The sequence below is a fragment of the Stenotrophomonas sp. 22692 genome (assembly GCF_052045015.1).
GTDB classification, from domain to species: domain Bacteria; phylum Pseudomonadota; class Gammaproteobacteria; order Xanthomonadales; family Xanthomonadaceae; genus Stenotrophomonas; species Stenotrophomonas geniculata.
In genome coordinates this window covers 1-106,801 of the sequence record NZ_JBQEMR010000010.1, presented here as the reverse complement: position 1 = coordinate 106,801, position 106,801 = coordinate 1, and the positions used below count along the sequence as shown (strand labels likewise).

The following is a 106,801-nucleotide window of genomic DNA, read 5'->3' as shown; positions in this document are numbered from 1 at the left end:
CGAGCGTAGCGGATACGGAAACGCCGGGCATGGCCCGGCGCTACCAGAACGCAAAAGCCCGGCAGAGGCCGGGCTTTCGCTGTGTCGCGTTCGAGCAGTCCGATTACTCGGCCACTTCCTCGGCCACGACCGGACGGTCGACCAGCTCGACGTAGGCCATCGGCGCGTTGTCGCCGGCGCGGAAGCCGCACTTCAGCAGACGCAGGTAGCCGCCCGGACGGTTCGCGTAGCGCGGGCCCAGGATGGTGAACAGGTTGCCCACGGCTTCGTTGTCGCGCAGACGGGCGAAGGCCAGACGGCGGTTGGCGACGGAGTCGACCTTGGCCAGGGTGATCAGCGGCTCGGCAACGCGGCGCAGTTCCTTGGCCTTCGGCAGGGTGGTCTTGATCAGCTCGTGCTTGAACAGCGAGGCGGCCATGTTCTTGAACATCGCTTCGCGGTGGGCGCTGGTGCGGCTGAACTTACGGCCAGACTTCTGGTGACGCATGGTGATATTCCTTGGTTAATGATGAGGCTGTGCGGATCGTTGTCGCCTTCCTGGCGTTGCTGCGCGGACTGCGGTTGGTCCTGGTCGCCCGTCCTGGACGACCTGCCCCGCGAACCTGCGGTTCGTCGTGGCATGTTGTGTTGCGTTGAAGGCCCCACCGCGAACGGTGGAGCCTTCAGGCATTACCGATATCAGCCCAGCATGCCGTGGCTGGCGACACCGGCCGGCGGCCAGTTCTCCAGCTTCATGCCGAGCGACAGGCCGCGCTGAGCCAGCACTTCCTTGATCTCGGTGAGCGACTTCTTGCCCAGGTTCGGGGTCTTCAGCAGCTCCACTTCGGTCTTCTGGATCAGATCGCCGATGTAGTAGATGCTTTCAGCCTTCAGGCAGTTGGCCGAACGCACGGTCAGCTCCAGATCGTCGATCGGGCGCAGCAGCACCGGATCCACGCCGTTGTTGGCCGGCTTCGCCGCACCGCGGTCGCGGTGGGTGAAGTCACCGAACACCGACAGCTGGTCGCTGAGGATGTCGGCGGCGGTGCGCACGGCTTCCTCGGCGTCGATGGTGCCGTTGGTCTCGATATCGATGACCAGCTTGTCCAGGTCGGTACGCTGTTCGACGCGGGCCGCTTCAACGGCATAGGCGACGCGGCGGACCGGCGAGAACGAGGCATCCAGGACCAGGCGGCCGATGGCACGGGTTTCTTCGTCCGGACGACGACGCGCGGCAGCCGGCTGGTAGCCGAAACCACGTTCGATCTTCAGACGCATGTTGATCGCCGTATCCTTGGTCAGGTGGCAGATCACGTGTTCGCCGTTCAGGATCTCCACATTGTGGTCGACCTTGATATCGGCAGCGGTGACAACGCCCGGGCCCTGCTTGGACAGGGACAGGGTGGCGCTGTCGCCGGAGTGCATACGGATGGCCACGTCCTTCAGGTTCAGCAGGACTTCGAGCACGTCCTCCTGCAGACCTTCGACCGTGGTGTACTCATGCAACACGCCGTCGATTTCGACTTCCGTGATGGCGAAGCCCGGGATGGACGACAGCAGCACGCGACGCAGGGCATTACCCAGCGTATGCCCGTAACCCCGCTCCAAAGGTTCGATAACGACCTTTGCACGGGTGTCGGTAAGGCGTTCGATCTGCGGACCGCGAGGACGCAGAACCTGGTTGGCGGTAACCGTCATGTTGCGGGTTCTCCTAGTGAACCCCCGGCCGTCGCCGGGGGCTCTCCAATGTGAATTACTTCGAATACAGCTCGACGATCAGCGCTTCGTTGATGTCCGCAGGCAGATCCGAACGATCCGGAACAGCCTTGAAGATGCCGGTGAACTTGCCGGAATCCACTTCAACCCACGACGGGCTCAGGTCATGCTGGGCGGCGACGGTCAGGGCTTCCTGGACGCGCAGCTGCTTGGCAGCCTTTTCAGACAGGGCGATGGCGTCGCCAGCCTTGACCTGGTACGAAGCCAGGTTGACCGACTTGCCATTCACGGTGACGCCGCGGTGCGACACCAGCTGACGGGCAGCCGGACGGGTCACGGCGAAGCCCATGCGGTAGACGACGTTGTCCAGGCGGGTTTCCAGCAGCTGCAGCAGGTTCTCGCCGGTGTTGCCCTTCTTGGTCGAGGCCTTCTTGTAGTAGTTGCGGAACTGACGCTCCAGCAGGCCGTAGATACGCTTGACCTTCTGCTTTTCACGCAGCTGGGTGGCGTAGTCGGACAGCTTGCCCTTGCGGGCAGTGGCGCCGTGCTGGCCGGGCTTCTGCTCCAGCTTGCACTTGGAGTCCAGCGCACGCGCCGGGCTCTTCAGGGACAGGTCGGCGCCTTCGCGACGGGCGAGCTTACAGGTAGGACCGATATAACGAGCCATTTCTTATCGCTCCCTTTAGACGCGACGCTTCTTCGGCGGACGGCACCCGTTGTGCGGGATAGGCGTCACGTCGATGATGTTGGTGATCTTGTAGCCGACGTTGTTCAACGAACGCACGGCCGACTCACGGCCCGGACCCGGGCCCTTGATGCGGACTTCCAGCGACTTCACGCCGTAGTCCAGCGCAGCACGACCGGCCTTTTCAGCAGCCACCTGGGCAGCGAACGGGGTCGACTTGCGCGAACCGCGGAAGCCAGCGCCACCGGAGGTCGCCCACGACAGAGCGTTGCCCTGGCGGTCGGTGATGGTGACGATGGTGTTGTTGAACGAAGCGTGGACGTGGGCAACGCCGTCGGTGACGACGCGCTTGATCTTCTTCTTGGTCTTAGCAGCGGGCTTAGCCATTTCTCAGTCCCTTACTTCTTGATCGCCTTGCGCGGACCCTTGCGGGTGCGGGCGTTGGTACGGGTGCGCTGGCCACGCAGCGGGAGGCCACGACGGTGACGCAGGCCGCGGTAGCAGCCCAGGTCCATCAGGCGCTTGATCGCGATGCCGATCTCACGGCGCAGATCGCCTTCCACGATGTACTTGCCGACTTCGGCGCGCAGGCGCTCGATTTCCGGCTCCGACAGATCGCGGATCTTGGTGGTCGAAGCAACGCCTGCGACTTCGCAGACCTTCTTCGAACGGGTACGGCCGATGCCGTAAATGCTTTGCAACCCGACCCAGACGTGCTTCTGGGCTGGCAGGTTGACGCCTGCAATACGCGCCATGACGCGGTTCTCCAGCTGAGTGATGGCCGACAGCGCGCCTCGGGCACGCCAATCCGGCAGGATGGATCAAAAAAGTGAACTAGCGATACTAACAAGGTTCCGGTTTACATGGAAGCCCGTGAAACCATTGGTTTCATGAACCCGGCCTGGGGAGTGTGCCCAGGCTCCGGCGCCGGATGGGGTTGGACCTGGGGTTTCCCCCGGAGCCGCCCGCGCTACTCCAGCGCGGGACCACCTCATCACACCCCCACCCGGAACCGCTGCGGGGGCCGCCCTTCGTTTGTGTGGCCGGAGTCCGCGAAGCGGAGGGACCATCACGTCAGGAAGACGAAAGTATAACAGGCCAATCAGCCGCGGGCAAAACCGCCGCGGTTGCCGCCCTTCAGGTTGGCCTTCTTCAGCAGGCTCTCGTACTGGTGGGACATCAGGTGCGCCTGCACTTGGGCGATGAAGTCCATCACCACCACCACCACGATCAGCAGCGAAGTACCGCCGAAGTAGAACGAGGCGTTCAGCTGCGTGCGCATCAGTTCCGGCAGCAGGCAGACGATCACCAGGTACGCCGAGCCGGCCGCGGTCAGGCGGGTCAGCACGCCGTCGATGTAGTCGGCAGTGGCCTTGCCCGGACGGATGCCCGGAATCAGCGCGCCCGACTTCTTCAGGTTGTCGGCAGTTTCCTGCGAGTTGAACACCAGCGCGGTGTAGAAGAACGCGAAACCGGTGATCAGCGCGGCGAAGACGATCATGTGCAGCGGCTCGCCCGGGCCCAGCGCGTTGGCGACCTTCTGCAGGACCTGGCCGAAGCTGCTCTGGTTGGCGGCCTGGCCGGACCACATGGCCAGGGTGGCCGGGAAGGCCAGCAGGCTCGAGGCGAAGATCGCCGGGATGACGCCGGCCATGTTGAGCTTCAGCGGCAGGAACGAGGTCTGGTTCATGTACGCATTGCGACCGCCCTGGCGGCGCGCGTAGTTGACCGTGATCCGGCGCTGGCCACGCTCGACGAACACCACGAAGAAGGTGAAGGCGAGCACGACGATGGCGATCAGCAGCAGCTGGATGAACTGGATGTTGCCGTCGCGGTAGGCGTCGAAGGTGTGGATGATCGCACCCGGCAGGCCAGCGACGATACCGGCGAAGATGATCAACGACACACCGTTGCCGATGCCGCGCTCGGTGACCTGCTCACCGACCCACATCAGGAACATTGTGCCGGCGGTCAGCGCGACCACGGCGGTGAGCACGAAGCCCATGCCCGGTGCGTACACGACCGGAGCGCCCGACGGCGAGACCTGGCCCTGCAGGGCCAGCGCGATCGAACCGCCCTGCACCACTGCCAGCAGCACGGCGCCGATGCGCGAATACTGGGTGATCTTGCGGCGGCCGGACTCACCTTCCTTCTGCATCGCCTTCAGGGCGGGGAAGATGTGCACGGCCAGCTGCATCACGATCGATGCCGAGATGTACGGCATCACGTTCAGCGCGAAGATGCTGAAACGGTGCAGGGCGCCGCCCGAGAACATGTTGAACATGTCCACGATGCCGCCGCCCTGCTGTTGCATCATGGCAAGCATGGCATCGGGATTGACGCCCGGCACCGGCACGTAGCAGCCGATGCGATAGACGATCAAAGCCCCGACGACGAACAGCAAACGTTGGCGAAGTTCAGTGAACTTGCCCATTCCGCCCGCGAGGTTACCGATGCCAGCTTGCGCCATGATTTTCTTACTCCGTTACGCTGCCGCCGGCAGCTTCGATCGCGGCCTTGGCACCCGCCGTGGCAGCGATACCCTTCAGGGTGAACGCCTTGGTCACTTCGCCCTTGACGACGACCTTGGCCTTCTTCGCAGTGCTCGGGACCAGCTTGGCAGCACGCAGGGCGGCGAAGTCGATCTCACCGGCCGGCAGCTTGTCCAGCGCGTACAGCAGCACTTCAGCGGTGTCCTTGGCGATCGGCGAACGGAAGCCGATCTTCGGCAGACGACGCTGCATGGGGGTCTGGCCGCCTTCGAAGCCAGCCTTGATCTTGCCGCCACCCTTACGGGCGAACGAACCCTTGTGGCCGCGGCCGGCAGTCTTGCCCAGGCCCGAGCCGATACCGCGACCGACGCGGGTGCGCTCGGTGCGGGCGCCCGGTGCCGGGCTCAGTTCATTGAGACGCAGAGTCATGATCGATTACTCCTCAACCTTGACGAGGTAGTGAACGGTGTTGATCAGACCGCGAACCTGCGGGCTGTCCTTCAGTTCACGCACATCGTTGAGCTTGTTCAGACCCAGAGCACGCACCGACAGGCGGTGACGCGACTGGGTACCACGCAGGCCGCGCACCAGGCGCACCTTCACAGTCTTGTTGGACTCATTAGCCATGGTTGAGTTCCTCCACCTTCTTGCCGCGCTTGGCCGCGATGCGGGCCGGCGACTGCGCAGCAGACAGGCCCTTCACGGTGGCACGCACCAGGTTGATCGGGTTGCGCGAACCGGTGGCCTTGGCCAGCACGTTCTTCACGCCAACGGCTTCCAGCACGGCGCGCATGGCACCGCCGGCGATGACGCCGGTACCTTCCGAAGCCGGCTGCATGAACACGCGGGCTGCGCCGTGACCATCCTTGATGGTGTGCCACAGGGTGCCGTTGTTCAGGTCAACGCTGACCAGGTTCTTGCGGGCCTGCTCCATCGACTTCTGGATGGCGACCGGCACTTCGCGGGCCTTGCCATAGCCGAAACCGACCTTGCCTTCACCGTCGCCGACCACGGTCAGGGCGGTGAAGGTGAACTGGCGGCCACCCTTGACGGTCTTGCTGACGCGGTTGACCGCGACCAGCTTTTCGATCATGCCGTCGTCGACTTTCTCTTCGCGGTTACGGTCGCGATCGCGACCCCGCTGCTGACGCTCTTCTGCCATTTTGATTCCTTGGTAGTTTGGGTATGTACGGCTCGAGGCCGCTTATGGTTGTGGAATGTCGCGTTGTTCCGGTGGACCACTGCAGAAGAGTGGCGCCGTCCCGCCTCACTCAGGCGGGCGAGCAGGCGGACAGGAGACCACAGGTCCCCTGCCCTTATCCCTTAGAACTGCAGGCCGGCTTCGCGGGCGGCTTCTGCCAGGGCCTTGATGCGGCCGTGGTAGCGGTAGCCCGAACGATCGAAGGCAACCTTCTCGATGCCGGCGGCCTTGGCGCGCTCGGCAACGATGCGGCCGACCTTGGCGGCGGCGTCGGCGTTCTTGCCGTTCTTCAGGCCTTCCATGACGTCGGTCTGGGTGGTGTTGGCGGCAGCCAGCACCTTGGAACCGTCGGCGGTGAAGACCTGGGCGTACAGGTGCTGGCCGGTGCGCAGCACCGACAGGCGGGCGACGCCGAGCTCACGGATGTGGGCGCGGGTCGACTTGGCGCGACGCAGGCGGGCGATGTTCTTGTTCATGATGTTTTTCCTTTGAAAGCGGAAGTGCCTAATTAGGCCTTCTTGGCTTCCTTACGGATGATGACTTCGTCGGAGTACTTCACGCCCTTGCCCTTGTACGGCTCCGGCTTGCGGAACGCACGGATCTTGGCGGCAACTTCACCGACGACCTGCTTGTCAGCGCCCTGGACCAGGATCTCGGTCTGGGTCGGGGTGGTGATGGTGATGCCTTCCGGCGCCACGAACACGACCGGGTGCGAGAAACCGAGCGACAGGCTCAGGTCCTTGCCCTGCATGGCAGCACGGTAACCCACGCCGACCAGCTCCAGCTTGCGCTCGAAGCCTTCGGACACGCCCTTGACCATGTTGGCCAGGATCGCACGCACGGTACCGGTCAGTGCGACCAGCTCGGCGTTCTCGGTGCTCAGGGTGGCAACGCCGTTGTCGACGTTGATGGCAATACCGGCCGGCTTGGCCAGCGACAGGGAGCCCTTCGGGCCCTTGGCGGTGACGCTGTCCGACTGGACGTTCAGTTCAACCTTACCCAGGTCGATCGGCTTCTTGGCTACGCGGGACATAGTTCTACTCCTTTCGCCTTAGGCCACGAAGCACAGGACTTCGCCGCCGACGCCCAGCTGGCGCGCCTGCGCATCAGTCATGATGCCCTTGGAGGTGGAAATGATGGAGATACCCAGGCCGTTCATGACCTTCGGCAGCTCGCTCTTGCCGCGGTACTGGCGCAGGCCCGAACGCGAGAAGCGCTTCAGGGTCGCGATGACCGGCTTGCCTTCGAAATACTTCAGCACGATTTCCAGCTCGGACTTGTTGTTCTCCAGCTGGGTCACGCGCAGGTCGGTGATGTAACCCTCGTCCTTCAGGACCTGGGCGATCGCAACCTTGATCTTGGACGACGGGGCTTTCACCGTCTGCTTGCCAACCGCGGCCGCATTCTTGATGCGGACCAGCAGGTCGGCGATGGGATCAGTCATGCTCATATGAGTACCTTTGAGTGCACCGATATCCGCTTTCGCGAAAATCTGTTGTCTCCTGGAAACGGGCCAGGTCCCTTGATGCAGCGGGCCGAAAGCCCACTCCTACAACCCCGTTTGCACAGGGCAAGACGCGGGAGTATACGCCAAAAGAGCCCGGCTTGCGCCGGGCTCTTCGGTTTTTTTACGTCGGGAAGGCTGAACGCCTCCCCTGCCCGGTTCAGGAACCCCCGGAGGGGCTCCTGATCGCAGGGCCGGCTGGGATTACCAGCTGGCCTTGCGCAGACCCGGGACGTCGCCACGCATGGTGGCTTCACGCAGCTTGTTACGGCCCAGGCCGAACTTGCTGTAGACGCCACGCGGACGACCCGACAGCTCGCAACGGTTGCGCTGACGGCTCGGCGACGAATCGCGCGGCAGCTTGGCCAGCTTGGTTGCGGCGTCGATCTTCTCTTCGTAGGTCGCGTCCACGGAGGACACGATCTTCTTCAGAGCTGCACGCTTTTCAGCGTACTTCTTTGCCAGCTTTTCCCGCTTGATGTCGCGGTTGACCATGGAGGTCTTTGCCATTTCGGTTTCCTCGACAGATCAGTTACGGAACGGGAACTTGAACGCTGCCAGCAGCGCCTTCGCTTCCGCATCGGTCTTCGCAGTGGTGGTGATGGCGATATCCATACCGCGGATCGCGTCGACGGCGTCGAAGTCGATTTCCGGGAAGATGATCTGCTCCTTCACACCCATGTTGAAGTTGCCGCGGCCGTCGAAGGAACGACCGGAAACACCACGGAAGTCGCGCACGCGCGGCAGCGAGATGTTGATCAGGCGATCCAGGAACTCGTACATCTTGTGGCGACGCAGCGTGGTCTTGCAGCCGATCGGCCAACCATCACGGATCTTGAACGACGCAACCGACACACGCGACTTGGTGACAACCGGCTTCTGGCCGGAAATCTTGGTCATGTCGCCGACGGCGTTTTCCAGGATCTTCTTGTTGGTGGCCGCTTCGCCGACACCCATGTTCAGGGTGACCTTGACCAGCTTCGGCACTTCCATCGGATTGGTGTAGCCGAACTGCTTCATCAGCGCCGGCACCACTTCGTCCTTGTAGAACTTTTCGAGACGGGAACTCATCTTCTCATTCCTCAGGCGTCGAGCGCCTCACCGCTGGAGCGGAACACACGCAGTTTGCGTCCATCCTCCAGCACCTTGAAGCCAACGCGTTCGCCCTTGCCCGAAGCCGGGTTCAGAACATTCACGTTGGAGATATGGATCGAAGCTTCGCGCTCGACCACGCCGCCGGCAACACCTGCCTGCGGGTTCGGCTTGGTGTGGCGCTTGACGATGTTCACGTTGGCGACGACCACACGGTCGCCGTCGACGCGGACGACTTCGCCCTGCTTGCCCTTGTCCTTGCCAGCGTTGACGACAACCTGGTCGCCCTTCTTGATACGGTTAGCCATGATTATCTCCTGTCGCTCACAGCACTTCGGGAGCGAGCGAGACGATCTTCATGAACTTCTCCGAACGAAGTTCACGGGTCACCGGCCCGAAGATACGGGTACCGATCGGCTCCTGCTTGCTGTTCAGCAGAACGGCAGCGTTGCCGTCGAAGCGGATCAGCGAGCCGTCGGCGCGACGCACACCCTTGCGGGTACGCACCACGACGGCGTCATACACTTCACCCTTCTTGACCTTGCCGCGCGGAATCGCATCCTTCACGGTGACCTTGATGATGTCGCCGATGCCGGCGTAACGGCGCTTGGAACCACCCAGCACCTTGAAGCACATCACCTGCTTGGCACCCGAATTGTCCGCGACGTCAAGGTAGCTCTGCATCTGGATCATGATTCAGACTCCTTATTCAGCCGCACGCGTGATGACTTCCACCACGCGCCAGTTCTTGGTCTTGGACATCGGAGCAATCTCGGTCACGCGGACGACATCGCCTTCCTTGCAGGCGTTGTCGGCATCGTGGGCGTGCAGCTTCGTCGAGCGCTTGATGTACTTGCCGTACAACGCGTGCTTGACCTGACGCTCAACCAGGACGGTAACCGTCTTGTCCATCTTGTTGCTGACGACACGGCCTTCGACCGTGCGCAGCGTCTTCTTTTCAGTATTGTCGCTCATAGCGGCCATCCTTACTTCGTGCTGCCGAGCAGGGTCTTGACGCGAGCAATCTCGCGACGGACCCGGCGAATGTCGTGGGTCTTCGGCAGCTGGCCGGTGACCTGCTGCATACGGACAGAGAACTGTTCCTTACGCAGGTCGATCAGGTGGGCCTTGAGTTCGTCAGCCGACTTTTCACGGAGAGTTTTGATATCCATCAGCGCACCGTACGGGTCACGAAAGTGGTGGTGACCGAGAGCTTGGCGGCGGCCAGGCGGAACGCCTCGCGAGCCACTTCCTCGGAAACACCCTCGATTTCATAGATCATGCGGCCGGGCTGGATCTGGGCCACCCAGTATTCCACGTTACCCTTACCAGAACCCATTCGGACTTCGATGGGCTTCTTGGTGATGGGCTTGTCGGGGAACACGCGGATCCACATCTTGCCGCCGCGCTTGACGTAGCGGCTGATCGAGCGGCGGGCCGCTTCGATCTGACGCGCGGTCAGCTGACCGTGTGCGGTTGCCTTCAGGCCGTATTCGCCGAAGCTGACAGCGTTGGCGCTCCAGCTCAGGCCATCGTTACGGCCCTTGTGTACCTTGCGGTACTTGGTTCGCTTGGGTTGCAACATTGTCGTTACCTCGCTTCACGGGCCGGGCGCTGACGGTCACCACGGTCGCCGCGATCGTGACGATCGTTGCGCGACGGGGTGTCGTCCTGCTTTTCCTGGCCAACCTGGGAGAAATCGAAGACCTCGCCCTTGTAGATCCAGACCTTGATGCCGATGATGCCGTAGGTCGTCTTGGCTTCAGCGAAGCCATAGTCGATGTCGGCACGCAGGGTGTGCAGCGGCACGCGGCCTTCGCGGTACCACTCCGAACGGGCGATTTCTGCACCGTTGAGGCGGCCACCAACGTTGACCTTGATGCCCAGGGCACCCAGGCGCATCGCGTTGCCGACCGAGCGCTTCATTGCACGGCGGAACATGATGCGACGCTCCAGCTGCTGGGCGATCGACTCGGCAACGAGCTGCGCGTCCAGTTCCGGCTTGCGCACTTCGGTGACGTTGATGTGCGCCGGGACGCCCATCATTTCGCTCACTTCCTTGCGCAGCTTCTCGATGTCCTCACCGCGCTTGCCGATCACCACGCCCGGACGGGCGGTGTGGATCGTCACGCGAGCGGTCTTGGCCGGACGCTCGATCAGGATCTTGCTGATGCCGGCCTGAGCCAGCTTCTTGCGCAGCATGTCGCGCACTTTCAGGTCGGCTGCCAGGTAACCAGCGAACTCGGCCTTGTTGGCGTACCACTTGGAGTTCCAGTCCTTGGAAATGCCGAGGCGGATACCAATCGGATGAACTTTATGACCCATGGTCTTTTCCTTATCCGCTTACTTGGCGGCGCCCACAACCACAGTGATGTGGCTGGTGCGCTTGAGGATGCGGGTACCGCGGCCTTTCGCCCGCGCCATGAAACGCTTCAGGGTCGGACCTTCATCAACCATGATGGTCTGAACCTTCAGCTCGTCGACGTCGGCGCCCTGGTTGTTTTCGGCATTTGCAATAGCCGACTCCACCACCTTCTTGATCAGGTGGGCAGCCTTCTTGTCCGAGAACTTCAGCAGGTTGACCGCACGCTCGGCCGGCAGACCGCGCACCTGGTCAGCGACCAGACGAGCCTTCTGCGGGGAGATGCGCGCAGTGCGCAGGATGGCTTTCGCTTCCATTGTCATCTCTCCTTACTTGCCCGACTTCTTGTCACCACCGTGACCCTTGAAGGTCCGGGTGATGGCAAATTCGCCGAGCTTGTGGCCGACCATGTTCTCGTTGACGAGAACCGGGATGTGGTTCTTGCCGTTATGCACGGCAATGGTGACGCCTACCATGTCAGGCAGGATCATCGAACGGCGCGACCAGGTCTTGATCGGCTTCTTGCTGCCCGCAGCGGCCTCCACCTTCTTGACGAGGTGGTGATCGACGAACGGGCCCTTCTTGAGTGAACGTGCCATGGTCGATTAGCCCCTACGATCGCGGACGATGAACTGCTGAGTGCGCTTGTTATGGCGCGTCTTGTAACCCTTGGTCGGGACACCCCACGGGGTGACCGGATGCGGATTACCCTGGCCGGCCTTCGCCTCACCACCACCGTGCGGGTGGTCAACCGGGTTCATGGCAGCACCACGAACGGTCGGGCGGACGCCGCGCCAACGCTTGGCACCGGCCTTGCCCAGCTTTTCCAGGCTGTGCTCGTCGTTGCCGACTTCGCCGATGGTGGCGCAGCACTCGACCGGAACCTTGCGCATTTCACCCGAGCGCAGGCGCAGGGTGGCGTAGATGCCTTCACGAGCCACCAGCTGCACGGCCGCACCCGCGGCGCGAGCGATCTGAGCGCCCTTGCCCGGCTTCAGTTCGATGCAGTGGATGGTGGTGCCGACCGGGATGTTGCGCAGCGGCAGGGTGTTGCCGGCCTTGATCGGGGCATCCGAACCAGCGATCACCTGATCACCAGCCTTCAGGCCCTTCGGGGCGATGATGTAGCGACGCTCACCGTCGACGTAGCACAGCAGAGCGATGTGCGCGGTGCGGTTCGGATCGTATTCGATGCGTTCCACGCGCGCCGGGATGCCCAGCTTGTTGCGCTTGAAGTCGATGATGCGGTAGTGCTGCTTGGCACCACCACCGACGTGACGCACGGTGATGCGGCCATGGTGGTTACGACCACCCGAGCGGCTCTGCGACTCGACCAGCGCAGCGTGCGGAGCACCCTTGTGCAGGTCGGGAGTGACCACGCGCACGGCCGAACGGCGGCCGGGGGAAGTGGGCTTGAATTTCATCAATGGCATGGGATGTACCTCAGGCCTTGGCCGTTACATCGATCGACTGGCCATCGGCCAGGCGAACGTACGCCTTGCGCCAATCGCCGCGGCGGCCAGCACGGTTACGGAAGGACTTGTTCTTGCCCTTGACGTTGACCACGTTGACGGCTTCGACCTTGACGTCGAACAGCTGCTCAACCGCGGCCTTTACATCGGCCTTGGTGGCTTCGTTCGAAACTTCGAAGACATACTGGTTGGAGAGTTCCTGCAGGCGCGCGGTCTTTTCGGAGACACGCGGGGCACGCAGCACGCTGAAGATTTTTTCGTTGCTGTTCATGCCAGCCACTCCTCGACCTTCTTGACCGCGTCAGCGGTGATGACGACCGTGTCGGCACCCACCAGCGAGACCGGATCCAGACCCTGGACGTCACGCACCTGCACGTACGGCAGATTGCGGGCGGACAGGTACAGGTGCTCGGACGCTTCTTCGGTGACGATCAGCGGGCGCTTGCCCACTTCCAGGCCGGCCAGCTTGGCGATCAGACCCTTCGTGTTGGTCACTTCGACGTCGAAGGACTCCACGATGGTCAGACGGCCCTGACGGTTCAGCTCGGACAGGATCGCGCACATGGCGGCACGGTACTGCTTACGATTGACCTTCTGCTCGAAGCTGCGCGGCTTGGCCGCGAAGGTGACACCGCCGCCGACGAAGATCGGAGCCGTCAGTGCGCCATGACGCGCGCCGCCGCCCTTCTGCTTCTTCGACTTCTTGGTGGTACCAGCCACTTCGGAGCGAGTCTTCTGTGCCTTGGTGCCGGCGCGACCGGCGTTGCGGTAGGCAACGACGACCTGGTGGACCAGATCTTCGCTGAAATCGCGACCGAACACGGCGTCGGAGACCGAGACCTTGTTGTTGCTACCCGTGATAACGAGTTCCATCGTCATCTCTCCTTATGCCTTGCTCGCCGGACGGACGATCACGTCGCCACCCGCCGCGCCCGGAACGGCGCCGCGAACGGCGATCAGACCGCGCTCGACGTCGACCTTGACCACTTCCAGGTTCTGGGTGCTCTGCTGCACCGCGCCCATGTGGCCCGACATCTTCTTGCCCGGGAAAACGCGACCCGGGGTCTGGCGCTGACCCAGCGAACCCGGCGCGCGATGCGACAGCGAGTTACCGTGGGTTGCATCGCCCATACGGAAGTTGTGGCGCTTGATGGTGCCCTGGAAGCCCTTACCCTTGGTGACACCCTGGACGTCGACGATCTGGCCGACTTCGAAGATGTCCGCCTTGACTTCGCCGCCAACGGCGAAATCGCCGAGCTGCGCGTCTTCAACGCGGAATTCCCACAGGCCACGACCCGCTTCCACCTTCGCCTTGGCGAAGTGGCCGGCTTCCGGCTTGTTGACCAGGGCAGCGCGACGCGCGCCGACGGTCACCTGCACGGCGCTGTAGCCGTCGGTTTCGACGGTCTTGATCTGCGCGATGCGGTTCGGGGTTGCTTCGATCAGGGTCACCGGGATGGAGCGGCCATCTTCAGTGAACACGCGGCTCATGCCGGCCTTGCGGCCCACGAAGCCCAACGAATACTTCTTCGTCATGGTCGTAGTCCTCAGGTCAGCTTGATCTGAACGTCGACGCCGGCAGCCAGTTCGAGCTTCATCAGCGCGTCCACGGTCTTGTCATTCGGGTCAACGATATCGAGCACGCGCTTGTGCGTGCGGGTCTCGTACTGGTCACGCGCGTCCTTGTCGACGTGCGGGGAAACGAGAACGGTGTAACGCTCGATCTTGGTCGGCAGCGGGATCGGGCCACGCACTTGCGCGCCGGTCCGCTTTGCCGTTTCAACGATCTCGCTGGCCGAACGGTCGATCAGACGATGATCGAACGCTTTCAGCCGGATCCGGATCTTTTGGTCCGCCATGGCGGTAGGTTCCTTCGTTAAAAGAGCGACAGACAAAGCCTCTGGGTTGCTTTGTCCCATGAAATTCCTGAATACGGACGGCCCACACTCCTGCAGGCCGACAAGGTCACTCCATAGACCTCAAAAACGTAGGCAGACCCGTTCCCAGGCCTGCCCAGACGTAGAAGCATAATGGCACGCAAGGCAGCTGTCAACAGTCGCCTGTTGACGCCGCCTGAATGGCATTGACCCTTCCTGGTCCGGGGAACACAAGGCACATCCTGTGCCTGCTTTCCCATTTGATACGCCCCGATGCCCTACCCAGGCAACATCGGGGCGCAGATACTACCAGATTACTCGATGATCTTCGAGACCACGCCGGCGCCGACGGTACGGCCGCCTTCGCGGATGGCGAAGCGCAGGCCTTCGTCCATTGCCACCGGGTTGATCAGGGTGACGACCATCTTGACGTTGTCACCCGGCATCACCATTTCGACGCCTTCCGGCAGTGCAGCTGCGCCGGTGATGTCGGTGGTGCGGAAGTAGAACTGCGGACGGTAGCCGTTGAAGAACGGGGTGTGACGGCCGCCTTCGTCCTTCGACAGGACGTAGACTTCGCCTTCGAACTTGGTGTGCGGCTTGATCGAACCCGGCTTGGCCAGGACCTGGCCACGCTCGACGTCGTCACGCTTGGTGCCGCGCAGCAGCAGGCCAGCGTTGTCGCCTGCCTGACCCTGGTCCAGCAGCTTGCGGAACATTTCAACGCCGGTCACGGTGGTCTTCTGCACCGGACGGATGCCGACGATTTCGATTTCGTCGCCAACCTTGATCACGCCGCGCTCGATACGACCGGTCACCACGGTGCCGCGGCCCGAGATCGAGAACACGTCTTCCACCGGCATCAGGAACGGCTTGTCGATCGCGCGCTCCGGCTCCGGGATCCAGCTGTCCAGGGCGTCGACCAGCTTCAGGATGGCCGGCACGCCGATGTCGCTCTGGTCGCCTTCCAGCGCCAGGCGGGCCGAACCGGCGATAATCGGGGTGTCGTCGCCCGGGAACTCGTACTTGCTCAGCAGTTCACGCACTTCCATCTCGACCAGCTCGAGCAGCTCGGCGTCGTCAACCATGTCGGCCTTGTTCAGGAACACGACGATGTACGGCACGCCGACCTGACGCGACAGCAGGATGTGCTCGCGGGTCTGCGGCATCGGGCCGTCAGCGGCCGAGCACACCAGGATCGCGCCGTCCATCTGGGCGGCACCGGTGATCATGTTCTTGACGTAGTCAGCGTGGCCCGGGCAATCGACGTGGGCGTAGTGACGGACCGGGGATTCGTATTCGACGTGCGCGGTCGAGATCGTGATACCACGCGCCTTTTCTTCCGGCGCGGCGTCGATCGAGGAGTAATCCTTGAACTCGCCACCGAAGCGCTCGGCACCGATCTTGGTCAGTGCAGCGGTCAGCGTGGTCTTGCCGTGATCGACGTGACCGATGGTGCCGACGTTGACGTGCGGCTTGGTGCGCTCGAACTTACCCTTTGCCATTGTTCTATACCTTGATTGTTCGTAAGTGGTTTCAAGAGAGGCTGAGCGAGGCTCAGCCCTTCTTCATGACGGCTTCGGCGATGTTGGTCGGCGCCGGCTCGTAGTGATCGAATTCCATGGTGAAGGTGGCGCGGCCCTGGGTCTGCGAACGCAGCGCAGTGGCGTAGCCGAACATTTCACCCAGCGGGATCATCGCGTTGATGATGCTGGCCGAACCGTCACCGGTGGTGTCGGAACCCTGCAGCACGCCGCGACGACGGCTGACGTCGCCCATCACGTCACCCTGGTAATCCTCCGGGGTCACGATCTCGACCTTCATGATCGGCTCCAGCAGCACTGGCTTGGCCTTGGCGAAGCCCTGCTTGAAGGCCATCGACGAAGCCAGCTTGAACGCCATTTCCGAAGAGTCGACGTCGTGGTACGAACCGAACACCAGCTTCACCTTGACGTCCACGACCGGGAAGCCAGCCAGCGGGCCGCTGGTGATGGTTTCGCGCAGGCCCTTTTCAACCGACGGAATGAATTCCTTCGGGATCACGCCGCCGGTGATGTCGTTGATGAACAGGAAGTCGTCCTTGATCATCGGAGCGATCTTCGGATCGGCACGATCTTCAGCGGTGATCGGCGACAGCTCGATCACGACGTGACCGTACTGACCCTTACCACCGGACTGCTTGGCGTGCTTGTAGTCCGACTTGACGTCGGCCAGGGTGATGGTTTCGCGGTAGGCCACCTGCGGCGCGCCGACGTTGGCTTCAACGTTGAACTCGCGCTTCAGGCGGTCGACGATGATGTCCAGGTGCAGCTCGCCCATGCCCGAGATGATGGTCTGACCGGATTCTTCGTCGGTCTTGACGCGGAACGACGGATCTTCCTGCGCCAGACGGCCCAGGGCCAGACCCATCTTTTCCTGGTCCGACTTGGTCTTCGGCTCGACGGCCATCGAGATCACCGGCTCCGGGAACGTCATGCGCTCCAGGATGATCGGGGCGTCCACGGCGCACAGGGTGTCACCGGTGGTGGTGTCCTTCAGGCCCACGGCAGCGGCGATGTCACCGGCCAGAACTTCCTTGATTTCCTCGCGGTTGTTCGAGTGCATCTGCAGGATGCGGCCGATGCGCTCCTTCTTGCCCTTCACCGAGTTCAGCACGGTGTCGCCACCGTTCAGGGTGCCCGAGTAGACACGGAAGAAGGTCAGCGCGCCGACGAACGGGTCGGTGATGATCTTGAAGGCCAGCGACGAGAACGGAGCCTTGTCGTCCGACTTGCGGGTCATTTCGACGGTGTCGTCGTCAACGTCCACGCCCTTCACGTCCGGCACGTCGACCGGCGACGGCAGCAGCTGGATCACGCCGTCCAGCATGGCCTGCACGCCCTTGTTCTTGAAGGCCGAGCCGCAGTACATCGGCACGATTTCAGTGGCCAGGGTGCGGGTACGCAGCGCATTGATGATTTCAGCCTCGGCCAGCTCTTCGCCGCCCAGGTACTTTTCCATCAGCTCTTCGCTGGCTTCGGCAGCGGTCTCGACCATGAACTGGCGAGCCTCTTCAGCCGGGCCCTGCAGTTCGGCCGGGATTTCACCGTACTCGAACTTCATGCCCTGCGAAGCCTCATCCCAATGGATGGCCTTCATCTTCAGCAGGTCGACAACGCCCTTGAAGTTGTCTTCAGCGCCGATCGGCAGCTGCATCGGCACGGCAACCGCGCCCAGCTTGGCCTTCAGCTGGCCGACGACCTTCTGGAAGTTGGCACCGGTGCGGTCCATCTTGTTGACGAACGCGATGCGCGGCACGTGGTACTTGTTGGCCTGGCGCCACACGGTTTCCGACTGCGGCTGCACGCCACCGACGGCGCACAGGACGAAGACGGCACCGTCGAGCACGCGCAGCGAGCGCTCCACTTCGATGGTGAAGTCGACGTGCCCGGGGGTGTCGATGATGTTGAAGCGGTGCTCCGGCAGGGACTTGTCCATGCCCTTCCAGAACGCGGTGGTGGCAGCGGACTGGATCGTGATGCCACGCTCCTGCTCCTGCTCCATCCAGTCCATGGTGGCGGCGCCGTCGTGCACTTCACCGATCTTGTGGCTCTTGCCGGTGTAGAACAGGATGCGCTCGGACGTGGTGGTCTTGCCGGCATCGATGTGAGCCATGATGCCGAAGTTACGGTAACGCTCGATGGGAGTGGAACGGGCCACGGGAGCCTCTCAGATTTCTTGGATTTCGGATGGCCGAACGCCGCCTTTCGGCGGCCTTCGGATTGGCGCAGCCCTTCTGGGACCGCGAGGCAGCACGCACCGAAGTGGTGCTGCCCTGCCTGTTTTACAAGGCCGTCAAACTCACCAGCGGTAGTGGGCGAATGCCTTGTTGGCTTCGGCCATGCGGTGGGTTTCTTCGCGCTTCTTGATGGCGCCGCCACGGTTTTCCGAGGCGTCGATCAGTTCAGCAGCCAGCTTCTTCGGCATGGTGTTCTCACCACGCTTGCGCGCGGAGTCGATCAGCCAGCGCATGGCCAGAGCCATCTTGCGCGACGAACGCACTTCGACCGGCACCTGGTAGGTGGCACCACCGACGCGGCGCGACTTGACTTCGACCGCCGGAGCGACGTTGTCCAGAGCCTTCTGCACCAGCTCAATGGCGTTGGCGCTGCTGTTCTTCTCGGTGATCACGTCCATGGCGCCGTACACGATCTTTTCGGCGACGGACTTCTTGCCGCTCTGCATGACCATGTTGATGAAGCGGGCGATGGTTTCGCTTCCGTGCTTCGGATCGGGCAGGACGGAACGCTGCGGAGTATTACCCTTACGCGACATAGTGCTCTCTCCTTATGCCTTCGGACGCTTGGCGCCGTACTTGGAACGGGCCTGGCGACGCTTGGCAACGCCGGCGGCGTCGAGCGAGCCACGAACGGTGTGGTAACGCACACCCGGCAGGTCCTTGACGCGACCGCCGCGGATCAGGACCACGGAGTGCTCCTGCAGGTTGTGGCCTTCACCACCGATGTAGGAAATCACTTCTTCCTGGTTGGTCAGGCGGACCTTGGCAACCTTGCGCAGAGCCGAGTTCGGCTTCTTCGGAGTGGTGGTGTAGACACGGGTGCAGACGCCACGGCGCTGCGGGCACTTGTCGAGCGCCGGCGAGGCACTCTTGTAGGTGGTCGCTTGCCGCGGCTTGCGGACCAGCTGGTTGATCGTCGCCATCAGTAGGTTCTTCTGATTGGTGGCCGGAAAATCCGACCAGAGATGCGGAAATGTTAAAGCAGGCCAAAATTCTGGCCTGCTGAGACAGACGATTGTAGCAACCCGTCAGGAAAGCAGTCAAACGCCTCCTGTCAAGCCCGTTCCTGATCCTGGAACGTTACTGGGGGGCCTCCATGTACCCCGTTCAGGTTGGCCGGGGCGATCGCGGACGACCTCCCCTGCCCTTTCCCTACCCGTCGATGAACCGACGGGGTGGTCCGGCCTTGCGGCCGGACCGGCTACCTCATTCTTCGCCGGACGCCTGTTCAGCTTCAGCTTCAACGGCCGGAGCCTCGACTGCAGCCGGGGTGCCGGTCAGGGCCTGCATCTCCGAGTCGGTCAGACCCGAAGCGCCGCGGCGGCGGCTGCTGTGGTACGACAGACCGGTACCGGCCGGGATCAGGCGGCCCACGATCACGTTTTCCTTCAGACCGCGCAGGTTGTCCTTGGTACCGCGGACGGCCGCTTCGGTCAGCACGCGGGTGGTTTCCTGGAACGACGCGGCCGAGATGAACGATTCGGTCGCCAGCGAGGCCTTGGTGATACCCAGCAGGACCGGATCGAAGTGCGCCGGCAGCTCGTTGCGGGTCGACAGGCGCGCATTCTCCTCGATAACGCGCTGACGCTCCACCTGCTCGCCGTTCAGGAACTTGCTGCTGCCCTGGTCGGTGATCTCGACCTTGCGCAGCATCTGGCGGGTGATCACCTCGATGTGCTTGTCGTTGATCTTCACGCCCTGCAGGCGGTACACGTCCTGGATTTCCTTCACCAGGTAGGCCGCCAACGGTTCGACACCCAGCAGGCGCAGGATGTCCTGCGGGCTCGGCTCGCCGTCCACGATGGTTTCACCCTTGGTGACATGCTCGCCTTCGAACACGATGACCTGGCGGTACTTCGGAATCAGCTCTTCGTGCTCCGAACCATCGGTGTCCTTGATGATCAGGCGCTGCTTGCCCTTGGTGTCCTTGCCGAAGCTGATGATGCCCGAACGCTCGGCCAGCACCGCCGGATCCTTCGGCTTGCGCGCTTCGAACAGATCGGCCACGCGCGGCAGACCACCGGTGATGTCGCGGGTCTTCGACGCTTCCTGCGGAATCTTGGCGACCACGTCACCCACGCCGACGGCAGCGCCGTCCTGCAGGTTGACGATCGAGCGCGGCGGCAGCAGGTACTGCGCCGGCAGGTCGGTGCCCGGAATCGACAGGTCGTTGCCCTTGGCGTCGACGATGCGCACGATCGGGCGCAGATCCTTGGCCTGGGTACCACGACGCTTCGGATCGGTGATTTCGCGCGAAGCAAGGCCGGTCAGCTCGTCGGTCTTCTCGATGACGGTGATGCCGTCGACGAAGTCGATGAAGCGGATGAAGCCGGCCACTTCCGACACGATCGGGTGGTTATGCGGATCCCAGTTGGCCACGGTCTGGCCCGCCTTGATCGCATCACCGTCCTTGGACGTGATGGTCGCACCGTACGGCAGCTTGTAACGCTCACGCTCACGGCCGTGGGCATCGAGCACCGAGATTTCGCCCGAGCGCGACACTGCCACCAGCGAGCCGTTGGCATGCTCGACGGACTTGAGGTTGCTGAACTTGACCGAGCCGGTGGTCTTGACGGTGATGTTGTCGACCGCAGCAGCTCGCGACGCCGCACCACCGATGTGGAACGTACGCATGGTCAGCTGGGTACCCGGCTCACCGATGGACTGGGCGGCGATGACGCCGACCGCTTCACCGATGTTGACCAGGTGACCACGGGCCAGATCGCGGCCGTAGCAGCGCGAGCAGACACCGAAGGCCGATTCGCAGGAGATGGTCGAGCGGACCTTGATGGTCTGCACGCCGGCATCTTCCAGCTTGGCAACCCAGGCTTCGTCCAGCAGGGTGTTGCGGGTGACGATCGGATCTTCGTCGTTGCCCGGCAGGAACACGTCCTCGGCAACCACGCGACCCAGCACGCGGTCCTTCAGCGGCTCGACCACGTCGCCGCCTTCCACGATCGGGGTCATGATCAGGCCTTCGGTGGTACCGCAATCCACCTCGGTGATCACCACGTCCTGCGCGACGTCGACCAGACGACGGGTCAGGTAACCCGAGTTCGCGGTCTTCAGCGCGGTATCAGCCAGACCCTTACGGGCACCGTGGGTGGAGTTGAAGTACTCCTGCACGTTCAGGCCTTCGCGGAAGTTCGCCTTGATGGGCGTCTCGATGATCGAGCCGTCCGGACGGGCCATCAGGCCGCGCATGCCGGCCAGCTGACGGATCTGCGCCTGCGAACCACGCGCACCGGAGTCAGCCATGATGTACAGCGAGTTCATCGACTTCTGGTCGATGGTCTCACCCTTGGCGTTGACCACCTTCTCGGTACCGATGGTGTCCATCATCGCCTTGGCGATGCGCTCGTTGGTGCGCGACCAGATGTCGACCACCTTGTTGTAGCGCTCGCCGGCGGTAACCAGGCCCGACTGGTACTGCTCCTGGATTTCCAGCACTTCGGCTTCGGCCTCGGTGAGGATGCCCTTCTTCTCGTCCGGGATCAGCATGTCGTCGATGCCGATGGAGACGCCGGCGCGGGTCGCATAGGCGAAGCCGGTGTACATCAGCTTGTCGGCGAACACGACCGTGTCCTTCAGGCCCAGCTGGCGGTAGCTGGAGTTGATCAGGCGGCTGATGTTCTTCTTGGTCAGCTCGACATTGGCCAGCGCGAACGGCAGGCCTTCCGGCAGGATTTCAGCCAGCAGGGCACGACCGATCGTGGTGTCCACGATCGAGGTCTTGTTCTGCTTGTTGCCGTCTTCGTCGGTCACCACCTCGGTGATGCGGACCTTGACCTTGGCGTGCAGTTCCACCACGCGGTTGTCATAGGCACGCTTGACTTCGGCGATGTTGGCGAAGGCCATGCCCTCGCCCTTCTTGTTTTCCAGCGAGCGGGTCATGTAGTACAGACCCAGCACGACGTCCTGCGACGGCACGATGATCGGCTCGCCGTTGGCCGGCGACAGGATGTTGTTGGTGGACATCATCAGCGCACGCGCTTCCAGCTGGGCTTCCAGCGAGAGCGGCACGTGGACGGCCATCTGGTCACCGTCGAAGTCGGCGTTGAACGCGGTGCAGACCAGCGGATGCAGCTGGATGGCCTTGCCTTCGATCAGCACCGGCTCGAACGCCTGGATGCCCAGACGGTGCAGGGTCGGCGCACGGTTCAGCATCACCGGATGCTCGCGGATGACCTCTTCCAGGATGTCCCAGACTTCGGCTTCTTCGCGCTCGACCAGCTTCTTGGCAGCCTTGATGGTGGTGGCCAGGCCACGACGCTGCAGCTTGGCGAAGACGAACGGCTTGAACAGCTCGAGCGCCATCTTCTTCGGCAGGCCGCACTGGTGCAGGCGCAGGTACGGACCGACCACGATGACCGAACGGCCCGAGTAGTCGACGCGCTTGCCGAGCAGGTTCTGGCGGAAGCGACCCTGCTTGCCCTTGATCATGTCGGCCAGCGACTTCAGCGGGCGCTTGTTGGTGCCGGTGATGGCACGGCCACGACGGCCGTTGTCCAGCAGCGCATCGACCGATTCCTGCAGCATGCGCTTTTCATTGCGCACGATGATGTCCGGCGCGCTCAGTTCGAGCAGGCGGCGCAGGCGGTTGTTGCGGTTGATGACGCGGCGGTACAGGTCGTTCAGGTCGGAGGTCGCGAAGCGGCCGCCATCCAGCGGGACCAGCGGACGCAGGTCCGGCGGCAGCACCGGCAGCACGGTCATGACCATCCATTCCGGACGGTTGCCCGATTCCAGGAAGGCTTCGATCAGCTTGATGCGCTTGGTGAGGCGCTTGAGCTTGGTTTCCGAACCGGTAGCGGCGATTTCCTCGCGCAGGCGGGTCATTTCCGACTGCAGGTCGATGGTGCGCAGCAGTTCGTACACGGCCTCGGCGCCCATGGCGGCGTCGAAGTCGTCACCGTGCTCCTGGCGGGCCTGCAGGTACTGTTCTTCGGTCAGCAGCTGGCGGCGTTCCAGGGCGGTCAGGCCCGGCTCGGTCACCACGTAGGCTTCGAAGTACAGCACGCGCTCGATGTCGCGCAGGGTCATGTCCAGCATCAGGCCGATGCGCGACGGCAGCGACTTCAGGAACCAGATGTGCGCGACCGGCGAGGCCAGGTCGATGTGGCCCATGCGCTCGCGACGCACCTTGGCCAGGGTCACTTCGGTGCCGCACTTTTCGCAGACCACGCCGCGGTGCTTCATGCGCTTGTACTTGCCGCACAGGCACTCGTAGTCCTTCACCGGGCCGAAGATGGCGGCGCAGAACAGGCCGTCGCGTTCCGGCTTGAAGGTACGGTAGTTGATGGTTTCCGGCTTCTTCACTTCGCCGAAGGACCACGAACGGATCAGGTCCGGCGAAGCCAGCGCGATCTTGATCGCGTCGAAGTCCAGCGTCTGGCGCTGCTGGTTGAAGAGGTTGAGCAGGTCTTTCATGGTGTTCTCCAGAAGGAGGAATGCTGTGTCGATGGGCTTTCAGTTCACTGCCAGCGGCGCGGCGGCGGACCGCCGCGCCGGCATGGATCAGTTGTCTTCCAGTTCCATGTTGATAGCCAGCGAGCGGATTTCCTTCACGAGCACGTTGAAGGATTCCGGCATGCCCGCGACCATCTCGTGCTCACCGTCGACGATGTTCTTGTACATCTGGTTGCGGCCCTGCACGTCATCGGACTTCACCGTCAGCATTTCCTGCAGGGTGTAGGCCGCGCCGTAGGCTTCCAGCGCCCAGACTTCCATTTCACCGAAGCGCTGGCCGCCGAACTGCGCCTTGCCGCCCAGCGGCTGCTGGGTGACGAGCGAGTACGGACCGGTCGAACGGGCGTGCATCTTGTCGTCGACCAGGTGGTTCAGCTTCAGGTAGTGCATGTAACCCACGGTGGTGTGGCGATCGAACGCTTCACCGGTGCGGCCGTCGTACAGCTGGGTCTGGCCACTGCTCGGCAGGTCGGCCAGTTCCAGCATGCGCTTGATTTCCGCTTCGGTGGCGCCGTCGAACACCGGAGTGGCCATCGGCACGCCGTCGGTCAGGTTGCGGGCCAGACGCAGCAGTTCCTCGTCGCTGAACTGCGACAGGTCGACACGGTTGGCCACGTTGGTGTCGTCGTGGTTGTAGATGTCATCCAGGAACTTGCGCAGGTCGGCAACGGCGGCCTGGGCCTCCATCATCGCCTGGATCTTGCGGCCCAGGCCCTTGGCGGCCCAGCCCAGGTGCACTTCCAGGATCTGGCCGATGTTCATACGCGACGGAACGCCCAGCGGGTTCAGCACGATGTCCACGGTTTCGCCCGAGGCCATGTACGGCATGTCCTCGACCGGCACCACGTTGGAGACCACACCCTTGTTGCCGTGGCGGCCTGCCATCTTGTCGCCCGGCTGGATGCGGCGCTTCACGGCCAGGAATACCTTGACCATCTTCAGCACGCCCGGGGCGAGGTCGTCACCGGCGGTGATCTTGCCGCGCTTGTCGGCGAAGCGACGCTCGAACTCCTTCTCGTGCGCCTGGATCTGCTTCTGCGCGCGCTCGATGGCTTCCGAAGCGTCCTCGTCCTTCATGCGCAGGGCGAACCAGTCAGCCTTCTTCAGGCCGTCCAGGAAGGCGTCGCTGATCACGTCACCCTTCTTCAGGCCAGCGCCACCGTTGACCACCTTGCCCACGATCTGCGAACGCAGACGCATGTAGATGGCGGCTTCCAGGATGCGGAACTGGTCGTCGAAGTCCTTCTTGACGCGCTTGATTTCAGACTCTTCGATCTGGCGGGCGCGCTTGTCCTTCTCGATGCCGTCGCGGGTGAAGACCTGCACGTCGATGACGGTGCCGTCCATGCCCGGCGGAACGCGCAGCGAGCTGTCCTTAACGTCCGAAGCCTTCTCGCCGAAGATCGCGCGCAGCAGCTTCTCTTCCGGGGTCAGCTGGCTTTCGCCCTTCGGGGTGACCTTGCCGACCATGATGTCGCCGGCGCGGACTTCGGCACCGATGTACACCACGCCGCTCTCGTCCAGGCGGTTCAGCGCCTGCTCGGAGACGTTCGGGATGTCGGCGGAGATTTCCTCCGGCCCCAGCTTGGTGTCACGCGCAACGCAGGTCAGCTCTTCGATGTGGATCGTGGTGTAACGATCCTCTTCCACCACGCGCTCGGAGAGCAGGATGGAGTCTTCGAAGTTGTAGCCGTTCCACGGCATGAACGCGATCAGCATGTTCTGGCCCAGGGCCAGTTCGCCGATGTCGGTGGACGGACCGTCGGCCAGCACGTCGCCGCGGGCGATGACGTCACCCACCTGGACCAGCGGACGCTGGTTGATGCAGGTGTTCTGGTTCGAACGGGTGTACTTGACCAGGTTGTAGATGTCCACGCCTGCGTCGGTGGCGCCAACGATCTCTTCCTCGTTGACCTTGACCACGATGCGGGCGGCGTCGATCTGCACGATCTCGCCACCACGACGGGCGTTCACGGTCACACCGGAGTCACGCGCCACGGCGCGTTCGATACCGGTACCGACCAGCGGCTTCTGCGCACGCAGGGTCGGCACGGCCTGACGCTGCATGTTGGCGCCCATCAGTGCGCGGTTGGCGTCATCGTGCTCCAGGAACGGAACCAGCGCGGCCGCGATCGACACGGTCTGCATCGGCGAGACGTCCATGAAGTGGACTTCTGCCGGCGGCTTCAGCAGCGATTCGCCCTGGAAGCGGCACGGAACGAACTGCTCGGTCAGCATGCTGTCGGCATTGGTCAGGGCGTTGGCCTGCGCAATGACGTACTCGTTTTCTTCGATCGCCGACAGGAACTCGACTTCGTCATAGACCTTGCCGTCCACGACCTTGCGGTACGGGGTCTCAAGGAAACCGTACTGGTTGGTGCGGGCGTACACGGCCAGCGAGTTGATCAGGCCGATGTTCGGGCCTTCCGGGGTTTCGATGGTGCAGACGCGGCCGTAATGGGTCGGGTGCACGTCACGCACTTCGAAGCCGGCGCGCTCACGGGTCAGGCCGCCCGGGCCCAGGGCCGAGACGCGACGCTTGTGGGTCACTTCCGACAGCGGGTTGTTCTGGTCCATGAACTGCGACAGCTGCGAGGAGCCGAAGAACTCCTTGATGGCAGCGGCGACCGGCTTGGCGTTGATCAGTTCCTGCGGGGTCAGGCCTTCCGACTCGGCCATCGACAGGCGCTCCTTGACCGCGCGCTCGACGCGGACCAGGCCCACGCGGAACACGTTCTCGGCCATTTCACCGACCGAACGCACGCGACGGTTGCCCAGGTGGTCGATATCGTCGACCACGCCGCGACCGTTGCGGATCTCGGTCAGGACCTTGATCACGTCCAGGATGTCGGAGCTGTCGCCATGGGCGGCGACCAGGCGCTTGGACTCTTCGTCGTTGCGCTCACCGTAGTACTTGCGGTCGTACAGCACGGCTTCGCCGGTGGTTTCCTTGCGGCCCACGCGACGGTTGAACTTCATGCGGCCGACCGCGGACAGGTCGTAGCGCTCGAAGGTGAAGAACAGGTTGTGGAACAGGTTCTGCGCGGCATCCTTGGTCGGCGGCTCGCCCGGACGCATCATGCGGTAGATCTCGACCAGGGCTTCCAGCTGGGTCTTGGTCGGGTCGATGCGCAGGGTGTTGGACAGGTACGGGCCACGATCCAGATCGTTCACCCACAGGGTGCCCACGGCATCCACGCCAGCCTTGCGGAAGGCCTGCAGCTGCTCGTCGGTGATCTCGTCATTGGCCTGGGCCAGCAGTTCGCCGGTCGAGGCGTCGACCACGTCGTGCGACAGGATGCGGCCGACGATGTAGTCGTCCGGCACGGCCAGGGCGGCGATGCCCGAGGCTTCCAGCTGCTTGATGTGGCGCGCGGTGATGCGCTTGCCGGCTTCCACGATGACCTTGTCGCCGTCGGCGAGGTCAAAGCCCAGGGTTTCGCCACGCAGGCGCTCCGGCACCAGCTCCAGCTGGACGCCTTCATCCGGGTTGATGTGGAAGGTGTTGATCTCGAAGAACTCGGCCAGCATCTCTTCGTTGCTGTAGCCAAGCGCGCGCAGCAGGATCGACACCGGCAGCTTGCGGCGGCGGTCGATACGGGTGAACAGCGCGTCCTTCGGGTCGAACTCGAAGTCCAGCCAGGAACCGCGGTAAGGAATGATGCGGGCGCTGTACAGCAGCTTGCCCGAGCTGTGGGTCTTGCCACGGTCGTGGTCGAAGAACACACCCGGCGAGCGGTGCAGCTGCGAGACGATGACGCGCTCGGTGCCGTTGACGATGAAGGTGCCGTTCTCGGTCATCAGCGGGATTTCGCCCAGATAGACCTCCTGCTCCTTCACGTACTTGATGGCCTTGGTCGACGACTCACGGTCGTAGATCACCAGGCGCACGGTCACGCGCAGCGGGGCGCCGTAGCTCATGCCACGCTGGCGGCACTCACGCTCGTCGAAGACCGGTTCGCCCAGCTTGTAGCCGACGTATTCCAGGGCGGCATTGCCGCTGTAGCTGGCGATCGGGAAGACCGACTTCAGCGCAGCGTGCAGGCCGTGGTCCGTGCGCTTGGCCGGATCGACGTTTTCCTGCAGGAATTCACGATAGGAATCCACCTGGATGGCGAGCAGGAACGGCACTTCGAGAATCGAGCGCTGCTTGCCGAAATCCTTGCGGATACGCTTTTTTTCGGTGAACGAATAGGACGTCATGAGGTCTTCCACCTTGTTGTGCGGATCGTGCGCCCACGATCCGAAGGGAACTTGAAATTGTCAGTTGGAAGTCGCTGGTATTGCCGGCACCAGCACGCCTTCTCCCGCTACTTCCAACTGCCAACTCGTCTGCATCCACTCCCCCGCTGCCGCGCGCTGCGCTGGCCGGCCGGGGTCTGACCGCAGCCCGTGTTGGGCTTTTTGCCGCTCGTTACATCCACGCGTGGCGTGGATCTACAACACTGCAACAACGACCAAAGGCCGGGGGCTTACGCCCCCAGCCTTGGCTGCATCGCCGTGAATCGGTGACGATGCAAGGTAACTGCTTACTTGACTTCGACAGTCGCGCCAGCAGCTTCCAGGTCCTTCTTCATCTTCTCGGCGTCGTCCTTCGAAGCGCCTTCCTTCAGGACGCCACCGGCTTCGGCCAGGTCCTTCGCTTCCTTCAGGCCCAGGCCGGTGATGGCGCGGACGGCCTTGATGACTTCGACCTTCTTGTCGCCGGCCGACTTCAGGGTGACGGTGAACTCGGTCTGCTCTTCAACAGCAGCAGCCGGGCCAGCGGCAGCGGCCACGGCAACCGGAGCAGCGGCGGAGACGCCGAACTTCTCTTCGATGGCCTTGACCAGCTCCATCACTTCCATCAGGGACTTCTCGGCGATGGCGTCGACGATCTGTTCGTTGGTAAGGGACATGATTAATACCTTTGGATGATTTTCTGGGTTGAGGTTCCGTCAGGAACCACGGTAAGTCGAAACTCAGGCGGTCTCGGCGGCCGGCTCGGCAGCGTCGGCGGCGACGTCGCCACCACCCTGCTTCTCGCCAACGGCCTTGATGGCGCGGGCAAACATCGTGACCGGCTCGGTCAGGACGCGGGCCAGCATGGCCAGGGCCTGGTCGCGGGTCGGCAGCGAGGCCAGCACTTCGACGTGGCTTGCCGGGAACACTTCGCCACCGATGGCGACGACCTTAGCCTTCAGCTTGTCGTTGCCCTTGGCGGCTTCCTTGATCAGGCGACCGGCAGCGCCGGGCTCCTCGAGCGAGAACGCGTACAGCAGCGGACCAACCATCTGGTCCTGGGCGACTGCGAACTCGGTGCCTTCAACGGCGCGCGAAGCCAGGGTGTTCTTGACAACCTTCAAGAAAACACCGGTTTCACGAGCCTGCTTGCGCATCGCGGTCATCTGGGCGACCGTGGTGCCAGCGTATTCGGCTGCGATCAAGGAGTGGGCCTTGGCGGCGACGTCTGCCAGCTCGGCGACTACTTCTTGCTTCTGGGACAGATTGAGAGCCATTGCACTCCTCCTATTGAACTCCGCTTACGGCTCCTGCCGTGTGCGGTCCTGTGCGGCATCCGTCCTGGACGCCGGGAACATCGGGATGATGTTCCGGGGGTGGGCCGTTCTAGACCTGGAGTGGGCCAACCTGGGAAACCCAGACGTGCGTGAACCAGAAAAACTCCAGAAGGGCACCATCTACGCAGGGTGATTCCGGGGAATCGATTAAGCGCTCATGACTGCTCCGGCGGCGACTCCTTGCCAGATCGAGCTTCCGTGCCCGTCGCCGGTATTGCCACGACCGCGCCTGCGGTCTTTGACGGCTACCGCGGGCGATGCACTGCCAGCGATGCCTTCAAATGTCACGGTCACGGCACCGAAGGTACCGTGACCGCTTGAAACAATTACTTCAGGGTCAGCGACGACTGGTCGACGGTGACGCCCGGGCCCATCGTCGAGCTGACCGAAACCTTCTGCAGGTAGGTACCCTTCGAGGTGGCCGGCTTGGCCTTGATCAGGTCCAGCAGCAGCGCGGTCAGGTTCGACTTCAGCGCGTCTTCGGCGAAGTCGGCCTTGCCGATGGTGCAGTGGATGATGCCGGCCTTGTCGGTGCGGTAACGGACCTGACCCGACTTGGCGTTCTTCACGGCTTCACCCGGGTTCGGGGAAACGGTGCCGACCTTCGGGTTCGGCATCAGGCCGCGCGGGCCCAGCACGGTGCCCAGCTTACCGACGACGCGCATGGCGTCCGGGGTCGCGATGACGACGTCGTAGTTCAGATCGCCGGCCTGCATCTTCTCGGCCAGGTCATCCATACCGACGGCTTCGGCGCCAGCGGCCAGGGCTTCGTCAGCCTTGGCACCGGCCGGAGCGAACACGGCGACGCGGACCGACTTGCCGGTACCGGCCGGCAGCACGGTGGAGCCACGGACCTGCTGGTCGGACTTCTTCGCATCGACGCCCAGGCGCACAGCGACGTCGATCGACTCGACGAACTTGGCCTTGGTGGCGCTCTTCAGGATGTTGATCGCGTCCTCGAAGGCGTATGCCTTACCCGGAACGACGGCGGCCTTGATGGCCTTCTCACGCTTGGTCTGTGCCATCTTATTAACCCTCCACCACGAGGCCCATGGAACGGGCAGAGCCAGCGATGGTACGCACGGCGGCGTCCAGATCGGCGGCAGTCAGATCCGGTTCCTTCGCCTTGGCGATCTCTTCCAGCTGCTTACGGGTGACCTTGCCGACCTTCTCGGTGTTCGGGCGCTTGGAGCCCGACGAAATGCCAGCGGCCTTCTTCAGCAGGGTGGTGGCCGGGGTGCTCTTGGTGATGAAGGTGAACGTACGGTCCGAGTAGGCCGTGATGATCACCGGAACCGGCAGGCCCGGCTCGAGCTTCTGCGTGGCAGCGTTGAACGCCTTGCAGAATTCCATGATGTTCAGACCGCGCTGACCCAGCGCAGGACCGACCGGCGGCGAGGGGTTGGCCTGACCGGCCTTCACCTGCAGCTTGATGTAACCGACAACTTTCTTTGCCATGTGAGTACTCTCCGGGTGCTAGCGCCTTTCGACAACAGGCTCCCCATCGGACCGGGAATCACGCGTCCCGGCATCGCGTTTTGAAATCATGCTGAAGGCCACCTTGCGGCGGCCTCGTCCTGCTGGCTTCCCAGCGGGGAGCCGCGCACTATATCAGGTTTTTTCTTCACATGCCTGAAGCGGCACGTAAACGAGAGAAACCGGGCCAAGCCCGGTTTCTTGTCCGGAGTCGAGCATGGCTCGACTCTACGACTGGATCAGACGGCCTTTTCGACCTGGCCGAACTCGAGTTCGACCGGAGTGGCACGGCCGAAGATCAGCACCGAGACGCGCAGACGGCTCTTCTCGTAGTTGACCTCTTCGACGACGCCATTGAAATCGTTGAACGGGCCGTCGGTGACGCGGACCATCTGGCCCGGCTCGAACAGCACCTTCGGACGCGGCTTCTCGACGCCTTCCTGAACGCGGTTCAGGATGGCTTCGGCCTCGGAATCGGCGATCGGCAGCGGACGGTCGGCCGTGCCGCCGATGAAGCCCATGACGCGCGGGGTTTCCTTGACCAGGTGCCAGCTTTCGTTGTCGATGCGCGGAATACCGGCTTCTTCGTGGGTCTCGATCTGGACCAGCACGTAACCCGGGAAGAACTTGCGCTCGGAGCGGCGCTTCTGGCCAGCGCGCATCTCGACCACTTCTTCGGTCGGGACCAGGACATCGCCGAAGCGCTCTTCCATGCCGTCACGGACGATGCGATCGCGCAGAGCCTGCGCCACCGACTTCTCGAAGCCCGAATAGGCGTGAACGACGTACCAACGCTTCATGCAATTCTCCTTAGCGGCTCAGGAACAGCTGAATCAGCCACTGAATGACGTAATCGAACCCACCCAGCAGCAGGCTGAGAATGGTTACCACCACCATCACGACCCAGGTCATGCGGATGGCTTCCTGGCGCGTCGGCCAGACCACCTTGCGCAGTTCGAAGCGCGACTCGGAGAGGAATTCGCGGGTGTCGCGCCCCTTGCCGGTCAGCATGAACACGCCGATACCGCCAACCAGACCGACTACAACCGCCAACGCACGCAGCTGACCCGCCCACGCACCCAGCTGGGTGGCGCGACCGGAGTCGGCGGAGAACCAGAACCAGACGAACAGACCAGCCAGCACCAGCAGCGATGCGGCGACGTACTTGACGATATCCCCGCCATTGGCGGAGTTGTCCTTGGAGTGTTCGATCTTGCTATTCATCCGGCTGTGTCTGCTTTAGCGGCCCAGGCCGCTGGATAAGGTGGGCAGATGGCACGCCAGGAGGGACTCGAACCCCCAACCTGCGGTTTTGGAGACCGCTGCTCTGCCAATTGAGCTACTGGCGTACGTATTGAAACTTGCCTTCCCTTAGACGGCGAAGGCGGACCGAGGTTCCCGGCCCGCCATTCGCGTAACCGGCGGCGCTATGCAACCACCGGCACTGCAGGCTTACTCGATGATCTTCGAGACCACGCCGGCGCCGACGGTACGGCCACCTTCGCGGATGGCGAAGCGCAGACCTTCGTCCATTGCCACCGGGTTGATCAGGGTGACGACCATCTTGACGTTGTCACCCGGCATCACCATTTCGACGCCTTCCGGCAGTGCAGCTGCGCCGGTGATGTCGGTGGTGCGGAAGTAGAACTGCGGACGGTAGCCGTTGAAGAACGGGGTGTGACGGCCGCCTTCGTCCTTCGACAGGACGTAGACTTCGCCTTCGAACTTGGTGTGCGGCTTGATCGAACCCGGCTTGGCCAGGACCTGGCCACGCTCGACGTCGTCACGCTTGGTGCCGCGCAGCAGCAGGCCAGCGTTGTCGCCTGCCTGACCCTGGTCCAGCAGCTTGCGGAACATTTCAACGCCGGTCACGGTGGTCTTCTGCACCGGACGGATGCCGACGATTTCGATTTCGTCGCCAACCTTGATCACGCCGCGCTCGATACGACCGGTCACCACGGTGCCGCGGCCCGAGATCGAGAACACGTCTTCCACCGGCATCAGGAACGGCTTGTCGATCGCGCGCTCCGGCTCCGGGATCCAGCTGTCCAGGGCGTCGACCAGCTTCAGGATGGCCGGCACGCCGATGTCGCTCTGGTCGCCTTCCAGCGCCAGGCGGGCCGAACCGGCGATAATCGGGGTGTCGTCGCCCGGGAACTCGTACTTGCTCAGCAGTTCACGCACTTCCATCTCGACCAGCTCGAGCAGCTCGGCGTCGTCAACCATGTCGGCCTTGTTCAGGAACACGACGATGTACGGCACGCCGACCTGACGCGACAGCAGGATGTGCTCGCGGGTCTGCGGCATCGGGCCGTCAGCGGCCGAGCACACCAGGATCGCGCCGTCCATCTGGGCGGCACCGGTGATCATGTTCTTGACGTAGTCAGCGTGGCCCGGGCAGTCAACGTGGGCGTAGTGACGGATCGGGGATTCGTATTCGACGTGCGCGGTCGAGATCGTGATACCACGAGCCTTTTCTTCCGGCGCGGCGTCGATCGAGGAGTAGTCCTTGAACTCGCCACCGAAGCGCTCGGCACCGATCTTGGTCAGTGCGGCGGTCAGCGTGGTCTTGCCGTGGTCGACGTGACCGATGGTGCCGACATTGACGTGCGGCTTGGTGCGCTCGAACTTACCCTTGGCCATGGCTGCTTATCTCGAATTCGTCTGAGAGGTGATGCTTAAGATGGTGCTCACGAAAGGAATCGAACCTTCGACCTCTTCCTTACCAAGGAAGTGCTCTACCGACTGAGCTACGTGAGCCGAGTTTTGCATTATGACATGAACTCGATAATATTCAAAGTTCATTCAATGGAGCGGGAGACGGGAATCGAACCCGCACCATCAGCTTGGAAGGCTGAGGTTCTACCATTGAACTACTCCCGCGCCGGGAATGTCACAACGTGAAACTGGTGGAGGGAGGTGGATTCGAACCACCGAAGGCGTAAGCCAGCAGATTTACAGTCTGCCCCCGTTGGCCGCTTGGGTATCCCTCCTTACCACCCCATTCCGTTGCCGCCGAAGCGTTGCGGTGTGTGGTGGTGAGCCGCTTATTCTGCTGATGGGACGGGGGGCTGTCAACGCTTTTTTCCACTTTTTTCACACGCTGTCGCAAACCCATTGATACGCAAGGTTATTGCCCGGGGACCGGCAGGGTCTCGCTGGCGAAAATTGCGACATGAGGGACACCGTCGCCGCCAATCCAGCCCCGATACATGCCCTGGGTGTTGAACGGCGTGGCCATTTTTCCGTCTGCGCCGAGCACGATCGCACCACCGTCGCCGCCCATCTGTGGGATCGTCTCGTTGATCACGCCCTTGCCGGCCTGCTCCGGGCTCTGCCCCTGGTAACGCATGCGCGCGCAGATCTCGTGCGCGGCGGCAGTACGGATGTAGTACTCGCCCCAGCCGGTGCCAGACACCGCACATCGCGCGTCAGCCCAGGTACCGGCGCCGATGATCGGCGAATCACCCACGCGCCCATAGCGCTTGTTGGTCATGCCACCGGTGGAGGTACCGGCGGCCAGGTGCCCCTGTGCATCCAATGCGACTGCACCGACGGTCCCGAAGTGCTTTGCGGTCTCCAGATCGGCATGCGCCTGGCCGCCGGCCTCTTCCTTCAGTGCACGCTGCAGCTGCTGCCAGCGCTTTTCCGTACGGAAGTAGGAGGGATCGACCAGAGAAATGCCCTGCTCGACCGCGAAGGCTTCGGCGCCCTGCCCGACCATCATCACATGCCTGGACTTCTGCATCACGGTCTGCGCCAGCAGGATCGGGTTGCGCACCCGCTGCACGCCCGCCACCGCGCCCGCCGCCTGGCTCGCGCCGTCCATGACGGCCGCATCCAGCTCGTTGTGGCCGTCGTGGGTGAACACCGCGCCCTTGCCGGCGTTGAAGGTGGGATCGTCCTCCAGCACGGTGATCGCGGCGGTGACAGCGGCCAGCGCGGGGCGACCCGCTGCCAGCTCCGCATGCCCCTTCAACAGGGCCGCCCGCAGCGCGTCACGTGCGGCCTTTTCCTCGGCCGGCGACAGGTCCTTGCGCTCGACGCCAGCGCCGCCGTGGATGACCAGCAGCGGCGAAGCCGTCGGTGCAGCCTGGACAAGCGTGGGCAGGGACAACAGTGCGGACAGCGCCAGGCGCAGTTTCATCGGGTACGTCTCCAGCAGGTGGGCAAGGGAGGCATCATCGTAGAGCCGAGCCCATGCTCGGCTGATGCCTCGGTTGAAAGGCAGCCGAGCGCGGGCTCGGCTCTACAGCATCCCATGCGTGGCCACAGGATCGCCGGGTCACTGGCGGATGACTTCGATCTCGCCGTCGCTGACGTCGGCCACGGCCTGGTAGTCGGCCTCGGCCTGGAAGTCATCCAGGCGCATGCGGCCGCCGCTGGCGACCACCGTTACCGGCACCGCGTGGAAGCGCAGCGGCTCGCCTTCGACCAGGCGGTCGGCATCGCGGCCGGGGCTGACCACCCAGACCTTGCCCTCGCCGTCAGCACTGTAGACCTGTGCCTGGCCATCGGGCTCCACGCACAGGGCAGTGTCTTCGTCGACGCCGATGCCGACGATGTCGGGGTTGCCACTGTCCTGGGCAGCGCGCGCCACGAACACGATCAGGCGGCCGAGCCGATCGCGCTTGTCGAAGTGGGTGTCGGTGACCACGCGCTGCAGGTAGGGCATCTGCAGGAAGCCACTGTCCATGGTCACCGCACTGCCCATCGGGTCGGCCAGCGCACCGGCGGAGGTGATGCTGCCGCCGTCCATCGCGCCGTAGGCATAGCCACCGAGGATGGCGAGCCCAGCGCTGGTACCGGCAATCGGCTTGCCGGCGCGCACATGGGCGTTGAGCGCGCGGTTGAGCGCGGTGCCCTTCCAGAAGCGGATGTAGCGGGACTGGTCGCCGCCGGCGATGAAGATGGCATCGGCTGCAGCCACCACGCGCAGCACCGCGGGATCATCGGCACCACGGCGATTGTCGAACACCAGCGTCTGCACTGCGGTGGCCCCGCCGATCTCGCGATACAGGCGGTCCTGCAGTTCGTCACTGCCAGAAGCGCGCAGGATCAGCACGCGGCCATTGCCAGCCTGCTTCAGCCACCAATGGAAGGCTTCCGGCACCCATTCGCCACCGCCCATCAGCATCATGGCCGGCGCGCGCGGACCGGGCCGGGGTGCGTCGAGATCCCCGGCTTCGTAGTAGGCGAAGCCCGGGCCCTGCAGGTCCTGCGCAAGGGCGGCCAACGGCACGGCCAACACCACCAGCGCCAGCCAGGCGAAGGGGGCACGCAGGGTCCGATGGAGGCGTCGCATCTTGATCTCCCTGAACAAAATCGACTTGCAAGCGTTTTCACTCTTTGCCAGATAGGGATCCAGTAGTCAAGGGCATGAAAAAGGCGTTAAATGCGCGCGCCCATTCCGGAAATCTGAATGGGGGACAGGGCCCCTCCTCTGCGGGCCGGCTTCATTTCCGAGAATTCCTCATGCGTAGAAAGGCGATGGCGTGGTCGATCCAGCTGGCGTTGATGGGCGTGGCTGCTTCCGCGGCGGCCCAGGCACCGGCTTCCTCTTCGGTGCAACAACTGGACGCGGTGCAGGTCACCGGTTCGCGCATTCCGCGCGCCCAGGTCGAAGGCCCCGCCCCGATCACGGTGATCAGCGCCGAGCAGATCCGCTCCAGCGGCTTTACCACCGTGCCGGACGTGCTGCGCGCGATGACCCAGAACGGGGGGGAGACCCAGAGCCAGCAGTCCTCCAGTGGCGCTGACTTCTCGCCGGGCGCCCAGCAGGTGGACCTGCGCGGCCTGGGCCCGAATCACACGCTGGTGCTGGTCAATGGCCGCCGCATCGCCGACTTCCCGATGCCGTTCAAGGGCCGCAGCAACTTCACCGATGTCTCCAACATCCCGTTGGGGATGATCGAGCGCATCGAAGTGCTGACCGGCAGCGCCTCGGCCATCTACGGCTCGGACGCGATCGCCGGCGTGGTCAACTTCATCCTGAAGAAGAAGGCCGACGGCACCACGATCGACATGCGCATGGGCACCACCAGCGAAGGCGGTGGCGACTCGTTCGACATGAGCCTGGCCAGCGGTTTCAGCCGCGGCAATTTCAACGCGGTGTACAGCGTCGAGCTGCAGTCGCAGAGCCCGCTGTGGGCGTACGAGCGCGACATCCAGGATTCGACCCAGGACGGCCCCACCGAGGGCTCGCGCATCGCCCGCCGCGCTTACCTGCGCACGGACTACAACGACGACTACCTGGATCCGGGTACGGCCACCTGCGAAGCGCTGGCCGGGCAGAACCAGGGCAGCACCTACCGCGCGTACCGCCCGCGCTACGGCTACTACTGCGGCAGCGACAGCTCGATCGGCTACGGAACCATCCTCAGCAAGCGTCGCGGCGCCAATGGCTACGCGTCGCTGAGCTACGACTTCGACAACGGCCAGCAGTGGTTCGCCGATGTGCAGCTGGGCTACCACACGATGTCGCTGATTCGCGACGTCACCAAGTGGGGCCGCATGGACGCCAATGGCGATGAGTCGGGCTATTTCAACAACCAGGCCACCGGCGAGATCGAGTTCTGGCAGCGCCAGTTCTCACCCGAGGAAATGGGGGGCCTGCGCAATGCGATGGTGCGCAGCACGCAGAAGACCTTCAGCGTGACTACCGGCTTCAAAGGCAATCTGGCCGGCAACTGGGACTACGAGGCAGCATTGAGCCATTCGCAGTACCAGTCGCGGATCAGCTGGGCACAGATCATCGCCGCCAAGGCCAATGACCTGTTCCTGGGCCCGCAGCTGGGCGTGGACGACGACGGTTTCCCGATCTACAACGCCGATCCGTCACGCCTGTACCGGCCACTGACCCGCGCCGAGTACGACTCGATCGCGGCGCGTACCACTTACACCCCGAAGTCGCGGACCGAGACGGCCGCGTTCACGCTGACCAATTCCGCGCTGTTCGGCCTGCCGGGCGGTGACGCCGGCTTCGCCGCGACCGTGGAAGTGGGCCAGCAGGCGTACTCGCTGAATCCCGATCCGCTGGCGACCCAGTACTACTACTACAGCTGGAAGGATTCGGACGGCAACGGTTCGCGCAACCGCTGGGCCACGGCGGCCGAGCTGCGCATGCCGCTGCACGAGACGGTCAACCTGAGCGTGGCCGGCCGCTACGACCAGTACCGCTATTCCGGCCACACCATCGGCAAGGCGACCTGGAGCGGCGGCCTGGAATGGCGCCCGATCGACACCCTGCTGGTACGTGGTTCGTATGGCACCGCGTTCCGCGCGCCGGATCTGCACTACGTGTTCGCCGGCCCGGGCAACGACGAGACCAGCGCCGTGGACCTGTACAGCTGCCGCGCCGACGATGCCGCCGACTGTTCCGACTACGAGCACAACCTGATCCGCAGCCGCACCGGCAACCGTCAGCTCGACCCGGAAACCAGCACCTCGTGGAGCGCCGGCTTCGTCTGGTCGCCGGCGATCGGCCTGGACCTGTCGGTGGACTGGTTCGACATCGACATGCGCAAGCAGGTGCAGGACATGGACGTGCGCACGATACTGGCCAGTGAAGCGAACTGCCGCCTGGGTACTGCCGACATCAACTCGCCGACCTGCGTGGATGCGCTCGACCGCATCACCCGCACCAGTGATGGCCGCCTGTACGGCGTACGCGTCGCCCCGATCAACGTCGCCCGCGAGTCGACCTCCGGCATCGACGTCGGACTGCGCTACCGCCTGCAGACCGGCATTGGTGATTTCATCCTCAACGGCACCCACACCTGGGTGAAGAAGCACGATTTCCAGCGCTACCCCGGTGATCCGATCCTGGACCAGTTCGCGGTCAACAGCAACTTCGACATCCCGCGTACCAAGACCAGCCTGAGCGTGACCTGGGAGAAGGAGGCGTGGTCGGCCACGGTCTATGGTTCGCGCCTGGGCAAGCTGCCGACCTCGGACAGCTACGACCAGGTATTCAAGTGGGACAGCGGTGACAGCCCGTACATCAACGCGACCTACCGCTACAACGCGTCGCTGCAGTACCGCTTCGACGACCACGCGCGCCTGTCGCTGTCGGTGGTGAACGTCTTCAACAAGATGCCGCCGAAGGACGCCACCTACACCGCGTATCCGTATTACGACGTGTCCTGGTTCGACAGCGTCGGCCGCACCATCAACCTGCAGTACACCCACAAGTTCGGTGGCAGCGCATTGTAAGCGCGGTTACGCAGGACGTGGACGACGGGGCCCGCCATTGGCGGGCCTTGTTGTTTGCGGCGCTGGCTCGGGTTTTCCACACCCCACGTGGAAAGCGATGGGAACTAGGTGTGGACAAGTGGGTGGGAACATTGCACCGCAGGTGTTTCCACGCATGGTGTTTTTTTGTCCACGTCCCCGATTGTTTTCCACACCGGACGTGGAAAGCAGTGGGAACTAGGTGTGGACAAGTGGGCACGAGCTTTGCAGCGCAGGGGTTTCGAGGCATGGTGAAACTTTATCCACGTCGCGCGGGCAAGCACCTGTAGAGCCGAGCCCATGCTCGGCTCCGGCTGGCATCAGCCGAGCAAGGGCTCGGATCTACAGGACGTCGCATGGTTTTCCACACCAGGCGTGGAAAGCGATGGGAGTTTGCTGTGGACAAGTGCCGGCGAACGTCACGCCGCAAGCGTTTCGCAGCGTGGCGTTTTTTTATCCACCCCGGAAACGCAAACGCCCCGCTCGGGGCGGGGCGTTTGCGTAGCATCAACGTGCGATGGGATCAGACGTTGAAGCGGAAGTGCAGGATGTCGCCTTCCTGCACGCGGTACTCCTTGCCTTCCAGGCGCAGGCGACCGGCTTCCTTGGCACCGGCTTCGCCCTTGTACTTGATGAAGTCGTCATACGCGATGGTTTCGGCGCGGATGAAGCCCTTCTCGAAGTCGGTGTGGATGACCGCGGCAGCCTGCGGAGCGGTGGCGCCCTTGCGCACGGTCCACGCGCGGACTTCCTTCACGCCTGCGGTGAAGTAGGTCTGCAGGCCCAGCAGGCTGTAGGCCGCGTTGATCACGCGGTTCAGGCCCGGCTCGCTCAGGCCCAGGTCCGCCAGGAAGGTATCGCGGTCTTCGTCGTCGAGCTGGGACAGCTCTTCTTCGATCGCGGCCGACACCGGCACCACCTGCGCGCCTTCGGCGGCGGCATGCGCGCGCACGGCGTCCAGGTGCGGGTTGTTCTCGAAACCGTCTTCCAGCACGTTGGCGATGTACATCACCGGCTTCAGGGTCAGCAGGAACAGATCGCGCACCAGCACCTTCTCTTCGTCGTCCAGGCCGACCGAGCGACCGGCCTTGCCCTCCGACAGTGCAGCCTGCAGCTTGGCCAGCACCGGCTTGCGCGCCGCCGCATCCTTGTCGCCGCCCTTGGCCGCACGCTCGGCACGGTTCAGTGCCTTCTCGACGCTGTCCAGGTCGGCCAGCGCCAGCTCGGTGTCGATGGTTTCGATGTCCGAGATCGGATCGACCTTGCCGGCCACGTGCACGATGTCGCCGTGCTCGAAGCAGCGCACCACGTGGGTGATCGCATCGACTTCGCGGATGTGCGCCAGGAACTTGTTGCCCAGGCCCTCACCGCTGGCGGCACCGGCCACCAGGCCGGCGATGTCGACGAACTCGACCGCGGTCGGGATGACCTTCTGCGGGTTGATGATCGCTGCCAGCTCGTTCAGGCGCGGATCCGGCACCGGCACGATGCCGACGTTCGGCTCGATGGTGCAGAACGGGAAGTTCGCCGCGGCGATACCCGCCTTGGTCAGCGCATTGAACAGGGTCGACTTGCCGACGTTAGGCAGGCCGACGATGCCGCATTTGATACCCATGGGTGACAGCTCTCTGGGGTGAAAGTGATTGGTGAAACAGCGCGCGCGCTGCTTGGCCAATCCATCTCGGTGTCGATCATTGTGTGCCAACCAAGGTTGGCACGCACCGGAATCGGGAAGGTTGGCACCTACCCAAAGCGGGTTACTTCGGAGTGTGCAGGCGCTTCATCGCTTCGCTGAAATCGCCCTGTACCGCCAGCGGCATGACGTCGATCGCATCGTCGATGGCGCGCGCGATCAGCACGTCGTCGTCCTTGGACGGGCGGCCGAGCACCCAACCCACCACGCGGTCCTTGTGGCCGGGATGGCCGATGCCCACGCGCAGGCGATGGAACTTGCCGTGACCGAGCAGGCGGATGGTGTCACGCAGGCCGTTCTGGCCGCCGTGGCCACCGTCGAACTTCAGCCGCGCCGCACCGGGCGGCAGGTCCAGCTCGTCGTGGGCCAGCAGGGTTTCCTCCGGCTCGATCTTCCAGAACCGCTGCGCGGCGGTGACCGACTTGCCACTGAGGTTCATGAAGGTGGCGGGCTTGAGCAGCCACACCGTCTGCCCGGCGATCTCGACCTTGGCGGTCTCGCCGAACAGCTTGCTGTCCACATTCCATCGCGCACCGGCTTTTTCCGCCAGGGCCTCAACGAAATGAAACCCGGCATTGTGCCGGGTCCGGGCGTGTTCCGATCCGGGGTTGCCCAGACCGACGATCAGTCGCAGTCCTGCCATGGTTCCTTCCAGTACGGTGCCTGCCCGGAGGCAGGCACCGTAGCGGTATTACTCGGCGGCAGCCGCTTCTTCGTCAGCCGCGTCGGCCTTGCCGGCCTTGGCGGTGACGATGGCGTCGTCGTGGTCCTTGCCCAGCGCCAGGGCCGGGATTTCCACGCCCTTCGGCAGCTTGATGTTGGACAGGTACACCACGTCACCGGCCTTCAGCTCGCCCAGGTCGACTTCGATCGACTCCGGCAGGTCCTTCGGCAGGCAGGTGATGGTCACTTCCTTCAGTTCGTGGGTGACCACGACGTCGGCAGCCTTGCCAGCCGGCGAGGTGTCTTCGTTGATGAAGTGCAGCGGGACCGAAGCGGTCAGGGCTTCGTTCTCGTTCACGCGCTGGAAGTCCAGGTGCATGATCAGCTGCTTGTACGGGTGGCGCTGCATGTCACGCAGCAGGACCTTCTGCACCTGGCCGTCCAGGTTCAGGTCCAGGATCGAGGCATAGAACCACTCGTTCTGCTGGGCCAGCCAGATTTCGTTGTGGTCCAGGCTGATGGCGACCGGCTCGGCGTTGCCGCCGTACACGATGGCCGGGATCACACCCGCGTGACGCAGGCGGCGGCTCGCACCCTTACGCTGCAGTTCACGCTTGGTGACCTTGATTTCATGGGTCTTCGACATTTTCGACTACTCAGGTTGTTGCCCTGCCTTGCGGCGTGGCGGTTGAAGATGCTTCCGCGACCAGAAGCACCCGGGGTATGTCCCCGCCGTTGCCGGCAGGGACGAAAAACTCAGTCGACGTACAGCGAGCTGACCGACTCGCCGAAGGCGATACGGCGCATCGTTTCGGCCAGCATTTCCGCCACGCTCAGCTGGCGGATCTTGCTGCACACCCGCGCGGCGTCCTTCAGCGGAATGGTGTCGGTCACCACCAGCTCGTCGAGCTGGGAATTGGTGATGTTGTCCACCGCCGGGCCCGACAGCACCGCGTGGGTGCAGTAGGCGGCGACCTTGAGCGCACCGCGCGCCTTCAGGGCAGCGGCAGCGGCGCACAGGGTGCCGGCGGTATCGACGATGTCATCGACCATCACGCAGGTCTTGCCTTCGACGTCACCGATGATGTTCATCACGGTGGAGACGTTGGCGCGCGGGCGGCGCTTGTCGATGATCGCCAGGTCGGCGTCATCCAGGCGCTTGGCCACCGCACGGGCGCGGACCACGCCGCCGACGTCCGGCGACACAACGATCAGGTTCTCGGTGCCGTAGGCGCGCCAGATGTCGGCCAGCAGCAGCGGGGACGCATACACGTTGTCCACCGGAATATCGAAGAAGCCCTGGATCTGGTCGGCGTGCAGGTCGACGGTCAGCACGCGATCAGCGCCAGCGGTGCTGAACATCTTCGCCGCCAGCTTGGCGGTGATCGGCACGCGCGAGGAACGCATGCGGCGATCCTGGCGCGAGTAGCCGAAGTACGGCACCACGGCGGTCACGCTGGCCACCGATGCGCGCTTGAGCGCGTCGATCAGCACCAGCAGTTCCATCAGGTTTTCCGCGCTCGGCGCGCAGGTCGGCTGGATCACGAACACGTCCTGCTTGCGGACGTTCTCCTCGATCTCCACCTGCACTTCGCCATCAGAGAAGTGCGAGACCAGCGCCTTGCCCGGGCGAACCCCCAGTTCCTTGCAGATATTCTGCGCCAGACGTTTGTTGGCGTTGCCGGAAAAGACCAGCAGGTTCGGGGACTCTTGCATCATGATTGTCTCGGGCGGGGACGAGTGGCGGGGATCCGGAGTCGGCAAGGACCCTGATGGACCCTTGCTGCTGACAACACCGCGGTTGTTTCCACGTCCCGCGCGGGCGATGCGCTGGAAGGCGCGGACACAGCCGCTATTGGCAGGGGCGGTAGGATTCGAACCTACGAATGCCAGGATCAAAACCTGGTGCCTTGGGCCTCTTGGCGACGCCCCTGCAGTGATAAATCAGTGTTGCTCGAGTGCATCCAGCAGTGGCGAACGCGCAACGCCCGCTGCCACCCTTGCCCGCAACTCCTTCGGCAACTTCGACCGTCCCTGCTCTGCGGCAGACTGCGATGCGAACTCGACGAAACAACCACTTCCCGAACCGGTCAGCCGCGCCGTGCCGATGTCGCTCAACGCGGCGAACGCTGCCTCGACGGCAGGCTCACGGCGGCGCAGCACCGGTTCGAACACGTTCCCGACCAGGGTCCCGGAAGCGAAGTCCTCTATTTTCGCCACTGGGCTGTCGCGCGTCAAATCCGGGTCTGCGAACAGGGCCGGGGTGGGAACATGAACGCCCGGTTCGACCACCACGTACCAGGCCGGGGCCAGGGTGATCGGCTGCAGGCGCTCGCCCACGCCTTCGGCCCAGGCATTGCGGCCGCGCACGAACACCGGCACGTCCGCGCCCAGGCGCAGGCCCAGCGCGGCCAGCGCATCCTCGTCCAGACCTGCCCGCCAGAGCCGGTTCAGCACCACCAGCACGGTGGCGGCATCGGAGGAACCGCCGCCAAAGCCACCGCCGGCAGAAACGTGCTTTTCGACGATGATGTCGGCGCCTTGCGCGCTATTGACCGCGTCTTTCAGAAGCCGCGCGGCGCGTACCGCCAGGTCATCCGCCTCGGCCACGCCGGCCAGGCCGTCGCCCTGCCGGCGCACCTGGCCATCTTCACGCAGGCGCAGGCCAATGCGGTCGCCCCAGTCCAGCAGGCGGAACACGGTCTGCAGCTCGTGGTAGCCGTCGGCGCGGCGGCCGGTGATGTGCAGGAACAGGTTCAGCTTGGCCGGGGCCGGCCACCAGGACCAGCCCGCGTCATCGTGCCCGGCACTCATGGGGCGCCCTGCCCCCACTGGTCCACCAGCAGGCGCACCTTGGCGTCGCCATTGCTGGCCTCGATCCGGCGCGGCAGCGCCGGGCGCCCGGCCTCGGCCGGGTACCAGTCCAGGTACTGCACCTGCCAGCCCATCTGCTGCATGCGACGCGGCCGGCCTTCACCGTCGCGCTCGACCTTCTCCGGACCGGCAGCATCGCCGGCCACCAGGCCACGGATCCACTGCGGCAGCTGGTTGACCGGGATGTCCCAGCCGGTCGCCTCCAGCAGCAGCTGCTGGGCGTCCTCGCCGTCACGCGGCCCGCCGGCCAGTCCCTCAAGGCGACCGGCTTCGGAATGGGTATCGCCGGTCAGCTTCCAGCTCTGCCGGGTCACCGGCGCGCTCAGCTCGACCACATAGCGGCGCCCTTCCTGCTTCCAGTCGATGCGACCGCTGCCGCCATCCTTGCCCTTGCTGACCGCGACCCGGCCCTGGAAGGCCCAGTCCGACTGTGCCTGCAGCGCGGCCACGCGCGCCGCCTCCGCCTGCGCCGCTTCGGCCGAAACAACCTCGACCACCGCCGGCGCCGGGGTCTTCTGCGTGCCCACGCTGGTACAGGCGGTCACCGCCAGGGTCACGGCCGCCAACAGCAGCGGCCGGATAAGGGAAACACTCATGGATTGAATTTCTCGCGGGCGCGCAGCAGCGCGCGGTTTTCAGGATCGAGCTTGGCCGCTTCTTCAAAGAAGTGGCGGGCCTCGTCATGCTTGCCCAGCACCCACAGCACTTCGCCGACATGGGCGGCGATCTCCGGGTCCTTGGCCAGGGTCCAGGCACGACGCAGCTGCACCAGCGCCTCTTCCTTGCGGCCCAGGCGATACAGCACCCAGCCATAGCTGTCGACGATGGCGGCGTTGTCCGGCTCAGCCACGCGGGCGCGGTCGATCAGCTCCAGTGCTTCCTGCAGGCGGCCGGTGCGATCGGCCAGGGTGTAACCCAGCGCGTTCAAAGCCGGCACGTTCTCCGGATCGGTCACCAGGATCTTGCGCAGATCGGCCTCGGCGCGCGGGATGTCGTCGCGGCGTTCCCAGGTGAGCGCACGGGCGTACAGCAGGCCGTTGTCATCCGGATAAGCGGCCAGGCCGCGGGCCAGCGCATCCAGTTCACCGGAACTGTCGTCGGCGCGCTGGCGCAGTTCCGCTTCCAGCAGGTAGGCGTCGCGGCGGACATCGTCGTCGACCACCGCATCGGACTGGATCGCGTGCACTTCATCCAGCGCCAGCGGCAGGCGCCCGGCCAGGGCCTGGGCGTTGGCCGCACGCAGGCGCGCTTCGCTCAGCTCATCGCCGCCGGGCACGCTGTGATACCACTGCACCGCCTCGGGATAACGCTTCAGGTACTCGGCGATCTTGCCCAGCAGCAGGCGCTGCGCCGGGTCCGGCTTGGCCGCCTGCCGCGACAGTTCGTTGTAGAGGTTGGACAGCGCCGCCTTGTCGCCCTGCTTGGCCAGCAGCGAAGCGCGCATGCCCCAGGTCTGCACGTCCTGCGGGCCGAAGGCCAGCACGCGCTCGGCCGCGGACGGCTGGCCGAGGCTGTCGTAGGCAATGGCCACCGCATTGCGCAGTTCCGGGTCCTGGCGGGTCTTAGGCTCCACATCGTGCAGCAGCGACAGCGCCTTGCCGGTCTCCCCGGCCTGCTGCAGCTGGCTGGCACGCAGCAACGCCACACGCGGTTCTTCAGGGAAGCGCTTGACCACTTCATCGATCATGCGCCGCGCCAGTTCGGGCTTGTCCATGCGCAGGGCGAGGCGGCCGAACTCCTGCCAGGCTTCGATCTTCGGTGGAATGGCGTTGGCGTCGACCAGCTCACCCAGCACCTGCGCGGGCACCGCCGGATCGCGCCCCCCACCGATCAGGGCGGCCAGGGCAAACTTCCAACCGCGCTCGTCGGAGTCGGCCAGCAGGCCCTGCAGTTCGGTGCGGGCAGCCTTCACATCGCCCTGGCGCATGGCCAGCGCACCGGCCGCACTGCGCATGGTCAATGAGCGCGGGGCCCGCTGTTGCCACAGGGCCAGGCCCTTGGCGGCGCTGGCATCATCGTTGGCGAGCATGGAAATGCGGGTCGCACGCTCGGCCAGGCCGGCGTCGCCGTCGGTCTGCTGGGCCGCCTGCAGGTACCAGCGCGCGGCCTCAGCCAGCTTGCCGGCCTGCAGGGCGAACTCACCGGCCATCACCGGCTCCAGCGCCAGTTCCTCAGTGGCCGGGGCCCTTACAGGGGCCTTGGCCGGCACCGCCGCCAGGGCCTGGCTGCAGGCCAGGGACAGCAGCAGAACACTGGGGATGCGAATCAATGCGGGCATCGTCGGCATCGGGGCCTTAAAATGTCGTCCAATGGCCAGCAGCTTATCGCAAGCAACTGAACAATGACCCTGTGGGTGCTCGGACTGAATCACCAGACCGCACCGGTGGAGCTGCGCGAGCGCGCGGCCTTCGCCGGTGAGGCGTTGCCGCGCGCGCTCGGTTCGCTGCGCGATACCCCGCAGATCGCCGAGGCGGTGCTGCTGTCCACCTGCAACCGCACCGAGCTGTATGCCGTGGCCGATTCGGCACAGGCGCTGGACCAGTGGCTGCACACCCAGGCCGGCGACCTGCAGGGCTACCTGTACCAGCACGCCGATGCCGAAGCCGTGCGCCACCTGTTCCGGGTCGCCACCGGCCTGGATTCGATGGTGCTGGGTGAACCGCAGATCCTCGGCCAGGTGAAGGATGCCTGGTCGACCGCGCGCGACCACGGCCTGCTCGGCCAGCGCCTGGACCGCCTGTTCCAGCAGACCTTCTCGGTGGCCAAGCGTGCGCGCACCGATACCCAGGTCGGCGCCAACCCGGTATCGGTGGCGTCGGCCGCAGTGCGCCTGGCGCAGAACGCGTTCGCCCGGCTGGACGATTCCACCGTGCTGCTGGTCGGTGCCGGCGAGACCATCGAACTGGCTGCACGGCACCTGAGCGAAGGCAAGGTACGCCGGCTGCTGATCGCCAACCGCACCCTCGCCCACGCGCAGGAACTTGCCAGCCGCCATGGCGGCGTGGCCCTGCCGCTGACCGAACTGGACCGCCACCTGGGCGAGGCCGACGTGGTGTTCTCGGCCACCGCTGCGCGCGAACCGGTGATCCATCGCGAGATGGTGGCCAAGGCCCTGCGCGCGCGCCGGCACAAGCCGATGCTGCTGTTCGACCTGGCCGTACCGCGCGACATCGAGGCCGAGGTCGGCACGCTCAACGATGCCTTCCTCTACACCGTGGACGATCTCGAGCGTGCGGTGGAAGACAACCGCCGTGGCCGCCGTGAGGCCGCCGCCGAAGCCGAGGCGATCATCGACCTGCAGGTGTCGCGCTTCGTCGAGACCCAGCAGGCCAGCGCCCACCAGGCGCCGCTGCGGCAGCTGCGCGCGTTCGGCGAAGCCACCCGCGCCGAGCTGCTGGAGCGCGCACGCCAGCAACTGGCCAACGGCAAGCCGGCCGATCAAGTGCTGGAGCTGCTTGCCCACGGCCTGACCAACCGCCTGCTGCATCCGCCGACCGCCGCCCTGCGTGCGGCCGCGCTGAGTGGCGATGCCGACCTGACCCGCGCCGCCGAGCGCCTGTTCCCGGCCACGCCGGGTTACCGCCACCCACCCGTGAGACCCGATGACGCCGACCCTGCGCCGTAAGCTGGAAGCGCTGGCCGAGCGCCGCGAAGAACTGGAACGCCTGCTCGCCGAACCCGATGTGGTCGCCGACAACACTCGTTTCCGCGACCTTTCGCGCGAATTCGCCCAACTTGAACCGATCGCCATCGCCCTGGCTGATGAAGCCCGTGCCAAGGCCGATCTGGCAGCCGCCGAAGGCATGCGCGCCGACCCCGACCTGCGCGAGCTGGCCGACGAGGAAATCGCTGCTGCACAGGCGCGCCTGCAGGAACTGGAGCAGGAGCTGGCGCTGCTGCTGGTGCCGCGCGACCCGCGCGACGAAGGCAACCTGTTCCTGGAAGTGCGCGCGGGTACCGGCGGCGACGAGGCAGCGATCTTTGCCGGCGACCTGTTCCGCATGTACGCCCGCTACGCCGAACGCCAGGGCTGGAAGGTCGAGATCGAATCGGACAGTCCGGGCGAGCACGGCGGCTACAAGGAAGTGGTGGCGCGCGTGGTCGGCCGTGGAGCGTTCTCGCGCCTGAAGTTCGAATCGGGTACGCATCGCGTGCAGCGCGTGCCGGCCACCGAATCTCAGGGCCGCATCCACACCTCGGCGGCCACCGTAGCGATCATTCCCGAGGCCGATGAGGTCGATGACATCGTCATCAACCCGGCCGACCTGAAGGTGGATACGTTCCGCTCGTCCGGTGCCGGCGGCCAGCACGTGAACAAGACCGAATCGGCCATCCGCATTACCCACGTGCCGACCGGCGTGGTGGTGGAATGCCAGACCGAGCGCAGCCAGCACGCCAACCGCGACAAGGCGATGAAACGCCTGAAAGCACAACTACTGGACGCCGAGCGCCAGCGCCAGGACGCGGCGCAGGCCGAATCGCGGCGCCTGCAGGTCGGCAGCGGCGACCGCAGCCAGCGCATCCGCACCTACAACTTCCCGCAGGGCCGGATCACCGACCACCGTGTGGAAGGCCTGACGCTGTACGACCTGCCCAACGTACTGGCCGGCGACCTCGATCCGCTGCTGCAGCGGCTCAGCCACGAGCACCAGGTCGACGCCCTGGCCCAGCTGTCGGCGGGCTGAGCACGATGACGGCCTGGCAGCAGCGACAGCACCTGCAACAGGCGATTGCACGCCAGCCCGGCGACTTCGTCGCCTGGGTCATGCTGGCCGATGTGGAACTGGAAGCCGGCGACATTGCCGCCGGCGAACAGGCCGCGCGACGTGCCCTGCAGCTGCGCCCGAATCACCCTGAAGCACTGGCACGGTTGGGTCGCGTGGCCTGGATGGCCGGCGCGCATGCCGACGCGGCGAAGCTGCTCGGCCAAGCCTCGGCGCTGGCCCCGCAGCACCCCGGCATCGCGTTGTGGCTGGGCCATGCGCTGGAAGATGCCGATGATGCAGAAGGCGCGGCGGCGGCCTATCGCCGTGCACATGCGCTGATGCCGGACGAACCCTATATCGCCGCGCAGCGCCTGGCCTGGCAGCGTCGCCTCTGCGACTGGCAGGACGTGGATGCGCTGGCCACACAGGTGCGTGGCGCCCTGGCCACCGGGCAAGGCGTGGTCGAACCATTCGCGTTCCTCAGCGAGGATGCCAGCGCGGCCGAACAGCTGGCCTGCGCGCGTGCACGCGCCGCAGTGGTTGCTTCGGGGGTACGTCCCCTTCCTGCCGTGAAGGTGCGCGCGCACGGCCCCCTGCGCGTCGGTTTCCTTTCCAATGGTTTCGGCGCCCATCCCACCGGGCTGCTGACCGTGGCCCTGTTCGAGCAGCTGCGTCATGACCCGGCGTTGCAGCTGCATCTGTTCGCGTTGAACCGCGACGACGGCAGCCGCATCCGCCAGCGCCTGCAGACGGCCACACAGCTGCATGATGTGACTGGCCTGCGCCATGCAGACACTGCCGCACGCATCCGCGCACAGGGCATCGACCTGTTGTTCGACCTGCGCGGCTGGGGCGGCGGCGGCACGCCGGAAGTGCTGGCGATGCGCCCTGCCCCGCTGCAGTTGAACTGGCTGGCTTATCCGGGCACCTCGGGCGCGCCGTGGATGGATGCGGTGATCGGCGATGCCTTCGCCCTGACACCCGCACTGGAGCCGCACTACAGCGAACGCGTGCTGCGCCTGCCGCGCGCCTTCCAGCCGTCGGACAACACCCGCGTGCTGGCGCCTGCGCCGAGCCGCGCCGACTGCGGCCTGCCCGAACAGGGCGTGGTGTTCTGCTGCTTCAACAACAGCTACAAGCTCAACCCGCGCAGCATGGGCCGCGCCTTCGCCATTCTGCAGGCAGTGCCCGGCAGCGTGCTGTGGCTGATGTCCGGCCCCGGCCAGGCCGATGCGCGCCTGCGTGCCGCCGCACAGACCGCAGGCCTGGACCCGGCGCGCCTGGTGTTCATGGCCAAGCTGCCGCATCCGCAGTACCTGGCCCGATATCAGCTGGCCGACCTGTTCCTGGACACGTATCCGTACAACGCCCACACCACCGCGTCCGATGCACTGTGGGCCGGCTGCCCGGTGCTGACCTGCCCCGGCGACACCTTCGCCGCGCGCGTGGCCGGCAGCCTCAACCAACATCTGGGGTTGGCACGGATGAATGTCGCCGACGATGCCGGGTTCATCGCCACCGCCAGCGCGCTGGGCAACGATCCGGCAGCACTGGCGGCGTTGCGCGCTGAACTGGCACAGGCACGCGAAGACAGCGGCCTGTTCGACATGGCCGGATTTGCCCACGACCTTTCGGCGCTGCTGCAGCATCTGGCGGGCGAACAGGGCTGGCAGGGCCTCGACATCGCCTGAGCGATCCCTGCGCTACGCTCGGGATTCCTCCCCGCGTGGTGTGACGATGGCCAAGCTCAAGCGCAAGGACTACGACGAACTGCTGCTGCCTTTGCAGCTGGAACTGACCGCCATGGCGCGCTGGGTGCAGCACAGCGGGCAACGCCTGCTGGTGCTGTTCGAGGGACGTGATACCGCAGGCAAAGGCGGCGCGATCCAGGCCATCAGCCAGCACCTCAACCCGCGCCAATGCCGGGTGGTGGCGCTGCCCAAGCCCACCGACCGCGAAGCCACGCAGTGGTACTTCCAGCGCTACGCCTCGCACTTGCCCGCCGCCGGCGAGATCGTGCTGATGGACCGCAGCTGGTACAACCGCGCAGGCGTCGAGCGGGTGATGGGCTATTGCAGCGAAACCGAGTACCAGCAGTTCCTGCATCAGGCGCCGGTGTTCGAACAGCTGCTGGTGGACGACGGCATCCTGCTGTTCAAGTACTGGCTGTGCGTGGACCAGGAGCAGCAGGAAAAGCGCTTCGCCGAACGCCACCTCGATCCGCTGAAGGGCTGGAAGCTCTCCCCGGTCGACCTGAAATCGCGCAGCAAGTACAGCGCTTACACCGAGGCCCGCGAGGCAATGCTGCGCGCGACGCATCGTGAGGCGGCGCCGTGGACGCTGGTGGATTTCAACGACCAGCGGCTGGGCCGGCTGACCCTGGTGCGCAACCTGCTGGACCGGCTGCCGGATACGCGGGTGGATGCGCCTTTGCCGGAGCTGCCGAAGCTGAAGGGCAAGCTGCATCGCGAGCACTACGATGTGCTGAAGCCGATCGAGGATTTCCCGGTCGAGGAATAGGGTGGGTCGGCAGGGCCTGCGGCCCTGCACCTGCCGAAGCCAGAGCAACGGCAACAGCCGGCTCTGGGAGTTTTGCTTGTTGGCTGGGGTGGTGTGGGTTGGCAGGACACGCCGTAAACCCATCCATGGGGGCTCGATGGCGCCATCCATGGCGCCAACGGTCCTGCCAACCCACACCACCACATCCCCGACGGATTTCCGGTGACGGAGGTAGATCCACGCCATGCGTGGATGAATCTCCATTGAAATCGAATATTTCGACAATTGAACGAAGAGCATCCACGCATGGCGTGGATCTACGTGTCGACCAGGGTCGACACCCACCAAGAGCAGTCCATGCATTCCGACAGATCGCGGAGAACTGTCGAAGGCGGGGTGGGTCCGGTGGCGGGGGCGTGAGCCGCATGGATGCGGCGACCGAGCTTACATGGAGGTACTTGCAGCGGCCCCCGGCACCGGACCCACCCCGCCACCCCACGGATAGCGCGCTTCGGCTGTTGCCTTTGCCTCTGCGGGTGCAGGGCTGCAAGCCCTGCAAACCAAAACCCCTCAGTGAGCAGCAGGCCGCGACGGCGGCAGCCACGCCGCCACGATGCCGAGTAGCGGCAGGAACGCGGTCAGCTGGTAGACGTACTCAATGCTGGTCTTGTCCGCCAGCAGGCCGAGCACGGCAGCACCCAGTCCACCCATGCCGAAGGCGAAGCCGAAGAACAGGCCGGACACCATGCCGATGCGGTGCGGCATCATCTCCTGCGCATACACCACGATCGCCGAGAACGCTGACGACAACACGAAACCGATCAGCACGGCCAGTACCGTGGTCCAGAACAGATCCGCATGCGGCAGCATCAACGCGAACGGGGCCACGCCGAAGATCGAGGTCCAGATGATCGGCTTGCGGCCGATGCGATCACCCAGCGGGCCGCCGAGGAAGCCACCGGCGGCGGATGCCACCAGGAACGCGAACAGATGCAGCTGCGCCTGTGCCACCGGAATGCCGAAGTGGTGGATCAGGTAGAAGGTGAAGTAGCTGCCGATGCTGGCCATGTAGAAGTATTTGCTGAAGATCAGCACCAGCAGGATCGCCAGCACCTTGGCCACGGTGCGCGACGGATGCCGCGGGGCCATCGACGCGGTACTGGCCGGACGCGGTGTGCCCAGGTGCAGTGCATACCAGCGGCCCACATAGGTCAGCAATGCGATGCCGATCAGGGCGGCGCCGGCAAACCACGATGCGGCATGCTGGCCATACGGCACGATCACCGCCGCGGCAATCAGCGGGCCCAGCGCGGTACCGAAGTTGCCGCCGACCTGGAACACCGACTGTGCAAAACCATGGCGACCGCCCGAGGCCAGCCGCGCGATGCGCGAGGCTTCCGGATGGAAGATGGCCGAACCAATGCCGACCATCGCCGCCGCCATCAGCACCACCGCGTAGTTCGGTGCGAAGCCCAGCAGCAGCATGCCGCACAGGGTCGAGGCCATGCCGATCGGCAGCGAGTACGGCGCCGGACGGCGGTCGGTGGCCATGCCGATCAAGGGCTGGAAGATCGAGGCGGTGAGCTGGTAGGTCAGCGTGATCAGGCCGATCTGGGTGAAGCTCAGGTTGAAGCCGCCCTTGATCACCGGATAGATGGCCAGGATCAGCGACTGCATCATGTCGTTGACGACATGCGAGGTGGAAATGGCGGCCAGCACGCCGGGGGCCACCGGGCGTGAGGTCGTTGCAGGAGAAGCCAGGGTTGACATGGACACAGTCAGGTTGGGGGCGAGCCACGCATGCTACGGTGACCTCCCCCTCCCTTCTGCCGCGTTCGGGTCATGGCATATCGCAAAAAGGACACCGCCTGCCCGGTCCGCGAGACTGCGCCGTGGAACGAGGTTCCGGTGCACCGCCCAGTGACCTGCCGCGCCCGCCACTACAAGCCCGGCACCCACATCGCGCCCCACCGGCACCGCCGTCACCAGCTGGTGTTCGCCATGTCCGGACTGATGGTGGTGCGTGCGGACGGCGGCCGCTGGGTGGTGCCCTCGACCCGCGCGATCTGGGTCCCTGCCGGCATGGCCCATGCGGTGGACTGCATCGCCGAAGTACACATGCGCAGCCTGTACGTGGAGCCGGACTTCGCGCCGCAGCTGCCGGACGAGGCGTTCGCAGTACAGGTAGCACCGCTGCTGCGCGAGCTGCTGCTGGCCGCCAGCCTGATCGAGACCGCGCATGTGGACGACAGCCGCGACGGCCGCCTGGTGCGCCTGCTGCTGGACGAGCTGCACCGCATGGACGTGCTGCCGCTGCACCTGCCCTCCCCCACCGACCCGCGCCTGCAGCGGATCTGCCAGCACATCCAGAAGCATCCCGGCGACGACGCCACGTTGCAGGATTGGGCGCAGGCGCTGCAGGTGGACGTGAAAACCATCCAGCGCCATTTCGCCAGCGAACTGGGCATGACCTTCGGGCAGTGGCGACAACAGGCGCGGCTGCTGGCCGCACTGGAACGGCTGGCGGTCGGTGACAAGGTCATCGATGTCGCGCTGGCGATGGGTTACGACAGCCCGAGCGCGTTCACCAGCATGTTCAAGCGGCAGCTGGGGCAGACACCCGCGGCGTTCTTCCGCTGACGGCATACAAAAACGCCGGGCATGGCCCGGCGCTAGCGTTCAACGCTTGCGTTGAGAACTCAGGACGTCATGCGGTCCCAGAAGCCCTTCACGCCATCGATGAAGGTGGCCGACTTCGGCGAATGCTTGCGCGCTTCCTCACCGACGAAGGTGGCTTCGAACTGCTCCAGCAGCTTGCGCTGCTCGTTGGTGAGGTTGACCGGGGTCTCCACCACCACACGGCAGTACAGGTCGCCCTCGCTGCGGCTGCGCACCGAACGTACGCCCTTGCCACGCAGGCGGAACAGCTTGCCGGTCTGGGTCTCGGCCGGGATGCGGATCTCCGCCTCGCCGCCCAGCGTGGCCACGCGCACGGTGTCGCCCAGTGCGGCCTGCGAGATGCGGATCGGCACTTCGCAGTGCAGGTCGTCGCCATCGCGCTGGAAGATCGCATGCTCGCGCACGCGCACTTCCACGTACAGATCACCCGGCGGCGTACCGGCCGGACCGGCTTCGCCCTCGCCATGCAGGCGGATGCGGTCGCCGGTGTCGACGCCGGCCGGCACCTTCACCGACAGCACCTTGTCTTCCTCGACACGGCCGTTGCCATGGCAGGTCTTGCAGGGCTTGGCGATGATCTGGCCACGGCCGCCGCAGTTGTGGCAGGCCTGCTGCATGGCGAAGATGCCGCGCTGGATGCGCACCTGGCCACGGCCATGGCAGACGTTGCAGGTCTCGACCTTGCCGTCTTCGGAGCCACTGCCATCGCAGTCGCCGCACTCGGCCAGTGTCGGAATCTCGATGCGGCGCTCGACGCCGCGCACGGCTTCTTCCAGGTCCAGCTCCATCACGTAGCCGATGTCGGCGCCACGACGGGCCTGGCGCGGACCACCGCCGCCACCAAAGATGTTGCCGAAGATATCGCCGAAGATATCGTTCATGTCCGGGCCGCCCGGACCACCGCCGCCCATGCCGTGCTCGAACGCGGCGTGGCCGTGGCTGTCATACATGCGGCGCTTGTTGCCGTCGGACAGTACTTCGTAGGCTTCCTTGCACTCCTTGAAGGAGGCTTCGGCCGCCGTATCGCCCGGGTTGCGGTCCGGGTGGAACTTCATCGCGCAGCGGCGGTAAGCCTTCTTCAGCTCGTCGTCGGTGGCGGTGCGGGCAACGCCCAGCACTTCGTAGTAATCGCGCTTGCTCATATCGTGAATCGGGTTCCGGAAAGTCGGGATTCGTCAAAGCGGAAGAGCGGAACCAGGTCCGCTCTTGCGTCGGGCGCCCCGACACGCCGGTGGGCGGTCAGGACCCTGATGCGACAACGGGACGCTGATGGCCAGCGTCCCGTGTCGGTCCGGATCAGGACTTCTTGTCGTCCTTGACTTCGGTGAACTCGGCGTCGACCACGTCATCCTGCACCTTGCCTGCGTTGCCGGCGTCGGCACCCGGGGCAGCACCGCCCTGGTCGGCCGAAGCGGCAGCGAACAGCGACTGGCCAGCTTCTTCCAGCGCCTTCGACTTGGCTTCGATCTGTGCCTTGTCGTCACCCTTCATCGCGGTTTCCAGATCGGCCAGGGCCGCCTCGACCTTGCCGATCACTTCGCCACCGACCTTGCTGCCGTGCTCGGTGATCGCGCTGCGGGTGCCGTGGATCAGGGCGTCGGCCTGGTTGCGGGCCTGCACCAGTTCCTGGAACTTCTTGTCTTCTTCGCGGTTGGCTTCCGCGTCGGCGACCATGCGTGCGATCTCTTCCTCGGACAGACCCGAACCGGCCTTGATCTCGACCTTCTGTTCCTTGTTGGTCTTCTTGTCCTTGGCCGACACGTGCAGGATGCCGTTGGCGTCGATGTCGAAGGACACTTCCACCTGCGGCAGGCCACGCGGCGCCGGCTCGATGCCGGACAGGTCGAACTTGGCCAGCGACTTGTTGAAGCGGGCCTGTTCGCGCTCACCCTGCAGCACGTGCACGGTCACGGCCGACTGGTTGTCCTCGGCGGTGGAGAACACCTGCGAGGCCTTGGTCGGGATGGTGGTGTTCTTCTCGATGATCTTGGTGAACACGCCACCCATGGTTTCGATGCCCAGCGACAGCGGGGTCACGTCCAGCAGCAGCACGTCCTTGACGTCGCCACCCAGCACGCCGCCCTGGATCGCCGCACCCAGTGCCACGGCCTCGTCGGGGTTGACGTCCTTGCGCGGTTCCTTGCCGAAGAACTCGGTCACCGCCTGCTGCACCTTCGGCATGCGGGTCTGGCCGCCGACCAGGATCACTTCGCTGATGTCGCTCGAACGCAGGCCGGCATCGTTCAGGGCGACGCGGCACGGCTCGATCGACTTCTTGATCAGGTCGTCCACCAGCGCTTCCAGCTTGGCGCGGGTCAGCTTGATGTTCAGGTGCTTCGGACCCGACGCGTCAGCGGTGACGTACGGCAGGTTCACTTCGGTCTGCTGGGCGCTGGACAGCTCGATCTTGGCGCGCTCGGCAGCGTCCTTCAGGCGCTGCAGGGCCAGCGGATCCTTGCGCAGGTCGATGCCCTGGTCCTTGTTGAACTCTTCAACCAGGTACTCGATGACGCGGTTGTCGAAGTCTTCGCCGCCCAGGAAGGTGTCGCCGTTGGTGGCCAGCACTTCGAACTGCTTTTCGCCGTCGACGTTGGCGATCTCGATCACCGAGACGTCGAAGGTGCCGCCGCCCAGGTCGTACACCACGATCTTGCGATCCTTGTTGTCGCCCTTGTCCAGGCCATAGGCCAGCGCGGCCGCGGTCGGCTCGTTGATGATGCGCTTGACGTCCAGGCCGGCGATGCGGCCGGCGTCCTTGGTCGCCTGGCGCTGGCTGTCGTTGAAGTAGGCCGGCACGGTGATGACCGCTTCGGTGACCTTCTCACCGAGGAAGTCCTCGGCGGTCTTCTTCATCTTTTCCAGCACCTTGGCCGAGATTTCCTGCGGCGCCATCTTCTTGCCGTCGCTGGTGGCCACCCAGGCATCGCCATTGTCATGGGCGAGGATGCTGTAGGGGACGTGCGCGATGTCCTTCTGCACTTCGGCGTCGGTGAACTTGCGGCCGATCAGGCGCTTCACCGCGTAGAAGGTGTTCTTCGGGTTGGTCACGGCCTGGCGCTTGGCCGAGGCGCCGACCAGGACTTCGCCGTCCTTGGTGTAGGCGACGATCGACGGGGTGGTGCGATCGCCTTCCGAATTCTCGATGACGCGGGCCTTGCCGCCGTCCATGATCGCCACGCACGAGTTGGTGGTGCCGAGGTCGATACCAATGATCTTGCCCATGGGGGAGACTCCTGAGGATGCTTGTTGGGGTCAGTCCGGCCGTTCGGCCGGTGGATGAATACGATGTGGGGGAGGCTCGTGGAACATTCAAGCCATCTCCCGAACGCTGTGTTCAGCGCCTGGAAAACCTTGCCAGGCATGGCCTGGCACGACCGGGGCCGGGCATCACCCGGCCCAGTCAATCAATCGGCGGCCACCACCACCAGCGCCGGCCGCAGCAGGCGCTCGTTCAGCAGGTAGCCCTTCTGGAACACGGTCACCACGCTGCTGGGGGCCGCGCCCGGGGCCGGCACCTGGCTGATGGCCTGGTGGTGTTCCGGGTTGAACGGCTGGCCGGTCGGGTCCAGCAGGACCAGACCGTTGTCGGCGGCAACCTTCAGCAGCTGCTTGTAGGTCAGCTCCAAGCCTTCGCGCAGCGGGTGCGGGTCGTCGCCGGCGGCCTTCAGGCCGGCATCCAGGCTGTCGAACACCGGCAGCAGCTCGCCGAGCAGCTTCTCGTTGGCGAACTTGCGGGCCTGCTCGATGTCACGGGCCACGCGCTTGCGCTGGTTCTCCAGGTCGGCGCGCTCACGCAGCGCATCGGCCTTGATCTGCTCGACTTCGGCGCGCAGGCGCTCCACTTCGTCGTTGACGCCGGCGGCGGCAGCCGCATCAGCGGCACTCTGCTGGGATTCGATATCTGGCTGTTCGTGGTTCATGTCTGGGTCCCTGGCGGTCACTCTCCGCCTCCACCCACCCTAGTGTGGGCGGGATGCTGCGTTTCAAGCGTCGGATGTTCCGGGAGTGCGCCCGGCGGGTGAAAAGGCCGCGCCGAGCACATCGGCGGTGGCCTGGACCAGCGGGATCATGCGGTCGTAGGCCATCCGCTTGGGGCCGATCACGCCCAGCACGCCCAGCACCTGGCCGTTGGCCGTGTACGGGGCAGTGACCAGCGAGACGCCCTGCAGCGGCATCATCCCGGTTTCCTCGCCGATGAAGATGCGCACGCCCGGCGCCTGGATGGTCCGCTCCAGCAGCTGCAGGATCTCGCGCTTGCTGGAGAACAGCTCGAACAGCTCGCGCAGGCGCTCCAGGTCGGACAGGTCCTGCACCCCCATCAGCCGGGTCTGCCCGGCCACCAGCATGTCGTCGGCCGCCGGCTGCAGGGCCTGCTCGGCCAGCTCGATGCTGTGCGCCAGCAGCTGTTCCAGCTCGGAACGGGCGTCGCGCAGCTCCAGCAGCAGGCGGGTGCGGATCTCGGCCATCGGCAGGCCGGCGAAATGGGCATTGAGGTAGTTGGCCACCTGCTCCAGCTGGCCCGGCGCGAACTCCTGGCGGGTCTCGATGACCCGGTTCTGCACCTCGTTGTCGGCAAACACCAGGATCGCCAGCACGCGGCGCCCGTCCAGCGCCACGAAATCGATCTGGCGGAAGGCGAACTGCTCGCGTCGCGGTGCGCTGACCACGCCGACGAAGTGGCTCATCGCCGACAACAGCTCCGAAGCGCTGCCGAGCAGGGCCTGGGTGCTGCCGCCGCCGGCCAGCTCCTGGCGCAACCGGGCCAGCTCGCCCTCACCCGGCGGCTGCATCTGCAGCAGGCTGTCGACGAACACCCGGTAGCCGTGTGCGGTCGGGACGCGCCCGGCCGAGGTGTGCGGCGAGGCCAGCAGCCCCAGGTCCTCCAGGTCGCCGAGGATGTTGCGGATGGTGGCCGGGCTGACCTCCAGGCCGGCCACGCGCGCCAACGTCTGCGAGCCGACCGGCTCACCGTCCTGGATGTAACGCGCGATCAGCGTGCGCAGCAGATGGCGCGCACGCGGGGCAAGCTGGTCGGGAGAACCGTGCATGGAATCAACCTGTGAGACACGGACACTAGATAATGGCGGCGCATCACCTTGGCAAGTCATTGGACCTCCCTCGCCCACGTGCTAGCGTTGCGCGGCTGCTGATACCCCCTTACCCATGCTCAGACATCTTTCGATCAAGGATTTTGCCGTCGTCCGCGCCACCGAACTGGAGTTCGGGCCAGGCATGACCGTGGTTTCAGGCGAGACCGGCGCCGGCAAGTCGCTGATGGTCGACGCGCTGGGCTTCCTGTCCGGCCTGCGCGCCGACAGCGGCGTGGTCCGCCACGGCGCCGCGCGCGCCGAGCTTTCGGCCGAGTTCACGCTGGACCAGCTGCAGGCCGCGCGCCAGTGGCTGGCCGACAACGAGCTGGACGACGAAGAACAATGCCAGCTGCGCCGCGTGATCCGTGCAGACGGCGGTTCGCGGGCGTGGATCAATGGCCGCCCGGTGACCCTGGCCCAGCTGGGCGACCTGGCCTCGTTGCTGGTGGAGATCCACGGCCAGCACGAACAGCAGGCCCTGCTGGCGCGCCCGTCGCAGCTGGCCCTGCTGGATGCCTATGCCGGCAACGAGAACGAGCGCCGCCAGGTGCGCCGCGCCGCGGCCGCATGGCAGGCACTGGTCGATGAATCGCTGGCGCTGTCGCAACAGGGCGACGTGAGTGACCGGATCGGCTTCCTGGAGCACCAGCTGCGCGAACTGGACCGCGAAGACCTGGAGCCGGAGTCGATCGTGGCGCTCGGTGCCAGCCATCGCCGCCAGGCCCACGCCAGCGCCCTGCTGAGCGCCTGCCAGGCCGCCAGCAACCAGCTCAACGGCGATGACGGCAGCTCCGCGCTGGACCTGCTGCAGCAGGTGCGCCACGAGCTGTCGCGCCTGATCGAACACGACCCGCGCTTGGGCGAGGTGGACGGCCTGATCGAGAACGCCTCGATCCAGCTGCACGAAGCCCTGTCGCTGCTGGACCGGGTGCACGATGACCTCGATGCCGACCCGGAGCAGTTCGAAGAGAACGAGCGCCGTCTCGGCCGCCTGCACGACCTGGCCCGCAAGCACCGCGTGCCGATGGACGAGCTGGGCGCGCAGCGCGAGCGCATGCACGCCGAAGTGGAGCAGCTGCGCGGCGCCGACGAACGCCTGCAGCGCTTGGCCGGCGAGATCGACAAGGCCGCCGCCGACTGGCGTGTGCAGGCTGAAGTGCTGACCGCCAGCCGTCGCAGCGCTGCTGCCGAACTGTCGGCCACCACCACCGGCATCATCGCCGAGCTCGGCATGGGCGGTGGCCAGTTCCTGATCGAGCTGGAGCCGCAGGATGCCGGCAAGCCCGATCCGCAGGGTGCCGAGCGCGTGGAGTTCCTGGTCGCGGCCAATGCCGGCCAACCGCCGCGCGCCCTGCGCAAGGTCGCCTCGGGCGGTGAACTGTCGCGTATCTCGCTGGCCATCGAAGTCGCCGCTCTGGACCTGGATGCGGTGCCGACCATGGTGTTCGACGAGGTCGACTCCGGCATCGGCGGCGCCGTGGCCGACATTGTCGGCCAGAAGCTGCGTGCCCTCGGCGAGAAGCGCCAGGTGCTGTGCGTGACCCACCTGCCACAGGTCGCCTCCAAGGGCCACGCGCATTACCGGGTCAGCAAGGCGCCAGTGGAAGGCATGACCCAGAGCGCAGTGGAAAAGCTGGACAGCAAGGCGCGCGAGGAAGAGCTGGCACGCATGCTCGGCGGCGTGGAAGTGAGCAAGGAAGCGCGCGCCGCCGCACGCAAGCTGCTGCAGGTGTAACGCCGACCGGGCCGAGCATGGGCTCGGCTCTACAGGAACGTCCCGAACGAAACCGACATGTAGAGCCGAGCCCATGCTCGGCTTCTGTCCGCCGGCGCTCTCACCCCAAGGGCCGTGCCAGGTCCACCGTTTCCACCAGGTAATCCAGGAACGCGCGCACCCGCAGCGGCAGGTAGCCGCCCTGCCCCAGGAACACCGCGTGCACCTCTTCCAGGTCACCGGGATTGGCTTCCTCCAGCACCGGCAGCAGGCGTCCGGCAGCGATGTCGGCCTGCACCTGGAACGCTGCCAGCCGTGCCATGCCCAGACCACCCAGCACCAGCTGCCGCAGTGCATCACCGTTGCTGGCGCGGGCATTGCCACTGGGCAGCACCATCCGCTCGCGTCCGTCCTGCAGCAATGGCCAGCCCTGCATCGCCCGGGCATGGCCGATGTCCAGCCGATTGTGCGACTGCAGCTCCTCAGCGTCGCGCGGCAGCCCATGCCGCTGCGCGTAGGCCGGCGCGGCCACGATCATCATCCGCGTCGCGCCCAGCCGCCGCGCCACCAGGCTGGAGCTCTTCAGCGGCCCGGCCCGCACCGCCACATCGGTGCGCTGCTCCAGCAGGTCGATCACCTCGTCGTTGAGGGTCAGGTCCACGCCCACCTGCGGGTTGCGCTCCAGGAACGCCGGCAGCAGCGGCAACAGGAAGTGCTGGCCAAACGGCACGTTGGAATTGACCCGCAGCCGTCCGCGCGGCTCGGCATGTGCGCTGGCGCAGCGTTCGGCCTCCTCCAGGTCGGCCAGCACGCGCAGGCCACGTTCATAGAACGCGCAGCCTTCCGGGGTCAGCTGTAGCTGGCGGGTGGAGCGTTGCAGCAGGCGCGTGCCCAGCCGCTGTTCCAGCCGGGCCACCAGCTTGCTCACCGCCGAGGGCGTCATGTCCAGGGTGCGGGCGGCGGCGGAGAAGCCGCCGGTCTCGATCACCCGCACGAACACTTCCAGCTCGCCGGATCGGTTGATGTCTGGTCGCGCCATGGCAATGAATCCAGTTCACAGATGATTATCCATGCGCAGTCTAGTTCACAGATAACCACGGAATCACCATGGTGGTCCCTCCACCCGGGACCGCCCGATGAACCGCCTGAGCCACCTTACCGCCACCACCCTGCTCGCCCTGTCCGGCGTCGCCAGTGCCGCATCCGCCCCGCACTGGGTTGCCAGCTGGCAGGCCAGCCCGCAACCGGTCTGGGGCGTGGATTTTCTGTTCCCGACCCTGGTCCCGGCCACGTTGCATGACCAGACCTTCCGCCAGACCGCGCGCATCAGCCTGGGCGGGCCTCGGCTGCGGGTGCGGCTGAGCAATGCTTACGGCACCCAGCCGCTGCGGATCGGGGCAGCGAGCGTGGCTGCCCGGGCGGGGGACACACCGCAGCCGCTCAGTTTCGACGGCCAGCCCGGGGTGCTGATCTCCCCCGGGCAGGAACGGCTGAGCGATCCGCTGCCACTGGTCACGGATGACCGGCAGGCACTGCAGGTCAGTGTCTTCGTGCCGGGGCCGACGCCGGTGCAGACGTTCCATTGGGAAGGCCGCCAGACCAGTTGGACTGCGCCCGGCGACCAGAGCCGGGCCCAGGCTCTGAGCGCGGCCAGCAGCACCACTGCCCGCCTGTTCCTGGCCGGCATCGAGGTCGAGGCCGCCGCCCGCGCACGTAGCGTGGTGGTGATCGGCGACTCGATCACCGACGGCGCCACCGCCAGCCTCGACCAGGACCAGCGCTGGACCGACCACCTGGCCGCGCGCCTGGCACCGCGGGGCATCGCCGTGGTCAACGCCGGTATATCCGGGGGGCGGCTGCTGCGCGACGGCATGGGTGAGTCGGTTCTGGCCCGCTTGCAGCGCGATGCACTGGATCAGCCCGGCGTGGCCAGTGTGATCGTGCTGATCGGCATCAACGACATCAGCTGGCCTGGCACCGCGTTCGCCCGCAACCAGGCCCGGCCCGCGCTGGCGGAACTACAGGCGGGGTATCGCGCCCTGGCCGAGCAGGCCCGAGGCCGAGGTATCCGGATCGTAGGCGCCACCCTGACACCGTTCGCCGGCGCCCTGCCCGACACGCCGCTGGATGACTACTACCACCCGGACAAGGATGTCCTGCGCCGGCAGCTCAATGCGTGGCTGCGCACGGACAGCCCTTTTGACGCGGTGATCGACCTGGACGCCGCGCTGCGGGACCCGGCCGATCCGTCACAGATGGCGGCCGCCTACGACTCCGGTGACCACCTGCACCCGGGCGATGCGGGTAACCGGGCCATGGCCGAGGCGGTCGATCTTGAGGTGCTCATGGGGCCATCCACGCATGGCGTGGATCTACCGTAAGCAACGAAAAACCCCGGGCAAGCCCGGGGTTTCGTCGCACTACGGCTGGCCGGAACGGCTTACTTGCGCTTTTTGCGCACGTACAGCACCAGCGAGTGCTCTTCCAGCTCGTAGCCGTGGTCGGCAGCGATCTTGCGCTGCAGCTCCTCGATCTCGTGGCTCTCGAACTCGATGATCTTGCCGCTGTCCACGTCGACCATGTGGTCATGGTGGCCGCCACGGTCCAGCTCGTAGACGGCCTGGCCGCCTTCGAAATTGTGCTTGAGCACGAGACCGGCGGCCTCGAACTGGGTCAACACCCGGTAGACCGTCGCCAGGCCGATCTCGTCGCCATGCTCAAGCAGCTGGCGGTAGATATCTTCGGCGGTCATGTGGTGCTGGGCATTGCGCTGTTCAAGCAGCGCCAGGATCCGCATCCGTGGATGGGTCACCTTCAGGCCGACTTTTCGCAGGTCGTGGGTTTCCATAGGTCTCCGTTCATTGGCGATTTAGCGCCAGCTGCCTCGGATTGGGTCGCGGTGGCACGCCGGGAGTGTATCATCGGTTTGATTTCCCCAACCGCCAGTCCCGATGCGCAATCTCCTGTTGGTCGCCGCCGTCGCCCTGTCCACCACCGGGTGCGGCATCATCTACAAGCAACCCATCTATCAGGGCAACCTGATCCGGGAAGATGCCGTGGCCAAGCTGCAGGTCGGGCAGAGCAAGCAGCAGGTCACTGCGCTGCTGGGCACCCCGTCCATTCCGGACCCGTTCCACGCCCAGCGCTGGGACTACACCTCCAGCCAGCGCGTGAACCGCCTGGGCCGCACCGAGGTGAAGAACTTCACCGTGTTCTTCGACAATGACAACGTGACCCGCTGGGAAGGCGATTACTTCCCGGGTAACGACAAGGCCCTGGCCCAGCAGACCGTGCGCCAGTTCGGCCGCAATCTGCCGAAGGACAAGAAGAAGAAGGGTCGCTGACGCCCCCTGCCCGTCCGCACGGACGGGCGGCAGGAATCAACCGCCGAGCGCGCGACGCCGGCGGTTGTCCTTGGGGTCGGCCTGCAACGGGCGTAGCAGCTCGATGCGGTCGCCATCCAGCAGTACCTGCTGCGGGCGCGCCAGTACCCCATGCACGGCCGCCGCCGGGCAGCCTGCACTGCCTTCCAGCGCAGCAGCGGCAATGGCCTCGGCCACGGTCGCGCCCTCGTCCAGCTGCAACCGGCGCGAGAGCACCCGCTGCGGCCAGGCCAGCACCACCTCGACCTCGATCATTGCTCAGGCCTCGTCGGCAACGCGGATGAAGTCGTTGACCATGCGGTCGGCCAGGCTCTGGAAGCCCAACGCCAGCGCCGGCCCCAGCAGGCGCGAACTGGGCTCGAAGTCCAGGGTCAGGGTGACTTTGCAGGCATCTTCGGCCAGCGCATGGAACTCCCAGCGGCCGTGCAGCTGCTTGAACGGACCATCGCGCAGCTGCATGTCGATGCTGTGCGGGCGCTGCAGGGTGTTTTCAGTCTGGAACCAGGTGCTGAACGAGCCCAAGCCCAGATCCAGGCGCGCTACCAGTCGGTCCTCGCCCTGCTCCAGGATCTGGGCAGCCGAACACCAGCGGAAACGGCGCGGATAGGCCTGGACATCATTGACCAGGTCGAACATGCGCGCGGCCGAATGTTCGACCAGGGCGCTGCGGCGGATAGTAGGCATGAATACAGGACGTTTCGGCAATCGACCGGGCGGGCCCGAATCGGAGACAATACGGAAATGAGCAAGAACAGCGGCAAGGATAAAGCAAAGAGCGCGACGGCCAACAAAACCATCGCGTTGAACAAGCGTGCCCGCCACGAGTACCACATCGAAGACCGCTTCGAAGCCGGCCTGGCCCTGCAGGGCTGGGAGGTGAAATCGATCCGTGCTGGCCGCGGCAACATCGTCGACGCCTACGCCTACGTGAAGGATGGTGAGATCTTCCTGATCGGCGCGCAGATCACGCCGTTGATCCAGGCCTCGACCCATGTCGTGGCCAACGACCGGCGCGATCGCAAGCTGCTGCTGCACCGGAGCGAGATCGACAAGCTGGTTGGCAAGGTCGAGCGCGATGGCTACACGATCGTGCCCACCGCGATGTACTGGAGCAAGAACAGGATCAAGCTCGAAGTCGCGCTGGCCAAGGGCAAGCAGACCCACGACAAGCGCGATGCCGCCAAGGACCGCGACTGGGCGATCGAGAAGCAGCGTGTCATGCGTCGCGGCAACCGCGACGCATAAGGCGGTTGCGCATCACCCTGTAGAGTCGAGCCATGCTCGACTGCTTTGGCTGTCTGTAAAGCCGAGCCACGCTCGGCTTCGGCAAGAAGAGCAGCCGAGCGCAGGCTCAGCTCTACAAGACGCTGGTCACCCCGCCAGCATGCCCTGCCTGCGCACCCGCGGCGCCAGTGCCGCGTGCATCACCGCCAGATGCATCACCACTGCCAGCTCCGGCGCGTAACGATCATCGCCCGAGCGCCACTGCTGGGCCAGCTGTGCGGCATCAGCCGGCAGCAGCGCCAGCAGCTGCGCATCGTCCAGCGCGTCGGCCGCACCCTGCAGCCGGCGGGCCATCTGTCGCGACTGCCACACGTGCACACCAATGCTCAGGCTGGCCAGCGACATCAGCACCACGGCCAACCCGTGCTCGAACCACTGCGACAGCACTTCCGGCCCCCACAACAAGGCCGCCAGCACCGCCAGGCCCGGCAGGCGCCACCCCAGCCAATGGATGCGACCACGCTGCGACCAGTGCACCACCACCGCGCTGGCGACCAGTGCCGCAGCGGCCGTGGCCGGCAACTCGGTCACCCAGGTGGCCGCCAGCAGCACCGCCAGCACCGCCCATACCCAGCCCGGCGGCAACGCGCGTCGCTGGTAATCGGCACCGACCGGTCCGATCAGCTGCCGCAGGCTGCGTTGTTGGCTTGCATCGGTCACCCACCGTCTCCGTGTCTGTCCTGGCCTGGATGGTCGTCGCCAGTGTGTCGCAAATTCGTGCCCACGAAGTTAGCAATCCGCTATGACAGACGCTCTACAACAAGTTGCGGATTGACAGGACGCGCGACTCGCCCGCAGCACTCACCCCGCCGACAGATCCTTGCTGAGGAACACCCTGCATGTGCCGACCGGATCGCATGGCACCCGGCCGAACACGACCCATCCATGCTTCACATAGAAGTCGGGCGCCTGGAAGCTGAGGGTGTACAGCACGCCGGAACGGCAACCACGACGCCGTGCTTCATCCTCTGCGGCCTTCAGCACGCGCGATCCCAGCCCGTTGCCGCGATAGGCCGCTGGCAGATGGAACAGATCCACGAACCACAGGCCCAGTGAAGTTCGCCCGGTAAGCCCCCCCACCACCTCGCCACTGGCCGGATCGGTGACCAGCACCGCGAGTGTGCGCCGATCGGCGTAACCCGCTGCGTTCAGATTGAACTGGTCCAGGTCACTGCCAATTAGGTCCAGCGCCTCGTCGCTGGGATCATCGGTTACGGCGACTTCAAGCGACATGGCGTCCTTCCATTGGCTGCAGATCGAGAGTCTGGATGCTATCAACCCCAATATTTTGCTGCTGGGGTCAGGCAGAACGGCCAACCGTCCCGCCCCCCATCAACCGAAGGGTGTCTATACTCTGGGCTGGCTCGCCTCTTCATAGGAAGTTCGCATGACTGCGACGGCCTCCAATCCTGACGATTCGATTGACCCCACCTACTCCGGCTCTAGCACTGAGCACAGTGCAAAACTGCCGGGTGACAGCGCTTCGATTACCCGGACCGCAGACGGCGCTGTAAAGGTTGCCGGACGTAGTATCGAGAAGACTCAGGCAGAGGTGGCTCTTGCAGGCGCCACGTTGAAGAAGGTGACAGAGGTAACGGGTACGGCAGGCGAGAACCGTATCGAGCGCGAACGCATCACCCAGTTCAGCCTTGAGGCGTCGGTTGCAGTTGGCGCACGCGCCGAAGTCAAAGGCAAAGAGCGTCTGGCTGGTATCGAGCTTGAAGCCGGATCGCAGGTGGGTGCCCGTGTGCGCTATCGCGTCTCCCTGCCTGACACCACCGCATCTGAAACCGGAAAATCCACTCCTGCAACGGCTGAGCAAGCTACCAGAGTGAACCCCTTCAACCCGACCACGCTGCCGATTGGTGGCCGGGTGTTGCTGGATAGCCAGCAATTCCAGCAGAGTGAGTTGAAAGTTGCGTTCCGCCACATCGCAACGGTGAACCAGCTCACTGAAGCGGAGGGGGTCGGTGTCGCGATCAGCCGTTTGGACGAACACCATGTCCGGGTCGTTACGGGGCCCAACAAGGCGATCGAATCCCTGCAGGGCGTGGGCGTCGATCTAGGCATTGCGCGCGTGATGGCCGGTCGCCAGGATGCGCTTGGACAGTCCAAACTGCAGACCGCCGACTTTGACCTGCGCGACCCGGATGCGCGTGCGGCCTACATCCGAATGCTCGCAACAGGCCAGGTGGCCGATCAGACGCCGGGCGTGAGCAACGTGGCTCAGCTGGAGCGGTTGGACTACAGCTCCCAGCAGCGGCTGCAAGTGGGACTGGTCAATGACCTGGTGAGTGCCGATATCGCGGGGCGCCGCAATACTGGCACGGCGATCCAGAGCACGGCTCCCGACGGCAAGGTCACAGTCACCCAGCAATTGAGCTATGACGACAACGTGAAGCTGACGATTGTGCGCGCCTTCATCCGTGACGGAGAAACGCTCCGCGAGGACGTGGATGCGCGCAGGTATCAGTTCCTTGTCGACACGGATGTGCCGACCCCCGGCTTTATGGACAAGGTGGTTGGTGGCCGAAACGAAGCCGTTGAGGAGCGCAACATCGCCACCGGGTTGAACCTGGCTTTAACTGGATCGACCGAGGGCCCGGGACAGATCCGTCCCGGTGAAAAAGTCTCGGTCAGCTTCAGCGAAGCGCAGATGCAGGAATTCATGCAGCGAACCCAGAAGATGGTCGAGCGCCCCCTCGGACATCTCGATCCATTGGCAGGTATCGCTCGCGCTGGCTATGGCGACCAGCCGCAGCGCGATGGTCTTGAGTTCGCAATCGGGATAGCCCGTAGCCTGCAGGGTAATGCCGATCAGTTCGGCAAGCATCTACAGCGTGTGGCGCAGGACGGTGACCCGCGTGGGCCTGTCCACCCGATCAATGCGCAACTCACGCGCTCAGACGGCACGCTGCTCAATGCGCCGATTCAATCGCAGCAGCAGGCTCCGGCCCCCCTTTCACCGGCTGGCCGCACCGCCACCCTCGATCCGCGCCATTCGGACCACGAGGCAAATGCCATCTACAAGCAGAATTTCCAAGCGGCAGAAAGACTGGCATGCACCCAGGGCGGATTGCCGGATCAGGCAGTTGAGCGTTTGGCGATGGCCGGAACCATCGCAGCCCAGCGGGCTGGGTTGAGTCAGGTGGATCACCTTGTGGTCGGAAATCGTGGCCAAGCTTTTGTCGTGCAGGGGGCACTCGACTCCCCGGCGCATCTGCGGGCGGGTTTCGACTATCAGACGGCGTTGAATACACCGATCGAGGACAGCTTCTCCAGATTGGAGGTGGCCTCTGATTCGCGTGCACAGAGCGATCTGCGTACTCAAGAGCACGAGCATGAGACGCGACTGATGGCGGCGCGAGGACTATGACCTGTCTCCGGGTCAGCAGGGCTTGTGCTGTCCAGCGTCGCCGATGAACTGCCACTGGCGTATGCCTGGCCATAGCTGAATCATGCCGCTTCCAGCGGCGCCAGTTCCTGAAGGGGCCGCCGCGGCGGCCCCTTGGACCTTACAGGTCCGGCAGGCCCAATCGTCTCCGCAGCGCCGCCACTAGAATGATCGAGATCTGCGCCAACGCATCCTGATCGCGCGTCGGCTCGTCATACATATCCAGCAGCTCCGGTGGGATCTTTCCCATCCGGGCTGCCTTGAAGGCCTCCATCGAGACCACCTGAGCCTTATGGCGCTCATCTTCCATGTCCTTCTCCAGCGTCTGGCGGCGAGAGTGCCGCCCTCTGCATGCCTTGGACCCGCCTCCAAGCCTGTTGCAGGGAAAAGAAAAGCAGCACCACCATCCATGGACTGGCCCTTCTCCTCCAATGGCCACCGGTTCTCAGCGTGATGGCTTCACAGAAGGATGACCGTTTGATCTTCCACAGGATTTCTAAGCGGCATGTCATTGATTCAATCGAACATCGAATCGTCCTTCAGGGATAGGGGGGCTTGGAGGGTTCGAGCAACCGTTGTGCAACCTCCCTTGACGCCCCTCTGCAAAAGCAGCCCGCCAAGAGGTAAACGTGAAATCGATCAGGACCGCTTTGCTCGTTATCTCGTTGTCCAGTCCGTTCCACTTGGCTTACGCCCAGCCCCCAGGCAAGGCGGCGGCGCCTCGGTGCCGGCAAACCTCTACAAGGGATCAGCAGACAGCATTCTTCCAAACAGCTTCAGCTACGCCGTAACGGGCTCCGGCAAAGAGAAGAAAGCGTTTCTCAGCAATGATCCCAGTCTCTTCGGGAACATCGGCACAGTACATTTTGCGGCAGGCGATTCCGTTCTTACGGCGACCGAGTTGTCCGACTACACCAACGCCGACAACGTACCCACAACCAACCAAAAATATGGAGCGCTCATCCAGATTCCCACGGCGCTCGTACCAGTCGTGATCCCCTTCAACAAGCCCGGCGCGAAGCTTGACCTGTCCATCAACGATATCTGTGGTGTCTTCTCAAGCAAGATAGCGGACTGGTCTCAACTATCATCGGGTTTGTCGTCGGGTCAGAGTGGCCCGATCACTGTGGTTTACCGCTCGGAGAGCAGCGGTAGCACTGAAGTTCTCACGCGTTTTCTGTCTGCGGCATGCAAGTCGGTTGATTTGTTCGGGACTAGTCTCAAACAGCAAAGCAACTGGAGTGGATCGGCGCCGGGCTTCTCGATCCAGACGAGCTTCGCCGGCTTGTTCTCAAACAACATGGCGTCCTCAAACTTTCTCCCTGCCGTGGCAACGGGAGACACCTCGCTGCTTGATACCGTCAATTCTGGTAATGGCCGCATTGGATACACTGGCCCAGACTTGATGGTCAACCCGGACGATGCCACGAAAGTGGCCCGCGTGATTGGGTTCTCGCCCAAATATGTGAGCATCCCCGCAACGATCGGTGCCGTTAGTCCGCCCACAAGCGTGTTGCAAGCGCCATTCGTTCATTCCTTTTCAATCACTACGGAAGCGCAGGTGATTCCAGCCAGGATCAAGGGCCCAATGACGCGACATTACGGGCGCACTGGTTCTACCCACTGGATAGGAGTTGGCGTGAGGCGATCCAGACACGATTCGCTCTTGCAAGTAGTTCGACCGGACTGAACAACCCGGACGCCTGCAATGGAATGGGGCGTCCCTAGCAGGGATGCGACATCACGACGTTGGAAAACAGGGGCCGGCTGTCATGCCGGCCTCTGCCCCGCTGCCTGCCTCTGGACAGCAGCGGCGGCTGAACGATTTCAGCGTCGGCCCTGACCGCGCGTGACTGTTCAGGAAGATTGCCGTAAGATCCGTTTCGTTGGGCAGGGTCAGTGTCAGCGTTTATGACGGCATTGGCCCCAAAGCCTTGCAGCACTTGAAGAAACCGGGGGTGCATTGGTTTCGACGGGGGTTGTGAAGTCGCCTGGCGCATGCCGAGGGGGTAGCTTTCCTCGTAAATCCAGCTGCAAAACTCTAGTTGCCAACGACGACAACTACGCTCCGGTCGCTCTCGCAGCCTAAAAACTGCGGTGCGTGACCTTCTGCCGACTTAGGCGGAGCCTCGAAACTGCTTGTGTCCATGCTCGCAGCGTAGAGTCATTATCATGGAATCGCGCTGGGCGGCTGCCTGTCAGTCCGGCACTAGAACACAACAGGCTGGTTCCCGGGTGCGCTTTGCACACCGTGCTGCTCGGGGATGAGATTCAACGGTGAGCTAAGCATGTAGTGCTGGGGATGGAGTGCCTTCGGACGGCGGTTCAATTCCGCCCACCTCCACCAACGAACGGTCCGTCAAGGACCGGAGAAGCCCGGAAATTCCACCAACGTGGGTTTCCGGGCTTTTTTATTGGCCGCCTCGCCTCGCCGCGGAGTTCACCGCCCAGGCGCAGTCGCGATCCGATGCCGTGAAGCAATGTCGACACCACGCATCTTCTCTCACCTTCGACATCACTAAATCACTTCAGAATTTTCCCAGCCTCCCATTGGGGGGGATGTGTCCGCGAAGCCGTTCGCCCCTGGTCGCCATCAAGAGGAGACCACGGAGCACCCGCACCCTTCACATGAAGCCGCGCCCGAGGGCACGGCCTGTTCGACACACCTTTCACAAAGGAACTGTATCCATGCGTACGTCGCTTCGGGTTTCCCTTGCCAGCGCCATCACCCTGGTTCTGGTCAGCGCCCCCGCCTTCGCCCAACCCACCGAACGGGTATGGACGCGAGGCATGGCCAGCAACGAGCAGTACAGCAGTTTCATCGTCAAGTACCGGGACGGCAGCAGCAAGCGCGTTTCGGCCACCACCGCACAGGATGCGCTGAAGAAGCGCCTCGGCATCCAGCAACGCAGCAAGCGCTCGATCGGCGCTGCGCCGGCCCCAGCCGTGACCCACCAGCGCCGCATGGGCGGTGGCGCCGACGTCGTCACCACGGACAAGGCACTGGATCTTCCGGAAGCGCAGATCCTGATGCAGCGCATCGCCGACGATCCGGACGTCGAGTATGTGCAGCCGAACTACATGATGAGCGCGTTCGCCACACCGAACGATCCGCGCTACGGCGAGCAGTGGCACTACAGCAATCCGACCAGCGGTGCGCGCCTGCCGGCCGCGTGGGACCGCTCCACCGGCCAGGGTGTGGTGGTGGCTGTGGTCGATTCGGGGTATCTGAACAACAACGACCTGCAGGCGAACCTGTTGCCAGGTTACGACATGATCTCGTCCACCCGCCCGTTCAGTGATTGGCAATGCATCATCGGGGGAATGAATCCCGGCTGTGGTGGCTCCGACGATGGCGACGGACGCGACGCCGATGCCTTCGATGCCTCGGGCATCGCTCACGGCACCCACGTCGCTGGGACGGTCGCAGCGGTGACCAACAACCAGATCGGCGTCGCCGGCGTGGCCTACAACGCGAAGGTCGTGCCGGTGCGCGTACTCGGCAACCAGGGCAATGGCGGTTCCGCCGACATCATCGACGGCATGCTCTGGAGTGCGGGTATCAACGTGCCCAACGTCCCGGCCAATGCCAACCCGGCTGAAGTCATCAATCTCAGCCTCGGCGGCCGCCGGGCCTGCTCGCCGGCCGAGCAGGATGCAATCGACGACATCACCGCGCAGGGCACGATCGTGGTGGTCGCCGCCGGCAACAGCAATCTGGATGTGTCCGAGTTTGCTCCGGCGAACTGCAAGGGCGTGATTGCGGTTGCCGCCAACGATCAGGGCGGTCGTCGTGCGTTCTACTCCAACTACGGCGCAGGCATCCACATCACCGCACCCGGTGGTGAAACCTGGTCCTGCCGCGCGTCCGTCGGCGAGTTCCTGCCGCTGGCCACACCGCCGAACCAGACCAACTGCGCACCGACCCGCCAGCATCCGGCACAGGGCATCCTGTCCACCGTGGGCAACAACGCCTTCGACTTCATGTCCGGCACCTCAATGGCGGCGCCGCACGTCGCCGGCATCGTCGCGCTGATGCAGGCGGTGGCGCCGGTGCCCAAGACCACCGACCAGGTCAAGGACATCCTGCGTCGCACTGCGCGCCCGATCGCGGCAGCAAACTGCCCGGGGGGTTGCGGGCCAGGCATTGTCGACGCCGCAGAAGCGGTGAAGGCGGCCAGCAACTGATGGCATGGCGCAGCGGCCCGGCAAGGTCGCTGCGCCTTCGTCGCGCATCCGATCTGTACACGCAGGCAACATCAGCAGGCCCATAATCCGGTTCCGCGCCCGGTGCCGGGCGCGCTGCTCCGTCACGTACAGAAGGACCTGCAATGAGAACCAGAAACACCGCGTTCGCCGTGGTCATGACCGCTCTGGCCGCGAGCTCGGCTACCCACGCAGCCCCGCCTGCCATCGCCCCCGCCGGCACCGCAACGCTGGAGGCCCTGCTGGCCTGCAAGGCAGGTTCGAACTTCAGCGAAGCCGAGGCCATCGATGCCCTGCAGGCAGCCGGCCTGGCCAGGAAGCCTGGCGGCACGTTCGAGCCGGAAACCACGCCAGTCGCCCTGTTCGGCGGTACCGTCACCCATGCCGATGTGAACGTCGCCGAGGGCGAGAAGAGCGTCTTCGTCTACTTGAACGGTGTCGATCCGAAGCGCCTCGCCAAGACCTGGTCGGTGACCACGGTCAACGAATACGCCAACACCGAAGAGCCCTCGTACGTGAAGCGCATCGACAAGCGCCACACCCTGCACGTGATTGCCGGTGACGATTACGAAGGTTATTCCGCCGCCGTGAAGTGCCAGATCGCGCCGTAACGGCCTGACCCGCGCTACAGCCAGCGTCGTACTCGCTGGCGGAAGGCTGCGTACGCCTCAGGAAAGCGGGCCGACAGTGCCCGCTCTTCCGGCACGATCTGCCACCGGTTGATGTACAGCACGAACAGCGGCACAGCCAGCAGTGCGGCCAGGTTCTGCAGGTACAGCATGGCGCCTGCCAGGACAGTGGCCTGCCCCAGATACATCGGGTTGCGCGTGTAGCGGTACACGCCGTGCGTGACCAGCACGCTCGACGCCGCCGGCCGCAGGGGATTGACCGTGGTGCCCACGCGACGGAAGGCCAGCTTCGGCAGCAGGTTCAAGGCCACGCCGAAGACCATCACCAGACCCGCAAGCAACTCAGGCATGGGTAGCTGCAACGCCCCGCCCGGCTGCCATCGGCTGCCCATATAGCCGATGGCGGCGCACAACAGCATCGCAAGAGGCGGAGGAACACGGGTCTCAAGCCAGCGCATCGCAGCCCTGCATTCATCCTGTTCACCCCAGTGTCACACGGAAATGCCTGAATCGCCCGGTTGGCGGCACTTCCGTACTCCAAACCGACCGCCCGGTATCTTCCGCTTTGACATGCCGACCGCTAGAGTGGCGCCACCGCGCAGGAGGATCGTATGGCAACCACGGGCTTGGGCTTCATCGGTCGCACGACCCTCATCATCACCGTGCTGCTCACCCTGGGCGGCTGCGCCACGTTGCGCCAGTTCGGGCCGTCGGTGCAGGTGGCCTCGGTCACCCCCGGCCAGTACATCGCCCTGAAGCGCGGCGACATCCTGACCACCGGCAAGCTCAGCTCGGCGACGATGGAAACGCTGCGCGTGGCCGGTCTCGACGAAGGCGTCTGCGCCAAGCCCGGCCTGCCCTGCATCGAGGCCATGGAAGGCAGCATCGTGGTGCGCGAGGAGGACAAGCGCTCAAGCCTGGCCGAGCTGTGGCTGCAGTATGCGATGACCCTGCCGGCGCCCAAGCGTGAGTACTCCACCTCCGGACGTGCCAAGAGCGCGATCACCGAGCTGGATGCCGATTTCCAACCGCGCCTGGACGCGTGGATGCAGGTCGCGCGCCAAGCCTACGCCTATCTGTTCTTCACCGAGCGCACCGCCAACCAGCGTGGTTTCGAAGACCGCCAGACCCAGGTGCGCGACTACTACAACCTGGCCGTGCAGGAAGCCTCGGTGCAGTTGTACAACGCGTATGCCACCGGGCGCGTGCACAGCCAGGCCAGTCATTTCCAGCTGGGCCGCTGGACCTTCGTGCTGGCACCTTCAGGCGAGGCATCGCCGCTGGATACGCGTACCCCCACCGAACTGGTACCGGCGGCCTCGCTGTCGTTCACCGGCACGCTGCGCAGCGTGCATCGCCGCGATGGCTTCGGTGCCGAACTGGTGGCCGTGATGGAGGATCCGGCCGCCACCACGGCCACCACGCCGCCGGCCACAACACCCGCCGCGCAGGCCGCCACACCGGTCACGCAGAGCTGGAGCGAGATGCCGTCGCCATCGATGACGGTACTGCTGCGCTTCTCCGGAAAGAACCTGTGGGAAGTGCTGCACGACGACGAGCCGGAACTGGAGATCCACGATCCCTACCAGGTCACGGAAGTCACTCTGCATGGGCAGCAGGTGCCATTGGCCGCGAACTTCACCGCAGGCTACGCATTGTGGCTGGCGCGCTCCAACTTCAGCCACCAATCACTGCGTTCGTTGTTCGGTGGCAAAGGCGGCATCGACACGCCGCATCTGTACATGATGCAGCCCTACGATCCGAACCGCCGCGTGCTGCTGATGATCCATGGCCTGGCCAGCAGTCCGGAAGCCTGGGTCAACGTCGCCAACGAGCTGATGCGCGACGACGAGATCCGCCAGGACTTCCAGGTCTGGCAGTTCTACTACCCCACCAACATGCCCATCGCGATGAGCCACGATTCGATGCGCCACACGCTGGATGAGGTGTTCAAGCATTTCGACCCCAGCGGCAAGGCGCAGGCTTCGCATGACATGGTGCTGGTCGGGCACAGCATGGGTGGCGTGATCGCGCGGCTGATGATCTCCTCTTCCGGCGAGCATCTGGTCGACACCCTGCTGGAGACTGCGCAGATGACGCCGGCACAGCGTGAACTGCTGCGTACCAAGGGCGCACCGGTACTGACCTTCCTGCCGGAGCCGGAAGTATCGCGCGTGGTATTCATCGCCACGCCACACCGCGGCACCGATGTGGCGGGCACCCGCCTGGGCCGCTGGATCGGTCGCCTGGTGCGGTTGCCGCTGACCGTGCTGGAAGACGTCGCCACCATCGCCAACGACGGCCAGATCGATCGCAACGACGGCAAGCACGGCTACCAGATGAACAGCATCCAGAATCTGGACAAGGACGATCCCTTCGTCCGCGCCGTGGCGGACCTGCCGATGTCGCCGAAGGTGCACTACCACTCGATCATCGCGCGGGCCAAGGCCGATGGTCCGCTGGAAAAGACCGACGACGGGCTGGTGCCCTACTGGAGCTCGCACCTGCCGCACGCGGATTCGGAGAAGGTGATCGTGTCCGGGCACAGCGTGCAGGAAGCCACGCCGGCCATCGTCGAACTGCGGCGGATCCTGCATGAAGACATGCAGGAACACGACCGGCAGTACAAGTAACGCTAGGCGTGGCAGCATCACGGCAGCGGTGCTCTGGCCGGCCGGGACACCACCACCGCGGCAAGACCGGGAAACTCAGCCTTGTCCGTCGGACGCAGCTTCGGTGATCAGTTCGGCCACCGCTACCGGCTGCGATGCCAGCGATGCATGACTGGCATCCAGCGTGATGCTGGCACGTGGCTGCATGCGTGCCGCCATGCGCCGCTGGTTATCAGGGTGAATCATGTGGTCAGCGCTGGAGACCTGGTACCAGCTCGGCTTATGCCGCCACGCCGGAACACTGACGGCATCACCGAACGTGCTCGCCAGCGGCGCCTTCTGGGTGACCGCCATCACCCGCGCCTCGTCGGCCTGCAGGTCCTGGCAGAAACTCTCGTGGAATTTGCCGGGCTGCAGCCACAGGTAGCCGTCGCTGTCCGGCGCCAGATTGGCCGCCGCCTGCGGCAGCTGTTGCTGGGTGATGCCGCCAGGGCTCTCGCCCGCATCCGGCGCGAACGCGGCGATGAAGACCAGGCCGGTCACGTTGGGTTCGTTTCCGGCTTCGGAGATCACCGCGCCACCATACGAATGGCCGACCAGCAGCACCGGCCCCGCAACCTGGCGGATCATGCGCCGGGTCCGCTCTGCGTCGTCGGCCAGCGACGTCAACGGCAGTTCCACGGCATGCAGATCGTGGAAGCCCCGGCGATCGAGCTCCAGGATCACCTTGGCCCAATGCGCGGCGCCGCCCCAGAAACCATGAACCAGAATGATGCTTGGCTTGCTCATCTTGCAGAACTCCTCACTTGGATGGGATCGTTGCCCGACAGCCATCAGCGCTGCCTGAAGCCACCCGACCAGACTACGGATCGCCCCTGCCAGCGGCGATGCACGGACTCCTGAAAACCATGCCAAGGCTCCACACCACCGAATCGCTTCAGGCCGGCTCCGACGCCTTGTTTGCGATCTTCCAGTCCTCGCGCATGCACGGCGGCGACATCACCCGCCACGTCGTGCAGCCCGGTGGGGCCCGCATCATTGCCGAGGGGCGCGGCTGCTTCCATTTCATCGAACAGGGCACGGCACGCCTGCATGCGGATGCCACGGTGGTGCCACTGCAGACCGGCGAGCTGCTGTTGATGCCGCATGGCAGGACACATCGCATCGACTGTGCCGGCGACGCCCCGCAACCTGCCCATCTGACCACGGCGTCCTTTGGATTTGATGGCCCAGGCAGCCAGCTGCTGCTTGATGCCCTGCCCGGCTGGCTGCATGTTCCCGGGGTTGACCGGATGCCGAACGGATTTCCCGCCAGCTCAGCCGATTGGGTGGCGGTAACCCTGGGCGCAATCCAGGTTGAAGCGGCCCGGCCCACGCTGGGTAGTGGGCTGATGCTGTCACGCCTGCTCGACCTGTTGTTTGTCTGGACGTTGCGCTACTGGCTGGGAACCTCCAGCCCTCACAACTGCCAGCGTCTGCACGCACTGGCCGACCCATTGATCGGGCGGGCACTGGCGTTGATGCAGGCACACCCCGCACAGGCATGGACGGTCGAGTCTCTGGCGGCAAGCCTGAATCAGTCCCGCTCGAACTTCGCGCAGCGGTTCAGCCTGGCCACCGGCATGTCACCGATGCGTTATCTCGCTGGATCGCGATTGCAGCTGGCCGCGGAGCTGCTGCGCAGCGGAAACCGGCGGGTTTCGCAGATCGCCGGAGACGTCGGGTATCTCTCCGAGCCAGCATTCAGCCGTGCGTTCCGCCGTGCTTTCGGCATGAGCCCGAATGCCTGGCGCCAACAGATGGCAGCGTCGCGCGAATGAGGGGAAAACCCTCATCGCACGTACGCATCAGCCCTTCTATGCTGGCTCCACAACCCCACTGGAGGTCCGCATGAACACGCAAGAGCCCAGCCGCCATCCCAGCCCCGACCCGGCCGAGCGCGACGCCTTCTTCCCGTCTCCGTACTCGCTGTCACAGTTCACGTCGGCGAAGAGCGACCTGTCCGGTGCCGACTATCCCGACGCGCGCCGTGATGGCCGCTGGAAGGTGCTGATGATCGCTGCGGACGAACGCTATCTGCCTACTGCCAACGGCCACCTGTTCTCCACCGGCAACCATCCGGTGGAAACCCTGCTGCCGATGTACCACCTGGACAAGGCCGGCTTCGACATCGATGTGGCCACGCTGTCCGGCAACGCCGCAAAGTTCGAGTGGTGGGCGTTCCCGCGCGAGGACAAGGAGATCGGCGGACTGTACGACCGCTACGAAGCCCGCTTCCGCCAGCCACTGCCGTTGGCTGAGGTGGTGGCAGGCCTCGATGCCGCATCGGATTATGCAGCCGTGTTCATTCCCGGTGGCCATGGCGCCCTTATCGGACTGCCGCAGAGTCGCGCGGTAAAGGCAGCCCTGCACTGGGCGATGGCCGAGCAACGCCACATCATCACCCTCTGCCACGGCCCGGCCGCGTTGCTGGCCGCAGGCGTCGACGAGGCCGACGGTGGTTCGTTGTTCCGCGGCTACCGCATCTGTGCCTTCCCCGATGCGATGGACCGGCAGACGCCGGAGATCGGCTACATGCCCGGGCAGCTGCCGTGGTTCTTCGGTGAACGCCTGGCGCAGCAGGGCGTGCAGATCGTCAATGACGGCATCGATGGCAGCGTGCTGCAGGACCGCCTGCTGCTGACCGGTGACAGCCCGCTGGCCGGCAATGCGCTGGGCAAGCTGGCCGCGCGCACGCTGCTCGACGCACTGGCCGGGCGCTGATCGGGATGGGCGATCTGGTGCAGGCGTTGCTGGAACTGGAACGCGCTCGCTCACTGAGTGCGGTGGGCGCGGTACTGCGCAGCATCTCTGCACCACTCGGCTACGATCGCGTGCTGGTGTTCGCCACCGGCACGGGGTTGGAGCGCGGTACCCAGCGCGTGTACTGGATCGAGGGCGACTGGTTCGGCGACGGCAGCAGTACCGACCTCGCGCGCTACCTGCACGCCTGTCCGGTCAATCGCCACGTGCTGGACAGTGACGCGCCGTTCTTCTGGAGCAAGCGCCAGGGCGTTCGCGGCGAACGCTATCAGGTGGTGAAGCAGCCTCGTGGTGAAGGCCTGCACGGCCTGCAGGTGCCGGTGTTCGGCACCACCGGCCTGGAAGGCGCGATCAGTTTTGCCGGGACAGCGATCGATGCATCGGCCAGCGCGCGGCTGCTGCTGGATGCTGCTGCAGCTGCAGCATTCCGTGCCGCACGCCGGCTTGCAGAGACACCCAGCGAACTTTCCGGACGTACGTTGAGCACGCGCGAACGCGAGGTGCTGCGCTGGGTCGCCGCCGGCCGTCGCCAGGCGGAGATCGCGGCCACGCTGGGGCTTTCCGCTCGTACAGTGGAAAATCACCTGCGTCGCGCGCGCCAGCGTCTGGGAGTGGCAACCACCGCGCAGGCGGTACGCGCTGCCAGTCGGCGCGGCGAGATCGAGGACTGATCCGGGCGAGACACTTCCGGCGGCCTGGTTCGCGTGTTACACACGCCATGCGCATGTGCGCGATTGCAGAAAGCAAGGATGATGCTTATGAAACTGCAACTGGCTTCGATGGCGGCACTGATTGTGACGTTCGCTGGAATGATGTCGTCCGGCACGGCGAGCGCGGGGGTGCCGACCCCGCCCGGCAGCATAACCCGCTGCGAACCGTTTGAAGTGGAGCGTTATCGCTTCCACCAGCATTGTATCGTGACCATGCCCGACGTGGACGGTGAGATCTTCCTCAGCGAGTACTGGATCGACGAGTACGGCAATCCCTATCTGATGTAAGCCCCCCATCGACAAGGAACGTGAGGATGAGACTGCATCAAGGTTTTCTGGCATGTGCGTTTGCCGCCGTGCTGGCCGTGGCCGCACTGGCTCCGGTCGGCACCACGATGGCGGCCGAAGTCGTCGAGGTCCAGGAGGAATGCGTGCCCTTCCGCATCGCTGGCAACGTATTCCACCAGCGCTGCACGTCGTACGTGGTCTACGACAACGGCACCCGCGAAGCCACCGGTCATTACAACCGTGACGAGAACGGGATGATCTACGACCCCTGATCGCGTCCGCGCGATCCGCCGGGCGGCGCCTTCACCGCCCGCCCGGCATCTCCCAGCCGCCCATCCCGGCATACCGCTGCCCTCGCCCTCCATGGCATGCTTCGTGAAACCGTTTTCATGGAATGGAGGGATTCCACGATGTTGTCGCGTTTCCGTCGCCCTGCGCTGTCTGCGCTGCTGGCGCTTGCTCTGCCTGCCGTCGCCTGGGCTGCTGCACCGGCGCCGCTGAAAGTAATGTCGTTCAATGTCCGCACTCCGGCCGATACCGAACCGGGCAAGCGCTGGCCCGACCGTCGCGATGCCATGGTCAAGGTGATCCTCGACGCGCATCCGGCGGTGATCGGCACGCAGGAGCTGGTGAAGGAACAGGCCGACTACCTGTCAGGGCACCTGCCCGGCTACCGCTGGTTCGGTGAAGGCCGCCGCGGTGGCAGCGGCGATGAACACATGGGCGTGTTCTACGACAGCAAAGTGCTGGCCATCGAGGAATCCGGCAACTTCTGGTTGTCCGATACGCCCGATGTTCCCGGCAGCATCACCTGGGGCAACCTGTACCCGCGCATGGTCACCTGGGCCCTGTTCCGGCGCCTGGACGACGGCCGTCGCTTCTACTTCATGAATACCCACCTGCCCTACCGCAACGAGGACGAACCTCGCCGGGTGAAGGGTGCCGAGCTGATCAGCAAGCGCCTGGAAGCCCTGCCGGCCGACCTGCCGGTGGTGTTGACCGGTGACTTCAACAGCGAGCCAGGCGGTGACACCTACAAGGCGTTCACCCGCCTCCTGCAGGACACCCGTACCCAGGTGAGGGCTCCGCAGGGTCCGCGCCTGACCTTCCACGACTTCACCGGCAAGGCCACCGTGCAGCTGGACTGGGTGCTGGTGCGCGGCTTCCATGCGCGCAGCTTCCTTACCGATGATCGTCGCATCGATGGCGTGCTGCCGTCGGACCACTTCCCGTTGGTGGTCGAGCTGGACTGGCCGAAGCACTGATTCTCTGCGGCAGCCGTGGCTACGGCGGCGGCTGCCGCGACAACAGCCGGTATAACGCCTGGTGCTGGTTGCGCGCCTGGCAGATGCGGGCGCCGACGGCAAGGAACACGGCAACGCCGATCAGCCCGAGCCCCAGCATCGGATCGGGCAGCCGCAGGAAACCGATGGCAGCGGCCATCGTCGCCAGCACCATCAGCACTACGACCGCTACCGACAGCCCTGCGCCAGGCGGTCCCGGATCACCAAACAGCATGCGCTGGGTATCGCGTTTGTCATCGCTCATCGCCTTCCCTCCTGGATTCTGCCCCACTAGTTACACCGCAGGCCCCGGTTCTGGCAGAGTCAGAAACGTCATGACTGTGACAACGTCCACAGCACGCGACGCGCTACCCTTCCTCCATTCCCAATCTGCGGAGGACGTCATGGCGCACCAGAGCCGTCTGGCCGGATTCATCATCGACTGCCAGGACACGCCCGCTGACGAAGGCGCACGCTTCTGGGCGGCCGCACTCGGCCTGCAGGCGCAGCCATCGTATGCCGAAGATGGCGCCGAGTACGCCGACCTGCAGGGCGCTCCCGCGGGCCTGAACGTGGAAGTACAGCGCGTCGATCACCCTTCACGGGTGCACCTGGACATCGAGAGCGACGACATCGACACCGAGGCCGACCGCCTGGAGAGGCTCGGCGCGCGCCGGATCGGCTTCGTCAAACGTTGGTGGGTGATGGAAGCGCCCACTGGCCATCGCTTCTGCATCGTGCGCATGCGCGAGCGCGACGCACCGGCCAATCACTGGCCCTGACAGAAGAAAGGGACGGAAGCCACTGCTTCCGTCCCCTGCGGTTACTCCACCTGCGCCACGCTCGGCGGCTGCGGTGATTGCCCCCATCCCCCCAGCGCCTTGTACACGCCCACCACGCTGACATTGACCTCGGACTCAGCCGCCGCCAACGCATCATCGGCCGCCAGTTGCGTGCGCTGCGCATCCAGCAGGGTCAGGAAGTCCTCCGAGCCCTCGCGGTAGCGGATCTGCGCCAGCGACTCAGCGCGGCGTGCCGCCTGCGCCTGCTCGACCACGATCGCCAGCCGCGCCTGCTGCTTGGAATAGCGGGTCAGCGCGTTTTCGGTGTCTTCCAGTGCCAGCAGCACGGCCTGCTCATACTGTGCTGCCACGCCTTCGGCCTCGGCCTTGCTCGCACGCAGGCGTGCACGCACGGTGCCGAAGTCGAATGCTGCCCAGCTCAGCGACGGGGTCAGCGACCAGGCCTTGTTGTTGCCATTGACCAGGCCACTGGCATCGCCGCCGAGGAAGCCGACGAAGCCGGACAGCGACAACCGCGGGAACAGGTCCGCAGTAGCCACGCCCACGCGTGCGGTAGCAGCGGCCAGGCGACGCTCGGCCACGCGCACGTCGGCGCGTTGGCGCAGCAGCTCGCGGGTATCGCCCAGCGGCAGTGCCTTGGCGAATGCCGGCACGTCATGTGGTGCCAGCATGGCGGTCAGCGTTTCCGGGCGCTGGCCCAGCAGCACCGCCAGCCGGTTACGCGACTGCGTCTCGGCCACTTCCAGAAGCGGAATGTCGGCCTCGATCGCCTTCAGCCGTGCACGGCTGCTCTGCACGTCCAGCTCACTGCCGGCGCCCAGCTCCCAGCGCGCCTCGGTCAGCTTCTGCGTATCGCGCAGGTTGACCAGCGTGTGCTGGGCCACCGCAATGCGCTTCTGCGTACCGCGCAGCTCGAAGTAGTTGCGCGCCACTTCGGCGGCGATCAGCACCTGCGCATCGGCCAGGTTGGCCTGCTCGGCGTCGAGGTCGGCGCGCGCGGCTTCTGCAGCACGGCGCTTGCGGCCGAACAGATCCAGCTCCCAGCCGGCGTCGAAGCCGAGCTGGTAGCTTTCACTGAACACCCGCTGCCCACCCAGCTGCGGATCGGGTTGCTTGCGGCGGTCGTAGCTGCCGCCTGCGGTGATGTGCGGGGCCTGGTCGAAACGGCTTTCGACGAACACCGCGCGGGCCTGGCTGACGCGGGCCACGGCCACGCGAAGATCCAGGTTGTCCGACAGTGCGCCATGCACCAGCTGTTCCAGCACCGGATCATCGAACTGCGCCCACCAGCTGGCCACCGGCGAGGTGGTGCTGAACACCGGCTGCTGCGCACCCTGCAGCACCACAGGCTCCTGTACCGGCGCCTTGTAGTTGGGGCCGACGCTGACACAGCCTGCCAGCACCAGGCTGGAGACGGCCATCGCCAACGTGCGGATCACCATGGCAGCACCTCGCCCAGGTAGGTGAAGCTGCCGCTGGCGCCGGATTCACCGATCAACGCCATTTCCACGCTGGAACGTGCGCCTTCGCTGATTTCGATTTCGCCGTTGCCGCCGTTCATGTCGGTCTTCACGTAACCCGGATGCACGGTGTTGACCTTGATCGGGGTATTGCGCAGTTCGTAGGCCAGACTCAGGGTCCAGCTGTTCACCGCCGCCTTGGAGGCGTTGTAGGCCGGGATCTTGAAATCGTAGATGCCCGACGCCGGGTCGGCGTGCAGGGTCTGCGAGCCGAGCATGCTCGATACGTTGACGATGCGCCCGGACTTGGCCTGCTTGACCAGCGGCAGGAAGGCCTGGGTGACCGCCACCAGCGCATACACGTTGGTGTCGAAAGTGCGCTTCCAGGTATCGAGTGACTGTTCCGACGGTGCCTGCGCCGGGTTCTCGATCATGATGCCGGCGTTGTTGACCAGGATGTCGAGGCGGCCATGGCGCTGGCGCACCTGCTCGACCGCTTCGGCGATGCTGGCCGCGTCGGTCACGTCCAGTTGCAGGGCTTCGACCGGCAGGCCTTCAGCCTGCAGCTTCAGTGCCAGCTCCACGGCGGTCTCACGCTTGCGACCGGCCAGCAGCGTGTGCACGCCAGCCTGGGCCAGCTGGCGCACAGTTTCCAGGCCGATGCCACGGGTGGCGCCAGTGACCAGCGCGATCTTGTTCTGATGGGTGTTCATGGATGCATGCCTTGTGAGGGGAAAGCCGCCACCGGCCAATGACCGGCGGCGACGGGGTTCCATATCAGTGGTGGATGGTCGGCTCGCCGTGCTGCACCAGCTGGCCACCACCGTTGCGGGTGACGAACTTGCGCAGGGCCACGTAGAACACCGGGGTAAGGAACAGGCCGAACAGGGTCACGCCCAGCATGCCGGCGAACACGGTGATACCGGTCACCGAGCGCACTTCGGCGCCTGCACCGTGCGACAGCACCAGCGGCACGGTGCCGGCGATGAACGCGATGGAGGTCATCACGATCGGGCGCAGACGCAGGCGGCAGGCTTCCAATGCCGCTTCAACGATGCCCTTGCCGCCCATCTCCAGCTCTCTGGCGAACTCGACGATCAGGATCGCGTTCTTGCACGCCAGGCCCATCAGCACCACCAGGCCAACCTGCACGAACACGTTGTTGTCACCACCGGTCAACCACACGCCGAACAGCGCGGACAGCAGGGTCATCGGCACGATCAGGATCACCGCCAGCGGCAGCGACCAGCTCTCGTACAACGCGGCCAGCACCAGGAAGGCCAGCATGATCGCCACCGGGAAGACAATGAAGGCCGCCTTGCCCTGGGTCGCCTGCTGGTAGCTCAGGTCGGTCCATTCGGTGGTCATGCCCACCGGCAGCACCTTGCCGGCGATCTCGGTCAGCTTGTTCATCGCCTCGGCGGAGGACAGCAGGCGCGGGTCGGCTTCACCGGCCAGGTCAGCCGCCGGATAGCCATTGAAGCGCAGCACCGGGTCCGGGCCGAAGGTCTGCTTGATGGTGACCATCGAACCGATCGGCACCATCTCGCCGCGGTCGTTGCGGGTGCGCAGCTTGCCGATGTCCTCGACCGTCTCGCGGTACGGACCGTCGGCCTGGGCGATCACCTGCCAGGTACGGCCGAACTGGTTGAAGTCGTTGACGTAGGCCGAACCGAGGTAGGTCTGCAGGGTGTCGAACAGTTCGGTGAGCTGCACGCCCTGTGCCTTGGCCTTGACGCGGTCGACTTCGGCATCCAGCTGCGGCACATTGGCCTGGTAGCTGGAAATCGGGAAGGCCATGCCCGGCGTCTGCGCCACGGTGCCCTGCATCGCCTGTACGGCATTCTGCAGCGCGCCGTAACCCAGGTTGCCACGGTCCTCGATGAACATCTGGTAGCCGTTGCCGTTGCCCAGGCCGAGGATCGGCGGCGGCATCATCGCGAAGGCGAAGCCTTCCTGCAGCCCGGCGATCTTCTGGTTGATCTCGGCGTTGATCTGCGCGGCGGTGCGGCCATGGCGCTCGGCGAACGGCTTGAGCGGAATGAACGCCACACCAGTGTTCGGCGTGTTGGTGAACTGCAGCGCGTTCAAGCCCGGGAACGAGATGGTGTGGGCCACGCCATCGGTTTCCTGGGCGATCTTGGCGACCTTGCGCAACATTTCATCGGTACGCGCGATCGAGGAGCCTTCCGGCAGCTTCACACCCGCGATCAGGTACAGCTTGTCCTGGGTCGGGATGAAGCCCGGCGGCACCAGCTTGAAGATCACGCCGGTACCGACCAGCAGGATCGCGTAGACCACGAACACCGCACCACGACGGCCGAGGATGCGGGCCACGCCACGCTCGTACTTCTCCGAGCTGGACTTGAAGAAGCGGTTGAACGGACGGAACACCCAACCGAACAGGCGGTCGATCAGGCGGCTCGGGCCGTCCTTCGGGGCACCGTGGGCCTTCAGCAGGCGCGCGGCGAGGGCCGGCGACAGGGTCAGCGAGTTGATCGCCGAGATCACCGTGGAAATGGCGATGGTGACCGCGAACTGCTTGTAGAACTGGCCGGTGACACCGGACAGGAACGCCATCGGCACGAACACGGCGCACAGCACCAGCGCGATCGCCACGATCGGGCCGGAGACCTCGCGCATGGCCTGGTGAGCCGCGGCGGTGGGCGACAACCCTTCCTCGATGTTGCGTTCGACGTTCTCCACCACCACGATCGCGTCGTCGACCACGATGCCGATCGCCAGCACCAGGCCGAACAGGCTCAGCGTGTTGATCGAGAAGCCCAGCAGGTACAGCGCGGCAAAGGTACCCACCACCGACACCGGCACCGCGATCAACGGGATGATCGAGGCACGCCAGGTCTGCAGGAACAGGATCACCACCAGCACCACCAGCGCGATGGCTTCCAGCAGCGTGGAGACCACAGCCTTGATCGAGTCGCGCACGAAGATGGTGGTGTCATACACCGCTTCGTACTTCACGTCGGCCGGCATGGTCTTCTGCATCTCGTCCATCGTCGAGATGACCTGGTCGCGGATTTCCAGCGCGTTCGCGCCCGGCGACTGGAAGATACCGATACCGACCGCGTTCTTGCCGTCCAGCTGCGAGCGCAGGGTGTAGTCACCGGCACCCAGTTCCAGGCGGGCCACGTCGGACAGGCGCACGATCTCGCCATCGGTGCCGCTCTTGAGCACGATGTCGCCGAATTCCTTTTCGGTCTTCAGCCTGCCCTGGGCGTTGATCAGGGTCAGGAACTTGCTGTCCGGCAGCGGTTCGGCGCCAAGCTGGCCGGCCGACACCTGCACGTTCTGCTCGCGCATGGCGCGCACCACGTCGCTGGCGGTCAGGCCGCGCGAAGCCACCTTGTCCGGGTCCAGCCAGGCGCGCATGGCGTAGTCGCCACCGCCGAAGATCTGCGCGTCACCCACGCCCGGAATACGCGCCAGCGCATCCTTGACGTGCAGGCGCGCGTAGTTGCGCAGGTACAGGGTGTCGTACTTGCCTTGCGGCGAGGTCAGGTGCACCACCATCAGGAAGGTCGGTGACTGCTTCTGCGTGGTCACGCCCTGCCGGCGCACGTCCTCGGGCAGGCGTGCCTGTGCCTGCGCCACGCGGTTCTGCACCTTCACCGCCGCCGCGTCCGGGTCGGTGCCCGGGCGGAAGGTGACGGTCATCTGCAGCACGCCGTCCGAGCCGGCAACCGACTTCAGATACATCATGCCTTCGACGCCGTTGATGGCCTCTTCAAGCGGCGTGGCGACGGTCTCGGCAATGACCTTGGGGTTGGCGCCCGGATACACCGTACGCACGACCACCGACGGCGGCACCACTTCCGGGTACTCGCTGATCGGCAGGATCGGAATCGTGATCAGGCCTGCGGCGAAGATCACGATCGACAGCACCGCCGCGAAGATCGGCCTGTCGATGAAGAAACGGGAAAAGTCCATGGAGGAATTCCTGGGAAAGGCCGACGGCGGGCAACAGCCACCCTGCCCCTCGTCGATATGACGAAGGCACGGAAGGCTGCCGCTGGCGCCGGCAGCTAAGCGGGGACGCGGATCAGGAGCGGGCGGATCAGTGGTTCAGCGCAGCGGTGGCATCACGGCCCGGTGCCGGCGCAGCCTGCGGCTGCATCGCCACCGCCTTGGCCTGCACCGGCATGCCCGGCATGAAGACCTTCTGCACGCCGTCGATGATCACCTTGTCGCCCGCGGCCAGGCCGTGTTCGACAATGCGCAGGCCATCAGCGGTGCGACCGAGCTGGATGTCGCGGCGCTGGGCCTTGCCATCCTTGTCGACCACGTACACATACTTGCGGTCCTGGTCGGTCAGCACGGCCTTGTCGTCGATCAGCAGGGCCTGGAACTGGCCGCTGCCGAGCAGCTGCACGCGGGCGAACAGGCCCGGCGTGAACTGGCGGTCGGCGTTGTCCAGCAGTGCGCGGACGCGGATGGTGCCGGTGCTGCGCGCCACCTGGTTGTCGAGGAAATCGACCTTGCCCGAGTGCGGATAGCCCTCTTCCCCGGACAGGCCGACCTTCACCGGCAGCTCGCTGTCCCGCTCGCTCGGGCGCTCGCCCTTGCGCGCCATCTGGGCGTAGCGCAGGAAAGTGCTCTCATCGGCATCGAAGTAGACGAACACCGTGTCCAGCGAGACCAGCGTGGTCAGCACGCTGGCGCTGTCGCCGGCGGTGACCAGATTGCCAGCGGTGACCATCGCGCGGCCGGCACGGCCGTCGATCGGTGCCCGCACCTTGGTGAACTCCAGGTTGAGCCGGGCCGCGTCCAGCGCCGCCTGCGCGGCCTGCACCGCAGCACCGGACTGGTCGGCCGCCGCACGACGCTGTTCGGCGGTCTCGGTGGAGATCGCCTGCTGCTCGGACAGGCGCTTGGCACGCTCGGACTCGCTGCGGGCCAGCGTAGCCTGGGTGCGGGCACGGGCCAGTTCTGCGGCAGCGCGATCGTACTCGGCCTGGTAGCTGCGCGCGTCGATGGTGAAGAGCACTTCGCCCTTCTTCACTTCCTGGCCTTCGACGTAGTTGACCTTGTCGATGTAGCCGGACACGCGCGGACGCAGTTCAACGCTCTGTACCGCTTCGACGCGGCCGCTGAATTCGTCCCACTGGCTGACCTGCTTGACCAGCACCGGCGCTGCGCTGACCTGCGGCGGAGGCGGTGCACCGGCTTCTTCGGCATGGCCGCCGCTGCAGGCCGCCAGCACGGCCGCGGCGAGGATCGACACGCCGACCATCGCGATGCGATGGCCGAAACGATGTGGGGTGGTATTGGGGGAAGTCATGGCATGCATCCGTACGGAGGGGTGGTACAGCTAGATGAGAACGTGTTGCAAAAATCGGCGCCGCATACTGCGACCTCAACCATGGTCGAGGTCAAGCGACGCCTGCGGTATCGCGCCACAAAGGGGGAACTTCCAAGTGCAGCAGGCCACGCGGCAGCTCGGCATCGCTGCTGTCACAGCGGACGATGGCGCGGTTGTCGCGGCAACCATCCAGCAGCGAGACCACGCGACGGCCGACCAGCAGCGAGCTGGGCCACTCGATGCAGGCATTGGCCGCGTTGGCCGGGGTACAGACGGGGCTGCAGACTTCCAGCATCTGCGCGCGCACGCCCAGCGCCTGCGCTTCCTGGTGCACCACCTGCGCGTACATGCGCAGCGCAGCGGTGGTAATCGAGGTCTCGCCGTAGCCCGCCCACGGCTTGGCGTTGGCCGGGCTGCCGATCATCACGTAGCGTCGTGCGTGCACGTTGTCCTGCAGCAGCGGCAGCAGGTGACGCACCGCGTGCACGTGCGGCATTAGGTCGGCCTGCATCGCGCCCAACAGTTCATCGCCGTTGCGGTCGGTCACCCGGCCGCGACGATAAGGACCACCCATTGCGGCGATCACGGCGGCCAGCGGACGCGGGCGATGCGCGATGCGTTCGGCCAGTGCGCGCGCCGAGCCGTCATCGCTGAGCGAACCCAGCAGCGTCTCCAGGCCCGGCTCGTCGGCGAACTGCTCATGCAGCGCCGCCAGTCGGCCCGGATCGCGACCGACCACCAGCACCGGGCTGCCGGCTTCCAGCAATGCGCCAACCACGCCCTGGCCGACGGCACCGGTGCCGCCGAGGACCAGGACTTCGGGCGTCAGCATCCCATTCACGGGACATTTCCTCCCAAATCCGGGATAGTCCCGATTCGACGCAGCCGGTCGCCCTTGTGCGGGACCAGGCGGATGGCACCGCCACGCTGCTGACGCATGGGCGCGGTAAACTCACGAAAGTCCTTGTGTACCAAGGAACTCGGGCGGACTTCAACGGTCATTGCCAGGTCCAGGCTGCTCTGGCCGGCGTTCCGGAGACGGGCAAGAATGTTGCGCAGGCTCATGGCGGACGGTCTCCAATTAACGAATGGCGCCACGATAGACCTCAAACCTTTACTTGATTAGTCCTGATTAAGGGGAATAATCATCCCGCTCCCGGTCCAATCGTTCTGTCACGATTGTCCCATCCCCGACGTCCAGGATCCCAGACCATGTCCCACGATCTCAACGAGACGCTGATCTTCGTCAAAGTGGTCGAGCAAGGCAGCTTCATTGCCGCTGCCAAATCGCTCGGCCTGCCCAAGACCACGGTCAGCCGCAAGGTGCAGGAACTGGAGACGCGCCTGGGTGCGCGCCTGCTGCACCGGACCACGCGCCGCCTCGGCCTGACCGAAGCCGGTTCGATCTATCACGAACATTGCCAACGCATCGCACGCGAGCTTGAAGAAGCCGAGAGCGCAGTGAGCCAGTTGCAGTCCGGGCCGCGTGGCTGGCTGCGCTTCACTGTGCCTTACTCGATCGGCATCACCTGGATTGCGCCGCTGCTGGGCCAGTTCCATGCCCAGTATCCAGAGATCCGCCTGGACATGCATATGGGCAACGAGAAGCTGGACCTGATTGCCGGCGAAGCCGATCTGGCGCTGCGCGTGGGTGCCTTGCCCGATTCCAATCTGGTCGCGCGCAAGCTCGGCAGCCTGCGCACGCAGGTGTTCGCCAGCCCAGCCTACATCGAACGTTATGGCGAGCCGCTGCATCCGGAAGAACTGCAGTTCCATCGCATCCTGGCGATGCGCAAGCCGTACCACACCGGCAACTCGCCGCGCTTCACCTGGCAGCTGGGCGAGAACGGCGGCGAGCTGCGCGACTTCCCTGTTACCCCGCTGATGACCGCAAACGACATGTCTGCGCTCAATGGTGCGCTGGTGTGCGGCGAAGGCCTGCTGCTGACCGGCGACGTGATGGCCAAGCCGTTCGTTGAATCGGGCATGGTGCGCCGCGTGCTGGCCGGCTGGACCGGCCCGGAAGTGGACTTCAACGCCGTGTTCGCCGGTGGCCGCCTGGTCTCGCCGAAGGTGCGTGCGTTCGTCGACTTCCTGGTCGAGAAGCTCAACTTCGACGCCAACTACATGCTGGCGCAATGCCCGGGCGCGAAGCTGGCACAGCAGCAGAAAGAAAAGGAAGACGCTGCGCTGGAAAGCAGCGGCAAGCGGATCCTGGAGAAGGTGGCCGCCTCGGCGGCATGACCGAGGGTATCCACGCATGGCGTGGATCTACCCGAGCGCGCGATGCCGCTTTCTGTAGCGTCGAAGGTAGCGGCAGGAGCCGCTACCAACGTCGCTTGCGACGGCCCGACGGGGCCGGTCAGGACGACCGGCATAGCCATGCTCGACTGCCTTCCGAACGGCGCCGACCAAAGTTGGCATCTACCAGAAGAGGTAGCCGAGCGTGGCTCGGCTCTACAGGCGCTATCGGCGTGCCGAGCAATGCTCGGCACCCACAAAAATGCCGCCTGCAAGGGCGGCATTTTCGTTCCGGCCGAAGGCCGGAACGGCTCAAGCAGTAACGCGTAGCGTTACTGCTTGAGCGGAATCACACGGATTTCGACACGGCGGTTCTTGGCGCGGCCGGCGTCGGTGCTGTTGTCGGCAATCGGGTACGACTTGCCGGCGCCCAGCGTTTCGATACGCACGCTCTGCACGCCCTGGCCGATCAGGTACTGCGCGACCGAGTCGGCACGTTCCTTCGACAGGCGGTTGTTGACCGCGTCGCTGCCGATGCTGTCGGTGTGGCCGACCACTTCGATCATGGTCTGGTTGTAGTCACGCAGAGTGCCTGCGACGCCGTTGAGCGAACCATAGAACTGCGGCTTCAGGGTCGACTTGCCGAAATCGAAGGTGATGCCGTCCGGCAGGTTCAGCATGATGTTGTCGCCTTGGCGCTGCACATCGATGCCGGTATTGGCGGTGCGCTCGCGCAGTGCGCGTTCCTGGCGATCCTGGTACTGGCCGACCGCGGCGCCGCTGAGCGCGCCGATACCAGCACCAATCAGGGCATGCTGGCGGCGCTCGGTGGCGCTGTCGCCGGTCAGCAGGCCGGCGGCCACGCCGATGGCGGTACCGATCAGGGCGTTGCGGCCGGTGCGGTTCTGCTGCTCGGTCGGGTTGCCGTACTGGTCACTCTGTACGTAGGAGCCGCCGGTGGCGCAGGCCGACAGGACGGCCGCACTCATCAGGGCCAATGCGACGTTGCGGGTGGTGTTGCGGATCATGAGGTTCTCCTTGGTTTCCGGTTGGCCGGCGGCCTGCGGGCGCAAAGAGAATAAACAGCCCGATGCGATGCCGGAATGATGATCGGGCACGCCGACAGGGCCGCGTTCAGCTAACTGACCGGATCACTCAACCCGCACTTTACCCCGCTCCTGACTGCCGGTAGGCAGCCAGCGCGGCATCGCGGCCAGCCGCCAGATCCACCAGCGGCGTACGCGGATAGCCCGGGGCATGCGCCGCCAGCAGCAGCGGATGCTGCCACGGCGCGAAGCGCGCCTTCACCGGCAGCGCCGCCAGTTCGGGCACCCAGCGGCTGATGTAGCGGGCCTGCGGGTCGAACTGCTCGGCCTGGGTGACCGGGTTGAACACGCGGAAGTACGGTGCGGCATCGGCGCCGGTCCCGGCCACCCATTGCCAGCCCATCGTGTTGTTGGCCAGGTCGGCATCGACCAGGGTGTCCCAGAACCAGCGCGCGCCGTGAAGCCAGTGCGCACGCAGGTGCTTGCACAGGTAGCTGGCAACGATCATCCGCACCCGGTTGTGCATGTAGCCGGTGTGCCACAGCTCGCGCAGGCCTGCGTCGACGATCGGCACGCCGGTGTTGCCGCGCTGCCAGTCGTGCAGCTGCGCGTCACTGGGCGTTGCCCATGGGAAGCGATCGAAACGGGGGTTGAGGTTGTCGGTGGGCGTCTTCGGGAAGTGATGCAGCAGGTGGTAGGCAAAGTCACGCCAGCCCAGCTGGCGCAGGTAGCCGTCGATGTCGGCGTCGGTGCCGGCACTACGCAGCCCTTCCAGCGCATGGGCAATCCGCCAGGGGGCGATTTCGCCGAAATGCAGGTGCGGTGACAGCCGCGAGGTACCGACACGGTCCGGCAGGTCCCGCTGCTCGCGATACCCGCGCAGGGCACCATCTTCAAAGACGGACAGTGCTTCCAGCGCACCGGCTTCACCCGGCTGCCAGTGTTCCCAGAAGCCGGTATCCCAGTCCAGCGTCGGTGCCAGCTGGAGATCATCCAGTGCGAGGCTGTCGACCGCGTGTGCCGCCAGTGCCTTCGGTGCGGCCTGCAGCGAAGGCAGGCGCCAATGACTGAGTACGTTGCGCCAGTACGGCGTGAACACCTTGTACGGCTGGCCCTGCTGGGTCGCGATGTCCCAGGGCTCGAAAAGCAGGCTGCCATTGCAGCTCTGCGCGTCGATGCCCTGCTCGCGCAGCATGCGCTTGATGGTGGCGTCGCGTGGCTGGGTGGCCGGTTCGTATTTGCGGTTCCAGTAGACCGCCCCGGCGCCGGTCTGCTCGATCAGCAACTGCAGGGCCGGCAGGCTGTCACCACTGCGCAGCACCAGCGAGGAACCCCGCGTGCGCAGGTCCGCATCCAGCGCGGCCAGTGAACGGTGGCGCCACGCATCGGAGGCGGCACCCGGCGCCCACCCGCCTTCTTCGTGCGGCGCATGGATGTAGACCGGCACCACGTCGTGACCGGCATCCAGCGCGGCCTGCAGGGCCGGATTGTCCTGCAGCCGCAGATCACGGCGGAACCATACCAACGCTACCGACACAGGCACTGCCTTCGTTGTGGAAGGCGCACATGATAGCCAGCGGTGGTGAAGGAGATGCGCGCGCCCGGCCATCCATGCATGGCGTGGGTCTACTGCTTGAATCGCTCCATCGCTTCACTGATCAGCCCGCGCGCCTCGGCGGCGTTGCCCCAACCGTTGAGCTGCACCGGGTTGCGCCCGGCCGGCAGGTCCTTGTAGACCCGGAAGAAGGCCTCGATGCGCTGCCGTTCGATCTCCGGCAGATCGGCCAGATCGCGGATGTTGGCGTAGCTCGGATCAACCTTGTCGGTGGGCACCCCGATGATCTTCTCGTCGTGCTCGCCGCCGTCGATCATCTTCAGGTAGCCGATCGGCCGGAAGCGCACGATCACGCCCGGATGCAGCGGTTCGCGGGTCAGCACCAGTGCATCCAGCGGATCGTTGTCACCGGCCAGGGTGCGCGGCATCGAACCGTAGTTGGCCGGATAGGCGACCGGCATCGACTGGAAGCGGTCCACATGGACCAGGCCGTCTTCCTTGATCTCGTACTTGGTGAAGCTGCCGGCCGGAATCTCCACCGCCAGATTCACCTCCTGCGGGGCCTGCTTCGGCTGCGCCGCCAGGAACGGATGCAGCACGCTATCGGCGGCGGTCACCGCCGTCGCGAGCAGGAGCAGGGCCCCGCCGATGGCAGCCATGGGGACAAGACGGCGTACGGTTTTCATCTGGATTTCCTCATTCCCAGCAGCGATCAGCGCGGCCCTTGGCAGTCTGCGCGCGCGGGCAGTCACGCGGCGTGATGCGGCCTTCGGTCAGCTCCGTGCGCTGCTTGCCACCCTTGGCATCACGGCGCAGTTCGAAGGCATCGTAGAGACGGCCAGTCACGGTGCGTGCTTCATAGCGCAGGTGCTGCGGATCGATGTTCAACACCTGGAACAGCTGGGTGTCTTCGGCCACCGGGTCCATCGTCCTGCGCGCTTCGTCGGAAAGGCGATACTGCTTCGGCCCCGCCACGGTGACCACATACTGCGGCGTCGCGGCCTGCCCTTCACCACGGCGACCATAGGTGTGATCGTGGCCCTGCAGCACCAGGTCGACGTTATGGCGGCGTACCACCGGCAGCAGCACGTCACGCAACGCGGCGTTCTCGCGTCCTTCGCGCGGCGAGTAGAACGGCTGGTGCAGCAGCACGATGGTCCACGGCTGCGGATTTCCGCCCAGTACCTTGTCCAGCCACTGTGCCTGTGCCTTGGCGGTGCCCAGGTCGAGTGCCGAAGTGCCATCGACCACGGCCACGCGCACGCCCTGCGCATCGAACCAGTAGCTGGTCTGCTGCGCGGCGCTGGCGCCATTGCCCGGCAGCGCAAACGTCACCGGCCAATGCTTGCCCAGCACGCGGCGTTCCTGCGGGGTGTCCTCGAACTCCTCGAAATACTCGTGGTTGCCGATGGCCGGGGCCACCAGGGTTTCCTGCGCCAGCCAGCTGGTCGCAGCAAACCACTCGCCCCACTCACTGTCATCCATGTTGTCGCCGCCGCTGACCAGGTCGCCGGCAAACAGGCTCATGCGCGCCTCGGGCGCGGCCTTCTGTGCGGCGCGCACAACGCGGCTGACATGGCTGACGTTCTTGTTCTGGGTGTCGCCGAAGTACAGCAGGGTCAGCGGCTGGTCGGCGGCGGCCAGCGTGCGCAGCTGGTTCCAGGCGCTCCAGCTGCCATTGCCCTGCACGCGATAGACGTACTGGGTATCCGGTTGCAGGCCGTCGATGTCGGCGCGGTGGTGGTGCGACAGCCCGTTCTCGGTCTGCAGCGCGCGTGTCGTGGCACGCACCTGCCGGATGCCCTCGATGGCCGGTGAATCACCGGCAATGGCAATCTCCAGCAGCGGCGCCTGCACGCTGCCGTCGGTACGCCAGGCCACGGCGAACCCGTGGCTGGGATCGACTGCAGGCGAAGCCACGATGCGGTCAGGCACCGTGGTTGCAGCGTAATGGCGGCTGCCCGCCGGAACCTGGGTGTTCGGTTCAGCCGCCGCGAACGACAGCGACGGCACGGCCAACAGCAGGCCCAACACCAGCGTGCGCATCACGCAACGCCGGCTCATGCGCCACACTCCAGCGGCAGCGCCAGCTGCTTGGCGATGCTTTCCCAGTCAAACGCCACCACGCCCTGGTCGTCGTGCACCGCGTACAGCGCACCGTGCGGGAAGCGTGCACTGGGTTGCTGCATCATCCAGATGCCATCGGTGTTGGCCACGGTATTGCCCTGGAACGCGCCGACGGGCTTCAGGGTATGGCGGTCGAACAGGTGGAACACGCTGCGCTGCTTGCCCTGCTCGGTGGTGATCCACCAGCCATCCTTGCCACAGGTGCGCAGGGTCACTCCTTCGGCCTGCGCCTTGAACACCTCTCGGCCGAAGGTGGTGCCGGTGAAGCGCCCGGCCAGGGTGTAGACCTTGAACTCGCTGGCGTAGCTCTCGTCCTCCTCGGCGATCAGCAGGCGGTCGTTCTCGGGGTCGCCCCAGATCGATTCGACCACGCGGAGCGCACCCGCCTCAGTGGTGTCACCGATGCTGGCGACGAGCTTTGCCTCGACCTTCGCACCGTCGCGGCTCACCTGGTACTGGCGCACGCGCTTGTCCAGCTCCGCCAGCGGCGGCAGGATGTCACGGCCCTGTGCATCCTCGCCGTTGTCCCAGGAGTCGGTGACGTAGACGCTGTAGCCATCGGCACGGCGGTCGACCCACAGCCCGTACGGCTTGCGCAGGTCGTCCGCAGCGAAGATCGCCAGCGGAGTGAAGCCCGGCAGGCCCAGCACCTGTACGCGGTGATTGTCGCGCTCCACGATCCAGAGCAGATCGTCGGTCACCGCGATGCCGTTTGGGCGGTCGAACTGCCCCGGTGCGGTGCCGCTGCTGCCTACGTCGCGCAGGTGCTGGCCTGTGCTGCCGTCGTAGACCACCAGCTTGTCGGTGGCCTTGGCAGTGGCGATCAGCCACAGCGTTCCGTCAGGTGCACGCCAGGCGGCCGGCGAATCAATGTTGTCCGCTGGCGTCATCGGCGAAAGAAACGCCTCGGCGATGGTAACGACCGTACGCTCGGTGGCGGCCTTCGCCGTGGTCGTGGCCGCGGCCGGATCGATGCCGGTGGCCGGCGTGCAGCCCGCCAGCAGGGCAGCCGCCAGCGCCGCGGCCATGACGGTGATGCGACGCCCCATCACAGTGCCACCTTCAGGCCCAGCGCGTAGGTACGGCCATACTCTTCCATCTGCAGGGTGCGCGAGCGCGTGCCCTGGTACAGCTCAAGCGGCTTGTCCAGCAGGTTCTGTGCTTCGAGGTACATGCTCACGCGCGGGGTGAACTTGTAGTCCAGCGAGAAGTCGAGCTGGGTGTTCGGCGCGACGTAGATGTCGAAGGCGCGGCCCTTGCCGATGCTGTCCAGGTACTCGCTGCGGTACACCGCCGCCAGCCGCGTACTCAGACCGTACTTCTCATAGCCGATGTGGGCACTGTAGACGTGCTTGGAGGCGCGCGGCAGGGTGAAGTCCTCGCCTGGGCGGTCCTTGATGCCGGCATCGAACTCGGTATCCAGCCACGTGCCACTGGCGCCGACCAGCAGGCCATCCAGGCCCTCCGGCAGGAAGGCCAGCTGCTGCTGCCAGTTGAACTCGGCACCGCGCACGGTGGCCTTGCGGCCGTTGATCGGCTGGGTCACGTCCAGGCCGCCGTAGGCCGGATCATTGGTGCGCACGGTCTCCACGATGTAACCATCGATCGACTTGTGGAACAGGCCCAGCGAGACGATGCCGCTGCTGCCGATGTACTTCTCTACCGACAGGTCGATGTTCTTCGACTCGTACGGGTCCAGTTCCGGATTGCCCAGGCGCACTTCCTCGTCACCGCGGCTGTAGCCCACGCGCGGTGAAATGTCACCGAACGAGGGGCGCGACACGGTCTTGTTGGCCGAGGCGCGCAGCACCCAGTCATCGGCCGCGTCATAGCGCAGGTGCAGGCCCGGCAGCACGTTGGTGTAGCTGCTGTTGGCCACGCGCGGGGTGACGGTGAAGCTGCGGCCGTTGGCGGCCACGTCCACCTGGTTGCCGACTGCCTTGAACTGGGTGTTTTCCACGCGAACACCGCCGATGATGCGCAGCGCGCCCACATCCCAGGTGCCCATCGCATAGCTGGCGAAGATGTCTTCACTGGCCACGTAGTCCTCTTCCAGCGAGGTCATCGCGTTGCCACCGACGTCCTGCGGACGGGCACTGTACTGGCCGCCATTGGCCGCCCAGAAGGCACGCATCGCGGCCGAATCCATGCCATCACCCAGGTTGCCGTGGCGGTGTTCGGGCGAGGAGGTGCTCCAGCTCGACAGCGCCACCTTCGGGCCGACACGCAGTTCGCGCTCATCCACATTGACGTCGCGGTCGCGCCAGCGGCCCAGCAGGCCGAATTTGATGCTGCTGCTGTCGCCGTCGAAGCGCACGTTGACCTGCGCGCTGTGCTCCTTGTCGTTCACCTGCTTGGGCGAAAGCACGAAGCGGTCGAACGCGTAGTTGCTGTTGTCCAGCCATTGCGGATTGTCGAAGCTGTAGCTGGGCAGGCGGCTGCTCTGGTCCAGGGTGCCGTTGAAGGCCTTGCCGTTGAGCTTGAAGCGCGCCTCCATCTCGTCATTCACGCGCTCTTCGGTACGGGTGTAGCCAACCCTGTAGTCGACCACGGCGTTGGTCAGCTTGTTCTCGCCACCCAGGCTGGCCGCGAAGGTGTTTTCCTTCTTGGTTCGGTAGCGCATGCGCTTGTCGATGGAATCCTTCGGCATGCCATCCAGGCGGTACTGGTCGGTGCCGGTCCTGACCATCTTGGCGTCGTCGAAGTTGAAGATCACACGCTGGCGGGTTTCGGCATCGTCGAACTGGCTGTACAGCGTGCGCAGGTAGTACTTGCTGTCTTCGTTCGGGCGCCAGTCGAGGTTGAGGTTGGCGCCGATGCGCTTGCGCTCGATCTCGTACTTGCGGTGCTGCAGGTTGATCGCGGTGACGTCGCCAGGTGCGGCGTCATCCTCGCCGTCATACTCCACTTCGGTGTTGTCCGACTCGAACTTCCGCTTCTGGTAGTTCACGCCCAGGGCCACGCCGAAGGTGTCGTTGAACACTTCGCTGTAGTTGAAGGCGGCCTTGGGGCTGGTCTCGCCGGACAACTGCTGGTGGCTGCCTTCGATCTTGCCACGCAGGCTGCGACCGTCGCGGTCGAAGGCCGAGGCCGATTCCACCAGCACGGCGCCGCCGATGGCATCACCGGGCATGTCCGGGGTCGGCGACTTGACCACGCGCAGGCGTTCGGTGGAGTCGGACGGGATCACGTCCAGCGGCGCGGCTCGGCTGGAATCCTCCGGCGTGCCCACGGCGATGCCATCCACGCTGACGCTGTTGAGATTGGCATCCAGGCCACGGATCACCACGAAGCGGCCCTCGCCCTGGTCGCGGGTGACGCTGATGCCCGGCAGCCGCTGCAGCGACTCGGCCACGTTCTTGTCCGGGTACTGGCCCAGCGCATCGGAGGACACCGCGTCTTCGATGGCGTCGCTGCTGCGCTTGAGGTCGACCGCGCGGATCTGCGATTCGAGCTGGGCGCGCACTTCGATGCGGTCCAGGTCGACCGCGTCCGACGCCACGGCGCCGGTGGCGGCTACCGCCTGCTGCCCGGCGGCATGCAGCGGTGCTGCGGCCCCCATTGCCAGGGTCAGCGTGATGGCAACGGCCAACGGAGTCTTGATATGCACTGGGAATCCCCATTCCTGTTAAGAATGGGTCTGCACGGTATGTCCGCAAGATTGCATGGCCGTGACATGCGCCTGCGCATTTCATGCTGGCCGTCTCCGGCCCCGGTTTGGGGTTGGCCGCCCAATCCGGCAAAATGGCGCCCTCTCTCCTTTTCCCCTTCCCGACCATGAAGATCGTCGAAGTGCGCCACCCGCTGGTGCAGCACAAGATCGGCCTGATGCGCAACGCTGCGCTCAGCACCAAGGATTTCCGCGAACTGGCCAACGAGCTGGGTACGCTGCTGGCCTATGAGGCCACCGCCGACCTGGAAACCGAGCCGCACACCCTGCCCGGCTGGGCCGGCCCGGTCACCGTGCAGCGCATTGCGGGCGCCAAGATCACCGTGGTGCCGATCCTGCGCGCCGGCCTGGGCATGCTCAGCGGCGTGCTGTCGCTGATCCCGGCCGCCCGCGTCAGCGTGGTGGGCCTGCAGCGCGATGAGGAAACCCTGCAGCCGGTGCCCTACTTCGAGCGCCTGACCGGCCGCCTGGAAGAGCGCGACGCGCTGATCCTGGACCCGATGCTGGCCACCGGCGGCACGCTGATCGCCACCATCGACATGCTCAAGCGTGCCGGCGCCCGCCGCATCAAGGGCATTTTCCTGGTGGCCGCGCCGGAAGGCATCGAGGCGGTCAAGGCCGTGCACCCGGACGTGGAGATCTACACCGCGGCCATCGACGCCCAGCTCAACGACAAGGGCTACATCCTGCCAGGCCTGGGCGATGCCGGTGACCGTATCTTCGGGACCCGCGTCGGCTGATCCGGCGAACCGGGGTCAGCGCCCTTTCACAGCGGAAGGGATCTGACCCCAAGCGCGGCCTACAGGCCGGCCGCGAAGGCTTCCAGCTGGCTGATGACCGTGTTCCAGCCGTCGAAGAAGCCCAGCTGCTCATGCTGGTCACGCAGGGCCTTGTCCGGGTGCATCACCCGCGCGGTATAGCGGCAGCCCTGCCCGTCATCCTCCATCGTGATGACGGCGGTGAAGCCCAGCCAGGGTGACTGCGGTCGCCAGCCTGCGCCCAGCATCGAGGTGAACACCAGGCGCTGCTGCGGCACGATCTCCAGGAAACTGCCCGGATTGTCGCTGCTGCCACCATCTGGGCCCTGCATGAAGGTGTGGAAGGCCCCGCCGGGGCGCAGGTCGAATGCGCGTACCTCGGTGGTCCACGGCTTCGGGCACCACCACTGGCGCAGCAGTTCCGGATCGGTCCAGGCCCGCCACAGGGCGGCACGCGGTGCATTCAACACACGGCTGATGACCAGGTCGGTGTCAGGGTTGTTGCCTGCGTCTACGGCCATGGGCCCGCTCCTGTCGGTGAAGGGTTTCAACGAAATCGACCATGCGGTCGGCGCGCGCTTCCCATACGGCACGTTGTTCGGCCAGCCACTGCTCGGCCTCGCCCAACCGCGCCGGCACCAGTTCGCAGGTGCGTACGCGCCCCCGCTTGTGGCTGCGCACCACGCCGCTGCGCTCCAGCACGGCCAGATGTTTCATCAGAGAAGGCAAAGCCATCTCGAAGGGCCCGGCCAGCATCGACACCGTGCGCGGCCCCTGCCCCAGCACAGCCACGATCGCGCACCGGGTCGGGTCGGCCAATGCCTGGAAGACGTCTTGAATGGCGGGATCATACTTACCCATATGGCTAAGTAATACGCCGATCTGAACGTTGCCGCAAGCAGGCGCGGCAATGGCGTGGTTCTTCACGTGGCCTTGCAGGCTGGAAGCGAATGCTCCGCGCACCCGCCCCCCTTGGAGCTCCCGATGAAAGCCTCTTTCCTGCTGGCCGCCGTCCTGCTGGTCGGCCTGCCCCTGGCTGCCAATGCCACCACTCCGCAGCAGCAGCGCATGGCCGAATGCTCAGCCAAGAACAAGGGCTTGAAGGGGGATGCCTACAAGACTGCACAGAGCTCCTGCCTCAGCGGCCATGCCGCCGAGACCAAGGCCGCGACAACGCCGCAGGAACGCATGCGCAAATGCAACGCCGATGCCGGCACGAAAAAATTGACCGGTGATGCGCGCAAGACCTTCATGAGCAGTTGCCTGAAGGCATCGTAACGGTCGCATCCGGATGAAACGCCATCCACGCATGGCGTGGACCTGCCGCCATCAGTGAAGGCCGGGCGTTGCCCGGCCTTTCCATTACCCCAGGGCGCGTGCCTTCAGCTCGCCCTGTTCGTGCAGGGTCACGAAACGCCCCTTGTCATCCCTGCCCAGCTGCGCCAACGCCACCTGCGGGTCGTGGGTGAAGAACAGCCGCACGTTGCGCGCCAGCTTGTCTTCAAGGAACTGCCGCTTCTCGTCGATCAGCAGCTCGGCATTGCGGTCGTAGCCCATGGTGATCGGCACGTGTACCCATGAGCGCCCCGGGATCAGGTCGGCACAGAACACCACGCCACCGTGCGCACTTTCGCCGGCATGCGCGTGACCGACGATCTCGGCCAGCATCAGCCCCGGCGTGTGCCCGTCGCTGTAGCTGAAGCGTACGCTGCGACCGAGCGCCTTCGAGTACTCCCCGTCCACCACTTCCAGCCGGCCACTGGCCTGCAGCAGGCCCGGCAGTTCCGGAATGAAGCTGGCGCGGTCGCGTGGGTGTGGCTGCACGGCGCGCTGCCAATGCTGCGCGCCGACCACATAGGTTGCGTTGGGGAACAGCAGCTCGGGCTCACGCCCTTCGCTCCACGCCGCCAGCAGGCCGCCGGCATGATCGAAGTGCAGGTGGCTGAGCACCACCACGTCGATATCCTCGTGCTCGAAGCCGGCTTCGCGGAGCGAATCGATCAGCACATGCTGGCTTTCCTGCACGCCGTAGCGCTCGCGCATGCGCGGGTCGAAGAACGCGCCGATACCGGTTTCAAACAGCACGGTTTTGCCTTCCAGCGGGCTGGCAAGCAGCGCACGGCAGGCCAGCTCGATGCGATTGAGCTCGTCCGGTGCCGCCCATTTTTCCCACAACGCGCGCGGCGCGTTGCCGAACATCGCGCCGCCATCGAGGCGCTGCGAGTTTCCACGAATTGACCAGAGTTTCATGTGTCGATTATCGGCGCCGGCTCGTTAAATAATCGCTAGAAGGGAAACAGAAAACCCCGCCGGCAAAGGCGGGGTTTCGATAATCAGCCGGATTGCCGGCCAGCAGCCGGCACGACCGGATCAGCGCGCCGGGACGACCTGGGCACTGCCCACCGGATTGCGCGGGTCGCTGCCGCCGAACAGCTTGTTCGCCTTGCGGTCCCATTCCACGGTCTGCAGGTTGCCCCACACATGGCTGGACCCGCGGCCGCCTGCGGCCACATTGCCCGGCAGGTCGATCTTGTGACCCATCGCCTGCAGCTGCTTCACCGTCGCCGCGTCGAACGCATCGTCCTCGGCTTCGATCAGGTCCGGCAGCCACTGGTGGTGGTAGCGCGGCAGCGCGGCAACCTGCTGCGCATCCAGGCCGTCGTCGTAGCCGAGGATGCCCAGCAGCACCATGGTGATGATGCGGCTGCCACCCGGGGTGCCCAGCACCACCACCTTGTCGGCGTTCTCCATGAAGGTCGGGGTCATCGAGCTGAGCATGCGCTTGCCCGGCTTCGGCGCATTGGCCTCGTAGCCCATCACGCCGAACGCATTGGGCGTGCCCGGCTTCAGCGCGAAGTCGTCCATCTCGTTGTTCAGCAGCACGCCGGTGCCCTTGGGAATCAACCCCGAGCCGTACAGCAGGTTGACGGTCTGGGTGGCGCCGACGCGGTTGCCGTCGCGGTCGATGATCGAGAAATGCGTGGTCTCGTCGTCTTCCAGCGGGGTCGGATTGCCCGACAGCAGGTCGCTGGGCGTGGCCTTCTCCGGATGGATGGTAGCGCGCAGGCCCTGTGCGTAGTCCTTGCTGGTCAGCACCTTCTGCGGGATCTGCACGAAGTCCGGATCGCCGAGGAAGAAGGTGCGGTCGCGGTACGCGCGGCGCATCGACTCCACCACCAGGTGGGTACGGTGCGCCGGGTCCATCTTCCTGATGTCCCAGCCTTCCAGGATCTGCAGCATGCTGGCCAGTGCGATGCCACCGGACGACGGCGGCGGCGCGGTGGTGATCTTCCAGCCGTTGTAGTTGAACACGATCGGCTCGCGCTGCTTCACGCGGTAGCCGGCCAGCTCTTCAGCGCTCCACTTGCCGCCAGCCTGCTTCACGCCGGCCAGCAACAGCTTTCCGGTCTGGCCCTTGTAGAACCCATCGAAGCCACCCGCGGCCAGGCGCTCCAGCGTCTGTGCCAGCTCCGGCTGCTTGAACAGGTCACCGGTGGCGATCGGCTTGCCGTTGCGCAGGTAGACCTCGCGCGTGCCGGGATAGCGCTCCATCACTTCTCGGCGCGACGCATAGCCCTTGGCCATGCGGTCGTACACCGGGAAGCCTTCACGCGCGATGCGGATCGCCGGCTGCAGCGAAGCCGACAACGGCAGCTTGCCGTGCTTGGCCGACAGCTCGACCAACGCTGCAGGCAGGCCGGGAATACCCGCCGACCAGGCACCGTTGACCGAACGATCACGGTCCAGGTTGCCCTGCTTGTCGAGGAAGGCCTGCGGAGTTGCCGCGGCCGGTGCGGTCTCGCGTGCATCCAGCATCACATCCTTGCCGGTGGCCGCGTCGTGCAGCAGGAAGAAGCCGCCGCCGCCCAGCCCGGAACTGATCGGCTCGACCACCGCCAGCGTGGATGACACCGCGACCGCGGCATCGAAGGCGTTGCCGCCCTGCGCCAGGATATCGATACCTGCCTGGGTGGCCAGCGCGTGGCCGCTGGCAATGGCTGCGCCATCGGGGCGCTCGGCACGGGCCGGGCTGTCGGCCCAGGCCATCGGGCTCAGCAGCAGGCCGAGCAGCAACAGGGGGCGGACGATCAACGTCTTCATTCGGATGGGGGCTCCGCGTAGAGTTCGGGGTGATCGTGCTGCAGCTGGCGCAGTTTGGCCAGCAGCTGGTCTTCCGTTTCCACGATCTCCGGGTCCGGGTCGATGCACTCGACCGGGCAGACGACCACGCACTGTGGCTCGTCGAAATGACCGACGCATTCGGTACAGCGCGCAGGGTCGATCACGTAGATGGTTTCACCCATCGAAATGGCCTGGTTCGGGCAGGCCGGCTCGCAGACGTCGCAGTTGACGCAGAGCTCGTTGATTTTCAGCGACATGGCGATACTCCTCGCCCGCGCCTTGGGACAAAGGACCGGCCAGCGCGGGCGCGCGGGCCGGTCAGGTCATCAGCGGCACCCTTGCGGGGTGCCGCCCGGGCCATGCCGGAGCATGGCCGCCATGGCTCGGTATTACTTGGCTTCGACGAAAATGTACTCGGCGCCGGTCGGCTGGACCGCCGCCTGCACGCGGGCGTTGTCGGCCGACTGGCCGATGAAGACGACGCGCACGCCCTTCATCGAATCCGGGGCCACGTCCTTGAACACAGCCTGGATCATGTCAGCCATCTTGCCCGAGGCCGACGAACCGAAGGCCAGCATGTTGCCCGGCTGCACGCCACGGGCCACGGCCTGGGTCGCGCTCTCGGTCTGGCGCTCGTACTTGGCCTGGAAGTCCGGGTCCGATTCCGGCGAGAGGTAGTACAGGAACGGGCTGTTGCTGATGTTGCCCATGTTCTGGATGGCCACTTCCTGCAGGTACTTCTTCCAGCCTGCATCGTCGTCCTTGGACGGCGCGACCAGGGCCTGCTTGGCCTCGTCGACCGGAGCGGCCTCTTCCTTCTTGCAGGCGGTGAAGGCCAGGGCCAACGAAGCGATCAGCATCGCGCGCATGGTGGTGTTCATGGGTTTCCTCCCGGAATGGTGCGTGGTGTTGTACGTAATGGGGTGCGGGTACAGCGGGGCTTACGACTGTGCGGCCTTCGCTTCGCGGACCTTGCGCAGGGCTTCGAGCACCGCGGCCGGCACGAAACCGGACACGTCGCCGCCCAGGCGCGCGATCTCGCGGACCAGCGAGGACGAAATGAAGCTGTGCTGCTCGGCCGGGGTCAGGAACAGGGTCTCGACCTCGGGGATCAGGTGACGGTTCATGCTGGCCATCTGGAACTCGTACTCGAAGTCGGACACCGCGCGCAGGCCGCGCAGCAGTACCCCACCCTGGACCGAACGTACGAAATGGGCCAGCAGGGTATCGAAACCGATCACCTCGACGTTGCTGTGGTGGCCGAGTGCGCCACGCGCCAGCTGCACGCGCTGCTCCAGCGGCAGCGCCGGGCCTTTGGACGGGCTCTGCGCCACGCCGACCACGACCTTTTCGAACAGCGGCGCGGCCCGGCTCACCAGGTCGATATGACCGTTGGTGATGGGGTCGAACGTGCCGGGATAAACGGCGATGCGGCGGTTGGCCACGGTCATGGGCGGTTGCAGATGTTCAGATGAGGTCAAAGTGTAGCAGTGGCGCGGCGGTACAGGGCAAAGCGCACCTCGCGGGTGCCGCCCTCGCGGTGCAGCAGCCAGTCCGGCGGCAGCACCGGCGTGTGACCGGCCGGCGATTCCAGGTACAGCCAGGCATCGGCAGCCAGATGCCGCGGCAGCTGGGCCAGCACGTCCTGCCACAGGCCATCGGCGAACGGTGGGTCGATGAACACCAGATCGGCCTGCTGTGCCGGTGCGCCCTGCAGCCAGCGCAGGGCATCGGCCTGCACGACGGTGACCTGGTCGGAGGCCTGCAGCTTGGCCACGGCCGCGGTCAGATTGCGTCCCAGCTGCGCGTCGCGCTCGACCAGAGTGGCGTGGGCGGCGCCGCGCGAGACCGCCTCCAGGCCCAACGCGCCACTGCCGGCAAACAGGTCCAGCACCCGCGCGCCGCCCAGTCTGGGCATCAACCAGTTGAAAAGAGTCTCGCGCACGCGGTCGCTGCTGGGCCGAAGCCCCGGAAGGGTCGGCACCGGCAGGCGGGTGTTGCGCCAGCGCCCGCCGATGATGCGGACCTGGCCGTCATTGCCCCCACGGCCGCTCATCGGCGCCCCCGGCGGGGTTCATTCGAGAATTTCAGCATGAGCAGGATTGTAGTTCGGCCGGGCTTTGCCCGGCACCCGTTGAAGCCGCAGCAACGGCCGAAGCAACTTCAAAAGCTGGTTTCCTGGGGGTTGGCGGGGTGGGTCCGGTTGCGGGGGACGCTGCAAGTACGTCCATGTAGCTCGGTCGCCGCTTGCTCGTGTGCGCTGTCCTGCGCACACGGCAAGACCAGGGTTGGGCGTC

At 65.1% G+C, this 106,801-nt stretch carries 109 protein-coding genes, 5 tRNA genes and 1 other RNA gene; 26 read left to right on the top strand and 89 right to left on the bottom strand.

Features of this window, described 5'->3' with window-relative positions; all coding sequences use genetic code 11:
- Window positions 1-103: 103 nt before the first annotated feature.
- From rplQ to ACTJJM_RS10450, 46 genes are all read right to left on the bottom strand, one after another.
- Entirely contained in the window at window positions 104-487 is a 384-nt protein-coding gene (gene rplQ, locus ACTJJM_RS10675) for a 50S ribosomal protein L17 (RefSeq protein WP_005408217.1), read from the bottom strand.
- A gap of 191 nt (window positions 488-678) precedes the next feature.
- The gene (locus ACTJJM_RS10670) at window positions 679-1,677 is read right to left on the bottom strand and encodes a DNA-directed RNA polymerase subunit alpha (protein ID WP_010483975.1); all 999 of its coding nucleotides are present in this window, start codon (window positions 1,675-1,677) and stop codon (window positions 679-681) included.
- A gap of 55 nt (window positions 1,678-1,732) precedes the next feature.
- Complete coding sequence (gene rpsD, locus ACTJJM_RS10665; protein ID WP_004145446.1) at window positions 1,733-2,362, bottom strand: 30S ribosomal protein S4; 630 nt, start codon at window positions 2,360-2,362, stop codon at window positions 1,733-1,735.
- 15 nt (window positions 2,363-2,377) lie between these two features.
- A complete protein-coding gene (gene rpsK, locus ACTJJM_RS10660; protein ID WP_004145443.1) occupies window positions 2,378-2,767 on the bottom strand; it encodes a 30S ribosomal protein S11 in 390 nt (129 codons plus the stop codon).
- Window positions 2,768-2,778: 11 nt separating this feature from the next.
- Complete coding sequence (rpsM, locus tag ACTJJM_RS10655) at window positions 2,779-3,135, bottom strand: 30S ribosomal protein S13 (RefSeq protein ID WP_004154500.1); 357 nt, start codon at window positions 3,133-3,135, stop codon at window positions 2,779-2,781.
- A 347-nt stretch (window positions 3,136-3,482) separates the two neighbouring features.
- Window positions 3,483-4,850, bottom strand: coding sequence for a preprotein translocase subunit SecY (secY, locus tag ACTJJM_RS10650; RefSeq protein WP_005408215.1), 1,368 nt, complete (start codon window positions 4,848-4,850; stop codon window positions 3,483-3,485).
- A gap of 7 nt (window positions 4,851-4,857) precedes the next feature.
- Window positions 4,858-5,301, bottom strand: a complete 444-nt coding sequence (rplO, locus tag ACTJJM_RS10645; RefSeq protein WP_004154498.1) for a 50S ribosomal protein L15 — start codon at window positions 5,299-5,301, stop codon at window positions 4,858-4,860.
- A gap of 6 nt (window positions 5,302-5,307) precedes the next feature.
- Complete coding sequence (gene rpmD, locus ACTJJM_RS10640) at window positions 5,308-5,499, bottom strand: 50S ribosomal protein L30 (protein ID WP_004154497.1); 192 nt, start codon at window positions 5,497-5,499, stop codon at window positions 5,308-5,310.
- A complete protein-coding gene (gene rpsE / locus ACTJJM_RS10635) occupies window positions 5,492-6,034 on the bottom strand; it encodes a 30S ribosomal protein S5 (RefSeq protein WP_004145411.1) in 543 nt (180 codons plus the stop codon). The genes rpmD and rpsE overlap by 8 nt, the downstream gene beginning before the upstream one ends.
- 161 nt (window positions 6,035-6,195) lie before the next feature.
- Window positions 6,196-6,549, bottom strand: coding sequence for a 50S ribosomal protein L18 (gene rplR, locus ACTJJM_RS10630; RefSeq protein ID WP_010483976.1), 354 nt, complete (start codon window positions 6,547-6,549; stop codon window positions 6,196-6,198).
- 32 nt (window positions 6,550-6,581) lie between these two features.
- A complete protein-coding gene (gene rplF, locus ACTJJM_RS10625; protein WP_010483977.1) occupies window positions 6,582-7,106 on the bottom strand; it encodes a 50S ribosomal protein L6 in 525 nt (174 codons plus the stop codon).
- 18 nt (window positions 7,107-7,124) lie between these two features.
- Window positions 7,125-7,523 carry a 30S ribosomal protein S8 gene (gene rpsH / locus ACTJJM_RS10620; RefSeq protein WP_005408210.1) on the bottom strand — a complete coding sequence of 133 codons (399 nt, stop codon included), beginning with the start codon at window positions 7,521-7,523 and terminating at the stop codon, window positions 7,125-7,127.
- A gap of 258 nt (window positions 7,524-7,781) precedes the next feature.
- The gene (rpsN, locus tag ACTJJM_RS10615; RefSeq protein ID WP_005408209.1) at window positions 7,782-8,087 is read right to left on the bottom strand and encodes a 30S ribosomal protein S14; all 306 of its coding nucleotides are present in this window, start codon (window positions 8,085-8,087) and stop codon (window positions 7,782-7,784) included.
- 18 nt (window positions 8,088-8,105) lie between these two features.
- Window positions 8,106-8,648, bottom strand: coding sequence for a 50S ribosomal protein L5 (rplE, locus tag ACTJJM_RS10610; protein ID WP_004154491.1), 543 nt, complete (start codon window positions 8,646-8,648; stop codon window positions 8,106-8,108).
- A gap of 11 nt (window positions 8,649-8,659) precedes the next feature.
- The gene (gene rplX / locus ACTJJM_RS10605; RefSeq protein ID WP_004154490.1) at window positions 8,660-8,977 is read right to left on the bottom strand and encodes a 50S ribosomal protein L24; all 318 of its coding nucleotides are present in this window, start codon (window positions 8,975-8,977) and stop codon (window positions 8,660-8,662) included.
- Between the two features lie 16 nt (window positions 8,978-8,993).
- Entirely contained in the window at window positions 8,994-9,362 is a 369-nt protein-coding gene (gene rplN / locus ACTJJM_RS10600; protein ID WP_004145357.1) for a 50S ribosomal protein L14, read from the bottom strand.
- A 12-nt stretch (window positions 9,363-9,374) separates the two neighbouring features.
- Entirely contained in the window at window positions 9,375-9,644 is a 270-nt protein-coding gene (gene rpsQ / locus ACTJJM_RS10595) for a 30S ribosomal protein S17 (RefSeq protein ID WP_004154489.1), read from the bottom strand.
- An 11-nt stretch (window positions 9,645-9,655) separates the two neighbouring features.
- Window positions 9,656-9,841 (bottom strand): 50S ribosomal protein L29, encoded by a 186-nt coding sequence (rpmC, locus tag ACTJJM_RS10590; RefSeq protein WP_004154487.1) that lies wholly within the window; start codon window positions 9,839-9,841, stop codon window positions 9,656-9,658.
- Complete coding sequence (gene rplP, locus ACTJJM_RS10585; protein ID WP_004154486.1) at window positions 9,841-10,254, bottom strand: 50S ribosomal protein L16; 414 nt, start codon at window positions 10,252-10,254, stop codon at window positions 9,841-9,843. Before rplP ends, rpmC begins: the two co-directional genes overlap by 1 nt.
- 5 nt (window positions 10,255-10,259) lie before the next feature.
- Window positions 10,260-10,994 carry a 30S ribosomal protein S3 gene (gene rpsC / locus ACTJJM_RS10580; RefSeq protein WP_005415414.1) on the bottom strand — a complete coding sequence of 245 codons (735 nt, stop codon included), beginning with the start codon at window positions 10,992-10,994 and terminating at the stop codon, window positions 10,260-10,262.
- Between the two features lie 18 nt (window positions 10,995-11,012).
- A complete protein-coding gene (gene rplV, locus ACTJJM_RS10575) occupies window positions 11,013-11,348 on the bottom strand; it encodes a 50S ribosomal protein L22 (RefSeq protein WP_004145348.1) in 336 nt (111 codons plus the stop codon).
- Between the two features lie 12 nt (window positions 11,349-11,360).
- Window positions 11,361-11,630: a 30S ribosomal protein S19 gene (gene rpsS, locus ACTJJM_RS10570; protein ID WP_004154485.1), complete on the bottom strand. Its 270-nt coding sequence runs from the start codon at window positions 11,628-11,630 to the stop codon at window positions 11,361-11,363.
- 6 nt (window positions 11,631-11,636) lie between these two features.
- Window positions 11,637-12,464: a 50S ribosomal protein L2 gene (gene rplB / locus ACTJJM_RS10565; protein ID WP_004145339.1), complete on the bottom strand. Its 828-nt coding sequence runs from the start codon at window positions 12,462-12,464 to the stop codon at window positions 11,637-11,639.
- A 10-nt stretch (window positions 12,465-12,474) separates the two neighbouring features.
- Entirely contained in the window at window positions 12,475-12,774 is a 300-nt protein-coding gene (gene rplW / locus ACTJJM_RS10560; protein ID WP_004145338.1) for a 50S ribosomal protein L23, read from the bottom strand.
- Window positions 12,771-13,376 carry a 50S ribosomal protein L4 gene (rplD, locus tag ACTJJM_RS10555; protein ID WP_004145337.1) on the bottom strand — a complete coding sequence of 202 codons (606 nt, stop codon included), beginning with the start codon at window positions 13,374-13,376 and terminating at the stop codon, window positions 12,771-12,773. Before rplD ends, rplW begins: the two co-directional genes overlap by 4 nt.
- A 12-nt stretch (window positions 13,377-13,388) precedes the next feature.
- The gene (gene rplC / locus ACTJJM_RS10550; RefSeq protein ID WP_004145336.1) at window positions 13,389-14,039 is read right to left on the bottom strand and encodes a 50S ribosomal protein L3; all 651 of its coding nucleotides are present in this window, start codon (window positions 14,037-14,039) and stop codon (window positions 13,389-13,391) included.
- 11 nt (window positions 14,040-14,050) lie between these two features.
- Window positions 14,051-14,362, bottom strand: coding sequence for a 30S ribosomal protein S10 (gene rpsJ, locus ACTJJM_RS10545; RefSeq protein WP_005408208.1), 312 nt, complete (start codon window positions 14,360-14,362; stop codon window positions 14,051-14,053).
- 332 nt (window positions 14,363-14,694) lie between these two features.
- A complete protein-coding gene (gene tuf, locus ACTJJM_RS10540) occupies window positions 14,695-15,885 on the bottom strand; it encodes an elongation factor Tu (RefSeq protein WP_262102457.1) in 1,191 nt (396 codons plus the stop codon).
- 52 nt (window positions 15,886-15,937) lie between these two features.
- Complete coding sequence (fusA, locus tag ACTJJM_RS10535) at window positions 15,938-18,079, bottom strand: elongation factor G (protein ID WP_010480354.1); 2,142 nt, start codon at window positions 18,077-18,079, stop codon at window positions 15,938-15,940.
- 141 nt (window positions 18,080-18,220) lie between these two features.
- Entirely contained in the window at window positions 18,221-18,694 is a 474-nt protein-coding gene (rpsG, locus tag ACTJJM_RS10530) for a 30S ribosomal protein S7 (RefSeq protein WP_004145321.1), read from the bottom strand.
- A 12-nt stretch (window positions 18,695-18,706) separates the two neighbouring features.
- Complete coding sequence (gene rpsL / locus ACTJJM_RS10525; protein ID WP_004145320.1) at window positions 18,707-19,081, bottom strand: 30S ribosomal protein S12; 375 nt, start codon at window positions 19,079-19,081, stop codon at window positions 18,707-18,709.
- 283 nt (window positions 19,082-19,364) lie between these two features.
- Window positions 19,365-23,588 carry a DNA-directed RNA polymerase subunit beta' gene (gene rpoC / locus ACTJJM_RS10520; RefSeq protein ID WP_010480372.1) on the bottom strand — a complete coding sequence of 1,408 codons (4,224 nt, stop codon included), beginning with the start codon at window positions 23,586-23,588 and terminating at the stop codon, window positions 19,365-19,367.
- 87 nt (window positions 23,589-23,675) lie between these two features.
- A complete protein-coding gene (rpoB, locus tag ACTJJM_RS10515) occupies window positions 23,676-27,830 on the bottom strand; it encodes a DNA-directed RNA polymerase subunit beta (RefSeq protein WP_010480373.1) in 4,155 nt (1,384 codons plus the stop codon).
- Window positions 27,831-28,156: 326 nt separating this feature from the next.
- The gene (gene rplL, locus ACTJJM_RS10510) at window positions 28,157-28,525 is read right to left on the bottom strand and encodes a 50S ribosomal protein L7/L12 (RefSeq protein WP_010480374.1); all 369 of its coding nucleotides are present in this window, start codon (window positions 28,523-28,525) and stop codon (window positions 28,157-28,159) included.
- A 63-nt stretch (window positions 28,526-28,588) separates the two neighbouring features.
- The gene (gene rplJ / locus ACTJJM_RS10505) at window positions 28,589-29,125 is read right to left on the bottom strand and encodes a 50S ribosomal protein L10 (protein ID WP_010480377.1); all 537 of its coding nucleotides are present in this window, start codon (window positions 29,123-29,125) and stop codon (window positions 28,589-28,591) included.
- Window positions 29,126-29,511: 386 nt separating this feature from the next.
- Window positions 29,512-30,210: a 50S ribosomal protein L1 gene (gene rplA, locus ACTJJM_RS10500; protein WP_004154350.1), complete on the bottom strand. Its 699-nt coding sequence runs from the start codon at window positions 30,208-30,210 to the stop codon at window positions 29,512-29,514.
- Between the two features lie 4 nt (window positions 30,211-30,214).
- Window positions 30,215-30,643, bottom strand: coding sequence for a 50S ribosomal protein L11 (rplK, locus tag ACTJJM_RS10495; protein ID WP_004145248.1), 429 nt, complete (start codon window positions 30,641-30,643; stop codon window positions 30,215-30,217).
- 257 nt (window positions 30,644-30,900) lie between these two features.
- Complete coding sequence (gene nusG / locus ACTJJM_RS10490) at window positions 30,901-31,461, bottom strand: transcription termination/antitermination protein NusG (protein WP_004154362.1); 561 nt, start codon at window positions 31,459-31,461, stop codon at window positions 30,901-30,903.
- 10 nt (window positions 31,462-31,471) lie between these two features.
- A complete protein-coding gene (secE, locus tag ACTJJM_RS10485) occupies window positions 31,472-31,885 on the bottom strand; it encodes a preprotein translocase subunit SecE (RefSeq protein ID WP_010480389.1) in 414 nt (137 codons plus the stop codon).
- A 49-nt stretch (window positions 31,886-31,934) separates the two neighbouring features.
- A tRNA-Trp gene (locus tag ACTJJM_RS10480) sits at window positions 31,935-32,010 on the bottom strand.
- Between the two features lie 103 nt (window positions 32,011-32,113).
- The gene (gene tuf / locus ACTJJM_RS10475; protein WP_125431248.1) at window positions 32,114-33,304 is read right to left on the bottom strand and encodes an elongation factor Tu; all 1,191 of its coding nucleotides are present in this window, start codon (window positions 33,302-33,304) and stop codon (window positions 32,114-32,116) included.
- A gap of 41 nt (window positions 33,305-33,345) precedes the next feature.
- A tRNA-Thr gene (locus tag ACTJJM_RS10470) sits at window positions 33,346-33,421 on the bottom strand.
- A 49-nt stretch (window positions 33,422-33,470) separates the two neighbouring features.
- Window positions 33,471-33,544: transfer RNA gene (locus ACTJJM_RS10465), tRNA-Gly, on the bottom strand.
- Window positions 33,545-33,568: 24 nt separating this feature from the next.
- Window positions 33,569-33,654 (bottom strand) — tRNA-Tyr (locus ACTJJM_RS10460).
- 137 nt (window positions 33,655-33,791) lie between these two features.
- Window positions 33,792-34,808 carry an isoaspartyl peptidase/L-asparaginase family protein gene (locus tag ACTJJM_RS10455; protein ID WP_049480240.1) on the bottom strand — a complete coding sequence of 339 codons (1,017 nt, stop codon included), beginning with the start codon at window positions 34,806-34,808 and terminating at the stop codon, window positions 33,792-33,794.
- Window positions 34,809-34,946: 138 nt separating this feature from the next.
- On the bottom strand, window positions 34,947-35,966 hold the full coding sequence (locus tag ACTJJM_RS10450) for a cyanophycinase (protein ID WP_049413557.1): 1,020 nt from the start codon (window positions 35,964-35,966) through the stop codon (window positions 34,947-34,949).
- 170 nt (window positions 35,967-36,136) lie between these two features.
- On the opposite strand from ACTJJM_RS10450, the gene ACTJJM_RS10445 reads away from it, so the two are divergent.
- Window positions 36,137-38,875, top strand: a complete 2,739-nt coding sequence (locus ACTJJM_RS10445; protein ID WP_440865455.1) for a TonB-dependent receptor plug domain-containing protein — start codon at window positions 36,137-36,139, stop codon at window positions 38,873-38,875.
- A gap of 541 nt (window positions 38,876-39,416) precedes the next feature.
- Here the strand turns inward: ACTJJM_RS10445 and ychF are convergent.
- The 8 genes from ychF to ACTJJM_RS10405 all read right to left on the bottom strand — a co-directional run bounded on the left by ychF (window position 39,417) and on the right by ACTJJM_RS10405 (window position 46,401).
- On the bottom strand, window positions 39,417-40,508 hold the full coding sequence (ychF, locus tag ACTJJM_RS10440; protein ID WP_440865454.1) for a redox-regulated ATPase YchF: 1,092 nt from the start codon (window positions 40,506-40,508) through the stop codon (window positions 39,417-39,419).
- A 142-nt stretch (window positions 40,509-40,650) separates the two neighbouring features.
- Window positions 40,651-41,229, bottom strand: coding sequence for an aminoacyl-tRNA hydrolase (pth, locus tag ACTJJM_RS10435; RefSeq protein ID WP_197602292.1), 579 nt, complete (start codon window positions 41,227-41,229; stop codon window positions 40,651-40,653).
- 48 nt (window positions 41,230-41,277) lie between these two features.
- Window positions 41,278-41,895: a 50S ribosomal protein L25/general stress protein Ctc gene (locus ACTJJM_RS10430; RefSeq protein WP_014036085.1), complete on the bottom strand. Its 618-nt coding sequence runs from the start codon at window positions 41,893-41,895 to the stop codon at window positions 41,278-41,280.
- Window positions 41,896-42,005: 110 nt separating this feature from the next.
- On the bottom strand, window positions 42,006-42,965 hold the full coding sequence (locus ACTJJM_RS10425) for a ribose-phosphate diphosphokinase (protein ID WP_005415400.1): 960 nt from the start codon (window positions 42,963-42,965) through the stop codon (window positions 42,006-42,008).
- Window positions 42,966-43,105: 140 nt separating this feature from the next.
- Window positions 43,106-43,182, bottom strand: a tRNA-Gln gene (locus ACTJJM_RS10420).
- 11 nt (window positions 43,183-43,193) lie between these two features.
- Window positions 43,194-44,063 carry a 4-(cytidine 5'-diphospho)-2-C-methyl-D-erythritol kinase gene (ispE, locus tag ACTJJM_RS10415; RefSeq protein ID WP_043403181.1) on the bottom strand — a complete coding sequence of 290 codons (870 nt, stop codon included), beginning with the start codon at window positions 44,061-44,063 and terminating at the stop codon, window positions 43,194-43,196.
- Window positions 44,060-44,719: a lipoprotein insertase outer membrane protein LolB gene (gene lolB, locus ACTJJM_RS10410; protein ID WP_043403178.1), complete on the bottom strand. Its 660-nt coding sequence runs from the start codon at window positions 44,717-44,719 to the stop codon at window positions 44,060-44,062. Before lolB ends, ispE begins: the two co-directional genes overlap by 4 nt.
- A complete protein-coding gene (locus tag ACTJJM_RS10405) occupies window positions 44,716-46,401 on the bottom strand; it encodes a tetratricopeptide repeat protein (RefSeq protein ID WP_177178908.1) in 1,686 nt (561 codons plus the stop codon). The genes lolB and ACTJJM_RS10405 overlap by 4 nt, the downstream gene beginning before the upstream one ends.
- A gap of 63 nt (window positions 46,402-46,464) precedes the next feature.
- On the opposite strand from ACTJJM_RS10405, the gene hemA reads away from it, so the two are divergent.
- The 4 genes from hemA to ppk2 are packed head-to-tail and all read left to right on the top strand — an operon-like array spanning window position 46,465 to window position 51,349.
- Complete coding sequence (hemA, locus tag ACTJJM_RS10400) at window positions 46,465-47,748, top strand: glutamyl-tRNA reductase (protein WP_440865453.1); 1,284 nt, start codon at window positions 46,465-46,467, stop codon at window positions 47,746-47,748.
- Entirely contained in the window at window positions 47,726-48,808 is a 1,083-nt protein-coding gene (prfA, locus tag ACTJJM_RS10395) for a peptide chain release factor 1 (RefSeq protein ID WP_010481754.1), read from the top strand. Before hemA ends, prfA begins: the two co-directional genes overlap by 23 nt.
- A 5-nt stretch (window positions 48,809-48,813) precedes the next feature.
- Entirely contained in the window at window positions 48,814-50,520 is a 1,707-nt protein-coding gene (locus tag ACTJJM_RS10390) for an O-linked N-acetylglucosamine transferase, SPINDLY family protein (RefSeq protein WP_440865452.1), read from the top strand.
- Between the two features lie 46 nt (window positions 50,521-50,566).
- Window positions 50,567-51,349, top strand: coding sequence for a polyphosphate kinase 2 (ppk2, locus tag ACTJJM_RS10385; protein ID WP_019338137.1), 783 nt, complete (start codon window positions 50,567-50,569; stop codon window positions 51,347-51,349).
- Window positions 51,350-51,898: 549 nt separating this feature from the next.
- On the opposite strand, the gene ACTJJM_RS10380 is transcribed toward ppk2, so the two are convergent.
- On the bottom strand, window positions 51,899-53,098 hold the full coding sequence (locus ACTJJM_RS10380; RefSeq protein ID WP_057503775.1) for an MFS transporter: 1,200 nt from the start codon (window positions 53,096-53,098) through the stop codon (window positions 51,899-51,901).
- Between the two features lie 72 nt (window positions 53,099-53,170).
- Here ACTJJM_RS10380 and ACTJJM_RS10375 point away from each other — a divergent pair, with 72 nt between their 5' ends.
- Window positions 53,171-53,968 (top strand): AraC family transcriptional regulator, encoded by a 798-nt coding sequence (locus tag ACTJJM_RS10375; protein WP_235651658.1) that lies wholly within the window; start codon window positions 53,171-53,173, stop codon window positions 53,966-53,968.
- A 59-nt stretch (window positions 53,969-54,027) separates the two neighbouring features.
- On the opposite strand, the gene dnaJ is transcribed toward ACTJJM_RS10375, so the two are convergent.
- From dnaJ to hrcA, 4 genes are all read right to left on the bottom strand, one after another.
- Complete coding sequence (dnaJ, locus tag ACTJJM_RS10370; RefSeq protein WP_440865451.1) at window positions 54,028-55,149, bottom strand: molecular chaperone DnaJ; 1,122 nt, start codon at window positions 55,147-55,149, stop codon at window positions 54,028-54,030.
- Between the two features lie 154 nt (window positions 55,150-55,303).
- Window positions 55,304-57,229, bottom strand: coding sequence for a molecular chaperone DnaK (dnaK, locus tag ACTJJM_RS10365; protein ID WP_311069098.1), 1,926 nt, complete (start codon window positions 57,227-57,229; stop codon window positions 55,304-55,306).
- A 182-nt stretch (window positions 57,230-57,411) separates the two neighbouring features.
- Window positions 57,412-57,927 carry a nucleotide exchange factor GrpE gene (gene grpE, locus ACTJJM_RS10360; RefSeq protein ID WP_440865450.1) on the bottom strand — a complete coding sequence of 172 codons (516 nt, stop codon included), beginning with the start codon at window positions 57,925-57,927 and terminating at the stop codon, window positions 57,412-57,414.
- Window positions 57,928-57,990: 63 nt separating this feature from the next.
- Window positions 57,991-59,055 carry a heat-inducible transcriptional repressor HrcA gene (hrcA, locus tag ACTJJM_RS10355; RefSeq protein WP_010484463.1) on the bottom strand — a complete coding sequence of 355 codons (1,065 nt, stop codon included), beginning with the start codon at window positions 59,053-59,055 and terminating at the stop codon, window positions 57,991-57,993.
- Window positions 59,056-59,170: 115 nt separating this feature from the next.
- Here hrcA and recN point away from each other — a divergent pair, with 115 nt between their 5' ends.
- Entirely contained in the window at window positions 59,171-60,832 is a 1,662-nt protein-coding gene (gene recN / locus ACTJJM_RS10350; protein ID WP_049483096.1) for a DNA repair protein RecN, read from the top strand.
- Window positions 60,833-60,932: 100 nt separating this feature from the next.
- Here the strand turns inward: recN and ACTJJM_RS10345 are convergent, their stop codons facing one another.
- Window positions 60,933-61,850: a LysR family transcriptional regulator gene (locus tag ACTJJM_RS10345; protein WP_010484459.1), complete on the bottom strand. Its 918-nt coding sequence runs from the start codon at window positions 61,848-61,850 to the stop codon at window positions 60,933-60,935.
- Window positions 61,851-61,947: 97 nt separating this feature from the next.
- Here ACTJJM_RS10345 and ACTJJM_RS10340 point away from each other — a divergent pair, with 97 nt between their 5' ends.
- Window positions 61,948-63,192, top strand: a complete 1,245-nt coding sequence (locus tag ACTJJM_RS10340) for an SGNH/GDSL hydrolase family protein (RefSeq protein WP_191863497.1) — start codon at window positions 61,948-61,950, stop codon at window positions 63,190-63,192.
- 59 nt (window positions 63,193-63,251) lie between these two features.
- Here the strand turns inward: ACTJJM_RS10340 and fur are convergent, their stop codons facing one another.
- Window positions 63,252-63,659, bottom strand: a complete 408-nt coding sequence (fur, locus tag ACTJJM_RS10335; protein WP_005409235.1) for a ferric iron uptake transcriptional regulator — start codon at window positions 63,657-63,659, stop codon at window positions 63,252-63,254.
- 103 nt (window positions 63,660-63,762) lie between these two features.
- Between fur and ACTJJM_RS10330 the strand changes: the two genes are divergently transcribed.
- Window positions 63,763-64,155 carry an outer membrane protein assembly factor BamE gene (locus tag ACTJJM_RS10330; RefSeq protein ID WP_010484453.1) on the top strand — a complete coding sequence of 131 codons (393 nt, stop codon included), beginning with the start codon at window positions 63,763-63,765 and terminating at the stop codon, window positions 64,153-64,155.
- A 36-nt stretch (window positions 64,156-64,191) separates the two neighbouring features.
- Here the strand turns inward: ACTJJM_RS10330 and ACTJJM_RS10325 are convergent, their stop codons facing one another.
- Together ACTJJM_RS10325 and ACTJJM_RS10320 are read right to left on the bottom strand one after the other, a co-directional pair.
- Window positions 64,192-64,449 (bottom strand): RnfH family protein, encoded by a 258-nt coding sequence (locus ACTJJM_RS10325; RefSeq protein ID WP_010484451.1) that lies wholly within the window; start codon window positions 64,447-64,449, stop codon window positions 64,192-64,194.
- 3 nt (window positions 64,450-64,452) lie between these two features.
- Window positions 64,453-64,878: a type II toxin-antitoxin system RatA family toxin gene (locus ACTJJM_RS10320; RefSeq protein ID WP_010484449.1), complete on the bottom strand. Its 426-nt coding sequence runs from the start codon at window positions 64,876-64,878 to the stop codon at window positions 64,453-64,455.
- Window positions 64,879-64,935: 57 nt separating this feature from the next.
- Between ACTJJM_RS10320 and smpB the strand changes: the two genes are divergently transcribed.
- The gene (gene smpB / locus ACTJJM_RS10315) at window positions 64,936-65,439 is read left to right on the top strand and encodes an SsrA-binding protein SmpB (RefSeq protein ID WP_440865449.1); all 504 of its coding nucleotides are present in this window, start codon (window positions 64,936-64,938) and stop codon (window positions 65,437-65,439) included.
- 126 nt (window positions 65,440-65,565) lie between these two features.
- Here the strand turns inward: smpB and ACTJJM_RS10310 are convergent, their stop codons facing one another.
- Window positions 65,566-66,138, bottom strand: coding sequence for a hypothetical protein (locus tag ACTJJM_RS10310; RefSeq protein ID WP_010484444.1), 573 nt, complete (start codon window positions 66,136-66,138; stop codon window positions 65,566-65,568).
- Between the two features lie 141 nt (window positions 66,139-66,279).
- A complete protein-coding gene (locus ACTJJM_RS10305) occupies window positions 66,280-66,711 on the bottom strand; it encodes a GNAT family N-acetyltransferase (RefSeq protein ID WP_329832591.1) in 432 nt (143 codons plus the stop codon).
- A 154-nt stretch (window positions 66,712-66,865) separates the two neighbouring features.
- On the opposite strand from ACTJJM_RS10305, the gene ACTJJM_RS10300 reads away from it, so the two are divergent.
- A complete protein-coding gene (locus ACTJJM_RS10300; RefSeq protein ID WP_440865448.1) occupies window positions 66,866-68,854 on the top strand; it encodes an XVIPCD domain-containing protein in 1,989 nt (662 codons plus the stop codon).
- A 139-nt stretch (window positions 68,855-68,993) separates the two neighbouring features.
- Here ACTJJM_RS10300 and ACTJJM_RS10295 read toward each other — a convergent pair whose 3' ends face one another.
- The gene (locus ACTJJM_RS10295) at window positions 68,994-69,182 is read right to left on the bottom strand and encodes a hypothetical protein (protein ID WP_329840439.1); all 189 of its coding nucleotides are present in this window, start codon (window positions 69,180-69,182) and stop codon (window positions 68,994-68,996) included.
- Between the two features lie 195 nt (window positions 69,183-69,377).
- Between ACTJJM_RS10295 and ACTJJM_RS10290 the strand changes: the two genes are divergently transcribed.
- The 4 genes from ACTJJM_RS10290 to ACTJJM_RS10275 all read left to right on the top strand — a co-directional run bounded on the left by ACTJJM_RS10290 (window position 69,378) and on the right by ACTJJM_RS10275 (window position 73,689).
- Window positions 69,378-70,562, top strand: a complete 1,185-nt coding sequence (locus ACTJJM_RS10290) for a substrate-binding domain-containing protein (protein ID WP_440865447.1) — start codon at window positions 69,378-69,380, stop codon at window positions 70,560-70,562.
- A gap of 264 nt (window positions 70,563-70,826) precedes the next feature.
- Window positions 70,827-71,219: a transfer-messenger RNA gene (gene ssrA, locus ACTJJM_RS10285) on the top strand.
- Between the two features lie 341 nt (window positions 71,220-71,560).
- A complete protein-coding gene (locus tag ACTJJM_RS10280) occupies window positions 71,561-73,060 on the top strand; it encodes a S8 family serine peptidase (protein ID WP_227200222.1) in 1,500 nt (499 codons plus the stop codon).
- 143 nt (window positions 73,061-73,203) lie between these two features.
- Window positions 73,204-73,689 (top strand): hypothetical protein, encoded by a 486-nt coding sequence (locus ACTJJM_RS10275; RefSeq protein WP_010484437.1) that lies wholly within the window; start codon window positions 73,204-73,206, stop codon window positions 73,687-73,689.
- Between the two features lie 14 nt (window positions 73,690-73,703).
- On the opposite strand, the gene ACTJJM_RS10270 is transcribed toward ACTJJM_RS10275, so the two are convergent.
- Complete coding sequence (locus tag ACTJJM_RS10270) at window positions 73,704-74,165, bottom strand: methyltransferase family protein (protein WP_134958171.1); 462 nt, start codon at window positions 74,163-74,165, stop codon at window positions 73,704-73,706.
- Window positions 74,166-74,318: 153 nt separating this feature from the next.
- Here ACTJJM_RS10270 and ACTJJM_RS10265 point away from each other — a divergent pair, with 153 nt between their 5' ends.
- The gene (locus tag ACTJJM_RS10265; RefSeq protein WP_311069096.1) at window positions 74,319-76,340 is read left to right on the top strand and encodes an esterase/lipase family protein; all 2,022 of its coding nucleotides are present in this window, start codon (window positions 74,319-74,321) and stop codon (window positions 76,338-76,340) included.
- A 75-nt stretch (window positions 76,341-76,415) separates the two neighbouring features.
- On the opposite strand, the gene ACTJJM_RS10260 is transcribed toward ACTJJM_RS10265, so the two are convergent.
- Window positions 76,416-77,108 carry an alpha/beta hydrolase gene (locus ACTJJM_RS10260; RefSeq protein ID WP_019338357.1) on the bottom strand — a complete coding sequence of 231 codons (693 nt, stop codon included), beginning with the start codon at window positions 77,106-77,108 and terminating at the stop codon, window positions 76,416-76,418.
- A 98-nt stretch (window positions 77,109-77,206) separates the two neighbouring features.
- Between ACTJJM_RS10260 and ACTJJM_RS10255 the strand changes: the two genes are divergently transcribed.
- The 6 genes from ACTJJM_RS10255 (at window position 77,207) to ACTJJM_RS10230 (ending at window position 81,384) form a co-directional block, all read left to right on the top strand.
- Window positions 77,207-78,139, top strand: a complete 933-nt coding sequence (locus ACTJJM_RS10255) for an AraC family transcriptional regulator (protein ID WP_235650383.1) — start codon at window positions 77,207-77,209, stop codon at window positions 78,137-78,139.
- Between the two features lie 70 nt (window positions 78,140-78,209).
- Complete coding sequence (gene hchA / locus ACTJJM_RS10250) at window positions 78,210-79,082, top strand: glyoxalase III HchA (RefSeq protein ID WP_010484425.1); 873 nt, start codon at window positions 78,210-78,212, stop codon at window positions 79,080-79,082.
- A gap of 5 nt (window positions 79,083-79,087) precedes the next feature.
- Window positions 79,088-79,792, top strand: coding sequence for a PA1136 family autoinducer-binding transcriptional regulator (locus tag ACTJJM_RS10245; RefSeq protein WP_197597839.1), 705 nt, complete (start codon window positions 79,088-79,090; stop codon window positions 79,790-79,792).
- An 87-nt stretch (window positions 79,793-79,879) separates the two neighbouring features.
- Window positions 79,880-80,119 carry a hypothetical protein gene (locus tag ACTJJM_RS10240; RefSeq protein ID WP_241875278.1) on the top strand — a complete coding sequence of 80 codons (240 nt, stop codon included), beginning with the start codon at window positions 79,880-79,882 and terminating at the stop codon, window positions 80,117-80,119.
- A 26-nt stretch (window positions 80,120-80,145) separates the two neighbouring features.
- The gene (locus ACTJJM_RS10235) at window positions 80,146-80,391 is read left to right on the top strand and encodes a hypothetical protein (protein ID WP_197597838.1); all 246 of its coding nucleotides are present in this window, start codon (window positions 80,146-80,148) and stop codon (window positions 80,389-80,391) included.
- A 138-nt stretch (window positions 80,392-80,529) separates the two neighbouring features.
- The gene (locus ACTJJM_RS10230) at window positions 80,530-81,384 is read left to right on the top strand and encodes an endonuclease/exonuclease/phosphatase family protein (protein WP_197597837.1); all 855 of its coding nucleotides are present in this window, start codon (window positions 80,530-80,532) and stop codon (window positions 81,382-81,384) included.
- Window positions 81,385-81,403: 19 nt separating this feature from the next.
- Here ACTJJM_RS10230 and ACTJJM_RS10225 read toward each other — a convergent pair whose 3' ends face one another.
- Window positions 81,404-81,667, bottom strand: a complete 264-nt coding sequence (locus tag ACTJJM_RS10225; protein WP_010484415.1) for a hypothetical protein — start codon at window positions 81,665-81,667, stop codon at window positions 81,404-81,406.
- Between the two features lie 139 nt (window positions 81,668-81,806).
- Between ACTJJM_RS10225 and ACTJJM_RS10220 the strand changes: the two genes are divergently transcribed.
- Window positions 81,807-82,184: a VOC family protein gene (locus ACTJJM_RS10220; protein ID WP_071305806.1), complete on the top strand. Its 378-nt coding sequence runs from the start codon at window positions 81,807-81,809 to the stop codon at window positions 82,182-82,184.
- A gap of 41 nt (window positions 82,185-82,225) precedes the next feature.
- Here ACTJJM_RS10220 and ACTJJM_RS10215 read toward each other — a convergent pair whose 3' ends face one another.
- The 6 genes from ACTJJM_RS10215 to ACTJJM_RS10190 form a co-directional block, all read right to left on the bottom strand.
- Window positions 82,226-83,647, bottom strand: a complete 1,422-nt coding sequence (locus ACTJJM_RS10215) for an efflux transporter outer membrane subunit (RefSeq protein WP_197597836.1) — start codon at window positions 83,645-83,647, stop codon at window positions 82,226-82,228.
- A complete protein-coding gene (locus ACTJJM_RS10210) occupies window positions 83,641-84,378 on the bottom strand; it encodes an SDR family oxidoreductase (RefSeq protein WP_005416162.1) in 738 nt (245 codons plus the stop codon). The genes ACTJJM_RS10215 and ACTJJM_RS10210 overlap by 7 nt, the downstream gene beginning before the upstream one ends.
- A 64-nt stretch (window positions 84,379-84,442) precedes the next feature.
- Window positions 84,443-87,613: an efflux RND transporter permease subunit gene (locus ACTJJM_RS10205; RefSeq protein ID WP_019338348.1), complete on the bottom strand. Its 3,171-nt coding sequence runs from the start codon at window positions 87,611-87,613 to the stop codon at window positions 84,443-84,445.
- A 127-nt stretch (window positions 87,614-87,740) separates the two neighbouring features.
- Window positions 87,741-88,964, bottom strand: a complete 1,224-nt coding sequence (locus ACTJJM_RS10200) for an efflux RND transporter periplasmic adaptor subunit (protein WP_010484405.1) — start codon at window positions 88,962-88,964, stop codon at window positions 87,741-87,743.
- Window positions 88,965-89,055: 91 nt separating this feature from the next.
- A complete protein-coding gene (locus ACTJJM_RS10195) occupies window positions 89,056-89,826 on the bottom strand; it encodes an SDR family NAD(P)-dependent oxidoreductase (RefSeq protein WP_019338346.1) in 771 nt (256 codons plus the stop codon).
- The gene (locus ACTJJM_RS10190) at window positions 89,823-90,050 is read right to left on the bottom strand and encodes a hypothetical protein (RefSeq protein ID WP_010484401.1); all 228 of its coding nucleotides are present in this window, start codon (window positions 90,048-90,050) and stop codon (window positions 89,823-89,825) included. The genes ACTJJM_RS10195 and ACTJJM_RS10190 overlap by 4 nt, the downstream gene beginning before the upstream one ends.
- Before the next feature lie 147 nt (window positions 90,051-90,197).
- On the opposite strand from ACTJJM_RS10190, the gene ACTJJM_RS10185 reads away from it, so the two are divergent.
- On the top strand, window positions 90,198-91,229 hold the full coding sequence (locus ACTJJM_RS10185) for a LysR family transcriptional regulator (protein WP_005409107.1): 1,032 nt from the start codon (window positions 90,198-90,200) through the stop codon (window positions 91,227-91,229).
- 329 nt (window positions 91,230-91,558) lie between these two features.
- Here ACTJJM_RS10185 and ACTJJM_RS10180 read toward each other — a convergent pair whose 3' ends face one another.
- From ACTJJM_RS10180 to ACTJJM_RS10155, 6 genes are all read right to left on the bottom strand, one after another.
- Window positions 91,559-92,254 (bottom strand): OmpA family lipoprotein, encoded by a 696-nt coding sequence (locus ACTJJM_RS10180; protein WP_010484399.1) that lies wholly within the window; start codon window positions 92,252-92,254, stop codon window positions 91,559-91,561.
- Window positions 92,255-92,393: 139 nt separating this feature from the next.
- Window positions 92,394-93,809 (bottom strand): cryptochrome/photolyase family protein, encoded by a 1,416-nt coding sequence (locus ACTJJM_RS10175; protein WP_241888372.1) that lies wholly within the window; start codon window positions 93,807-93,809, stop codon window positions 92,394-92,396.
- A gap of 89 nt (window positions 93,810-93,898) precedes the next feature.
- Window positions 93,899-94,513 carry an inorganic diphosphatase gene (locus ACTJJM_RS10170; protein WP_043399251.1) on the bottom strand — a complete coding sequence of 205 codons (615 nt, stop codon included), beginning with the start codon at window positions 94,511-94,513 and terminating at the stop codon, window positions 93,899-93,901.
- Window positions 94,514-94,523: 10 nt separating this feature from the next.
- Complete coding sequence (locus ACTJJM_RS10165; RefSeq protein WP_425507537.1) at window positions 94,524-95,891, bottom strand: metallophosphoesterase; 1,368 nt, start codon at window positions 95,889-95,891, stop codon at window positions 94,524-94,526.
- Complete coding sequence (locus tag ACTJJM_RS10160; protein ID WP_440865446.1) at window positions 95,888-97,003, bottom strand: phytase; 1,116 nt, start codon at window positions 97,001-97,003, stop codon at window positions 95,888-95,890. The genes ACTJJM_RS10165 and ACTJJM_RS10160 overlap by 4 nt, the downstream gene beginning before the upstream one ends.
- Entirely contained in the window at window positions 97,003-99,516 is a 2,514-nt protein-coding gene (locus ACTJJM_RS10155) for a TonB-dependent receptor (RefSeq protein WP_277883845.1), read from the bottom strand. Before ACTJJM_RS10155 ends, ACTJJM_RS10160 begins: the two co-directional genes overlap by 1 nt.
- 215 nt (window positions 99,517-99,731) lie before the next feature.
- Here ACTJJM_RS10155 and upp point away from each other — a divergent pair, with 215 nt between their 5' ends.
- Complete coding sequence (upp, locus tag ACTJJM_RS10150; protein WP_004153184.1) at window positions 99,732-100,364, top strand: uracil phosphoribosyltransferase; 633 nt, start codon at window positions 99,732-99,734, stop codon at window positions 100,362-100,364.
- 59 nt (window positions 100,365-100,423) lie between these two features.
- Here upp and ACTJJM_RS10145 read toward each other — a convergent pair whose 3' ends face one another.
- Both ACTJJM_RS10145 and ACTJJM_RS10140 read right to left on the bottom strand, forming a co-directional pair.
- Entirely contained in the window at window positions 100,424-100,903 is a 480-nt protein-coding gene (locus tag ACTJJM_RS10145) for an SRPBCC family protein (RefSeq protein WP_019338340.1), read from the bottom strand.
- On the bottom strand, window positions 100,875-101,309 hold the full coding sequence (locus ACTJJM_RS10140; RefSeq protein ID WP_231298841.1) for an ArsR/SmtB family transcription factor: 435 nt from the start codon (window positions 101,307-101,309) through the stop codon (window positions 100,875-100,877). The genes ACTJJM_RS10145 and ACTJJM_RS10140 overlap by 29 nt, the downstream gene beginning before the upstream one ends.
- Window positions 101,310-101,366: 57 nt before the next feature.
- On the opposite strand from ACTJJM_RS10140, the gene ACTJJM_RS10135 reads away from it, so the two are divergent.
- Entirely contained in the window at window positions 101,367-101,660 is a 294-nt protein-coding gene (locus ACTJJM_RS10135; RefSeq protein ID WP_019338338.1) for a PsiF family protein, read from the top strand.
- Between the two features lie 84 nt (window positions 101,661-101,744).
- Here ACTJJM_RS10135 and ACTJJM_RS10130 read toward each other — a convergent pair whose 3' ends face one another.
- From ACTJJM_RS10130 to rsmD, 6 genes are all read right to left on the bottom strand, one after another.
- The gene (locus ACTJJM_RS10130; protein WP_019338337.1) at window positions 101,745-102,632 is read right to left on the bottom strand and encodes an MBL fold metallo-hydrolase; all 888 of its coding nucleotides are present in this window, start codon (window positions 102,630-102,632) and stop codon (window positions 101,745-101,747) included.
- 120 nt (window positions 102,633-102,752) lie between these two features.
- The gene (gene ggt / locus ACTJJM_RS10125) at window positions 102,753-104,483 is read right to left on the bottom strand and encodes a gamma-glutamyltransferase (RefSeq protein WP_043399239.1); all 1,731 of its coding nucleotides are present in this window, start codon (window positions 104,481-104,483) and stop codon (window positions 102,753-102,755) included.
- The gene (locus tag ACTJJM_RS10120) at window positions 104,480-104,761 is read right to left on the bottom strand and encodes a YfhL family 4Fe-4S dicluster ferredoxin (RefSeq protein ID WP_010484376.1); all 282 of its coding nucleotides are present in this window, start codon (window positions 104,759-104,761) and stop codon (window positions 104,480-104,482) included. The genes ggt and ACTJJM_RS10120 overlap by 4 nt, the downstream gene beginning before the upstream one ends.
- Window positions 104,762-104,893: 132 nt before the next feature.
- Window positions 104,894-105,385 carry a hypothetical protein gene (locus ACTJJM_RS10115; protein WP_010484374.1) on the bottom strand — a complete coding sequence of 164 codons (492 nt, stop codon included), beginning with the start codon at window positions 105,383-105,385 and terminating at the stop codon, window positions 104,894-104,896.
- A 60-nt stretch (window positions 105,386-105,445) separates the two neighbouring features.
- On the bottom strand, window positions 105,446-105,955 hold the full coding sequence (gene coaD / locus ACTJJM_RS10110; protein WP_010484372.1) for a pantetheine-phosphate adenylyltransferase: 510 nt from the start codon (window positions 105,953-105,955) through the stop codon (window positions 105,446-105,448).
- A gap of 26 nt (window positions 105,956-105,981) precedes the next feature.
- Window positions 105,982-106,560, bottom strand: coding sequence for a 16S rRNA (guanine(966)-N(2))-methyltransferase RsmD (rsmD, locus tag ACTJJM_RS10105; RefSeq protein WP_126560952.1), 579 nt, complete (start codon window positions 106,558-106,560; stop codon window positions 105,982-105,984).
- Between the last annotated feature and the right edge of the window lie 241 nt (window positions 106,561-106,801).

Bases quoted from the DNA above. Each gene is read 5' to 3' on its own strand.
- rplQ (WP_005408217.1), bottom strand. From the start codon at position 487: ATGCGTCACCAGAAGTCTGGCCGTAAGTTCAGCCGCACCAGCGCCCAC.
- ACTJJM_RS10670 (WP_010483975.1), bottom strand. From the start codon at position 1,677: ATGACGGTTACCGCCAACCAGGTTCTGCGTCCTCGCGGTCCGCAGATC.
- rpsD (WP_004145446.1), bottom strand. From the start codon at position 2,362: ATGGCTCGTTATATCGGTCCTACCTGTAAGCTCGCCCGTCGCGAAGGC.
- rpsK (WP_004145443.1), bottom strand. From the start codon at position 2,767: ATGGCTAAGCCCGCTGCTAAGACCAAGAAGAAGATCAAGCGCGTCGTC.
- rpsM (WP_004154500.1), bottom strand. From the start codon at position 3,135: ATGGCGCGTATTGCAGGCGTCAACCTGCCAGCCCAGAAGCACGTCTGG.
- secY (WP_005408215.1), bottom strand. From the start codon at position 4,850: ATGGCGCAAGCTGGCATCGGTAACCTCGCGGGCGGAATGGGCAAGTTC.
- rplO (WP_004154498.1), bottom strand. From the start codon at position 5,301: ATGACTCTGCGTCTCAATGAACTGAGCCCGGCACCGGGCGCCCGCACC.
- rpmD (WP_004154497.1), bottom strand. From the start codon at position 5,499: ATGGCTAATGAGTCCAACAAGACTGTGAAGGTGCGCCTGGTGCGCGGC.
- rpsE (WP_004145411.1), bottom strand. From the start codon at position 6,034: ATGGCAGAAGAGCGTCAGCAGCGGGGTCGCGATCGCGACCGTAACCGC.
- rplR (WP_010483976.1), bottom strand. From the start codon at position 6,549: ATGAACAAGAACATCGCCCGCCTGCGTCGCGCCAAGTCGACCCGCGCC.
- rplF (WP_010483977.1), bottom strand. From the start codon at position 7,106: ATGTCCCGCGTAGCCAAGAAGCCGATCGACCTGGGTAAGGTTGAACTG.
- rpsH (WP_005408210.1), bottom strand. From the start codon at position 7,523: ATGAGCATGACTGATCCCATCGCCGACCTGCTGGTCCGCATCAAGAAT.
- rpsN (WP_005408209.1), bottom strand. From the start codon at position 8,087: ATGGCAAAGACCTCCATGGTCAACCGCGACATCAAGCGGGAAAAGCTG.
- rplE (WP_004154491.1), bottom strand. From the start codon at position 8,648: ATGAGTTCCCGTCTCGAAAAGTTCTACAAGGACGAAGTGGTGCCGGCG.
- rplX (WP_004154490.1), bottom strand. From the start codon at position 8,977: ATGGCTAACCGTATCAAGAAGGGCGACCAGGTTGTCGTCAACGCTGGC.
- rplN (WP_004145357.1), bottom strand. From the start codon at position 9,362: ATGATCCAGATGCAGAGCTACCTTGACGTCGCGGACAATTCGGGTGCC.
- rpsQ (WP_004154489.1), bottom strand. From the start codon at position 9,644: ATGAGCGACAATACTGAAAAGAAGACGCTGCGCACGGTCGAAGGCCGT.
- rpmC (WP_004154487.1), bottom strand. From the start codon at position 9,841: ATGGATATCAAAACTCTCCGTGAAAAGTCGGCTGACGAACTCAAGGCC.
- rplP (WP_004154486.1), bottom strand. From the start codon at position 10,254: ATGTTGCAACCCAAGCGAACCAAGTACCGCAAGGTACACAAGGGCCGT.
- rpsC (WP_005415414.1), bottom strand. From the start codon at position 10,994: ATGGGTCATAAAGTTCATCCGATTGGTATCCGCCTCGGCATTTCCAAG.
- rplV (WP_004145348.1), bottom strand. From the start codon at position 11,348: ATGGAAGCGAAAGCCATCCTGCGCACTGCGCGCATCTCCCCGCAGAAG.
- rpsS (WP_004154485.1), bottom strand. From the start codon at position 11,630: ATGGCACGTTCACTCAAGAAGGGCCCGTTCGTCGATCACCACCTCGTC.
- rplB (WP_004145339.1), bottom strand. From the start codon at position 12,464: ATGCCATTGATGAAATTCAAGCCCACTTCCCCCGGCCGCCGTTCGGCC.
- rplW (WP_004145338.1), bottom strand. From the start codon at position 12,774: ATGAACAGCAACGAAAAAATCTTCAGCGTGCTGCGTGCCCCGCGTGTC.
- rplD (WP_004145337.1), bottom strand. From the start codon at position 13,376: ATGGAACTCGTTATCACGGGTAGCAACAACAAGGTCTCGGTCTCCGAC.
- rplC (WP_004145336.1), bottom strand. From the start codon at position 14,039: ATGACGAAGAAGTATTCGTTGGGCTTCGTGGGCCGCAAGGCCGGCATG.
- rpsJ (WP_005408208.1), bottom strand. From the start codon at position 14,362: ATGGCGGACCAAAAGATCCGGATCCGGCTGAAAGCGTTCGATCATCGT.
- tuf (WP_262102457.1), bottom strand. From the start codon at position 15,885: ATGGCAAAGGGTAAGTTCGAGCGCACCAAGCCGCACGTCAACGTCGGC.
- rpsG (WP_004145321.1), bottom strand. From the start codon at position 18,694: ATGTCGCGTAAGGGTAATACTCCGCAGCGTTCCGTCCTGCCCGATCCG.
- rpsL (WP_004145320.1), bottom strand. From the start codon at position 19,081: ATGGCGACGATCAACCAGCTGGTCCGCAAGCCGCGGCAAGCGACCACC.
- rpoC (WP_010480372.1), bottom strand. From the start codon at position 23,588: ATGAAAGACCTGCTCAACCTCTTCAACCAGCAGCGCCAGACGCTGGAC.
- rpoB (WP_010480373.1), bottom strand. From the start codon at position 27,830: ATGACGTCCTATTCGTTCACCGAAAAAAAGCGTATCCGCAAGGATTTC.
- rplL (WP_010480374.1), bottom strand. From the start codon at position 28,525: ATGTCCCTTACCAACGAACAGATCGTCGACGCCATCGCCGAGAAGTCC.
- rplJ (WP_010480377.1), bottom strand. From the start codon at position 29,125: ATGGCTCTCAATCTGTCCCAGAAGCAAGAAGTAGTCGCCGAGCTGGCA.
- rplA (WP_004154350.1), bottom strand. From the start codon at position 30,210: ATGGCACAGACCAAGCGTGAGAAGGCCATCAAGGCCGCCGTCGTTCCG.
- rplK (WP_004145248.1), bottom strand. From the start codon at position 30,643: ATGGCAAAGAAAGTTGTCGGTTACATCAAGCTGCAGGTGAAGGCCGGT.
- nusG (WP_004154362.1), bottom strand. From the start codon at position 31,461: ATGAAGCGTTGGTACGTCGTTCACGCCTATTCGGGCTTCGAGAAGTCG.
- secE (WP_010480389.1), bottom strand. From the start codon at position 31,885: ATGAATAGCAAGATCGAACACTCCAAGGACAACTCCGCCAATGGCGGG.
- tuf (WP_125431248.1), bottom strand. From the start codon at position 33,304: ATGGCCAAGGGTAAGTTCGAGCGCACCAAGCCGCACGTCAATGTCGGC.
- ACTJJM_RS10455 (WP_049480240.1), bottom strand. From the start codon at position 34,808: ATGAAACTGCGCCTGGCGCTGTCCGCACTGTTGTCCCTGCCCACGCTT.
- ACTJJM_RS10450 (WP_049413557.1), bottom strand. From the start codon at position 35,966: ATGCGACGCCTCCATCGGACCCTGCGTGCCCCCTTCGCCTGGCTGGCG.
- ACTJJM_RS10445 (WP_440865455.1), top strand. From the start codon at position 36,137: ATGCGTAGAAAGGCGATGGCGTGGTCGATCCAGCTGGCGTTGATGGGC.
- ychF (WP_440865454.1), bottom strand. From the start codon at position 40,508: ATGGGTATCAAATGCGGCATCGTCGGCCTGCCTAACGTCGGCAAGTCG.
- pth (WP_197602292.1), bottom strand. From the start codon at position 41,229: ATGGCAGGACTGCGACTGATCGTCGGTCTGGGCAACCCCGGATCGGAA.
- ACTJJM_RS10430 (WP_014036085.1), bottom strand. From the start codon at position 41,895: ATGTCGAAGACCCATGAAATCAAGGTCACCAAGCGTGAACTGCAGCGT.
- ACTJJM_RS10425 (WP_005415400.1), bottom strand. From the start codon at position 42,965: ATGCAAGAGTCCCCGAACCTGCTGGTCTTTTCCGGCAACGCCAACAAA.
- ispE (WP_043403181.1), bottom strand. From the start codon at position 44,063: ATGAGTGCCGGGCACGATGACGCGGGCTGGTCCTGGTGGCCGGCCCCG.
- lolB (WP_043403178.1), bottom strand. From the start codon at position 44,719: ATGAGTGTTTCCCTTATCCGGCCGCTGCTGTTGGCGGCCGTGACCCTG.
- ACTJJM_RS10405 (WP_177178908.1), bottom strand. From the start codon at position 46,401: ATGCCCGCATTGATTCGCATCCCCAGTGTTCTGCTGCTGTCCCTGGCC.
- hemA (WP_440865453.1), top strand. From the start codon at position 46,465: ATGACCCTGTGGGTGCTCGGACTGAATCACCAGACCGCACCGGTGGAG.
- prfA (WP_010481754.1), top strand. From the start codon at position 47,726: ATGACGCCGACCCTGCGCCGTAAGCTGGAAGCGCTGGCCGAGCGCCGC.
- ACTJJM_RS10390 (WP_440865452.1), top strand. From the start codon at position 48,814: ATGACGGCCTGGCAGCAGCGACAGCACCTGCAACAGGCGATTGCACGC.
- ppk2 (WP_019338137.1), top strand. From the start codon at position 50,567: ATGGCCAAGCTCAAGCGCAAGGACTACGACGAACTGCTGCTGCCTTTG.
- ACTJJM_RS10380 (WP_057503775.1), bottom strand. From the start codon at position 53,098: ATGTCAACCCTGGCTTCTCCTGCAACGACCTCACGCCCGGTGGCCCCC.
- ACTJJM_RS10375 (WP_235651658.1), top strand. From the start codon at position 53,171: ATGGCATATCGCAAAAAGGACACCGCCTGCCCGGTCCGCGAGACTGCG.
- dnaJ (WP_440865451.1), bottom strand. From the start codon at position 55,149: ATGAGCAAGCGCGATTACTACGAAGTGCTGGGCGTTGCCCGCACCGCC.
- dnaK (WP_311069098.1), bottom strand. From the start codon at position 57,229: ATGGGCAAGATCATTGGTATCGACCTCGGCACCACCAACTCGTGCGTG.
- grpE (WP_440865450.1), bottom strand. From the start codon at position 57,927: ATGAACCACGAACAGCCAGATATCGAATCCCAGCAGAGTGCCGCTGAT.
- hrcA (WP_010484463.1), bottom strand. From the start codon at position 59,055: ATGCACGGTTCTCCCGACCAGCTTGCCCCGCGTGCGCGCCATCTGCTG.
- recN (WP_049483096.1), top strand. From the start codon at position 59,171: ATGCTCAGACATCTTTCGATCAAGGATTTTGCCGTCGTCCGCGCCACC.
- ACTJJM_RS10345 (WP_010484459.1), bottom strand. From the start codon at position 61,850: ATGGCGCGACCAGACATCAACCGATCCGGCGAGCTGGAAGTGTTCGTG.
- ACTJJM_RS10340 (WP_191863497.1), top strand. From the start codon at position 61,948: ATGAACCGCCTGAGCCACCTTACCGCCACCACCCTGCTCGCCCTGTCC.
- fur (WP_005409235.1), bottom strand. From the start codon at position 63,659: ATGGAAACCCACGACCTGCGAAAAGTCGGCCTGAAGGTGACCCATCCA.
- ACTJJM_RS10330 (WP_010484453.1), top strand. From the start codon at position 63,763: ATGCGCAATCTCCTGTTGGTCGCCGCCGTCGCCCTGTCCACCACCGGG.
- ACTJJM_RS10325 (WP_010484451.1), bottom strand. From the start codon at position 64,449: ATGATCGAGGTCGAGGTGGTGCTGGCCTGGCCGCAGCGGGTGCTCTCG.
- ACTJJM_RS10320 (WP_010484449.1), bottom strand. From the start codon at position 64,878: ATGCCTACTATCCGCCGCAGCGCCCTGGTCGAACATTCGGCCGCGCGC.
- smpB (WP_440865449.1), top strand. From the start codon at position 64,936: ATGAGCAAGAACAGCGGCAAGGATAAAGCAAAGAGCGCGACGGCCAAC.
- ACTJJM_RS10305 (WP_329832591.1), bottom strand. From the start codon at position 66,711: ATGTCGCTTGAAGTCGCCGTAACCGATGATCCCAGCGACGAGGCGCTG.
- ACTJJM_RS10300 (WP_440865448.1), top strand. From the start codon at position 66,866: ATGACTGCGACGGCCTCCAATCCTGACGATTCGATTGACCCCACCTAC.
- ACTJJM_RS10295 (WP_329840439.1), bottom strand. From the start codon at position 69,182: ATGGAAGATGAGCGCCATAAGGCTCAGGTGGTCTCGATGGAGGCCTTC.
- ACTJJM_RS10290 (WP_440865447.1), top strand. From the start codon at position 69,378: ATGTCATTGATTCAATCGAACATCGAATCGTCCTTCAGGGATAGGGGG.
- ACTJJM_RS10280 (WP_227200222.1), top strand. From the start codon at position 71,561: ATGCGTACGTCGCTTCGGGTTTCCCTTGCCAGCGCCATCACCCTGGTT.
- ACTJJM_RS10275 (WP_010484437.1), top strand. From the start codon at position 73,204: ATGAGAACCAGAAACACCGCGTTCGCCGTGGTCATGACCGCTCTGGCC.
- ACTJJM_RS10270 (WP_134958171.1), bottom strand. From the start codon at position 74,165: ATGCGCTGGCTTGAGACCCGTGTTCCTCCGCCTCTTGCGATGCTGTTG.
- ACTJJM_RS10265 (WP_311069096.1), top strand. From the start codon at position 74,319: ATGGCAACCACGGGCTTGGGCTTCATCGGTCGCACGACCCTCATCATC.
- ACTJJM_RS10260 (WP_019338357.1), bottom strand. From the start codon at position 77,108: ATGAGCAAGCCAAGCATCATTCTGGTTCATGGTTTCTGGGGCGGCGCC.
- ACTJJM_RS10255 (WP_235650383.1), top strand. From the start codon at position 77,207: ATGCACGGACTCCTGAAAACCATGCCAAGGCTCCACACCACCGAATCG.
- hchA (WP_010484425.1), top strand. From the start codon at position 78,210: ATGAACACGCAAGAGCCCAGCCGCCATCCCAGCCCCGACCCGGCCGAG.
- ACTJJM_RS10245 (WP_197597839.1), top strand. From the start codon at position 79,088: ATGGGCGATCTGGTGCAGGCGTTGCTGGAACTGGAACGCGCTCGCTCA.
- ACTJJM_RS10240 (WP_241875278.1), top strand. From the start codon at position 79,880: ATGAAACTGCAACTGGCTTCGATGGCGGCACTGATTGTGACGTTCGCT.
- ACTJJM_RS10235 (WP_197597838.1), top strand. From the start codon at position 80,146: ATGAGACTGCATCAAGGTTTTCTGGCATGTGCGTTTGCCGCCGTGCTG.
- ACTJJM_RS10230 (WP_197597837.1), top strand. From the start codon at position 80,530: ATGTTGTCGCGTTTCCGTCGCCCTGCGCTGTCTGCGCTGCTGGCGCTT.
- ACTJJM_RS10225 (WP_010484415.1), bottom strand. From the start codon at position 81,667: ATGAGCGATGACAAACGCGATACCCAGCGCATGCTGTTTGGTGATCCG.
- ACTJJM_RS10220 (WP_071305806.1), top strand. From the start codon at position 81,807: ATGGCGCACCAGAGCCGTCTGGCCGGATTCATCATCGACTGCCAGGAC.
- ACTJJM_RS10215 (WP_197597836.1), bottom strand. From the start codon at position 83,647: ATGGTGATCCGCACGTTGGCGATGGCCGTCTCCAGCCTGGTGCTGGCA.
- ACTJJM_RS10210 (WP_005416162.1), bottom strand. From the start codon at position 84,378: ATGAACACCCATCAGAACAAGATCGCGCTGGTCACTGGCGCCACCCGT.
- ACTJJM_RS10205 (WP_019338348.1), bottom strand. From the start codon at position 87,613: ATGGACTTTTCCCGTTTCTTCATCGACAGGCCGATCTTCGCGGCGGTG.
- ACTJJM_RS10200 (WP_010484405.1), bottom strand. From the start codon at position 88,964: ATGACTTCCCCCAATACCACCCCACATCGTTTCGGCCATCGCATCGCG.
- ACTJJM_RS10190 (WP_010484401.1), bottom strand. From the start codon at position 90,050: ATGAGCCTGCGCAACATTCTTGCCCGTCTCCGGAACGCCGGCCAGAGC.
- ACTJJM_RS10185 (WP_005409107.1), top strand. From the start codon at position 90,198: ATGTCCCACGATCTCAACGAGACGCTGATCTTCGTCAAAGTGGTCGAG.
- ACTJJM_RS10180 (WP_010484399.1), bottom strand. From the start codon at position 92,254: ATGATCCGCAACACCACCCGCAACGTCGCATTGGCCCTGATGAGTGCG.
- ACTJJM_RS10170 (WP_043399251.1), bottom strand. From the start codon at position 94,513: ATGAAAACCGTACGCCGTCTTGTCCCCATGGCTGCCATCGGCGGGGCC.
- ACTJJM_RS10165 (WP_425507537.1), bottom strand. From the start codon at position 95,891: ATGAGCCGGCGTTGCGTGATGCGCACGCTGGTGTTGGGCCTGCTGTTG.
- ACTJJM_RS10160 (WP_440865446.1), bottom strand. From the start codon at position 97,003: ATGGGGCGTCGCATCACCGTCATGGCCGCGGCGCTGGCGGCTGCCCTG.
- ACTJJM_RS10155 (WP_277883845.1), bottom strand. From the start codon at position 99,516: ATGGGGGCCGCAGCACCGCTGCATGCCGCCGGGCAGCAGGCGGTAGCC.
- upp (WP_004153184.1), top strand. From the start codon at position 99,732: ATGAAGATCGTCGAAGTGCGCCACCCGCTGGTGCAGCACAAGATCGGC.
- ACTJJM_RS10145 (WP_019338340.1), bottom strand. From the start codon at position 100,903: ATGGCCGTAGACGCAGGCAACAACCCTGACACCGACCTGGTCATCAGC.
- ACTJJM_RS10135 (WP_019338338.1), top strand. From the start codon at position 101,367: ATGAAAGCCTCTTTCCTGCTGGCCGCCGTCCTGCTGGTCGGCCTGCCC.
- ACTJJM_RS10130 (WP_019338337.1), bottom strand. From the start codon at position 102,632: ATGAAACTCTGGTCAATTCGTGGAAACTCGCAGCGCCTCGATGGCGGC.
- ggt (WP_043399239.1), bottom strand. From the start codon at position 104,483: ATGAAGACGTTGATCGTCCGCCCCCTGTTGCTGCTCGGCCTGCTGCTG.
- ACTJJM_RS10120 (WP_010484376.1), bottom strand. From the start codon at position 104,761: ATGTCGCTGAAAATCAACGAGCTCTGCGTCAACTGCGACGTCTGCGAG.
- ACTJJM_RS10115 (WP_010484374.1), bottom strand. From the start codon at position 105,385: ATGAACACCACCATGCGCGCGATGCTGATCGCTTCGTTGGCCCTGGCC.
- coaD (WP_010484372.1), bottom strand. From the start codon at position 105,955: ATGACCGTGGCCAACCGCCGCATCGCCGTTTATCCCGGCACGTTCGAC.
- rsmD (WP_126560952.1), bottom strand. From the start codon at position 106,560: ATGAGCGGCCGTGGGGGCAATGACGGCCAGGTCCGCATCATCGGCGGG.